Annotated in this window: 91 protein-coding genes and 5 tRNA genes (2 of these 96 only partly in view); 58 read left to right on the top strand and 38 right to left on the bottom strand. The window is 43.4% G+C overall.

The genetic code is table 11. The features are described 5' to 3' along the window. Nucleotides 1-912: the 5' portion of a pyridoxal phosphate-dependent aminotransferase gene (locus tag ZOBGAL_RS03300; RefSeq protein WP_046287726.1), read on the bottom strand. The gene continues 279 nt to the left of window position 1, outside the view; only the first 912 of its 1,191 coding nucleotides appear in the window; its start codon is at nucleotides 910-912; its stop codon lies off the left edge, out of view. A gap of 142 nt (nucleotides 913-1,054) precedes the next feature. Here ZOBGAL_RS03300 and ZOBGAL_RS03295 point away from each other — a divergent pair, with 142 nt between their 5' ends. Next, the gene (locus tag ZOBGAL_RS03295) at nucleotides 1,055-2,386 is read left to right on the top strand and encodes a PDZ domain-containing protein (RefSeq protein ID WP_013992082.1); all 1,332 of its coding nucleotides are present in this window, start codon (nucleotides 1,055-1,057) and stop codon (nucleotides 2,384-2,386) included. A gap of 61 nt (nucleotides 2,387-2,447) precedes the next feature. Here ZOBGAL_RS03295 and ZOBGAL_RS03290 read toward each other — a convergent pair whose 3' ends face one another. After that, a complete protein-coding gene (locus ZOBGAL_RS03290; protein ID WP_013992081.1) occupies nucleotides 2,448-2,822 on the bottom strand; it encodes a DUF1573 domain-containing protein in 375 nt (124 codons plus the stop codon). Nucleotides 2,823-3,021: 199 nt separating this feature from the next. Between ZOBGAL_RS03290 and ZOBGAL_RS03285 the strand changes: the two genes are divergently transcribed. The 5 genes from ZOBGAL_RS03285 to ZOBGAL_RS03265 all read left to right on the top strand — a co-directional run bounded on the left by ZOBGAL_RS03285 (nucleotide 3,022) and on the right by ZOBGAL_RS03265 (nucleotide 9,461). Then, nucleotides 3,022-5,652, top strand: a complete 2,631-nt coding sequence (locus ZOBGAL_RS03285) for a valine--tRNA ligase (protein ID WP_013992080.1) — start codon at nucleotides 3,022-3,024, stop codon at nucleotides 5,650-5,652. A gap of 230 nt (nucleotides 5,653-5,882) precedes the next feature. Then, entirely contained in the window at nucleotides 5,883-6,452 is a 570-nt protein-coding gene (locus ZOBGAL_RS22555; protein ID WP_013992079.1) for a TetR/AcrR family transcriptional regulator, read from the top strand. A gap of 295 nt (nucleotides 6,453-6,747) precedes the next feature. Continuing rightward, nucleotides 6,748-7,341 (top strand): hypothetical protein, encoded by a 594-nt coding sequence (locus tag ZOBGAL_RS03275; RefSeq protein WP_013992078.1) that lies wholly within the window; start codon nucleotides 6,748-6,750, stop codon nucleotides 7,339-7,341. A 49-nt stretch (nucleotides 7,342-7,390) separates the two neighbouring features. Then, nucleotides 7,391-8,659 (top strand): sterol desaturase family protein, encoded by a 1,269-nt coding sequence (locus tag ZOBGAL_RS03270; protein WP_013992077.1) that lies wholly within the window; start codon nucleotides 7,391-7,393, stop codon nucleotides 8,657-8,659. 37 nt (nucleotides 8,660-8,696) lie between these two features. Continuing rightward, the gene (locus tag ZOBGAL_RS03265; RefSeq protein ID WP_013992076.1) at nucleotides 8,697-9,461 is read left to right on the top strand and encodes a creatininase family protein; all 765 of its coding nucleotides are present in this window, start codon (nucleotides 8,697-8,699) and stop codon (nucleotides 9,459-9,461) included. Between the two features lie 32 nt (nucleotides 9,462-9,493). Here ZOBGAL_RS03265 and ZOBGAL_RS03260 read toward each other — a convergent pair whose 3' ends face one another. Genes ZOBGAL_RS03260 through rsfS form a run of 6 tightly spaced genes read right to left on the bottom strand, consistent with a single transcriptional unit; the run spans nucleotide 9,494 to nucleotide 14,288 of the window. Then, nucleotides 9,494-9,760 carry an acyl-CoA-binding protein gene (locus tag ZOBGAL_RS03260; protein ID WP_013992075.1) on the bottom strand — a complete coding sequence of 89 codons (267 nt, stop codon included), beginning with the start codon at nucleotides 9,758-9,760 and terminating at the stop codon, nucleotides 9,494-9,496. Continuing rightward, entirely contained in the window at nucleotides 9,735-10,418 is a 684-nt protein-coding gene (locus tag ZOBGAL_RS03255) for a phosphatidylserine decarboxylase family protein (protein ID WP_013992074.1), read from the bottom strand. Before ZOBGAL_RS03255 ends, ZOBGAL_RS03260 begins: the two co-directional genes overlap by 26 nt. Beyond that, on the bottom strand, nucleotides 10,408-11,211 hold the full coding sequence (locus tag ZOBGAL_RS03250; protein ID WP_013992073.1) for a phosphatidate cytidylyltransferase: 804 nt from the start codon (nucleotides 11,209-11,211) through the stop codon (nucleotides 10,408-10,410). Before ZOBGAL_RS03250 ends, ZOBGAL_RS03255 begins: the two co-directional genes overlap by 11 nt. A gap of 1 nt (nucleotide 11,212) precedes the next feature. Then, nucleotides 11,213-11,827 carry an LUD domain-containing protein gene (locus ZOBGAL_RS03245; RefSeq protein WP_013992072.1) on the bottom strand — a complete coding sequence of 205 codons (615 nt, stop codon included), beginning with the start codon at nucleotides 11,825-11,827 and terminating at the stop codon, nucleotides 11,213-11,215. 58 nt (nucleotides 11,828-11,885) lie between these two features. After that, complete coding sequence (gene ftsH / locus ZOBGAL_RS03240; protein WP_013992071.1) at nucleotides 11,886-13,895, bottom strand: ATP-dependent zinc metalloprotease FtsH; 2,010 nt, start codon at nucleotides 13,893-13,895, stop codon at nucleotides 11,886-11,888. Between the two features lie 9 nt (nucleotides 13,896-13,904). Continuing rightward, a complete protein-coding gene (gene rsfS, locus ZOBGAL_RS03235) occupies nucleotides 13,905-14,288 on the bottom strand; it encodes a ribosome silencing factor (protein ID WP_013992070.1) in 384 nt (127 codons plus the stop codon). 92 nt (nucleotides 14,289-14,380) lie between these two features. Between rsfS and ZOBGAL_RS03230 the strand changes: the two genes are divergently transcribed. Continuing rightward, nucleotides 14,381-15,112 (top strand): biotin--[acetyl-CoA-carboxylase] ligase, encoded by a 732-nt coding sequence (locus tag ZOBGAL_RS03230; protein WP_013992069.1) that lies wholly within the window; start codon nucleotides 14,381-14,383, stop codon nucleotides 15,110-15,112. Here ZOBGAL_RS03230 and ZOBGAL_RS03225 read toward each other — a convergent pair whose 3' ends face one another. Together ZOBGAL_RS03225 and pyrE are read right to left on the bottom strand one after the other, a co-directional pair. Then, nucleotides 15,113-15,505: an SRPBCC family protein gene (locus ZOBGAL_RS03225; protein WP_013992068.1), complete on the bottom strand. Its 393-nt coding sequence runs from the start codon at nucleotides 15,503-15,505 to the stop codon at nucleotides 15,113-15,115. A gap of 7 nt (nucleotides 15,506-15,512) precedes the next feature. Continuing rightward, complete coding sequence (pyrE, locus tag ZOBGAL_RS03220; RefSeq protein ID WP_013992067.1) at nucleotides 15,513-16,154, bottom strand: orotate phosphoribosyltransferase; 642 nt, start codon at nucleotides 16,152-16,154, stop codon at nucleotides 15,513-15,515. A 7-nt stretch (nucleotides 16,155-16,161) separates the two neighbouring features. Here pyrE and ZOBGAL_RS03215 point away from each other — a divergent pair, with 7 nt between their 5' ends. Beyond that, nucleotides 16,162-16,749 carry an NUDIX hydrolase gene (locus tag ZOBGAL_RS03215; RefSeq protein ID WP_013992066.1) on the top strand — a complete coding sequence of 196 codons (588 nt, stop codon included), beginning with the start codon at nucleotides 16,162-16,164 and terminating at the stop codon, nucleotides 16,747-16,749. Between the two features lie 5 nt (nucleotides 16,750-16,754). On the opposite strand, the gene ZOBGAL_RS03210 is transcribed toward ZOBGAL_RS03215, so the two are convergent. The 5 genes from ZOBGAL_RS03210 to ZOBGAL_RS03190 form a co-directional block, all read right to left on the bottom strand. After that, nucleotides 16,755-18,530, bottom strand: coding sequence for a M14 family metallopeptidase (locus tag ZOBGAL_RS03210; protein ID WP_013992065.1), 1,776 nt, complete (start codon nucleotides 18,528-18,530; stop codon nucleotides 16,755-16,757). A 34-nt stretch (nucleotides 18,531-18,564) separates the two neighbouring features. Next, on the bottom strand, nucleotides 18,565-18,969 hold the full coding sequence (locus ZOBGAL_RS03205) for a response regulator (RefSeq protein ID WP_013992064.1): 405 nt from the start codon (nucleotides 18,967-18,969) through the stop codon (nucleotides 18,565-18,567). After that, nucleotides 18,956-20,806: a PAS domain-containing sensor histidine kinase gene (locus ZOBGAL_RS03200; RefSeq protein WP_013992063.1), complete on the bottom strand. Its 1,851-nt coding sequence runs from the start codon at nucleotides 20,804-20,806 to the stop codon at nucleotides 18,956-18,958. Before ZOBGAL_RS03200 ends, ZOBGAL_RS03205 begins: the two co-directional genes overlap by 14 nt. 206 nt (nucleotides 20,807-21,012) lie before the next feature. Next, on the bottom strand, nucleotides 21,013-21,468 hold the full coding sequence (gene coaD, locus ZOBGAL_RS03195; protein ID WP_013992062.1) for a pantetheine-phosphate adenylyltransferase: 456 nt from the start codon (nucleotides 21,466-21,468) through the stop codon (nucleotides 21,013-21,015). Nucleotides 21,469-21,512: 44 nt separating this feature from the next. Then, nucleotides 21,513-22,493, bottom strand: a complete 981-nt coding sequence (locus ZOBGAL_RS03190; protein WP_013992061.1) for a D-alanine--D-alanine ligase — start codon at nucleotides 22,491-22,493, stop codon at nucleotides 21,513-21,515. 93 nt (nucleotides 22,494-22,586) lie between these two features. Here ZOBGAL_RS03190 and ZOBGAL_RS03185 point away from each other — a divergent pair, with 93 nt between their 5' ends. The 3 genes from ZOBGAL_RS03185 (at nucleotide 22,587) to yaaA (ending at nucleotide 25,073) form a co-directional block, all read left to right on the top strand. Further along, on the top strand, nucleotides 22,587-23,174 hold the full coding sequence (locus ZOBGAL_RS03185) for a PASTA domain-containing protein (protein WP_013992060.1): 588 nt from the start codon (nucleotides 22,587-22,589) through the stop codon (nucleotides 23,172-23,174). Between the two features lie 3 nt (nucleotides 23,175-23,177). Then, a complete protein-coding gene (locus ZOBGAL_RS03180; protein WP_013992059.1) occupies nucleotides 23,178-24,206 on the top strand; it encodes an RluA family pseudouridine synthase in 1,029 nt (342 codons plus the stop codon). A gap of 105 nt (nucleotides 24,207-24,311) precedes the next feature. Then, nucleotides 24,312-25,073, top strand: coding sequence for a peroxide stress protein YaaA (gene yaaA, locus ZOBGAL_RS03175; RefSeq protein WP_013992058.1), 762 nt, complete (start codon nucleotides 24,312-24,314; stop codon nucleotides 25,071-25,073). A gap of 1 nt (nucleotide 25,074) precedes the next feature. Here yaaA and ZOBGAL_RS23010 read toward each other — a convergent pair whose 3' ends face one another. Beyond that, nucleotides 25,075-25,203 carry a 30S ribosomal protein THX gene (locus tag ZOBGAL_RS23010; protein ID WP_013992057.1) on the bottom strand — a complete coding sequence of 43 codons (129 nt, stop codon included), beginning with the start codon at nucleotides 25,201-25,203 and terminating at the stop codon, nucleotides 25,075-25,077. 197 nt (nucleotides 25,204-25,400) lie between these two features. Here ZOBGAL_RS23010 and ZOBGAL_RS03170 point away from each other — a divergent pair, with 197 nt between their 5' ends. The 3 genes from ZOBGAL_RS03170 (at nucleotide 25,401) to ZOBGAL_RS03160 (ending at nucleotide 32,386) form a co-directional block, all read left to right on the top strand. Further along, entirely contained in the window at nucleotides 25,401-28,853 is a 3,453-nt protein-coding gene (locus ZOBGAL_RS03170) for a pyruvate carboxylase (RefSeq protein ID WP_013992056.1), read from the top strand. Nucleotides 28,854-28,868: 15 nt separating this feature from the next. Next, entirely contained in the window at nucleotides 28,869-29,534 is a 666-nt protein-coding gene (locus ZOBGAL_RS03165) for a uracil-DNA glycosylase family protein (RefSeq protein WP_013992055.1), read from the top strand. A 305-nt stretch (nucleotides 29,535-29,839) separates the two neighbouring features. Beyond that, entirely contained in the window at nucleotides 29,840-32,386 is a 2,547-nt protein-coding gene (locus tag ZOBGAL_RS03160; protein ID WP_013992054.1) for a phosphoenolpyruvate carboxylase, read from the top strand. A 70-nt stretch (nucleotides 32,387-32,456) separates the two neighbouring features. Here ZOBGAL_RS03160 and ZOBGAL_RS03155 read toward each other — a convergent pair whose 3' ends face one another. The 11 genes from ZOBGAL_RS03155 to ZOBGAL_RS03105 all read right to left on the bottom strand — a co-directional run bounded on the left by ZOBGAL_RS03155 (nucleotide 32,457) and on the right by ZOBGAL_RS03105 (nucleotide 41,660). After that, the gene (locus tag ZOBGAL_RS03155; RefSeq protein ID WP_231854791.1) at nucleotides 32,457-33,449 is read right to left on the bottom strand and encodes a carboxypeptidase-like regulatory domain-containing protein; all 993 of its coding nucleotides are present in this window, start codon (nucleotides 33,447-33,449) and stop codon (nucleotides 32,457-32,459) included. A 26-nt stretch (nucleotides 33,450-33,475) separates the two neighbouring features. Beyond that, the gene (locus ZOBGAL_RS03150) at nucleotides 33,476-33,703 is read right to left on the bottom strand and encodes a hypothetical protein (RefSeq protein WP_013992052.1); all 228 of its coding nucleotides are present in this window, start codon (nucleotides 33,701-33,703) and stop codon (nucleotides 33,476-33,478) included. 25 nt (nucleotides 33,704-33,728) lie between these two features. After that, nucleotides 33,729-34,493 carry a tryptophan synthase subunit alpha gene (gene trpA / locus ZOBGAL_RS03145; RefSeq protein ID WP_013992051.1) on the bottom strand — a complete coding sequence of 255 codons (765 nt, stop codon included), beginning with the start codon at nucleotides 34,491-34,493 and terminating at the stop codon, nucleotides 33,729-33,731. A 91-nt stretch (nucleotides 34,494-34,584) separates the two neighbouring features. Continuing rightward, nucleotides 34,585-35,769, bottom strand: coding sequence for a tryptophan synthase subunit beta (trpB, locus tag ZOBGAL_RS03140; protein WP_013992050.1), 1,185 nt, complete (start codon nucleotides 35,767-35,769; stop codon nucleotides 34,585-34,587). A 59-nt stretch (nucleotides 35,770-35,828) separates the two neighbouring features. Then, a complete protein-coding gene (locus ZOBGAL_RS03135; RefSeq protein ID WP_231854790.1) occupies nucleotides 35,829-36,509 on the bottom strand; it encodes a phosphoribosylanthranilate isomerase in 681 nt (226 codons plus the stop codon). A 24-nt stretch (nucleotides 36,510-36,533) separates the two neighbouring features. Continuing rightward, nucleotides 36,534-37,316 (bottom strand): indole-3-glycerol phosphate synthase TrpC, encoded by a 783-nt coding sequence (gene trpC / locus ZOBGAL_RS03130; RefSeq protein WP_013992048.1) that lies wholly within the window; start codon nucleotides 37,314-37,316, stop codon nucleotides 36,534-36,536. Nucleotides 37,317-37,341: 25 nt separating this feature from the next. Further along, nucleotides 37,342-38,337, bottom strand: coding sequence for an anthranilate phosphoribosyltransferase (gene trpD, locus ZOBGAL_RS03125; protein WP_013992047.1), 996 nt, complete (start codon nucleotides 38,335-38,337; stop codon nucleotides 37,342-37,344). 57 nt (nucleotides 38,338-38,394) lie between these two features. Next, nucleotides 38,395-38,958 (bottom strand): anthranilate synthase component II, encoded by a 564-nt coding sequence (locus ZOBGAL_RS03120; protein ID WP_013992046.1) that lies wholly within the window; start codon nucleotides 38,956-38,958, stop codon nucleotides 38,395-38,397. 2 nt (nucleotides 38,959-38,960) lie between these two features. Then, on the bottom strand, nucleotides 38,961-40,358 hold the full coding sequence (locus ZOBGAL_RS03115; protein ID WP_013992045.1) for an anthranilate synthase component I family protein: 1,398 nt from the start codon (nucleotides 40,356-40,358) through the stop codon (nucleotides 38,961-38,963). A gap of 238 nt (nucleotides 40,359-40,596) precedes the next feature. Next, nucleotides 40,597-41,172, bottom strand: a complete 576-nt coding sequence (locus tag ZOBGAL_RS03110; protein ID WP_013992044.1) for a YceI family protein — start codon at nucleotides 41,170-41,172, stop codon at nucleotides 40,597-40,599. Nucleotides 41,173-41,213: 41 nt separating this feature from the next. After that, nucleotides 41,214-41,660: a MarR family winged helix-turn-helix transcriptional regulator gene (locus ZOBGAL_RS03105; protein ID WP_013992043.1), complete on the bottom strand. Its 447-nt coding sequence runs from the start codon at nucleotides 41,658-41,660 to the stop codon at nucleotides 41,214-41,216. 158 nt (nucleotides 41,661-41,818) lie between these two features. On the opposite strand from ZOBGAL_RS03105, the gene ZOBGAL_RS03100 reads away from it, so the two are divergent. From ZOBGAL_RS03100 to ZOBGAL_RS02980, 25 genes are all read left to right on the top strand, one after another. Beyond that, the gene (locus ZOBGAL_RS03100; protein ID WP_046287314.1) at nucleotides 41,819-42,133 is read left to right on the top strand and encodes a rhodanese-like domain-containing protein; all 315 of its coding nucleotides are present in this window, start codon (nucleotides 41,819-41,821) and stop codon (nucleotides 42,131-42,133) included. 167 nt (nucleotides 42,134-42,300) lie between these two features. Then, nucleotides 42,301-43,575, top strand: a complete 1,275-nt coding sequence (locus tag ZOBGAL_RS03095; RefSeq protein ID WP_046287722.1) for a DUF2851 family protein — start codon at nucleotides 42,301-42,303, stop codon at nucleotides 43,573-43,575. A gap of 73 nt (nucleotides 43,576-43,648) precedes the next feature. Further along, nucleotides 43,649-43,876, top strand: coding sequence for a PspC domain-containing protein (locus ZOBGAL_RS03090; RefSeq protein ID WP_013992040.1), 228 nt, complete (start codon nucleotides 43,649-43,651; stop codon nucleotides 43,874-43,876). Between the two features lie 2 nt (nucleotides 43,877-43,878). Further along, on the top strand, nucleotides 43,879-44,886 hold the full coding sequence (locus tag ZOBGAL_RS03085) for a potassium channel family protein (protein ID WP_046287721.1): 1,008 nt from the start codon (nucleotides 43,879-43,881) through the stop codon (nucleotides 44,884-44,886). 111 nt (nucleotides 44,887-44,997) lie between these two features. After that, the gene (locus ZOBGAL_RS03080) at nucleotides 44,998-47,067 is read left to right on the top strand and encodes an amino acid carrier protein (protein ID WP_013992038.1); all 2,070 of its coding nucleotides are present in this window, start codon (nucleotides 44,998-45,000) and stop codon (nucleotides 47,065-47,067) included. Between the two features lie 20 nt (nucleotides 47,068-47,087). Continuing rightward, nucleotides 47,088-47,972, top strand: coding sequence for a ComEA family DNA-binding protein (locus ZOBGAL_RS03075; protein WP_046287313.1), 885 nt, complete (start codon nucleotides 47,088-47,090; stop codon nucleotides 47,970-47,972). Nucleotides 47,973-47,983: 11 nt separating this feature from the next. Continuing rightward, the gene (locus tag ZOBGAL_RS03070; RefSeq protein ID WP_013992036.1) at nucleotides 47,984-49,153 is read left to right on the top strand and encodes an acyl-CoA dehydrogenase family protein; all 1,170 of its coding nucleotides are present in this window, start codon (nucleotides 47,984-47,986) and stop codon (nucleotides 49,151-49,153) included. A gap of 124 nt (nucleotides 49,154-49,277) precedes the next feature. Further along, complete coding sequence (gene rpsU / locus ZOBGAL_RS03065) at nucleotides 49,278-49,472, top strand: 30S ribosomal protein S21 (protein WP_038234876.1); 195 nt, start codon at nucleotides 49,278-49,280, stop codon at nucleotides 49,470-49,472. Nucleotides 49,473-49,614: 142 nt separating this feature from the next. Beyond that, nucleotides 49,615-50,505, top strand: coding sequence for a tyrosine-type recombinase/integrase (locus ZOBGAL_RS03060; RefSeq protein ID WP_013992035.1), 891 nt, complete (start codon nucleotides 49,615-49,617; stop codon nucleotides 50,503-50,505). A gap of 39 nt (nucleotides 50,506-50,544) precedes the next feature. Beyond that, entirely contained in the window at nucleotides 50,545-50,847 is a 303-nt protein-coding gene (hpf, locus tag ZOBGAL_RS03055) for a ribosome hibernation-promoting factor, HPF/YfiA family (RefSeq protein ID WP_013992034.1), read from the top strand. Between the two features lie 102 nt (nucleotides 50,848-50,949). After that, nucleotides 50,950-51,023: transfer RNA gene (locus tag ZOBGAL_RS03050), tRNA-Thr, on the top strand. A 27-nt stretch (nucleotides 51,024-51,050) separates the two neighbouring features. Further along, a tRNA-Tyr gene (locus tag ZOBGAL_RS03045) sits at nucleotides 51,051-51,132 on the top strand. Nucleotides 51,133-51,190: 58 nt separating this feature from the next. After that, nucleotides 51,191-51,263: transfer RNA gene (locus tag ZOBGAL_RS03040), tRNA-Gly, on the top strand. Between the two features lie 71 nt (nucleotides 51,264-51,334). Next, nucleotides 51,335-51,406, top strand: a tRNA-Thr gene (locus ZOBGAL_RS03035). A 55-nt stretch (nucleotides 51,407-51,461) separates the two neighbouring features. Further along, nucleotides 51,462-52,649 (top strand): elongation factor Tu, encoded by a 1,188-nt coding sequence (gene tuf / locus ZOBGAL_RS03030; protein WP_013992033.1) that lies wholly within the window; start codon nucleotides 51,462-51,464, stop codon nucleotides 52,647-52,649. Between the two features lie 69 nt (nucleotides 52,650-52,718). Beyond that, nucleotides 52,719-52,791 (top strand) — tRNA-Trp (locus tag ZOBGAL_RS03025). Nucleotides 52,792-52,812: 21 nt separating this feature from the next. After that, nucleotides 52,813-53,001, top strand: coding sequence for a preprotein translocase subunit SecE (gene secE, locus ZOBGAL_RS03020; RefSeq protein WP_046287312.1), 189 nt, complete (start codon nucleotides 52,813-52,815; stop codon nucleotides 52,999-53,001). Between the two features lie 9 nt (nucleotides 53,002-53,010). Next, nucleotides 53,011-53,562, top strand: a complete 552-nt coding sequence (gene nusG / locus ZOBGAL_RS03015) for a transcription termination/antitermination protein NusG (protein WP_013992032.1) — start codon at nucleotides 53,011-53,013, stop codon at nucleotides 53,560-53,562. A 67-nt stretch (nucleotides 53,563-53,629) separates the two neighbouring features. Then, a complete protein-coding gene (rplK, locus tag ZOBGAL_RS03010; protein ID WP_013992031.1) occupies nucleotides 53,630-54,067 on the top strand; it encodes a 50S ribosomal protein L11 in 438 nt (145 codons plus the stop codon). Nucleotides 54,068-54,087: 20 nt separating this feature from the next. After that, nucleotides 54,088-54,777 carry a 50S ribosomal protein L1 gene (gene rplA / locus ZOBGAL_RS03005; RefSeq protein WP_013992030.1) on the top strand — a complete coding sequence of 230 codons (690 nt, stop codon included), beginning with the start codon at nucleotides 54,088-54,090 and terminating at the stop codon, nucleotides 54,775-54,777. Between the two features lie 28 nt (nucleotides 54,778-54,805). Further along, entirely contained in the window at nucleotides 54,806-55,321 is a 516-nt protein-coding gene (rplJ, locus tag ZOBGAL_RS03000; RefSeq protein ID WP_013992029.1) for a 50S ribosomal protein L10, read from the top strand. A 32-nt stretch (nucleotides 55,322-55,353) separates the two neighbouring features. Beyond that, complete coding sequence (rplL, locus tag ZOBGAL_RS02995) at nucleotides 55,354-55,752, top strand: 50S ribosomal protein L7/L12 (RefSeq protein WP_353939145.1); 399 nt, start codon at nucleotides 55,354-55,356, stop codon at nucleotides 55,750-55,752. Nucleotides 55,753-55,896: 144 nt separating this feature from the next. After that, on the top strand, nucleotides 55,897-59,706 hold the full coding sequence (rpoB, locus tag ZOBGAL_RS02990) for a DNA-directed RNA polymerase subunit beta (protein WP_013992027.1): 3,810 nt from the start codon (nucleotides 55,897-55,899) through the stop codon (nucleotides 59,704-59,706). A gap of 54 nt (nucleotides 59,707-59,760) precedes the next feature. Then, on the top strand, nucleotides 59,761-64,059 hold the full coding sequence (rpoC, locus tag ZOBGAL_RS02985) for a DNA-directed RNA polymerase subunit beta' (protein ID WP_013992026.1): 4,299 nt from the start codon (nucleotides 59,761-59,763) through the stop codon (nucleotides 64,057-64,059). A gap of 53 nt (nucleotides 64,060-64,112) precedes the next feature. Then, a complete protein-coding gene (locus ZOBGAL_RS02980) occupies nucleotides 64,113-64,424 on the top strand; it encodes a DUF3467 domain-containing protein (RefSeq protein WP_013992025.1) in 312 nt (103 codons plus the stop codon). Nucleotides 64,425-64,481: 57 nt separating this feature from the next. On the opposite strand, the gene ZOBGAL_RS02975 is transcribed toward ZOBGAL_RS02980, so the two are convergent. After that, a complete protein-coding gene (locus tag ZOBGAL_RS02975; RefSeq protein WP_013992024.1) occupies nucleotides 64,482-66,071 on the bottom strand; it encodes a peptide chain release factor 3 in 1,590 nt (529 codons plus the stop codon). 399 nt (nucleotides 66,072-66,470) lie between these two features. On the opposite strand from ZOBGAL_RS02975, the gene ZOBGAL_RS02970 reads away from it, so the two are divergent. The 12 genes from ZOBGAL_RS02970 (at nucleotide 66,471) to ZOBGAL_RS02915 (ending at nucleotide 98,492) form a co-directional block, all read left to right on the top strand. Next, nucleotides 66,471-70,250 (top strand): gliding motility-associated C-terminal domain-containing protein, encoded by a 3,780-nt coding sequence (locus ZOBGAL_RS02970; RefSeq protein WP_013992023.1) that lies wholly within the window; start codon nucleotides 66,471-66,473, stop codon nucleotides 70,248-70,250. A gap of 14 nt (nucleotides 70,251-70,264) precedes the next feature. Continuing rightward, nucleotides 70,265-71,224 carry a PorP/SprF family type IX secretion system membrane protein gene (locus ZOBGAL_RS02965; RefSeq protein ID WP_013992022.1) on the top strand — a complete coding sequence of 320 codons (960 nt, stop codon included), beginning with the start codon at nucleotides 70,265-70,267 and terminating at the stop codon, nucleotides 71,222-71,224. 12 nt (nucleotides 71,225-71,236) lie between these two features. Beyond that, nucleotides 71,237-73,177 carry an OmpA family protein gene (locus ZOBGAL_RS02960; protein ID WP_013992021.1) on the top strand — a complete coding sequence of 647 codons (1,941 nt, stop codon included), beginning with the start codon at nucleotides 71,237-71,239 and terminating at the stop codon, nucleotides 73,175-73,177. A gap of 284 nt (nucleotides 73,178-73,461) precedes the next feature. Continuing rightward, nucleotides 73,462-77,961 carry a Calx-beta domain-containing protein gene (locus tag ZOBGAL_RS02955; protein ID WP_013992019.1) on the top strand — a complete coding sequence of 1,500 codons (4,500 nt, stop codon included), beginning with the start codon at nucleotides 73,462-73,464 and terminating at the stop codon, nucleotides 77,959-77,961. A gap of 566 nt (nucleotides 77,962-78,527) precedes the next feature. Then, complete coding sequence (locus tag ZOBGAL_RS02950; protein ID WP_013992017.1) at nucleotides 78,528-86,615, top strand: beta strand repeat-containing protein; 8,088 nt, start codon at nucleotides 78,528-78,530, stop codon at nucleotides 86,613-86,615. A gap of 60 nt (nucleotides 86,616-86,675) precedes the next feature. Further along, complete coding sequence (locus ZOBGAL_RS02945) at nucleotides 86,676-88,664, top strand: T9SS type B sorting domain-containing protein (protein ID WP_013992016.1); 1,989 nt, start codon at nucleotides 86,676-86,678, stop codon at nucleotides 88,662-88,664. 50 nt (nucleotides 88,665-88,714) lie between these two features. Further along, complete coding sequence (locus ZOBGAL_RS02940) at nucleotides 88,715-89,623, top strand: PorP/SprF family type IX secretion system membrane protein (protein ID WP_231854789.1); 909 nt, start codon at nucleotides 88,715-88,717, stop codon at nucleotides 89,621-89,623. A gap of 61 nt (nucleotides 89,624-89,684) precedes the next feature. After that, nucleotides 89,685-96,020 carry a T9SS type B sorting domain-containing protein gene (locus ZOBGAL_RS23780; protein ID WP_013992014.1) on the top strand — a complete coding sequence of 2,112 codons (6,336 nt, stop codon included), beginning with the start codon at nucleotides 89,685-89,687 and terminating at the stop codon, nucleotides 96,018-96,020. A 188-nt stretch (nucleotides 96,021-96,208) separates the two neighbouring features. Next, on the top strand, nucleotides 96,209-96,754 hold the full coding sequence (idi, locus tag ZOBGAL_RS02930; protein WP_046287719.1) for an isopentenyl-diphosphate Delta-isomerase: 546 nt from the start codon (nucleotides 96,209-96,211) through the stop codon (nucleotides 96,752-96,754). Beyond that, complete coding sequence (locus tag ZOBGAL_RS02925) at nucleotides 96,738-97,145, top strand: 6-pyruvoyl trahydropterin synthase family protein (protein WP_013992012.1); 408 nt, start codon at nucleotides 96,738-96,740, stop codon at nucleotides 97,143-97,145. The genes idi and ZOBGAL_RS02925 overlap by 17 nt, the downstream gene beginning before the upstream one ends. A gap of 32 nt (nucleotides 97,146-97,177) precedes the next feature. Further along, the gene (locus ZOBGAL_RS02920; protein ID WP_013992011.1) at nucleotides 97,178-98,140 is read left to right on the top strand and encodes a type I phosphomannose isomerase catalytic subunit; all 963 of its coding nucleotides are present in this window, start codon (nucleotides 97,178-97,180) and stop codon (nucleotides 98,138-98,140) included. Between the two features lie 82 nt (nucleotides 98,141-98,222). Then, nucleotides 98,223-98,492: a hypothetical protein gene (locus ZOBGAL_RS02915; protein ID WP_013992010.1), complete on the top strand. Its 270-nt coding sequence runs from the start codon at nucleotides 98,223-98,225 to the stop codon at nucleotides 98,490-98,492. Between the two features lie 44 nt (nucleotides 98,493-98,536). On the opposite strand, the gene ZOBGAL_RS02910 is transcribed toward ZOBGAL_RS02915, so the two are convergent. Then, nucleotides 98,537-99,238 (bottom strand): DUF4369 domain-containing protein, encoded by a 702-nt coding sequence (locus ZOBGAL_RS02910; protein WP_013992009.1) that lies wholly within the window; start codon nucleotides 99,236-99,238, stop codon nucleotides 98,537-98,539. Nucleotides 99,239-99,445: 207 nt separating this feature from the next. On the opposite strand from ZOBGAL_RS02910, the gene rpiA reads away from it, so the two are divergent. Genes rpiA through ZOBGAL_RS02895 form a run of 3 tightly spaced genes read left to right on the top strand, consistent with a single transcriptional unit; the run spans nucleotide 99,446 to nucleotide 102,712 of the window. Next, on the top strand, nucleotides 99,446-100,120 hold the full coding sequence (rpiA, locus tag ZOBGAL_RS02905; RefSeq protein WP_013992008.1) for a ribose-5-phosphate isomerase RpiA: 675 nt from the start codon (nucleotides 99,446-99,448) through the stop codon (nucleotides 100,118-100,120). Nucleotides 100,121-100,167: 47 nt separating this feature from the next. Next, nucleotides 100,168-101,736 (top strand): protein adenylyltransferase SelO, encoded by a 1,569-nt coding sequence (locus ZOBGAL_RS02900; protein ID WP_013992007.1) that lies wholly within the window; start codon nucleotides 100,168-100,170, stop codon nucleotides 101,734-101,736. A 10-nt stretch (nucleotides 101,737-101,746) separates the two neighbouring features. After that, on the top strand, nucleotides 101,747-102,712 hold the full coding sequence (locus ZOBGAL_RS02895; RefSeq protein ID WP_013992006.1) for an aldo/keto reductase: 966 nt from the start codon (nucleotides 101,747-101,749) through the stop codon (nucleotides 102,710-102,712). A 3-nt stretch (nucleotides 102,713-102,715) separates the two neighbouring features. On the opposite strand, the gene ZOBGAL_RS22550 is transcribed toward ZOBGAL_RS02895, so the two are convergent. From ZOBGAL_RS22550 to ZOBGAL_RS02875, 4 genes are read right to left on the bottom strand one after another with little or no spacing between them, the layout of a single operon-like run. Continuing rightward, on the bottom strand, nucleotides 102,716-103,399 hold the full coding sequence (locus ZOBGAL_RS22550; protein WP_013992005.1) for a ribonuclease HepT family protein: 684 nt from the start codon (nucleotides 103,397-103,399) through the stop codon (nucleotides 102,716-102,718). A gap of 52 nt (nucleotides 103,400-103,451) precedes the next feature. Further along, the gene (locus tag ZOBGAL_RS02885) at nucleotides 103,452-104,768 is read right to left on the bottom strand and encodes a DUF819 family protein (RefSeq protein ID WP_013992004.1); all 1,317 of its coding nucleotides are present in this window, start codon (nucleotides 104,766-104,768) and stop codon (nucleotides 103,452-103,454) included. Between the two features lie 31 nt (nucleotides 104,769-104,799). After that, the gene (locus ZOBGAL_RS02880) at nucleotides 104,800-105,603 is read right to left on the bottom strand and encodes a Cof-type HAD-IIB family hydrolase (RefSeq protein ID WP_013992003.1); all 804 of its coding nucleotides are present in this window, start codon (nucleotides 105,601-105,603) and stop codon (nucleotides 104,800-104,802) included. 27 nt (nucleotides 105,604-105,630) lie between these two features. Continuing rightward, complete coding sequence (locus tag ZOBGAL_RS02875) at nucleotides 105,631-107,880, bottom strand: penicillin-binding protein 1A (RefSeq protein ID WP_013992002.1); 2,250 nt, start codon at nucleotides 107,878-107,880, stop codon at nucleotides 105,631-105,633. A gap of 104 nt (nucleotides 107,881-107,984) precedes the next feature. Between ZOBGAL_RS02875 and ZOBGAL_RS02870 the strand changes: the two genes are divergently transcribed. After that, complete coding sequence (locus tag ZOBGAL_RS02870) at nucleotides 107,985-108,755, top strand: S1/P1 nuclease (protein ID WP_013992001.1); 771 nt, start codon at nucleotides 107,985-107,987, stop codon at nucleotides 108,753-108,755. A 186-nt stretch (nucleotides 108,756-108,941) separates the two neighbouring features. Here ZOBGAL_RS02870 and ZOBGAL_RS02865 read toward each other — a convergent pair whose 3' ends face one another. Together ZOBGAL_RS02865 and ZOBGAL_RS02860 are read right to left on the bottom strand one after the other, a co-directional pair. Further along, nucleotides 108,942-109,541, bottom strand: a complete 600-nt coding sequence (locus tag ZOBGAL_RS02865) for an alpha-ketoglutarate-dependent dioxygenase AlkB family protein (RefSeq protein ID WP_013992000.1) — start codon at nucleotides 109,539-109,541, stop codon at nucleotides 108,942-108,944. Further along, nucleotides 109,541-110,410 (bottom strand): AraC family transcriptional regulator, encoded by an 870-nt coding sequence (locus ZOBGAL_RS02860; protein ID WP_013991999.1) that lies wholly within the window; start codon nucleotides 110,408-110,410, stop codon nucleotides 109,541-109,543. Before ZOBGAL_RS02860 ends, ZOBGAL_RS02865 begins: the two co-directional genes overlap by 1 nt. A 241-nt stretch (nucleotides 110,411-110,651) precedes the next feature. Here ZOBGAL_RS02860 and ZOBGAL_RS02855 point away from each other — a divergent pair, with 241 nt between their 5' ends. Next, entirely contained in the window at nucleotides 110,652-111,236 is a 585-nt protein-coding gene (locus ZOBGAL_RS02855; protein WP_013991998.1) for a hypothetical protein, read from the top strand. A gap of 68 nt (nucleotides 111,237-111,304) precedes the next feature. Here the strand turns inward: ZOBGAL_RS02855 and ZOBGAL_RS02850 are convergent, their stop codons facing one another. Both ZOBGAL_RS02850 and ZOBGAL_RS02845 read right to left on the bottom strand, forming a co-directional pair. After that, nucleotides 111,305-111,658: a DoxX family protein gene (locus ZOBGAL_RS02850; protein WP_046287308.1), complete on the bottom strand. Its 354-nt coding sequence runs from the start codon at nucleotides 111,656-111,658 to the stop codon at nucleotides 111,305-111,307. Next, nucleotides 111,655-112,296 carry an MOSC domain-containing protein gene (locus tag ZOBGAL_RS02845; protein WP_013991996.1) on the bottom strand — a complete coding sequence of 214 codons (642 nt, stop codon included), beginning with the start codon at nucleotides 112,294-112,296 and terminating at the stop codon, nucleotides 111,655-111,657. The genes ZOBGAL_RS02850 and ZOBGAL_RS02845 overlap by 4 nt, the downstream gene beginning before the upstream one ends. Before the next feature lie 204 nt (nucleotides 112,297-112,500). On the opposite strand from ZOBGAL_RS02845, the gene ZOBGAL_RS02840 reads away from it, so the two are divergent. Further along, a complete protein-coding gene (locus ZOBGAL_RS02840) occupies nucleotides 112,501-114,099 on the top strand; it encodes a solute:sodium symporter family transporter (RefSeq protein ID WP_013991995.1) in 1,599 nt (532 codons plus the stop codon). Nucleotides 114,100-114,159: 60 nt separating this feature from the next. Beyond that, nucleotides 114,160-114,969, top strand: a complete 810-nt coding sequence (locus ZOBGAL_RS02835; protein WP_013991994.1) for an inositol oxygenase family protein — start codon at nucleotides 114,160-114,162, stop codon at nucleotides 114,967-114,969. A 54-nt stretch (nucleotides 114,970-115,023) separates the two neighbouring features. On the opposite strand, the gene ZOBGAL_RS02830 is transcribed toward ZOBGAL_RS02835, so the two are convergent. Further along, nucleotides 115,024-115,343 carry the 3' portion of a hypothetical protein gene (locus tag ZOBGAL_RS02830; RefSeq protein ID WP_013991993.1) on the bottom strand. The gene runs 55 nt beyond the window's last position, so only the last 320 of its 375 coding nucleotides appear in the window; the start codon falls outside the window, past its right edge — the gene reads right to left on this strand; it ends in the stop codon at nucleotides 115,024-115,026.

The following is a 115,343-nucleotide window of genomic DNA, read 5'->3' as shown; positions in this document are numbered from 1 at the left end:
TTGGATCAGAAGGTCACGCCGGCCGACATATTCTTCCTTGACTTGGTCGAAGTAGCTCTGTGGCGTTTCCAAGGCCGCTTCACTGGCAATTTGGGCATAGGTCGGAGGCGATAGCCGGGCCTGGGCGAATTTCAGGGCGGTTTTTGTTAGGGTCTCGTTTTTTGATACCAAACAACCGATGCGGGCGCCGCACATGCTATATCTTTTACTGACCGAGTCAACGACAATGGCGTGGTTTTCGAGGCCTTCTTCCTGTAAAATGGAATAGTGTTCCTTGCCGTCATAGGTAAACTCCCTATAGACTTCATCGGCAATGAGGAAAAGGTCGTGTTTTTTGACGATTTCTGCCAATTTCTTAATTTCTTCCCTAGTGTACAGGTAGCCCGTAGGGTTGCCCGGATTGCATATCAGGATGGCCTTTGTGCGTGGGGTAATCAGTTTTTCGAACTCTTCGATAGGGGGAAGGGCGAAATTGGAGTCGATATGTGATATAACAGGAACTACCTTGACCCCAACGGCCGTTGCAAAGCCATTGTAATTGGCGTAAAATGGTTCGGGAATGATAATTTCATCATCGTTGTCGGCAACGGTACTCATGGTAAAGGCCAAGGCCTCTGAACCGCCGGTGGTGACTATGATGTCTTTTGCGCTCACGTGGATGTCGTTTTTGGCGTAGTAGGCCGCAAGTTTTTCGCGATAGGTCTCCGAGCCTTCGGTACGGCTGTAGGCCAGTACTTCCAAAGTGTTGTTCTTTACTGCATCAAGGGCTACCTGTGGTGTTTTGATATCAGGTTGGCCGATGTTCAAGTGAATGACCTTGACCCCTTTTTTCTTTGCTTCTTCGGCATAGGGGACCAATTTTCTTATAGGGGACTCGGGCATCAATTGCCCTTTTTGTGATATTGAAGGCATGTTAATTACAATTTTGGCACAAAAATGAGGAAACCAAACGACAAAACCATGATTCATAGCGAATTCGTTTGTTTGTCTTTTGTTAAAAAAGAGGGGGTGCATCTATAAAAATCGTAAATTAAAGAGGTAAATATGAAAAAAGTTGAATGGCGTCCGAACTCATATCGTCCTCTTTTTGTTGCTGTTGTCCGCATTGGTGTCGACGGCCCAGGGCTTTAGTTTGCCCGAGGGAAAAAAGTTTGAAAAGCTAAAATTTCAACTGATCAACAATCTGATCATAGTGCCTATCGAGGTGAACGGTACCGAACTCTCGTTTTTGCTGGATTCCGGGGTGGGAACGCCTATATTGTTCAATATCTCGGAGCGTGATTCGGTGCAGATCAACAATGTTTCCGAAATTACCATAAAGGGGTTTGGCGATGACGTGCCCATAAAGGCCTTGGTCTCCCGGGAAAACGCCTTTCGTATAAAGTCTATTGTAAACCCCCGGCAAAGATTGTTCGTGGTCATGGACAAGAGCGTCAATTTTTCTACCTCCTTGGGTATTCCCGTACACGGTATAATCGGTTATGACCTGTTTCGTGATTTTGTTGTGGATATCAATTATACGAGCCAGACCATCCGTTTATATGATCCTGGGAAATACGTATACCGCAAAGGCAGAAAGTATGAGGCCTTGCCTTTGTATATCAACGCAAAAAAAGCTTATGTCAATAGTGGTCTATCGTTGAAGAACGGAGAGGAGTTTCCTGTCCGCTTGTTGCTCGATACCGGTAGTAGCGACGCGCTATGGTTGTTCGAGAGCGACACCATTAATGTGCCCGATAAGCATTATGACGATTTCTTGGGAAGGGGCCTTAACGGGAATATTTACGGGAAACGAACTAAGGTCGATGCTTTGACCATCGGTCGTTTTACCCTAAGTGATGCCAAGGCTGCTTTTCCCGATAAGGAATCCTTCCGCGAATTAAAAAACCTGACCGACCGCAACGGAAGCATCGGTGGGGCCGTACTCAAACGCTTTAACGTAATCTTCGACTATAGTAAAAACCGGATTACACTTAGAAAAAATTCCAATTTCGGCAAGCCCTTTCAGTATAACCTAAGTGGTCTAGACCTGCAGCACGATGGTATTCGGTACATAGCCGAGAGCATTTCCGATTCCCGAGGGGTGGTGCATGATGCTAAAAAGGAATTTGGTAACGTGCAGATACTGTTTGAGGAGCAGACCCGATTGAGCGTAGTTCCTGAAATTGTGGTATCGGCTATCAGGGCGGGTAGTCCTGCCCATGAAGCGGGATTGAAAGAGGGGGATGTAATTTTGGCGGTAAACGGAAAAAAGGTCCACCGTTATAAACTACAGGATATTTTGGAAATGGTCAATGAACGCGAAGGGAAGCGTGTAAAACTGCTTATAGAACGTTACAATTCCGATTTGATCTTCTCCTTTGTGCTGAAAAATATGCTCAAATAAAAAAACCTGCCTTTTAGAGCAGGGTTTTTAGCAATATTATTTTCGAGGTTTGTTTGCCTTCCTAGGCTTTAACTTCACCTTTTATCTTAAGAACCTTTGTAGGTGTATCGGCATTCGATATTACGGTAATGGCCTTTCTGATCGGGCCGACACGATTGGTGTCATATTTTACCTGGATCTCACCGGTCTTACCTGGTAAAATCGGGTCTTCAGGTTTCTTTGGGATAGTACATCCGCAACTAGAGCTAACTTTGCTTATGATAAGCGGTGCCTCGCCCGTGTTCGTAAATTCAAATACGCGAACGCCGTCGGCGCCTTTTTGTATTTCACCGTAATCTACGGTCTCTGATTTGAATTCGATTTTTGCTGATTTGTCTTGTGCCGTAAGGGTAAAACCCATTAGCCCAACAAATAATACAAGTACTAGTTTTTTCATTTTGTTAAATTTAGGGAATCTCAAAAATAAATCTTTTCAGATGAACCTCCAAAATTCTTTTGTTATCTCTTAACGTTACTTATTTTTGTTTCGTATTTAAAACGCGGCAAAATTGCCATAATTTATTAACAATGTAACTTCATGTTTCGGTCTTTATTGTGATGACCGACATACTCTAGTCAAAAACCGTTCCAAAAATATGGATATCCCTTCTAAATATGACCCCCAAAAAGCTGAAAACCATTGGTATGATTACTGGATGCAGCATGATTTCTTTTCTTCCACTCCAGATAAAAGGGAGCCTTACACCATTGTAATTCCTCCGCCAAACGTAACCGGAGTACTTCATATGGGGCATATGTTGAACAATACCATTCAAGATGTATTGATCAGACGGGCCCGTTTAATGGGGAAAAATGCATGTTGGGTGCCGGGAATGGACCACGCCTCCATTGCTACGGAGGCTAAAGTTGTTGCAAAATTGAAGTCCGAAGGCATCGATAAGGCCGATTTAAGCCGCGAAGAATTCCTAAAGCACGCTTGGGATTGGACGGACGAATACGGTGGGGTTATTTTAGACCAGCTGAAAAAATTAGGGGCATCCTGCGATTGGAAACGTACCAAGTTTACCATGGATGACGATATGTATAAATCGGTCATCAAGGTTTTTGTCGATTTGTTCAACAAAGGATTGATATATAGGGGCTACCGTATGGTCAACTGGGATCCCGAGGCCCAGACCACACTCTCCGATGAAGAGGTGATCTATGAAGAAAAGCAAGGCCTTCTTTACTATCTTTCATATCCCATAGAAGGATCTGACGAGCGGGTAACCATTGCTACTACGCGACCTGAGACTATTTTGGGTGATACGGCCATTTGTATCAATCCCAATGATGAGCGCTACCGACATTTGAAAGGGAAGAAAGCCATAGTGCCCATTTCGGGTAGGGTAATCCCCATTATAGAAGACGAATACGTAGATATCGAGTTCGGTACCGGCTGTTTAAAGATTACCCCGGCACACGATGTGAACGATAAGGCCTTGGGTGAAAAACACCACCTTGAAACCATCGATATCTTCAACGCCGATGCTACATTGAATTCTTTTGGACTTCATTATGAAGGAAAGGATCGCTTTGTGGTCCGTAAGGAAATAACCAAAGAGCTTGAAGAAAAGGGCTTTTTGGTCAAAAAGGAGAACTACGTCAATAAAGTAGGGACGTCGGAACGGACCAAGGCGGTTATAGAGCCAAGGTTGAGCGATCAGTGGTTCTTGAAAATGGAAGATTTGGTCAAACCTGCAATTAAGGCGGTACTTGAAACCGAGGAGGTGAAATTCTTCCCTAAAAAATTCGAGAATACCTATCGCCATTGGATGGAAAACATCCGCGACTGGAATATTTCACGCCAGTTATGGTGGGGGCAACAGATACCCGCCTATTATTTCGGTGATGGTCAAGAAGATTTTGTCGTGGCCGAAACGGTTGAAGATGCCTTGAAATTGGCCAAGGAAAAGTCAGGTAACGCCAATTTGACAGTAGGCGACCTTAAACAAGACGAAGATGCCCTAGATACTTGGTTTTCATCTTGGTTGTGGCCTATTAGTGTCTTTAACGGTATTTTGGAGCCCGAAAACGAGGAGGTGAACTACTACTATCCTACCAACGACCTGGTCACGGGGCCGGATATTATTTTCTTTTGGGTGGCCCGAATGATTATTTCCGGGTATGAGTACCGTGATGAACGTCCTTTCCAAAATGTGTATTTCACAGGTTTGGTACGCGATAAGCAACGTAGAAAAATGTCTAAGTCGCTAGGGAATTCGCCCGATGCGCTTAAGTTGATAGAAGATTACGGGGCAGATGGTGTTCGTGTCGGACTTTTATTGAGTTCTGCCGCGGGGAACGATTTGATGTTCGATGAAGATCTATGCCAACAAGGAAAGAACTTTGCCAATAAGATATGGAACGGTTTCCGATTGTTGAAAGGTTGGGAAATAGCCGATCTGCCACAACCGGAAGCGTCAAGATTGGGTATTGAATGGTACAAGGCCAAATTCAATAAAACCTTGCTTGAGATTGAAGATCATTTTAGCAAGTATCGTATCTCAGATGCCCTAATGGCAATTTATAAATTGGTTTGGGATGACTATAGTTCGTGGTTGTTGGAAATTATAAAACCCGATTACCAGAAGCCTATTGATAGAGTCACCTATGAGGCGGTCATCGATTTGTTTGAACAGAACCTTAAATTGTTACATCCATTTATGCCTTTCTTGACCGAAGAGGTTTGGCAACACATTACGGAACGTAAGCCTGAAGAGGCCTTAGTGGTGGCACAATGGCCGAAGATGGAGAAAGTGGATGAAGCTCTTATTGAAAGCTTTGAAACTGCTGCGGAAGTGGTCTCTGGGGTTCGAAATATCCGTAAGGAAAAGAATATTCCAATGAAAGAGCACTTGGAGCTTTTGGTGCTCAACGAGGGCGGTTTGGCCAAAACATGGGATGTGGTCGTAGAGAAATTGACCAATGTTTCGGAAGTCTCTTATGTCGATGCTACCGTAGACGGCGCGTTGTCGTTCCGTGTAAAGAACAATGAGTACTTTGTGCCGATGAGCGGCGCTATCGATGTTGAGGCCGAAATCAAAAAGATTGAAGAAGAGTTGAAATACACCAAGGGCTTCTTGTTGTCGGTTCAAAAGAAACTTTCAAATGAGCGTTTTGTAAACAATGCACCCGAGAAAGTCATTGCTATAGAACGCCAAAAGCAGGCCGATGCCGAGGCTAAGATAGAAACCTTGGAAAAAAGTCTGGCCAGTTTAGGCTAGTCCTTTTTATAATATAAGTGCGGTCGGATATCCTTATTTGAAGGATGTCCGGCCGTTTTGTTTTTCGGTTGTCTTGGGTGTTGCAATAACCGTTGGTTATTCAGGGCGCAGGGTGATTTTGGTTTCTTTTGGGGCATTGTACCTGTACTCAGTGAATTATGAATGTTATTTTATTATGGTTAATAAATGGGAAATGAATTTAGATTCACTTTAATTGCTATATTAGTAATGTGAGAGTAAGGGACGATACCAAGATCAATACCATTTTTGAGGCAACGACCGCATTGACCTCAGAAGTGGGGCTGAACCGGCTCACGATGTCATCTATTGCCCAAAGGGCCAAAATGGCCTGCGGAACCCTTTATATTTACTTCGATAGTAAAGAGCGGTTGCTGAACGAGCTGTATATGCACCTATTTGTCGGTAGCACCCTTTCCATACTTCCTTCTATTGGGCATTTGCCTTTAAAAAAGCAACTTTCCATCATCTGGGCAAAGGTGCTGTGGTTTCGTGTAACCAATAGTTCAGAGGTGATATTCATGCACCAGTTTCGGTATTCTGTCTATGCTTCCGAAGAAACCCATAAGCTTGACGACCAATTTGTGGGCTTTATCAAAAACTTATTGGGGCAGGGAAAGGAGGAGTTGATCATTAAGAACATTGACAGTGACTTGATCATTCCCTTGTTTTACGGTTATGCCAATAATCTGGCCAGGCAAATGGCTATGGATGAGGTAGAAATTACGGATGCGATTATCGACCAAACCTTCCACTTGTGTTGGGATGCCATAAAATCATGATATTTTAACATTCATAAATGAATTTGTATTCATTTATAACCGTATATTGTATCGTCTTAACAGTTGATTGGCATCGAAAATTAGTTTGTAATAGCTCCATATTCTTACTGGAATACATTTATTTGAGATTCGTCTGATCTGCTTAAGTCATTGGAGGCCCCATTTGTCATAAGTTCTGTGTTCCCCCACTTTATGGCTTTAGGGGTCCTTCTTTTACGACTTCCTTCCCAATTTTTGTCCCTTATCCATTAAAAATTCATTTTTCGTGTCTATATTTAGGTAAAACCTTGATATTATGAAAAATACCTTATTGCTAGTAGCTTTGTTCTCAGTGTGCTTTGCCAAGTCGCAAGATAAAAGTAGTGAAGTTCTTCCTTCTGAAATACAGATCAAAACGGCGACTTTGCCCGCTCCCGAAGCGGATAAGGATGGGGCCATGGTGTATGGGTATGATAGTTCGGGAAATCTGACGGTATTGAGGGAAGGTACCAATAATTTGGTTTGCATAGGAGACGACCCTGCGAAAGAGGGGATAAGCGTAGCTTGTTATTCAAAGGCCTTGGAACCTTTTATGAAACGCGGTAGGGAGCTTACCGCCGAAGGGAAGAACACTAAGGAGAAAAGAGAGATTCAAGGTGCCGAGGTTGCGGCGGGGAAATGGCAGATGCCCCTTGTGCCCAGTATGCTCTATATTTATTACGGGAGCGACGAAGCCTACGATAAGAAAACCGGAGAATTGGCAGACGGACAGTTTCGTTATGTAATTTATACCCCTTTTGCTACAGTAGAATCTACAGGTTTGCCTTCAAAACCCCATGCGAAGGGTATGCCTTGGCTTATGGATCCCGGTACTTTTCGGGCGCATATAATGGTAGGCCCTTTTAATTGAACCGCGTTCTGTTGATTTGTAAATTGTTTTAAATGTAATACTACGGCAAGTGGAAACCTATGCTCAGGCACTTTTGTATGCTATCCCCGTTTTTATGGTGCTCTTGGCCATTGAAATAGGGTATGGGTATTTTGTAAAGGACCAAAAGCATAAGGTGATGGATTCCGTATCGAGTATAAGTTCGGGCTTTACCAATATTATTAAAGACACCTTGGGCCTAGGGGTGGCCTTGGTAACCTATCCTTTTTTATTGGAGCATTTGGCCGTGTTTCAAATGGAGGCTACGTGGTCGGTATGGTTGATTGCCTTTGTCGTAGTCGACTTTGCGGGATATTGGAACCATCGTTTGAGTCATAAAATAAATTTTTTCTGGAACCAGCATGTGGTCCATCACAGTAGTGAAGAGTTTAATTTGGCCTGTGCATTGCGTCAGCCTATCTCTAATTTGATCGGCTATTTTCCGTTATTGTTGATTCCTGCAGCGGTTCTTGGCGTGCCTAATGAGGTAATGGCTATTCTTTTGCCCGTTCATCTCTTCGCGCAATTTTGGTACCATACACAGCACATAGGTAAAATGGGCTGGGCCGAATATATTATTGTAACCCCTTCGCAACATCGCGTGCACCACGCTATTAATCCCGAGTATATCGATAAGAACCTCGGACAGATTTTTTGTGTTTGGGATCGTTGCTTCGGTACCTTTCAAGAAGAACTTGATGATGTACCCCCTCAGTTTGGGGTGTTGAAACCCGCTTCGACATGGAATCCGATCCCGATTAATTTTCAACACTTATGGCGTTTGATCCGTGATGCATGGTATACTAAAAACTATTGGGACAAGTTTCGAATTTGGTTTATGCCTACTGGCTGGCGGCCCGATGATGTCAAAGAAAAATACCCCATAGCCATTATTGAGGATGTCTACGGTTTTACCCGTTACGAAACCCCTGCATCGACCGCTTTAAAAGTATATGCGGTTTTTCAAATGTTGGTCACTACGGGCTTTATATGGTTTATGTTCTATAATTTTTCGGCAATCGGGCCGAAGGGGCTGCTTCTGTTCGGCTTTGTGGTTTTCACCGGTGTTTATGGTTATACCACTTTGATGGACCGCAAGGAGTATGCCGTGTATATAGAACTGTTTAGGGGTGTTTTAGGCTTGGCCTTGATCTCGTTTACAGGCGATTGGTTCGGTCTTGACAGTTATGTGCCCTTCGGAAGTTGGCTCGTGGCTCTTTACTTTTTGATAAGTCTGTTTTCAGGAATATATTTTACCTATTTTGAAGCCTCGGCCCCAAAAAGGAATACATGGGCTTAAATGTTTTTAATTTAGGTATTTTAAACAAGAATTATATATGATAAGACCTTACATTTTAGCCGAAACGAATTGGGAGGCTTTAAAGGAGGAAAGTTTTGAGTTGGTGATATTGCCATGGGGAGCTACCGAGGCGCATAACTATCATTTGCCTTATGCTACCGATAATATCCAAGCCGATCATTTGACGGCGGAAGCGGCGCGTATAGCTTGGGAAAAGGGAGGGAAGCCGATCGTGTTGCCGACCTTGCCTTTCGGGGTCAATACGGGGCAATCCGATATTTATCTCGATATCAACCTGAACCCAAGTACACAGTTGGCCATTTTGACCGATATCGTAGAAGTGCTCAATAGGCAGGGACTTTATAAGTTAGTGCTGTTTAACGGGCATGGGGGCAATAATTTTAAGCCTTTGGTGCGTGAACTGGGGTATAAGTTTCCCAAGATGTTCATTAGCTTTTGCAGCTTTCCGCAAGCCTTGGATAAAGGTTTGTATTTTGAGGAGGAAGGCGATCATGCCGATGAAATGGAGACCAGTCTTATGCTTCATTTGAGACCGGATTTGGTTCTTTCTAGGGAAAAATGGGGTATGGGTGCTTCCAAAAAGTTTAAGATCAAATCCTTTTCGGAAGGTTGGGCCTGGGCCGAACGAAAATGGTCTGAGATCAGTGAAGATACCGGTGTGGGTAATCCGCATAAGGCCAGCAAGGAAAAAGGGGAACGCTTCTTTAATGATGTTACCCAAAAGATGGGACATTTCTTTTACGAGCTGTGCAAGGCCGATACAAAGGATCTTTATGAGTAGACTTGTGAAAGGGGAGTGGGGCTCCGTAAGGCTCAGTGCTTGTTTTGCACTTCGCTCTTTACGAGTTTGATGTAAGCCTTCATTGCCTCGTCTTTTTTGATGTTCTTCGCTTGTATAAGGGCATTGGCCTTAAAGGCGTTGATAAGGGGGGTACTGCTTCCTGGGTTGCTATAGTTTTTATTGGCTATTTTGTAATAGGCATACAACTTGAGCAATAAGTCGGCTGGCAGAGGGTCGGTATAGTTGTTCATGAACTCTACCGCCTTGTCGAAATCAATATGTAATTTCTCCTTCTTCATTCCTTTTGACTACTGCGGCGATACAGGTTTCTGCACCGATTACTTTTTGGTTTAACTTAACGGTAATGGCGCAATCCAAAGGCAAGAATAAATCGACCCTGGAACCGAATTTGATAAAACCGGCATCTTCGCCCTGTTGAACGTTATCGCCTTCTTCGGCATAGTTCACTATACGTCGTGCCAATGCACCTGCAATTTGTCTGTATAGGATGTCCCCGAACTTTGGGGTGCGTATGACTACGGTCGTACGTTCGTTTTCGGTACTTGATTTAGGATGCCAGGCCACAAGGTATTTTCCTGGGTGGTACTTTGAATATTTTACACTTCCACTGGCAGGATATCGGGTAACGTGCACATTGGTAGGAGACATGAAAATGGATACCTGTTTGCGTTTGTCCTTAAAGAATTCAGTTTCCTCTACTTCTTCTATTACTACAACCTTGCCATCTACGGGCGCCAATATTTCGTCAAAGTTTTTGTTGGCTCTTCGGGTCGGGTTTCTGAAAAATTGAAGAATCAATATCAAGATTACTACCGCGATCAATTGAATGCCAAGACGTAACCAAGGAATCTCAATGGCATACTGCGAACCAAGGATAAGGGCGGAAACGATAAAAAAGGTAATAAGAATAATTTTTTGACCCTCTTTATGAAACATGGGCGAAAATATTTAAGGTTAAATACGCAAACGGTGCTGCAAATATTAAACTATCGAGGCGGTCTAACATCCCGCCATGGCCAGGTAAAATAGCACCACTATCTTTTACACCGGCAGCTCTTTTAAATTTTGACTCTATTAAATCGCCCAAGTTGCCCGTAACTACAATGATTACCGCTAGGGTAACCCATTGTGCGGGGCTAACGATAGGCTCATATTTAGCTAGGAAATAGGCTGTTGCCACGGCAAAAACCAATCCTCCCAAAGCGCCTTCAACCGTTTTCTTTGGGGATACCGCCGGAAACAGTTTGGTTCGCCCAAAGGTACGACCAACGATGTAAGCGAACGAATCGTTTACCCAAATTAAGATAAAAATACCTATAATTAGAAACTTGGCAAAGTCATTGTCGGTATAAGGGATCATGGTAAGAAAAATACATCCCCCGCCCACATAAAAAAGACCGATTATAAATTTTTGGACCGTGTTGAAAAGCTTTTCCTTTTTTGAAAAAAGATAAAAAAGAAGGGCAAAGTTAACGGTAATGGTGCAGAACAATAGTATGTAGACCACGCTCATGTCGTTAACGAAATAGATAAAGGCCCACCAAAGCGCCAAATAGGCGGCGTAGATGTGCAGTCCTTTGAGGTCGACGAGCTTTTTATATTCGTTGAGACAGGCCAGCCCGAAAATCATGAAAAGAAAATCGAAGGCATCCGAGCTTAAAAAGACGGCAGATAGTAATAAAAAGATGTAAACAGCCCCGGTAAGCGAACGCCTTAAAACTTCTTTCATGTTATAGGTCTTCCAAAAGTAAAAGATATAGATTTTTTGAACTACTTCCGTAAGTTAAAAAATCGTCTGAATTACCCTCGTTAGGTTGAAAGTGTTTTAATGTAGTGATGTTTGCGGGAATGTTATGGCCGTATTTCTTTTTGATTGTCTTTAGGCCTTCGCCGATAGACTCCACCAATTGGCTGGTCGTGGCAAAAACGATGACGTTGTACGGTAGTTCGTTCAGTTTTTTGTCCATCAACTGGTTTGAACATACCAATATAGAGCCGTTTTGGGCGATAAGATGCTCACAAGTGGTGAAAAATACTTCGCTCTCTCGTGTCTTGTCGGTAAAACTGATTTTTTCCTTAGAAAATTTTTCCTTGAGTTTGGGGTCGATGATGTAAAAGGGGTAATCTTGCCAGCTATTTTCGTTGACAATGTTTCTGACCGCCTGAGAGATTTCGCCAAACGAATCGCAGTAGAGGAATTTACCACCGTTTTTCTTGAAATGAATGGTAAATTTCTCGTCTACAGGTATGTTCAGATCGGGCATGTGGGCCCCTCTGGTTTCCGCTGTTTCTTTGGAAACCTTCTTCTGCTTGCCACCACCGAATAATTTGTCAAATAGCCCCATTTGCTCTTGTAAAACTCAATATACATTCTCTTCTGGTTAAAGAAAACGTTAAATGTTCTTATTTATTTTCTTCGCCTTCTTCTTTAGCTAGTGCGCTATTGTCAGGCGCAGTCGTATCATCGGATATTTTTTCCTGTCCTTTTTGATCGAATTCCTTGTCAAAAGGTCTCTTGCCGAAAATCTTTTCTAAATCTTCTTTAAAGATAACTTCTTTTTCTAACAACCTTTCGGCTAGAATCGTAAGCTTGTCCTTGTTCTCGGTCAATACCTGAATGGCCCTCTGGTATTGGGCTTCTATGATTTTAGAAATTTCCTTGTCGATCTTACGGGCCGTATCCTCACTGTAAGGTTTGGAGAAGCCATATGAATCTTGCCCTGATGAATCGTAATAGGTAATGTTACCTATCTCTTCGTTCAGACCGTAGATCGTTACCATGGCCCTTGCTTGCTTGGTTACTTTTTCCAAGTCGCTCAATGCTCCGGTAGATATCTTGTTGAAGATAACCTTTTCAGCGGCTCTACCACCCATAGTGGCACACATTTCGTCTAACATCTGCTCAGGGCGCACAATTAGGCGTTCTTCGGGCAAGTACCATGCGGCACCTAAGGATTGTCCCCTTGGGACTATAGTTACCTTGACCAGTGGAGCGGCATGCTCAAGCATCCAACTTGTGGTGGCATGACCTGCTTCGTGATAGGCAATTGTTTCTTTTTCACCTGGGGTGATGATTTTGTTCTTTTTCTCCAATCCGCCGACTATTCTGTCGACTGCGTCCAAGAAATCTTGTTTGGAAACTGCCTTTTTCTCTTTTCTGGCGGCAATAAGTGCAGCCTCGTTACAAACGTTGGCAATATCGGCACCGGAGAAACCGGGTGTTTGTCTCGCTAAAAATTCTAAGTCTAAGGCCTCGGAGGTCTTGATAGGTCTTAAGTGGACCTCAAATATTTCCTTACGTTCCCTAATGTCTGGTAAATCTACGTATATCTGTCTGTCGAAACGACCCGCACGCATTAGGGCCTTGTCCAAAACATCGGCACGGTTGGTAGCGGCCAATACGATAACATTGGTATTGGTTCCAAAACCGTCCATTTCGGTCAACAACTGGTTGAGCGTGTTTTCACGTTCGTCGTTAGAACCGGTAAAGTTGTTCTTTCCACGGGCACGGCCAATAGCATCTATCTCATCGATAAATATAATGGCGGGTGATTTATCCTTGGCTTGTTTAAAAAGGTCACGTACCCTTGAAGCACCTACACCGACGAACATTTCTACGAAGTCGGAACCGGATAGAGAGAAGAAAGGCACTTTGGCCTCTCCTGCCACGGCTTTCGCCAAAAGGGTCTTACCTGTTCCCGGAGGACCTACAAGAAGGGCTCCTTTAGGAATCTTTCCACCTAGGGAAGTATACTTGTCAGGGTTTCTAAGGAACTCTACAATTTCTTCTACTTCTTCTTTGGCGCCTTCAAGACCGGCTACATCTTTAAACGAGGTTCTCGTATCGGTCTTTTCGTCAAAAAGTTTGGCCTTTGATTTGCCGATGTTAAATATCTGGCCGCCGGCACCACCGCCGCCGCCGCCTGACATTCTGCGCATTAGGTAAATCCAGATGCCGATAATCAAGACAAAGGGCAGTATGCCCAAAAGAAGGTCCATAAGATAGTTGTTGTCGGTATCATAATCGACAATGGTATCTAGGTTGTTTTCTTTTTTGATGTTCTTGATCTCGTTCTCGAAATTCTGCAAATCACCATAATCGAGCACGTACTGTGGTACGGCACCGGTAGAGGGTAAAAATGGCTTTTCGGCTACATCTTTATGGACGTCTTTGGCCATAGCTTCTTCTGTAAGGAAGACTTTGGCCTGACGTGTATTGGTGATGATCATGATTTCCTTGACATCACCGTTTCTTAGGTATTCTTGTAACTCTGAGGTTGTTGTTTTTCTGGTGCTGGCCAAGTTGCCACTACCTATAAATTGAAAACCTATTAAAAGAATTGCGATCAATCCGTAGACCCACCACGAACTGAACTTAGGTTTTTTTGTATTCGAATTGTTATCTTTCGCCATTATTATTTTTTACTGGTTCAAACTGCTGCTACTTTCTATCGTGGTCAATTTGGCGTCACCCCAAAGACCTTCGATATCATAATATTCTCGAATGTGTTTCTGAAATACATGTACTACAACATTAACGTAATCCATCAAGACCCATTCGGCATTATCCTCACCCTCTACGTGCCAAGGTTTGTCTTGAATCGATTTGCTAACGATTTTACGAATTGAACCTACTATTGCGTTTACATGCGTGTTCGAAGTACCATTACAAATTATAAAGTAGTCACAAACAGTATTCTCTATATCTCGTAGGTCAAGCAGATTTATATCTTGGCCCTTAACTTCTTCTATTCCCTGTAAGATCAATGCAATTAGTTCATCTGCATTGGCTTTGCTTTTTTGCATTCAAAATTTTATTTCTACAAAGTTATTATTTTTTTGTTCTTTTAGGCCTAAGTTTTTTATAATAGATACAATATCTACGATTTAAGCCTGCGATGCAATTAATCAAACTTAATGCCACGGACTCTACAAACGCATATTTAAAACGTTTGTTGCCCGATAGTTCCTTAACTGATTTTACGGTGGTTATGGCCGAAGAACAGTTGAAGGGTAAGGGGCAAATGGGGGCTGTTTGGGAGTCTGAGGCCGGTAAAAACCTCACGATCAGTGTTTTGAAAAATGAATTGCATTTGGTTGCCGATGATTTTTTTGCGTTGAACATCTGTGTTTCACTTGCCGTTTATGACGTGCTGAAGGCGTATCAAGTGCCGAACCTTAGCATAAAATGGCCCAACGACATTCTGTCAGGTACTTCGAAAATTTGTGGGATTCTTATTGAGAATTTGCTTTCTGGGGGGCAAATAAATACGGCCGTGATAGGTATTGGCCTAAATGTGAACCAAACATTTTTCGGTAATGTTGAAAATGCCTCTTCCTTAAAACTGATTTTGGGTAAAAATTTTAATCTCGATGAGCTGTTGCATGCTATAGTTGAAAGTTTAAAACAGAATTTTTTGAAAATAAAGGTAGGGCCCATGGTGAAATTGTGGCAGGCCTATGAGGAAGTGCTTTTTCGAAAAGACAAGCCCTCAACCTTTGAAAATCGAAATGGAGAACTCTTTATGGGGTTCATTCGTGGTATTTCTCCCAAAGGAAAACTGGTTATAGCCCTTGAAGACAATATCATGCAAGAATTCGATATCAAAGAGGTGAAACTGCTCTACTGATCAGATTTTCGATAGGTTTTCTGAAAGTGTTCCCATGAAATTGGTGATCGGATGTTTGATCATCATGGCCATCATAGCGTTGAACTTGCCTTCAAAACTTAGGGTAACCCCACTTTCGGTGTCATTTATCGATGTGATGTCGGCTGTTAGGGTAAAAGGCAATTTATCACTGGCGGCACCCAATACAATTTGGCTATAAGGGGTTTGACCCTGACGTTGTAAAACAATCTGTGGCATGCCACTTAGGGCAAAAAGAAACCGATCTTCATTAATGACCTCGAATTTTTCGATGTTATCGGGCATCAATTTTTCAAAATTCTTCAGGTCGGTCAAGAACTCAAAGACTTCTTTGTTTCCTTTGGCTATATTTTTTTGAGGTGTTTCTATATGCATATCAATATTATTGCTGCCACTTCGATGGATTTTTTCTCCATTCCAATAGGGCGTTTAACTGGTCTTCTTTAATAAAGTGGGTGTCCGAAGCCTGTTCGATCAGGTGTTCGTAATCACTCAAGGTATTTAAAGAAACATTTTTTGCTTCAAAATTGCTTTGTGCCACATCGAAACCATAGGTGAAAATGGCTAACATGCCTTTGACTTTGGCCCCGGCCTCGGTTAAGGCGTCAACTGCGTTCAGGCTACTTTTTCCCGTGCTGATCAAATCTTCGATTACCACCACCGTTTGATTGGGCTCTAGTTGGCCTTCAATCTGGTTTTTTCGTCCGTGGGACTTGGGCTCGGGCCTAACATAAATGAACGGAAGCCCCAGAAAATCGGCTACTAAGGCACCTATTCCGATGGCGCCCGTGGCTACTCCGGCAATAATATCCGGCTTGCCGTAAAGTGACTCTACTTGCTTGGCCATTTCTTCCCTGACGAAGTTTCTTATGGCGGGATAAGAGAGTATTATACGGTTGTCACAATAGATTGGTGATTTCCATCCGGAAGCCCATGAGAAAGGATTTTCCGGTTTCAACTTAATTGCATTAATTTGCAATAGGAGTTCGGCCGTTTTCTTGGCTGTATTCTTGTCTAAAACCATGACGCAAATGTATAAAGTTTTTGTGAACGAATTGCCCTTGATCTTGACAAATAAACTTTCGGAAACGGGAGGTGGTGAATATTTTTTGTTAAACGAAGATTCTATACAGGCGGCGATCAAGGCGTTACGGAAGAAAAAAATGACCGAGGCCTATATTTATCACCCCAATCATGAGGAGATCCTAAAGAAGTTTACACGAAAAATTCCTTTGGTCGTAGCGGCAGGTGGCGTGGTAACCAACAACCTTGGCGAGGTATTGTTCATTTATAGGAACGATAAATGGGATTTGCCAAAAGGGAAATTGGACAAAGGCGAGTCGATTGAGACTTGCGCCATACGCGAAGTTATGGAAGAGACCGGTGTCAAGGACCTGCGCATAGAGAATTTTCTTAGGAAGACATATCACGTGTTCAGTAACAACGGCGTCTATACTCTAAAAGAGGTGCATTGGTACGCTATGAGAACAGACTATGATGGCAAACTTAAGCCTGAAAAGAAAGAAGGGATAGAAAAAGTGAAGTGGAAAGGGCCAAAAAAAATTCAGGAAGCCCTTCAGAACTCCTATAATAACATCAAGATACTTTTTGGCGATTAAGGTCTTTACTTTTTTATTATACGGTATACCGGATACTGTAAATGGGCCTCTTCATAGTGCTTCGATCGCTTGAATAGCCAATCCAATTGGGCGTACCAATTGGCATTGAACTCAGGGTCGTTGGCTTTTTTAGAGAGAAAACTATCTTTTAATACTTGGTTTTGTTTTAGTAATTCGGCAGCTTCATCTTCAAAAACGTAGGGAGAGAAACCTTCCTTTTGTTGTAAAATACTATCGAAAAAATTCCAGTTAAAGAACGAATCCGTGGCTTCGGGTTCCAAGGTTTCAATAATATACCTGATGCCTTCTTGGTCGGTAGGTATAAGAATATCGCCTTGTTGAAACTTTATGTTTTTAACGCTGACCTTTACTTTGGTGTCGTAGTGGGGGTAATGCCCTTCATAAGGGTAGTCTAAGGTCTTGTAATGGTCTATTTTGTATGATTCTACGGCAATCACCGTATCTTTCTGTATGGTGTTGTAGTTGATCTTGTTGAGGTCAAGCAGGGTAAGTACTTTGTGCCATCCCTTTTTTAAAACGTAGGCTTCGGGAATTTCGACCGAGTCTGTCGAGATATAATGGTTTTGATAATTGACTTTCTTGACAAAGGGCTTGTTTCGGTCATATTTCAAACGGGTGAGTCCGGTAACCTCGCTGGTAAGCGTATCGGCTTCATATCCCTTAAAATCCAAAACGGTTGTTTTGGTGGTGTCTATTTGCCATTTGGTGGGGTAGTGTGTCCAATTCTTGTGTCTGTGTTTGGCTTCTGCCCTTAGTCGTTTTATTTCCTTGGCATCGGTTTCTGCCAATGAAATCATTTTCGTCATGAGTTCATAGGTTCCTTCAACCCTTTGTTTGTAGGGCTTTAGCATATGGGTTTCTACCATCATGCCGAATGTGTTCCAAAGCGTAGTGTATCCTGTGGAGTATCTGGGGTAATCCATAAACTGCGAAAACCCTTTTTCGGGTACTTGGTTGAAGACGTTGACGTAAGGGGTAATGCTCCAATCATCTTCCAATAATGATTTTTCTAGTGAGGGCATCATCTTGTTGTGAATATAATCGCCTAGTTCGCCGCCGAATTTGTTGTGTTGGGTAAAAAGATGGGTTAGGGTGTATTGGTAGTCCGCACCGTTGCTTACGTGGTTGTCGATGAATATATCAGGGTTTACCGTATGGAAAATTTGGAAAAAAGTACGGGCGTTCTTGGTGTCTGCCTTTATAAAGTCCCTGTTCAGGTCGTAGTTTAGGGTGTTGCCGCGAAAACCGTAGGCCTTTGGGCCGTTCTGGTTGGCCCTTGTTGTATTGTTTCGGTTAAGGGCTCCGCCTATATTGTATATGGGGATGGTAACCAGGACCGTGTTTTTGGGGGCGGGTATTTTTCCCGATGCAAAATCCCGGAACAGGAGCATGGTAGCGTCAATACCGTCGCTCTCCCCAGGGTGAATGCCGTTATTTATAAACAAAATGGTCTTGTCGCTACTTACTTTTTTTAAGTTGAAATCGCCATCGGGGTTGTAGGTGATAATATGAAGCGGATAGCCACTATCGGTACTGCCGATGGTCTGCATATTGATTTCGGGAAAATCTTTGGCCAATCGGATGTAGAAATCGATGGTCTCTAGGTAGGTGGCCGTTTCCGTGCCCTTACTGAGTTCAAAACGGGTCTTGTAATCTGCTGTTTGGTCATCTTGTTCGCTTTCGCAAGAAGAACAGAACAACAGGGTCAGAACAAGAAGGTTGAATATCCCCGAGCTAATTTTCGTAAATCTTTGTCGCATATACCAAAAATAAGCAAAAACAACCAAGTTTTAACTATGCTACTTTGGTAATCTCGGCAACGTGTTCTTTACGGATGGGTTTGTTGTTGAAGGTAATGGTGTGGTCGGTTTTTTGCTTGAAGCACTCCCATTTTTGTAAGTCGATTTTGTCTATGGAAGAGGTAATAATGTTTACCCTTACTTTTTCTTTTGTGGACAGGGTTATGAATTCATCTAGAAATTGCCATCCGTCCATGATGGGCATATTGATGTCTAAAAAAATGACCTGTGGGGCTTGCTTGTTTTCTTCTATTCGTCGTTTGATTCCGTCAATTGCCAACTTGCCATTACGGTATACTGTAATATCATCGCACTGCACAACGAGGCTCAACATTTTTTGAATGCCGAACACCGTAATCGGATCATCATCGATAATACAAATACTCTCAATTTTGTTCATTAAAATAGATTTTGAAGGTGGTGCCTACGCCTACCTCACTGGCAACGGTTACTTTGCCGTTCATAGCTTCAATTTGATTTTTTGTAATGTATAGGCCAATACCTCTAGAATCACTATGGTCGTGAAAGGTCTTGTACATACCGAATAATTTTTCGCCATACTTATTCAGATCGATACCGAGTCCGTTATCTGAGATGGAGAGAATGGTGTAGCCCTCCTCATGTTTAGTTTCCAGCCTGATTATAGGGCTTCTGTCCGGATGCTTGTATTTGATGGCATTGGTAAAGAAGTTCATCAGTATGCTGTCGATGTACGATGGTATAACGTTTATTTTTACATCGTCGCTAATCGTATTGATAATTCGGGCCTCGTTGCTTGTAAAAAAAGGTTTGAGATTATGTTTTACAGAAGCTATACGTTGGTTGAGCCGTACGGGTTTCTTTTTAAGGTTGATATTGGTGTTTATGGCAACTACCTCGTTCAGGTTTTCTAGGGTTTCCAGTAGATTGTCAGAAGCTTGGGTAAGCATTTCTGTAATCTTAACCTTTTCGTTTTCGTTCTTTTCGTGGGCCAAAAAGTCTAAAAGCATAGAAAAATTAGCTGTGTGCGAACGTAGGTTGTGCGAAACGATATGTGCGAAGTTGACCAGTTTTTTGTTTTGTTGGGAAGTAACGTTGATCAGGTCGCGTAGTTCTTGTTCTTTTTGTTTCAGGTCCGTGATATCCATACTGATACCTACGAGGCCCTGAGCCTTTCCGTTGTTGGATTTTAAGGGTATTTTTGAGGTGAGAAAGGTCACCATTTTACCATCTTTGGTCCTGCTGGTCGTTTCACGGCCCAACATAGGTATTAAGGTTTCCATTACATGGAGGTCTTCTGCCCTCGATATTTGGGCTACGTCTTTATCAAAGAGATCAAAATCATTTTTCCCCAATAATTGGTCGGGATTTTCGACGCCCATATACTCGCATTCCGATTTGTTTACCAGAATTTTTCGAGACTCTGTGTCCTTTATAAAAACGTTCAGGGGCAGGTTGTCGATAAGCGTGCGCATCAAGAGCTCGTTTTCCTTGGTCTTGGCCTCACGGCGTATCTGTTCCTCTATGTTCTGTAAAGTGCCTTTTAGGCCTACGATTTTACCGTCGATATAGGTGGGCATACCAGCTACCTGTACCCAAATTTCCTTGCCCTTTATAGTTTTGAACTGTAGTTTTTCATTCCAAGTCTTACCGTTCATTAAGGTATCGTGCACGTGCATGGCAATGGTATTTCTACTGTGTCCGTCTTTGTATTGGCTGATGGCCGAGTCAAAGCTGAATTTGTAATCTTTGGAAACCCCATAGATTTCGCGAATAACATCACAGCCGATAAGTGTATCGCTCATAAAATCATATTCCCAAACGCCTATTTTACTGATTTCGCAAGTGGCATCAAGAAGTGATTGAAGCTTGGCTACTTTTTCCCCTTTTAGTTTCTCTTCGGTAATATCGTTAAAGTGAATGATCAGCCCCATGGTTTCATTGGTATCGTTCAGCCAAGCCGTGCATGACCATTTATACCATTTGGCATCTGCTTCGCTTTTTAAGCTGTAAGTAACGTTGAGGTGCTCAGAAGAATTGGAAAGGCAGTTGTACAAAGTGTTCTCCCAATTGTCCGACAAAGTAGTGAACAGTTCGTTGATGGGTTTGCCAAAAACGAGCTGGGAATCAAAACCAAAATCACGTACGAATTTATCGGACGCATACACAACCTCGAACTTTTTGTTCGTGAAAACAGTGGCTGATGGCAGCTGTTTTACAAGGGGGTTGTTTTGTATGGTTTTGGTTCCGTTCAACATATTACTGTAATTTCTGACTAAAGTAGAGGCATTTTACTTTATATCTAAACCTTTGTTGTGAATAGTATAAAACTCGTTGTGTTGCAAGAAAAATGGGATGTTTACGACTTTAAATAGCCAAAGCGTCGTATTTACTTACAAAATACGATTTTATTTTAACATTTGTGTATTTTAACGAATTATTAGGGTGAAAGGCGGTTTAGGGTCTATGAAATACGTACGGTATCCGGTACGAGGCCCGTATAGTCGCCTCCGTTTCGAATTACGTCCCTGACAATTGACGAGCTGATGTAAGATTTTCCTGAGGAGGTCAATAAAAAAACGGTTTCTATTTCAGATAATTTTCTGTTCGTATGGGCAATCGCTTTTTCAAATTCAAAGTCCCCCGGATTTCTTAACCCCCTCAGAATGAAGTCCGCTTCTATTTTCTTACAAAAGTCTACGGTCAGCCCTTCGTAAGTGAGTACCTTTATTTTAGGCTCGTCTTTGAACGCCTGTTCGATGAAGTGCATGCGCTCTTCTAAGGTGAACATGTATTTCTTTTCGGAATTTACACCAATGGCAATGATAAGTTCGTCGAACAGGGTGATACCTCTTTGTATGATATCGAAGTGGCCTAGGGTCAAAGGGTCGAAAGAACCGGGAAAAATTGCGCGTCTCATGGGTTTGTTCGTTTTAGGAGCGTATCTTATTTCTTAAAGGTAGGTCATTTTTGGTTGAGTGCTTCATCAACGGCGCTTGTAAATAGTTCTTCCAAAGAAATGCCGGCCTTTTCGGCCTGCTGTGGTAATATGCTTTCGGTGGTCAGGCCAGGGGTGGTGTTCATCTCCAACATATAAGGTTCGTCTTCAATAAATATGAACTCGCTTCTTGAATAACCTTTCATTTTTAATACTTCGTAAGCGCGCTTGGCCATTTCTTCCACCTTGTCTCGCTGTATTTTGGAAATGCGGGCAGGGGTTATTTCTTGCGATTTGCCTTGGTACTTTGCTTCGTAATCAAAGAAGTCGTTTTCCGAAACGATTTCGGTAATGGGCAACACCTTGGTTTCTCCTTTGTAGGTAATCACGCCAACGGAAACTTCCGTTCCGTCGAGAAAGCCTTCAATGATAATTTCATCGTCTTCTTGGTAGGCCTTGTCTATGGCGCTTCTTAAATTTTCTTTTTCATGTACTTTGGAAATGCCAAAACTGCTGCCGGCTTTGTTGGCCTTTACGAAACAGGGTAGGCCTACCTTGGCAATAATCGCTTCCTCATCGATCGGGTCGCCGAGGTTCAAATAATAAGATGGGGCGGATTTTATACCATACGGCTTCAATACGCTTAAAAGGTCACGCTTATTAAAGGTAAGGGCCGATTGGTAATAGTCGCATGAGGTCTGGGGAATGCCTAGCAGCTCAAAATAAGCCTGCATGAGGCCGTCTTCGCCCGGAGTGCCGTGAATGGCATTGAAAACACAATCAAAAGCCACGTGACCCTGATCGGTGTTTACCGTAAAATCGGCCTTGTTTACCGGGTGTTCTTTTTCGTTTGCATCAACATAGACCCATTTTTCTTTAAAAATATGGATACGATAGGTGTTGAACCTTTCTTTGTTCAGGTAGCGGTGTACTACATTTCCACTGTTTAACGAAATTTTGTACTCGCTAGAGTAGCCCCCCATAATGATGGCAATATTTTTCTTCATACGACCGTTTAAATTCTTGGCAATAAAACGAAACCGAAATTAAACAAAAAAAGCAATACGAGTTCACTATATTTGTACCGTTAAAATAAACATATGCGTAATTTTTTCAACTTTTTAAAAAGTAGGGTGTTTTTTATTCAACTAGGCCTGGCGATAGTGCTTTTGGTAGTTGTATCGATTTTTGTATTGCGCTGGTTAAGCTCTACCACCAATCACGGTGAATTTGTTGAAGTGCCCAATTTTGCCAAGATGTCGGTTCCCGATATGCGTAAGTCGGCAGAAGCAGCAAAATTAAGATATGAAGTTCTCGATTCGGCAAACTTCAATCCCGAGTATCCGAGGTTTTCGATTATAGAGCAAAATCCACCGGCGGGTAGTAAGGTCAAGGAAAACCGAAAAATTTATCTGACCGTAAATCCTTCCGGCTATAAAAAAGTTTCCGTTCCTAATATTATACAGGTTACCCAGCGTAACGCTACCTCAATGTTACGCGCCGTAGGTCTTGATGTGCAGCGGGTTACCTATATTGACCAGTTGGGTAAAGACATGGTCTATTATATTAAGTACAAGGGCAAGCAAATCAAACCCGGCGACAAGCTGCCTAAAACCTCTAAGATAGAATTGGTTTGTGGTAATGGCTCCATTACCGATCAGGCCAGGGTTCAAGCAGATTCAGAATAATACATGCAAACACCGGAAAACCAAGAACTGAACGATGACGAGCTTTTTGAGCATCACCGTTTTGTAGCCTCAAAAGGTCAAGAACCGTTAAGGGTCGATAAATTCTTAATGAATTTCATAGAATACGCTACCCGAAACAAAATCCAACAGGCTGCGAAAAGTGGTCATATTTGGGTCAATGGGGCTATCGTAAAACAAAATTACAAGGTAAAACCGGGCGATGAGGTAAAGGTCTTGTTCGAGCATCCGCCGCATGAATTTCTTTTGGTTGCTGAAGATATTCCTATCGATATCGTTTACGAAGACGATGTGCTCTTGGTGGTGAACAAGCCCGCCGGAATGGTGGTACACCCAGGTCATGGTAACTATTCGGGTACGCTGATCAATGCGCTACTACATCATATCAAAGACCTTCCTGTAAATAGTAACGAACGGCCAGGCTTGGTGCACCGTATAGATAAGGATACGTCGGGACTTTTAGTGGTAGCCAAAACCGAGGCTGCAATGACCCATCTTGCCAAACAATTTTTCGATAAAACATCGGAAAGGGAATATATAGCCTTGGTATGGGGCAATGTGGAGGATGATCATGGGACAATTGAGGGCAATATTGCCAGAAATCCAAAGAACCGCTTACAAATGCAGGTCTTCCCTGAGGGCGATGAAGGCAAGGAAGCCGTAACGCATTACTCCGTTATAGAAAGGTTGGGTTATGTAACCTTGGTGTCGTGTAAGCTCGAAACAGGTCGTACCCATCAGATCCGGGCGCATATGAAATACATAGGCCATACCCTCTTTAACGATGAGCGCTATGGAGGTGATAAAATATTAAAGGGCACCACATTTACCAAGTACAAACAGTTTGTGGACAACGCCTTCAAAGTACTGCCCCGGCAGGCCTTACATGCCAAAACCTTGGGTTTTGTACATCCCGTAACGGGCGAGACCATGCGTTTCGATTCTGAAATTCCCCAAGATATGGTCGATTGTATCGATAAATGGAGGCACTATGCACAGCACAGTAGCAAATAGGTTATAAGGAACATCGATAGCCCTATCGATAACTCTTTTCCAAATGCATAGGTTTTACTCTGGATCATCAGTATTTTTACCTGAAGTTTTGAAATAGACACAAGCATGAAAATCGTTATCTCTCCTGCAAAATCCTTGGATTTTGAAAAAGAATATCCAAAATATAAGGAAACACAACCACAATTTTTAGATGAGGCCCAGAGCCTGAACAAGGTTTTGGCCAAAAAAAGTCCAAAGGCCCTATCTGAGCTTATGGGGATTTCCGATAATTTGGCCCAGCTCAATTATGAGCGAAACCAGAACTTTGAAGTGCCTTTTACCCTGAAAAATTCCAGACCGGCCATTTATGCGTTCACGGGTGATGTCTATCAGGGACTGGATCCCTATACCATACCCTCCCATAAGATGGAGAAATTACAGGAAAGATTACGTATCCTCTCGGGATTGTACGGTATTCTTCGCCCCCTTGACCTTATGCAGCCCTATCGTTTGGAAATGGGTACGCAGCTGAAGGTCGGTAGAAAGAAGAACCTTTACGAGTTTTGGAAAAAGACCCTGACCGATACCTTGAATTCGGAATTGAAAGACGATGAGCTTTTTATCAACCTGGCGAGCAACGAATATTTTAGTGCCATTGACAAAAAGGCGCTGAAAGTACCTATTATTACCCCCATATTCAAAGATTGGAAAAACGACAAGCTCAAGGTTATTAGTTTCTTTGCGAAGAAAGCGCGCGGTGCCATGGTTCGTTATATTATAGATAACGAAGTGCAAAGCCTTGATGAACTGAAAGGGTTCAACTATAACGAATATGAGTTTAGCCCGTCACATACCTTAAAAGAAAACGAACCTGTTTTTATCAGGTAATCTATTTCTTTTTCTTTAGGCTGATTTTTTCTTCTACGGTAGGGCGTCTCTTAATTTTTCTAGGGCGCCTTGCCCCGTAAGAGCGATTGGCAATTTTCCCTCTTCTCGATTTTTTGTCTCCTCTTCCCATGTGATATTATTCTTTAGCTGAAGATACTATTTTAGGTTCGGAATATCAAGTAAAGCGCAAACTGACTTTCTTAAGGTGACATAGAAACGTCACAAAATTCCTATAATTTATAGGGGTGTCATATTGCTATCCTAGAGCAAAAAAGTTAAGTTTGTTTGAATCGGTTCAAGGGTAATAATTTTAAACAACGCACAAACATGAAGATAGAAAAGGTTTTAGTAGCGAACAGAGGTGAAATTGCCATACGTATTTTTAGGGCCTGTGTTGAGATCGGTGTGCGAACGGTTGGGATCTATACTTACGAAGACCGGTATTCCTTACACCGCTACAAAGCCGATGAATCGTATCAAATAGGGGAGGATAACGAACCGTTAAAACCCTACTTGGATATCGACGCCATTATAAAGGTGGCCAAAGAGAACAATGTAGATGCCATTCACCCGGGGTACGGATTTTTGTCGGAGAACGCCAAGTTCGCCCAAAAATGCGCTGACAACGGTATTGTCTTTGTCGGTCCTAAAGTTTCGGTATTAAAGGCCTTGGGCGATAAGATCACCGCCAAGGAGGTAGCGGTGGCGAACAATATTCCCATAATTCAGAGCAGCGATAAGGACCTGAAGGATGTAAAGACGGCCATAGCCGAAGCCAATCGCATTGGTTATCCCTTGATGTTAAAGGCGGCTTCGGGTGGTGGTGGACGTGGAATGCGCGTCATTCGGACCCAAGAGGAGCTTGAAAAGGGCTTTCCCGAAGCCAAAAGGGAGTCGTTGAACGCCTTTGGAGACGATACGGTCTTCCTCGAAAAGTTTGTAGAGAACCCCAAACATATCGAAATACAGATCGTGGCCGATACCCATGGAAACATCGTGCATTTGTACGAACGCGATTGTTCCGTACAAAGGAGGTATCAGAAGGTTATAGAATTCGCCCCGTCGATAGGACTCCCACAAGAGACCAAGGATAGTCTATATCGTTATGCCATAGCCATTTGCAAGGCGGTCGATTATAACAATATCGGTACGGTGGAGTTTTTGGTAGACGATGACGGTAGTATCTATTTTATAGAGGTGAATCCGCGTATTCAGGTAGAGCATACGGTTACCGAAATGATTACCAATATCGATTTGGTAAAGGCCCAACTTTTTATAGCGGGAGGATATAAACTGTCGGATACCCAGATAAAAATACCGAATCAAGAATCGGTTCAAGTAACGGGTATAGCACTGCAATGTAGAATAACTACTGAAGACCCATCGAATGACTTCAAACCCGATTACGGGGTGGTCACTACTTATAGAAGTGCTTCCGGTTTTGGTATTCGTTTAGATGCGGGAAGCATTTATCAAGGGGTGGTTATCTCGCCTTTTTTCGATTCCATGTTGGTAAAGGTTTCGGCGCGTAGCCGAACGCTTGATGGTTGTTGTAGAAAAATGCGCCGTGCCTTGGCCGAATTCCGTATCCGTGGGGTGAATACCAATATGGCCTTTCTCGATAATATCTTGAAGCACGAAACTTTTCGCGAGGGCAAGGTAACGGTCAATTTCATTAAGAACGAACCTAAACTTTTTGAGTTCACCGAACCCCGAAACCGGGCCAATAAGCTGATTACATTTTTAGGGGAGGTCATAGTAAACGGCAATCCCGATGTTAAGAAGCTTGAGCCTGGCCGTATTTTTAGCAAACCGACAATTCCTTCCTTTCCGAAAATGGACGGGCATCCAAGGGGTACCAAGGATTTGTTGACCGAATTGGGGCCTGAGCAATTTGCCCAATGGCTCAAGGCGGAGAAAAAAGTACATTTTACCGATACCACCATGCGCGATGCCCACCAAAGTTTGTTGGCGACCCGCATGCGGACCATAGATATGATGAAAGTGGCCGAAGGCTATGCCAAGAATCATCCCGAAATATTTTCCATGGAAGTCTGGGGAGGCGCCACTTTTGATGTTTGCTTGAGGTTCTTGCATGAAAATCCATGGGAGCGTTTGGCCCTGTTGCGTAAGGCCATGCCCAACGTATTGCTGCAAATGCTTATTAGAGGTTCCAATGGCGTAGGGTATACGGCCTATCCCGATAACCTGATCGAGAAATTTGTAGAAGAATCGTGGAATACGGGCGTAGATGTCTTTAGGATTTTCGATTCGTTAAACTGGATGAAGTCCATTGCCCCATGTATTGAGCACGTACGAACCAGAACCGGTGGTTTGGCCGAAGGTTCCATTTGCTATACGGGCGATATTCTAAATCCCTCCAAAACAAAGTACGACCTAAAATACTACGTGCAACTCGCCAAGGATATCGAGAATGCCGGAGCCCATATTTTAGGTGTAAAGGATATGGCCGGACTCTTAAAGCCGAATGCCGCCTTTGAATTGATCCAGGCTTTGAAATCTGAAATCAATATTCCTATCCATTTACATACCCACGATACTTCCTCGGTACAGACGGCTACCTATTTAAAGGCGGTCGAAGCTGGTGTAGACGTGGTCGATGTGGCTTTGGGCGGACTTTCGGGACTCACTTCCCAGCCCAACTTCAATTCGGTCTTGGAGATGCTCCGCTTTCATGAGCGCGAGAATCCGATGAATACCGAAAAACTCGCCGAATACTCCAACTATTGGGAAACTGTCCGTAATTACTATTACACTTTTGAATCGGGATTGAAATCGGGTACGGGCGATGTGTACCATCATGAAATTCCTGGAGGACAATATTCCAACCTAAAAGGACAGGCCATTGCCTTGGGGCTTGAGGATAAGTTTACCGAGGTCACCAAAATGTACGCCGAGGTCAACCAAATGTTCGGGGATATCATCAAGGTTACCCCGAGCTCGAAAGTAGTCGGCGATATGGCGCAATATATGATCAGCAACAACCTAAGCGTTGCGGATGTTATGGAAAAGGGAGAGGATATTTCTTTTCCCGAATCGGTAAAAAGCTTTTTTAGGGGAGACTTGGGACAACCGGTCGGTGGATTTCCAAAGAAATTGCAGAAAATCGTTCTAAAGGACGAAAAGCCATATACCAACAGGCCCAACGCGCATCTCGAACCCATAGATTTTGATAAGGAGTTCAAGGCTTTTAGGCGAAAGTTCAAAAAGGGAATGGGTAGGGAACTCGAAATGACCGATTTTCTTTCCTATAAATTATACCCGAAAGTCTTTACCGATGCCTATAACAACCATGTGAAGTACGGAAATTTGGTAAATATACCGACGAAAAATTTCTTCTACGGCATGGAAGTGGGAGAAGAGATCATGGTCGAGCTCGAAGGGGGAAAGAACGTTCTGATTTCATTGATGCTCAAAGGTGAGCCCGATGAGGCCGGTAACGTTAGTATCTTCTTTAAGATCAACGGTCAACTTAGAAATATTTTGATCAAGGATACTTCCGTAAAAGTGGAAAAGCAGGAAAATATAAAAGTAGACCCGAGTGATCCCAAACAAATTGGGGCGCCATTGCAGGGACTACTTTCCAATGTACTTGTCAAGACGGGCCAAGAGGTGAAAAGGAACCAGCCGCTCTTCGTTATCGAGGCCATGAAAATGGAGACGACCGTAACGGCTACCGAAGAGGGGGTTGTTGCTAAAATACAATTACAAGGGGGGTCTTTGGTAAATTCCGAAGATTTGGTATTGACTTTAAAATAGGTATATTATATATCTATGTTCTTACACACGCATCCTTATGAACCTTTTGTTTTTGAGCAGGCAGAAAAACTCATTGTAGGAACGCTTCCGCCCCCGCGGTTTACGACAGGTGAACTAAAGGCCGATGATGTCGATTTCTGCTATGGTAGTAGAAACGGCATGCTCTGGCCTATTCTAGACCGCATTTTCGATTTGGGCCTAGTGTATGAAAACACCCATTTGGCCATTGAACAACGCAAGAATTTTTTATTGGCCAATAAGATCGGGGTCTGCGATATTGTTGAAAGTGCCGAACGTGATAAGGTAGACGCTTCCGACTTGGGTATGCAGAATGTACGCCTAAGAAATTTACTGCATTATTTAGAGCGTTATCGGAACCTGAAGACCGTACTATTTATGGGCGGTAATAGCAAAAACGGTCCTGAATATTTTTTCAGGAAGCTGTTGAAACCCATAGGGGTCAAGTTGGAAACCATTTCGGAAGAGGTGCCGCGAATATATCAATTTCAACTCCCGGAAACGGGTCGGAAGATACAGACCGTCTCCCTGACGGCGCCATCGGGTGCCGCAAATAGGGCGGTGGGTAGTTTGGCTTCCTACAAAAGAATGAAGGCTGCCGATGCCGATTTTAATACCCTTGATTTTCGAGTGCTCCAATACCGCGATTTTTTTCTTTCCTAAGATATCCCTCTACTTTGGAATTACCATTGGAATAGCTGTAAACTAAAAAGAGCCCTATCGGTTTCGACAAGACTCTTTTACGAGAACACTATATGAAAATGAAAAAATTTAAATCCGTATTAATTACATTGTAAATGTAGCCCGTTATACCCTTGTGGGGTAATTATTGTTGTCAAGGCTGTTGTTTTTGTGGTGTAGTGTGGTATTTTTGTTATAAGACACGTTCAAGTGTCGGTAGTCGTGTATTATTACCGATATTTACAGGTCGAAAACCATAAGTATTCCTTTTAAATATTAAATAACCTATGCCGCATATAGAAAGATTGGTTGAGTTTAAGAAGTCGGTCAACAACAAGTTTAATGTCTACAATAGTCTGTTCTTGAATTTGCCGTATCGCAATATCGAGAACGTGGGTATGCTTATACCATTGTTGTTGGATCAATGTCAGAAAGGATTGGGTTCAGGACTTAACCCCCAGGAAATTCTTGAAAAGTTCTTTGAGAACTACGCGCATATCGATTCTGAAAAAGAACAGATCGATTTTATGTTCAAGATTATTCAGTACGTTGAGCGACAGGTGGTTTTGTACGATAGTGTTGAAGATGCAGCTTTTCCGAAGCTACAAGAGCATACACAGTCGTTATCGATCAAAGACTACTTTCAATTGGTAAATAAGAACAAGAGTTGGGACAAGGTGTCTAAAAAACTTTCTTCGTTCAGTGCCCGCCTTGTGTTAACGGCCCATCCTACACAGTTTTATACCCCGGCCGTACTCGATATCATCGAAGAATTGCGATCGCTTATTTTAGAGGATAAGATAGACGATATTGATATTACCTTACAGCAGTTGGGGCTGACTTCTTTGATCAATTCAAAAAAACCTACCCCATTGGATGAAGCTAAAAATATCATTTACTTTTTACGCCATGTGTATTACAATGCCGTAGGGGACTTGTATGCTTATATCAAAGAAAATATAAAAAAGGACGACTTCGAGAATCACAATATTATGAAGTTGGGCTTTTGGCCCGGTGGTGACCGTGACGGAAACCCTTTTGTAACGGCCGATATTACAAAAGACGTGGCCGATGAGCTTCGTATCAATTTGATGAAGTGTTACTACAATGATTTGAAGATCATTCAGAAAAAATTGACCTTCAAAGATTTGCAGGAGCCTATCCAAAAACTCCGTGGCAACTTGTATACCGCCATGTTCGATTCAAAGAAAACCGTGGGCTATAACGATATCTTGCAACCACTTCTTGATATTAAGGAGTTGTTGATCAATAAATATCACAGCCTTTACTTAAAGGAATTGGAGAACTTTATCGATAAGGTGAAGATATTCAAGACCCATTTTGCCACCTTGGATGTCAGACAAGATCATAGCAAGCACAAATTGGCGACCGAGAGTATATTGAAGAACAATAAACTGATCAAAGAAAGTGTTGACGAGCTTTCAGAAGAAGCCTTGGTCGATCTTTTGATCAATAAAGACCTTAAGGTCAATGCCAGTGATTATTCCGAGGATATCGTTAAAGATACCATCACCAACATCAAGCAGTTGAAGAGTATTCAAGATGCCAATGGGGAAGAGGGATGCAATCGCTATATCATCAGTAATTCGGAAGATATTTTTTCGGTACTGTTCGTTTTTGGACTGTTCCGATGGTGCGGGTGGAAGAAAGAAGAGATCACTTTCGATATCGTACCCTTGTTCGAGACCATGAACGGTATGGAAGGGGCCGAAAAAACCATGCAAACGCTTTTCGATTTACCCGATTATAAGGCGCATCTTGAAAGAAGAAATCACAACCAGACCATTATGCTCGGTTTTTCCGATGGTACAAAAGATGGTGGATATTTAAAGGCCAACTGGGCTATTTTCAAGACCAAGGAAACCTTGTCCAAGGTGTGTGATAAAAATGGCTTCAACGCTATTTTCTTTGACGGACGTGGTGGCCCACCGGCACGTGGTGGTGGTAAAACGCACCGCTTTTATGCGGCCCAGACCAAGAGCATTGCCAATCATGAAATACAGTTGACCATTCAAGGACAGACCATAACCAGTACCTATGGTACCAAGGAGCAGTTTATCCATAACAGTGAGCAACTCTTGACGGCCGGTCTTTCAAACAACCTTTTCGGTAAAGAGAACGTGATTTCAAAAGAGCACAGAAAATTGATAGAGCAACTTTCTGAGTTGAGCTTCAAAAAGTACGATGCACTTAAGAACCATGATAAATTCATTCCCTACTTGGAGAACCGTAGTACGTTAAAGTACTATCAGAAAGCCAATATAGGTAGTAGACCGGGGAAAAGGGGCAATAAGAAAAAATTGGAACTTACCGATCTTAGGGCCATCTCTTTTGTTGGTTCTTGGAGCCAATTGAAACAGAACGTACCGGGTTATTTTGGTATTGGTACCGCTATACAGACCATTAAAAATGAAGGTAGGTTGTCTGAACTTAAGAAATTGTACAAAGAGGTGCCTTTCTTTAAAGCCTTGATGCACAATAGTATGATGTCGTTGTCCAAGTGTTATTTTGAGCTCACATCCTATATGCAGAAAGATGAGGAGTACGGAGATTTTTGGAACATCCTTCATGAAGAGTACCAACTGTCTAAGAAAATGTTGCTTTTGATTTCCGGAAGCAAGATTTTGATGGAAAACGAGGCAGTTTCCCGTGAGTCGATAAAAATACGTGAGAATATTGTTCTTCCGCTCTTGGTAATCCAACAGTTTGCCTTGCAGAGAATAGGGCAAGACACGAGCTTTAAGGACGAGTACGAAAAAATCGTAACGCGTTCGCTCTACGGCAATATTAACGCGAGTAGAAACTCGGCGTAAAACAAAGGCCCTTACTTTTAAAGTAAGGGCTTTTTGTTTATAAACGAATATGTTGTTTTTTGGGGATGCCCTAATCCTCGTAAACCTTGAACTCTGCGCCCATACCGTAATTGCGATGTCCGGTTTGGAGCAGTTTTGAGTTGGGATTATAGTTCCGGTCAAAGACCTGCCATTTTTTATTGTTGAAGAAAATGCGCCGTACGAAAGTACGTTGTGTAGCCTCTCCTTTTATAAAGGGCAACAAGGGCCTAAATGAGGTCGATATTTTTTGGATGCCACGGGCCGTTTTTATCTCACGGTATTTTTTGGTCTCTACCAATTTTCCGTCTTTATCGGCATAGCCTAAAACTTGAATCGAAACAAAAAGTCCCGACTCGGGAATGAAAATGGAGTTGGACAATAGGTCGAGTTCAAAAACCTTGTCGGCTTTTTCGTCCATGGCAAAAACTACATTTTCGTAGGGAATGCCCGCACCGGGGCTTCCATTGTTGTTTTCGTAGAACTGCACCCTGAATATGGTGGCGAACTTTCCCTTTCCCTTGGTTTTGTATTCCGATTCGGCATTGACGGGCAAGTAGAGTTTTGATATTTGAGAAACCTGGCCTTCATAGCGATGAAAGAGCACGGCTATTTCACTTTCCACGGTAGGCAACCAACAGGCAAAAATGTCTTTATGGGTCTGTGGTTTTTGCTTCCTCAACTTGAATTTTCCTTGTTTTGGAGCGGAAACGATAACCTCGCCAAGTTGTGAAACCTCTGGGGCAAGTGCCACGATATGGGGTTCGGGGGTATTGTCTTTTGGAATCGAGATTGCTTTTTCCGAATAGCCAAGTGCCGAAATATAGAGCGTATCTATGTCGGGGTATTTTTGGGAGGAAAATACAAAAAGACCTTCTTCGTCGGCAAAGGTACCCAGTCCGTCACCAAACGATATGGTCGCGAAGGAAACGGGGGAGCGGTCTTTGCTGTCTATAACCTTGATCTCTTGGGCATGGCCCCAATAGATAATAAGAAAGAAAAGAACGAGGGTATATCGCTTCATGGCGTAAACAATTAAGTACATAGTAACGGCCGTTAAGACCTTGTACTCTATTGAGAACGGGATTTACCGATTTTCAGTATTAAAAATCGAATTAATAAGACAAAGGGAAAACCATGTAAGACCACATCGAACCAATCTTTGGGCTGCATACCTATTGCTCCGCCCGTAATCCACTTGATTTTACCCCAAATATGGGGTTCGGGGAAAAAGGGGGCCAGACCCAGGGTAAGGCAGAGGAGCAATAGAAGCTTCCCGTTGTTGATAAGGTCTTTCATATTTTGATGTTTTTGTCAAAAAAAACTAGCGGATGGTTTCGATGAACTTGTCAATTCCATCCACGCCATGACCGTTTAAATGTTTGATAAAGGCCGAACCGATAATGGCCCCTTTGGCCGATTTTGTAGCCTGTTCGAAAGTTTCTGAATTGCTGATGCCGAAACCTACGATTTGGGGATTTTTTAGGTTCATATCGGCAATGCGTTGAAAATAGGCTTGCTGGGCATCGCCGAAACCCGATTGTGCCCCGGTAACACTAGCCGAGCTTACCATGTAAATGAATCCGTTCGAAACCGAATCTATAAACCGGATGCGTTTCTCGGAAGTCTGTGGGGTTATCAAGAATACATTGATCAGGCCGTATTTTTCAAAGGTCTCTTGGTATTCTTCATGATAGACATCTACCGGCAGATCGGGAATGATGAGTCCGTCTATACCAATTTCCTGGCATTTTTTACAGAAGGCCTCTACGCCGTATTGAAGCATGGGGTTAAAGTAGCCCATGATAATAAGCGGAATGGAAACCGATTGGCGGATATCTTTCAGTTGGTCGAAAAGAATTTCGGTCGTCATGCCGTTTTTAAGGGCCGCCGTGGAACTTTGTTGAATGGTGGGGCCGTCGGCCAGGGGATCACTGAACGGGAGGCCTATTTCGATCATATCGACGCCGTTTTTCTCCAATTGCTGTATGATTTCTACGGTGTCGCCCAGTTTGGGATAGCCGGCCGTAAAATAGATGGAAAGCAATTTGCCTTCCTCCTTCAGTTTTTTGTTGATTCTATTTCCCATAGTTTCAAATTCTGTTTTTCCTTTTTAATAGGATGGGCAAGTTCGTTCGGGATGCCGTTTTATAGGGTCCGTAAGATCTTGCCCAAGTATTTTATAGATTAAAATATTCGATGTAGTTGTTGAGGTCTTTATCGCCACGCCCCGATAGGTTGATCACTACGATATCTTCGGGCTTGAACTTTCGGTGTTCCAAGATGGCCAGTGCATGCGAAGATTCAATAGCCGGGATAATACCTTCCATTTTAGACAAGAGCAAGCCGGCGTTCATGGCATCGTCATCGGTAATGGAAATAAACTCCCCGCGGCCCGATGCGAATAAATTGGCATGCATGGGTCCGACCCCGGGATAATCCAATCCTGCGGAAATGGAGTAGGGCTCGGTAATTTGTCCGTCATTGGTCTGCATTAACAAGGTTTTACTACCGTGAATGATTCCCACTTTTCCCAAGGCCGAGGTGGCTGCACTTTCGCCACTGTCAATTCCTTTTCCGGCGGCTTCAACGGCTATGATGCCTACTTCCGGGATATCTAGGTAATGATAGAAGGCTCCCGCCGCATTACTTCCCCCGCCCACACAGGCCACTACGTAATCGGGATTTTCCCGTCCTTCCTTTTCTTTCAACTGCCATTTGATCTCTTCCGAGATTACCGACTGAAACCGTGCTACCATATCGGGGTAGGGATGCGGCCCGACCACACTACCGATAATGTAATGGGTGTCTACAGGGTTGTTGATCCAGTCGCGAATGGCTTCGTTGGTGGCATCTTTTAAGGTTCTACTGCCCGAAAGCGCAGGTCTGACCTCGGCACCCAACATCTTCATACGGGCCACGTTGGGAGCTTGACGGGCAATGTCTATTTCGCCCATGTAAACGATGCACTCAATGCCCATAAGGGCACAGACCGTTGCGGTAGCCACCCCATGTTGGCCGGCACCCGTTTCGGCAATGATCCTGTTCTTGCCCAATTTTTTGGCCATTAGGATCTGCCCAATGGTATTGTTGACCTTGTGCGCACCGGTATGGCAAAGATCTTCGCGCTTCAGGTAGATTTTAGTGTTGTATTTTCTTGAAAGCCGATCTGCAAAATAGAGCGGGGTAGGGCGTCCTATATAATCTTTGAGCAATTGGTCAAATTCCTTTTTAAAGGAAGGCTCTTCCATGATACGGATATAATTCTGCCGAAGTTCCTCGGTATTGGGGTATAGCATTTCAGGAATATAGGCACCGCCAAACTCCCCGTAATATCCTTTTTCGTCCGCTTGATAGGTTTTCATAACAATTCGTAGTTAATATGAAGTCGTAGTACAAAGTAAAAAGTAGGGTCTCATACGTTTTACTCGATACTAAGTACTCTTTTAAATTCTTTTACTTTTTCAACATCCTTTAAACCCGGTTCTATTTCAAACTTACTGTTCACGTCTATGGCGTGGCAGTACTTTGCTTCCGGCCGGGTCATGAATTTCTTTAGGGAATCTACTTCGTTCAATCCGATACCGCCACTCAAAAAATAAGGTTTGGTAGAGGGGTAGTCTTTTAAAACTTCCCAATCAAAGGCATAACCATTTCCCCCGGGCAATTTCCCCTTGGTATCGAAAAGAAAGAAATCGCATACGGTTTCATATGGCTTTAATATACCAAAATCAAACTCGTTTTTGATGGAAAACACTTTGATGATACCAATGTGTTTTACTTTCAGCTTGAGCTCGGCGCAGTATTCGGGCGTTTCCGAACCGTGCAGTTGCACCAACAAAAGGTCGTGGTCTTGTATGCGTTCGACAACGGTTTGAATCCTGGCATCGACAAATACGCCGACTTTCCTTACCGTATGGGGTACGGGGGGCATTGGCCCTGTAAAATGTCGTTTGGATTTTTCCCAAAAAATAAAGCCGAGATAATCGGGTCTTAGTCCGGCAATTTCGGTCGTGTTTTTGTTCATACCACACACCTTCAGCTTGATCGGGGCATTTTCTATGGTAGAAGGCCCTGATTTTTTGGTCGTGTAATGATAGTCCATTTGAGTCATGGCATTGGGTCGCAATTACGACAATTGTTTGATAAATTCCTTGGCGTTTTCGCCGGGATTGTCCGTTTTCATAAAATTTTCCCCGATCAAAAACCCTTGATACCCGTAAGGCTTTAAATTTTTAATGGCCTCTATTGAGCTGATTCCGCTTTCCGATACTTTTACGAACTCGTCCGGAATGAGTTTTGAAAGCGATTTGCTAGTATCTAGACTCACCTCAAAAGTCTTTAGGTTTCGATTGTTTACGCCCAGCATGTCGAGGCTGGGCATGATGCTTTTCTGTAGTTCGGCTTCGTTGTGTACCTCTAACAGTACATCTAGGTCTAGGCTTTTGGCCAACTCCGAAAAGGTTTTTATTTCCTCCTTCGATAAAATAGCGGCGATCAAAAGGATCACATCGGCACCATGGGCCCTGGCCTCTATAATTTGATATTCGTCTATAATAAACTCTTTTCGCAATAAGGGTAGGCGTACGGAAGCACGGGCCAATAACAGATCGTCCAACGAACCGCCAAAGTATTTCCCGTCGGTTAAAACGGACATGCCACAGACGCCTGCATTTTCGTACCCGCGGGCTACGTCTTGAACGTTCAGGCCTTGGTTGATTTCCGATTTTGAGGGCGAACGTCGCTTGTGCTCGGCAATGATACCGGTTGAGCTGTTGCGCAGGGCCTTGCCCAAAGAAACCGTTTCACGTGCGAACAAGACCGAATTTTCCAATTGGGAAACGGGGATAAGCGACTTTCTTAAGTCTGTTTCCTTGCGTTTGTCGACTACTATTTTGTCTAGAATGTTCATCTTCAATGGGCCCTGGTGCCCTTGTTTAGTTTTTACTCAATTCTTGCAGTTTTTTCAATGCGTTTAGTCCTTTTCCGGCCAATAACGATTCCTTGGCTTGTTCAAAACCTTCTTTCGGACTCAGGTTCTTTACCGTGGCAATGGCAATTCCCGCATTGGCACAGACTACATTGTTCTGGGCTTCCGTACCTCGGCCTTGCAGTACATTTAAGAATATCTGGGCCGAATCTTCGATGGAGTCGCCACCGACAATTTGCGACTGTTCTATTTTTTCTACGCCAAAATCTTCGGGTTTCAACATGCTCTCCGAATTGTTGGAAATGGTTTTGGTATTGCCGGTCAACGAAATCTCATCATAGCCGTCCAAGGCGTGGAGTACGGTAAACTTCTTATCCGTATTCTGGTAGAGGTAGCCGTACATACGGGCCAGTTCGAGGTTGAAGACACCGACCATTTGATTCTTTGGAAAGGCCGGGTTTACCATGGGGCCCAACATATTGAAAAAGGTCTTTACGGCCAGTTCTTTTCTGATCGGGCCTACGTTTTTCATGGCAGGGTGAAATAAGGGGGCATGAAGGACACAGATACCTGCTTGATCGATCGATTTTTTTAGGAAGTCGGCTTCGTTACTGAATTTGATCCCTAAGAATTCCATGACGTTGCTGCTCCCGCATTTGGAAGAAACACCGTAGTTGCCATGTTTGGTTACGTTTACGCCTGCGCCCGCCGTAACGAACGACGCCAAGGTGGAAATATTGAAGGTGTCTTTTCCGTCACCGCCCGTTCCACAAAGGTCGATCGGGTCGTATTCCGAAAGGTCTACCGCCAAGCACAGTTCTAAAAGGGCGTCGCGGAAACCTTCGAGTTCTTCGATGGTAATGCTGCGCATCATATAAACCGTTAAGAATGCGGCGATCTGACTCGTATTGTATTCGCCTTTGGCTATGTTTACCAATACCTGTTTGGCTTCCTCTTTGGGGAGAATATCGTGATTGATGAGCTTGTTTAATGTGTCTTTCATGGTCTTGTTCTTACTACAATGGGGTACGTATTAAATCGATTCCTGTGCTGTTCCGGTTTACTTCCCTAGCCAATTGGCGAGAATTTTTTTGCCTTCGGGCGTCAAGACCGATTCGGGGTGAAACTGAACGGCGGAAACATCGTAAACCTTATGGCGTAGCGACATGATTTGTCCGTTTTCATCGACCGAAGTGGCTTCAAGGCTTTCGGGCAAATTCGGGTCGACTACCCAAGAATGGTACCTGCCTACTTTTATTTTTTTAGGTAAACCCTCAAAATTGGGATCGTCTTTGGTGATGGTGATTTCGGTGGCGATACCGTGGTACACTTCGTCGAGGTTGATCAAGGAACCGCCAAAGACCTCGCCTATGGCCTGCTGGCCCAGACAAACCCCAAAAATACTTTTGGTAGGGGCGTATTTGGCAATAATTTCCTTTAGGAGTCCGGCTTCATCGGGTATTCCCGGACCTGGGGAAAGAACGATCTTGTCAAAGGCCTCGACTTCATCCAAGGTCAATTGGTCGTTACGTTTTACGATTACCTCACAATCCAGGTCTTCTAAATAATGGACCAAATTATAGGTGAAACTATCGTAGTTGTCTATTACTAAAATCTTTTTCATCGTTATATGCTTTCGGCAATTTTCAAGGCCTTGGTCAATGCGCCCAATTTGTTATAGGTTTCTTGCAGTTCGTCTTCGGGATCTGATGCGGCAACAAGGCCTGCACCGGCCTGATAATGCAATTGATGGTTTTTGCTTAAAAAGGTACGGATCATAATGGCATGGTTGAAATTGCCGTCAAAGTCCATAAACCCAATGGCGCCACCGTAGTAGCCGCGACTGGTTTTTTCGTATTTTTCGATGAGTTGCATGGCCATGTGTTTTGGGGCGCCGCTCAAGGTACCTGCGGGAAAGGTGTCGGCCACCACTTTCATGGTAGGGATATCTTTCTTTTTTTGCCCCACAACCTTAGATACCAAATGAATGACATGGGAGAAGAACTGTACCTCCCTGTAGTTGGTAACCTCTACCATGCTGCCGTTCCTGCTCAAGTCGTTACGGGCCAGGTCGACCAACATAACATGCTCGCTGTTTTCCTTGTCGTCTTCGGTGAGTTCCTTGGCCAGAATGGCATCTTGTTCATCGTTTCCGGTGCGTTTAAAGGTTCCGGCAATCGGGTGGATTTCGGCCTTGCCCTCTTTTACGATGAGCTGTGCTTCCGGAGAGCTTCCGAAGATTTTGAAATCGCCATAATCAAAGTAGAACAGATAGGGTGATGGGTTGATGGAGCGTAGTGCACGGTATACGTTGAATTCATCTCCCTTAAACCCTTGGGAAAACCTACGGGAAAGTACCAGTTGAAAAACATCGCCACGTTGACAGTGTTTTTTTGCCAATCTCACGTGCTCCCGATATTCTTCATCCTGTAGATTGGAGGTGGCTTCGCCGTCGAGGGAAAAATTGTACGAAGCAAAGGTGCGTACGTTTAAAATGTGCGCTATTTCGGCCGTGTTTTCATCGGTGTTGAAACAGTGGGCAAAAATATAGGCCTCGTTCTTATGGTGGTCTATGGCAATAATATTCTGGTATACCGCATAATAAATGTCGGGTATGGCCACCGAATCATCTTTTTTACCGATTTCAACATCTTCGTAGTAGCGTACGGCATCATAGGCCATATAGCCGAAGATACCGTTGTTGATAAATTTGAAATCGCTTTCTTCGGCCTCGAACTTTTTACTAAAGTCGTGAATGACCTTTACGACGTCGGTGTTCGCATTGATTTGCGTTTCGTACGAAGTCTGGTCGGGAAACCGTTCCACAATGGTTTCGTTCTCGACCTTTATCGATGCAATAGGGTTGCAACAGATATACGAAAAACTATTGTCGGTGGCGTGGTAATCGCTACTTTCCAACAAAATGCTGTTCGGGAAACGATCGCGAATCTTAAGGTAGACACTTACCGGGGTAATAGTATCGGCCAGAATTCTTTTGTGATAAGATTTTAATTTGTACTTCATTTTGATAGTATTCAAATGCAAAAGGCTTGTCGTGATGACAAGCCTTTATATAGTTTTACTACAATGATGCTCAGCTCACGATGTCTGTCGAGAGTTGTTCCACCACCAAGTATTTACGTTATTTCTGTTCATTGGGTCAAATATAGAAATCATTTTTAAAACCACAAACCGATTGTTTGAAAAAAAAGCCCTGCCTTCATGACGAAGGTAGGGCTTAATATGCTATTGTTGAGCTAATTTAGAATTCTAGGTCAACAACAAGGTCAAACTCGTCATATATGGTCTTGTCTCCTAAATTTTCGAAGAAACTACCCGATCCGTATTTAATGTCATAAGCGGTACGGTCTACTTTTACTGAAGCGGTAGCTTTGCTGCCATAAACCGATACATCAAAGGTAACGGGTTTGGTAATACCTTTAATCGTAAGGTCTCCGGTTACTTCGTACGCATTTTTACCAGTGGATTTTACTTTGGTAAAGACCAATTTGGAGCTGGTGTGCTTTTCGGTAGAAAAGAAATCTTCGGACTTTAAGTGACCTTCCAATTTTCCTTTTGATTCGCCTTCAAGGTCTAGGGCGACCAAAGAAGTCATGTCGGCCTCAAATTCACCACCGGTTAGCTTGTCACCATCAAAAATCAATGAACCTGATTTAAGGTTTACCGTACCATAGTGTGATCCGGTTACTTTGTATGCTTTCCAAGTAATCGTACTTGATTCGGTCTTAACTTCCTTTTTGTCTCCAACTGTCGGCTCTGTAGCCATTGCTACGCCAAATACCATGGCCAGTGCCAAACTTAATACTCCTTTTTTCATAATTGATGTTTAGATTTAAAATGAATAATTAGTGTTTCTATTTAAAATTTGTTGAACAATGTGTTCAGTTGTTCCATGTCCTGGTCCGATAGGTTCCTTAATATAAGGTCTTCTGCCTCGGTCATTGATCGGTCCATTTCTTTTAATATGTTCAGGCCTTCCTTTGTTATACGTATCTCGACCTTTCGTCGGTTCGAAGGACAAACCTTTCGGTCGACATAGCCTTTTAACAAAAGTTTGTCGACCAAACGGGTGGTGTTACTCATTTTAGAGACCATACGTTCATTAAGTGTCGCCAAACTCGCGGGTTTGCCCTTCTGGCCCCTTAAGATGCGCAGTACATTAAATTGTTGTAATGACACACCGTAAGGTTTGAGGGCAGCGCTCAAAGCTTCCGTTACCGTATTGTTGACCAATAAAAAATGGATCAGTGTACGGCTTTTTAGGGGAATTTCTTTTTCGGTCTTTAAAATATCTTCCACATTCATGTCTCTACAACAATTGTATATACAAATGTATATCTAAAGTTCAGATCGTTAAAATTTCCGATAGATAATTTTTTGTTAAATATTTAGGAAATGCCTTTGGTTCAAAATCCGTAATTTTGGTTTTTTAAATGGACATCCGCAATAGCGATAAAAATTAGATTATGAATTTATCACAAGAAGATTGGGAAGAGCAGCTGGAAAAAGATGACAATGCACTTATTCTAGATGTTAGGACTCCTGAAGAAGTAGAGGAGGGTTATATACCCAATTCCATCAATATAGATTTTTACCTTGGGCAAGACTTCTTGAACGAAATCGAGAAGCTTGACAAAAGTAAGAACTACTATGTATACTGCCGAAGCGGTAACCGAAGTGGTCAAGCCTGTGCCATTATGAACAGTGTAGGTATAGAGAATACCTATAACCTTGAAGGTGGGTTCATGAATTGGGATGGTGCGGTAGAAGGCGATTAGTGCCTTCTTGTCAAACCTACCTCCATAGCTTGGGTTTGGTGTTGTTGGAAAAATAATGGGCCCCGGTCAGTACTTTATAATGTACCGCCGGGGCCTTATTTTTTTTAATGATTTAGAATTTATATTTTTTGTGTATAAATTGTGCGTTGCAAAAACAGATCGTTTCTATGCGCGAAGACCTTCTTCATTTTATATGGAAATATAAAAAACTAAGGCTTTCCGATTTGCGGACGAGCCAAGGGGAAAGTTTGTCCATTATCGATTTCGGTAGGCACAATCACCTAGCCGGTCCTGATTTTTTTAATGCCCAAATAGACATAGGTGGCCAAGTGTGGGCCGGTAATGTCGAGATGCACCTAAAATCTTCCGATTGGTATGCCCACCACCACGAGCAAGATACCAACTATAATAATGTCATATTACATGTAGTTTGGGAAGACGACGGTGACGTTTTTAGAAAAGACAATAGCCTCATACCTACATTAGAGTTGCGGAAGTACATTCCTTTGCAGCTCTTGCAGACCTATCAAAGTTTGTTCGATAGGAAAAATGTACACTTTATTAATTGCGAAAAGGATATAGGGGACTTCGATGACTTCTTGATGAAGAATTGGTTGGAGCGTCTTTATTTTGAACGGCTCGAATCCAAGGCCGGGTTTGTATTCGACCTATTGAAAAAATCGAACAACGATTGGGAGCAAGTACTGTTTACTTTCCTTTTGAAGGGATTTGGACTCAAAATTAACGGTGCGGCTTTTTTAAGCTTGGGGGCTGCCCTTGAATTTTCCATTTTTAGAAAACAGCAAGACAGCATTTTTCAAATGGAGAGCTTGTTGTTCGGTATGGCCCATCTCTTGGAAGACGATACGGTTTTGGATGACTATTATATAGAACTCAAAAAAGAGTATGCCTATCAAAAGCGCAAATACGGATTAAGCGATGCCGGTGTTCAAAAACCGGATTTTTTTAAGCTTAGGCCGCCTAATTTTCCCACGGTGCGATTGTCGCAACTGGCCAATTTATACGCCATGCACCAAAGTTTGTTTCATAAGGTAATCTCGGCGATAAGCCTAGAAGAGCTTTATGCTATATTTAATGTCAAGGCCAGTGCTTATTGGGACAGCCATTATACTTTTGGCAAGGAATCGCGAAAAAAGGCGAAAAAGCTCACATCAAAGTTTGTTGACCTATTGGTGATAAACGTCATTCTTCCGTTGCAATTCTGTTATGCCAAACACAGGGGGGTGGATATTAACGAGCAAATAATTGAGGTGATATCCGAAATAAAGAAGGAAGGGAATACCGTTGTTTCGAACTTCGGAAAAATGGGCATAGCGCCATTAAATGCTAAAGAAAGCCAGGCTTTATTGCAGTTGTACAATGGGTACTGTACCCAAAACAAATGCCTACAATGTGTAGTGGGAACCAATTTATTGCGTTGAAATGGTTAAATTTGGCTTTGAAGATTTTGAAAAAACGCTCTAGTCGGCCTTCCATATAGTTTCAAACATCATTATGAACCTCTTCTATAAATTGCTTTATTATTTTCAGAAACGCGGTTTTGAGGTGTGCCGTAGAATAGCCGAGAGGTTGGGTATACGGGCCAGGGTCGTACGAACATCCTTTATTTACCTGACGTTCGTAACCTTGGGTTTCGGTTTTGCACTGTACTTGTTTTTGGCCTTTTGGTTGCGCATCAAAGACTTGGTCTATACCAAGCGTACTTCCGTTTTTGATCTATGATAATGATACAACTATTCAGGTCTAAGGTGTATATCGCGTTGGCGTTGATGTTGGGCGTGTTGTCGCTCGGTGTTTTCGGGTATCGCTACTTGTCCGACCTTACTTGGGTAGATGCGCTCTATATGACCATTATTACGGTGACTACCGTGGGCTTCTCCGAGGTAGGTCCAATGGATACCCAGGAAAAAATATTTACCGTAGTTTTAATCGTACTGAGCGTTTTTATTTTTGCATTTGCCATCTCGGTCATTACCGAATATATTTTGAGCAGAAGTTCGCTACAGGAATTAAAAAGGAAAAAAGTGAAAAATAAGATAGATAGCCTTTCCGGACATGTCATAGTGTGTGGTTTCGGTAGGAACGGAATGCAGGCCGTTGAGCGTTTAAGGGCGTATGAAAAGCCATTCGTCGTTATAGAAAAGGATAGGGAGGTTATTGAAAAATACGAGGAGGAGCTTTTATTTGTCGAAGGCGATGCCAATGAAGATGAAATACTTTTGGCTGCGGGCCTTGATCGTGCCCAACACTTGATTACAGCGCTTCCCGATGATGCGGCCAACCTTTTTGTGGTGTTGTCGGCGAGACAATTGAACAAAGACCTATTTATTGTTACGCGGGCGTCTTTGGTCACCTCCCAGAAAAAATTGCTTTTGGCGGGAGCCGATAAGGTGATTATGCCGGATAAGATCGGGGGCGACCATATGGCTTCCTTGATCGTAATGCCCGACCTTATCACCTTTATGGATAAGTTGGGAGTGGAGGGGGAGCACACCACCAATCTTGAGGAGGTGGCTATCGAAGATTTTAAAGACCAGGTAGAGTGCAACTCCCTTAGGGATTTGGACCTTCGAAAGCGAACGGGCTGTACGATAATCGGTTATATAGAGCCTGATGGTAATTATATCATCAATCCCGAAGCGGACCTGCAATTACAACCCAAGAGTAAGGTAATCGTCTTGGGAAGGCCCGAACAAATACGAAAACTAAATGAAATGTTCAGAATTGGCTAGCGCCGAGCTGCGTTAATTCAACATTATTATTTGATTGTGTTACTATTTTTTATGATATTGCTGCAATTGTGTTAAAACCACTGATACAGCATCGAACCTACAAAGATTAATATGAAGAAATTTACCTTATTGTTTTTTTTGCTACTAGGTGTAGTAGCCTTTTCCCAAGAACTTGTCGTAAAAGGCAAAGTCTATAATCCTTCCCCTCGAATAAATGACGGTGTAATTGAAGCAGATGTAACAGGAGGTACCCCTCCTTATACCTATAAGTGGAGCAATCAAGCAACTTCTTTAACTTCAAAAAGGTCAAGTGGACTGGTAGAAGGTATACCTTATACATTAACGGTAACCGATGCTGCCGGTAACTCCCAGACCAAGACCTTTAAAGTGAAGCCCGAGGCAATAGTAGAGATTTTTAACGGTACCATGACCCCTGCGGTGAGCGCCCTTGGATCGGTACTGTTTTGGGATCCTTTTGCGGCAGTGGGTATTTACGACCCCATAGTTTATGCCGATGTCAAATTGGTAGGAACACCGGGTTGGACCAGTAATATTCAAGATAGGTTTGTTCTCAAAAAGTGGCTTAAGGCTGAAGGGGAAAAGGTTCAAAAAGGAGATAAGATAGCGGTGATTTCCAGTAATGGCCAGGCCGATACTACGGTTGTAGCCCCTGCCAATGGCCAGTTGAAATATTTGGTCGACGAAGGAAAGGTTATCTATAATTCAGAAAACGCAAAGCACGTTATCGAGCAAGGGGCCCATTACCTTGCGGAAATAAAATACGATAAGCCTGTGGCAATGCAACACCCGAACGGTGATCCGATTTCCAATGGTATACCTTTTATTGTTATCTGGTTGGTTTTCGGAGCTACGTTCTTTACGCTGCGAATGGGCTTTATAAACATTAAAGGGTTTAAGCATTCCATTGACTTGGCCAAAGGAAAATACGACGATCCGGATGCGCCCGGTCAAGTAACCCATTTTCAGGCTTTGGCAACGGCGGTATCGGGTACCGTAGGTTTGGGTAACATTGCCGGTGTGGCCGTAGCCGTGTCCTTAGGAGGGGCGGGAGCTACATTTTGGATGATCGTCTGTGGTTTGCTAGGGATGTCCTCTAAGTTCGTGGAATGTACCCTAGGGGTCAAGTATCGCGATATCCTTCCTGACGGTAGGGTCTTTGGAGGTCCGATGAACTATTTGAGATACGGTCTTGAAAAGCGAAATATGAAGGGCTTTGGTAAGATATTGGCAGGCTTCTTTGCCGTCTTGGCCATTGGTGCATCTTTTGGCGGGGGCAATATGTTTCAGGCCAACCAATCTTTCGAACAATTGGCGGGCCAGTTTCCCGCCTTGGAAGGTCAAGGTTTCTGGTTCGGTGTTATAACCGCCATTCTTGTGGGTGTCGTTATTATCGGGGGAATCAACAGTATTGCAAAGGTTACCGGTCGGGTAGTGCCGATCATGGCTTCAATATATATTGTAGCGGCCTTGGCCGTTATCATTATGAATATACAGAATATCGGACCGGCGTTTTCGGCCATATTCGAAGGGGCGTTTAACCCATCGGCCCTAAAAGGGGGGATTGTAGGTGTGCTGGTGATAGGCTTTCAAAGGGCGGCCTTCTCCAATGAGGCGGGAGTAGGCTCCGCCGCTATTGCACATAGTACGGCAAAAACCAATCATCCACCATCTGAAGGCTTCGTGGCCCTTCTAGAGCCCTTTATAGATACGGTAGTGGTGTGTACCCTTACGGCATTGGTATTGATTTTTACCGGTATGCACGAGGTTGAGGGCTTGGCCGGTGCGCAGTTGACCTCCGATGCTTTTGGAAGCCAGATTTCTTGGTTTCCTTATGTCTTGGCCTTGGCGGTATTCCTTTTCGCCTTTTCGACCATGATTTCTTGGTCGTATTACGGTATGCGTGCTTGGACCTATCTTTTTGGGAAGAGCAAAAAATCTGAAATGGTATACAAGATGCTTTTCTTGGTATTCGTAGTAGTAGGTGCTTCGGTAAGTTTAGGGGCCGTACTCGATTTTTCGGATATGATGATCTTGGCCATGTCCTTTCCTAATATTATCGGTCTCTATATTATGTCCGGTGAGGTTAAGGGGGATTTGAATTCTTACTGGAAAAAATTAAAGGCGAACGAGCTTTTTAAAAAGCAGGTAGCCGCTAAGTAATATTGGCGCATTGCATGCGTATGGAAAATTTTAAATCCCACTTCAGGTTCAATAAACAGGAACGAAGTGGGATTTTTTATTTGTTGTTCATAATAATAGCCCTTCAAATCGGTTTTTTTATCCTTCGTAGTGTAACCGCTGAAAGCGGCGATAGCTCTTTTTGGCTAGATTCCCGGCTTCAGTCTGAAATCGATAGCTTAAAGGTTAGGTCGCAGCAAAAGGACTCGGTGAAGATATATCCGTTCAATCCCAATTACATTACCGATTACAAAGGGTATACCTTAGGAATGTCCATAGATGAAATAGATAGGTTGCACCGGTTCCGGAAAGCAGGTAAATTTGTCAATTCCGTAGAAGGGTTTCAAAAGGTAACCGGAGTTTCCGATTCCTTGCTTCGGGCCATATCCCCATATTTTAAATTTCCCGACTGGGTCCGAAAGAAAGAAAGGGTTCAAAAGGGAGTTACCGTATCGGGTATTCCAGAAAGGGAGTATGGGGCAAATCTTGGGATTCGCGATTTGAACGAAGTAACGGCCCAAGAACTTCAAGAGGTCAATGGGATTGGGGAAACCTTGTCCGCCAGAATCGTAAAGTTCAGGAATCGGCTCGGGGGATTTCTAGTCAATGAGCAGCTTTATGATGTTTACGGGCTAAAACCTGAGGTGGTCGAGCGCACATTAGAGCGCTTTCAAGTGTTGAAAAAGCCCGTTGTTGAAAAAATTAACATTAATACGGCATCGGCCAAAAGCTTGTCAAAATTAGTATATATTCAAAAAGAAGTCGCTGAGAGCATAGTAAATTACAGAAACGTTAATGGAAACCTTGTTTCTTTTGATGAATTGTCAAAAATCGAGAATTTTCCAATAGAGAAGATTGATAGAATTAAGTTATATTTGGCCTTATAAATTGAATTGCTATGCAGAGCATGTACTTTACTGAAGAACATCAGTTATTTAGAGAGAGTCTCAGGGATTTTTTGTCGAAAGAAGTGATTCCCCATATCGATAAATGGGAAGCTACCGGCACCATAGAGTCTTTTATTTGGAAAAAGTTCGGTGAAATGGGGTATTTCGGCCTTGCAACCGATGAAGCCTATGGGGGATTAGGATTGGATCTCTTTTATACCGTAATATTCTTGGAAGAGCTTCAAAGGGTAAATTCCGGTGGTTTTGCCGCCGCAATGTGGGCGCATGCTTACTTGGCTATGACGCATCTGAACAAAAATGCCAACCACGAACAGAAGCTGGCGTATTTGACCCCAAGTGTCAATGGGGAGAAAATCGGCTGTCTGGGGGTTACTGAGCCTTTCGGTGGCAGTGATGTGGCCGGAATGAGAACAACGGCGGTAAGAGATGGGGATGAATATATCATCAACGGTTCAAAGACCTTTATTACGAATGGGGTGTACGGCGATTATTGCATACTTGCCGCAAAAACCGATCCGTCCGCAGGAAACAAAGGGATAAGTATCTTTATTGTCGATTTGGATAGTAAAGGGGTTTCGGCCAGTAAGCTCAATAAATTGGGTTGGCGTGCCTCGGATACGGCGGAATTGGCTTTTGATAATGTACGGGTTCCCGCTTCGAATTTAATGGGGTGCGAGGGCAAGGGGTTTACCTTTATAATGGAGGCCTTTGCCTTGGAACGTTTGGTTATGGGAATCAATGCCCATGCAAGGGCCGAATATGCCCTTGAGTACGCTATGCAATATATGTCCGAAAGGGAAACTTTCGGGAAGCCTATAAATCAATATCAGGCCCTCAGGCATAGGTTGGTCGACGGCCATGCCAGTATGGATCTGTGTAAGCAGTACAATTATGGGGTCGTCTACAAAATGAACAAAGGGGAGTATGTGGTACGTGAAGCTACTATTTCAAAGTTGAAATCTACGGAAATGGCCGATAAGGTCGCCTATGATTGCTTGCAGTTTTTAGGAGGTTACGGGTATATCGAAGATTATCCTATGGCTCGTATGTTCAGGGATAGCCGATTAGGGCCGATAGGAGGGGGTACCTCTGAAATTCTCAAGGAAATTATCGCTAAAATCATCATAGATAAAAAAGAATATCGTCTGCCTAAAGACTAGCCATGACTTGTAAATAAAGGAGTGCTGTTAAAAATTGACAAATAATTTAAAAACAAGTAGTGCTCAATTCTAAATAAGTTTATATATTTGCAGCCTTAATTCTAAAGAGAGGAGGTAGTAGCCAATGTTAATTATACCAGTAAAAGAAGGAGAAAACATCGATAGGGCTTTGAAACGTTTCAAGCGTAAATTCGATAAAACGGGTACGATGCGTAGATTACGTAAGCGTCAGCAATTCACAAAACCCTCCGTTGAGCGCAGAGCGCAGATACAAAAAGCAGAATACATTCAAGGTTTAAGGGATAAAGAAGAAATTTAATATCCTTTACTAAGTGTACAAATAAGAAAATCCCATCGTTAGATGGGATTTTTTTTGTTTGGGATATGTCTTAGGATGTTTTACAATCTATCCTTAAATTTAGCGTTAGATGAATCTTAAGATTTAAAGGTAACTTCGTAACATGGCGCTAGAGTCGTTTATATCATATCTTTCCTTGGAGAAGCATTATTCGGAGCATACCGTAAATGCTTATAAAAAGGATATTGGGTCTTTTATCGATTTCTGTGCCCGGCGTCACGGGAGTGGGGCTATAGATGGGGTGTCGTATTCCGTAATTCGAACTTGGGTGGTCGATTTGGTTGAGTCCGGTATTTCGAACCGAACGATAAACAGGAAGATGGCCGCCTTAAAGGCTTACTATAAATTTTTGCAAGGAATAGGGGGTATTTCGGTAAATCCCCTGGCAAAACATAAAGCCTTGAAAACGGCGAAGAAAATAGAGGTTCCTTTTTCGGAAAAGGAAATGGAAGATGCCCTTTTTCAGGTGGACTTTTCCGATGACTTTGAAGGTGTTCGTGACCGGTTGGTTATAGAGCTGTTCTATACCACGGGTATCAGGAGGGCCGAATTGGTAAATTTAAAGCTGTATGACGTTGATTTGCCTGCTCGATCGATCAAGGTGCTGGGTAAACGGAATAAAGAACGTATAGTGCCTTTATTGCGGTCTACGGTTGATTTGTTTTCCCAATATTTTGTTAAGCGGGAGGCCTTGCCGAAAGTGTCCGATGAAACCTATGTTTTTTTGCTGAAATCCGGTGACAAAATATATGAAACCCTTGTTTATCGATTAATAAATAAGTACTTTAGTAAGGTGTCGTCCAAGGTGAAAAAGAGTCCCCATATCTTGAGACATACCTTTGCTACGCATATGCTCAACAAAGGGGCCGATATAAATTCGGTCAAAGAGTTGTTGGGGCATGCGAGTTTGGCTTCTACCCAAGTGTATACGCACAATGGTATAGCTGAATTGAAAAAGGTGCATGCCAAGGCTCACCCACGGGCCAAGAAGTAGTGAGATCAATTTCATTGTTAATATAAAAAACTATAACCTATGAAAGTAAATGCGCAATCAGTAAATTTTAATGCGGATCGAAAACTCATCGATTTTTTGCAGAACAGAATGGATAAGCTTGAGACCTTTTATGATAAGGTCATTAGTTCCGATGTGTATTTGAAGGTGGAGAATACAAGTTCGAAGGAAAATAAAATAGTGGAGATAAAGTTGAATATCCCTGGGGATAAATTTGTAATAAAAAAGCAATGTAAGACTTTTGAGGAGGCAATTGACTCATGTTGTAACTCGCTGGAAAGAAAGCTGATAAAACACAAGGAGAAATCAAGGGTGCAAGCTTGATAAAAAAAATTCTAATTTTTGTTTTGAATAAACAAAAAAACGTATACATTTGCAGTCCGTTAGAAATAGCGGACTTTTTTATGCTGAAAATAGCGTGGAAAGGCCGATGTAGCTCAGCTGGCTAGAGCAGCTGATTTGTAATCAGCAGGTCGTGGGTTCGAGTCCCTCCATCGGCTCTAAAAGTTCTTTAAAAAAAATGTTTTGGGGAGATACTCAAGCGGCCAACGAGGGCAGACTGTAAATCTGCTGACTATGTCTTCGCAGGTTCGAATCCTGCTCTCCCCACTTTTTTTAAAAAGCCTGGTTTTTATTCGGGTTTTGAAATATTGTAGTATTATAATTTGCGGGAGTAGCTCAGTTGGTAGAGCGTCAGCCTTCCAAGCTGAATGTCGCCGGTTCGAACCCGGTCTCCCGCTCTAATGAACCAAGGTAATGTTGTATGGTTCCGATCAGAAAAACATTGAACCTTGAACCTTGAACCTAATAAGCCGACGTAGCTCAGGGGTAGAGCGTTTCCTTGGTAAGGAAGAGGTCACGGGTTCAATTCCCGTCGTTGGCTCAACTAAGGCATTATTTGTACACTAATATATAACTAAGATTAAAATTTATTAAAAATGGCAAAGGAAACTTTTGATCGTTCCAAACCGCACTTGAATATAGGTACTATTGGACACGTAGATCACGGTAAAACAACATTGACTGCTGCTATTACTACAGTATTAGCGAATGCAGGTTTGTCTGAACTTAGAAGCTTTGATTCTATTGACAATGCTCCTGAGGAAAAAGAAAGAGGTATTACTATTAATACTTCACACGTTGAGTACCAAACAGCTAACCGTCACTACGCGCACGTTGACTGTCCTGGTCACGCGGATTACGTAAAGAACATGGTTACTGGTGCTGCCCAAATGGACGGTGCTATTCTTGTTGTTGCTGCTACCGATGGTCCTATGCCACAGACACGTGAGCACATCCTTTTAGGTCGTCAGGTTGGTATTCCAAGAATCGTTGTATTCTTGAACAAAGTTGACATGGTTGACGATGAGGAGCTTTTAGAGCTAGTTGAAATGGAAGTAAGGGAATTGCTTTCTTTCTACGAGTATGATGGTGATAATGGACCTGTAATCTCTGGATCTGCTTTAGGTGCCCTTAACGGTGAGCAAAAGTGGGTTGATACGGTAATGGAATTGATGGATGCTGTTGATAGCTGGATCGAATTGCCTGCTAGGGATGTTGATAAGGATTTCTTGATGCCTGTTGAAGATGTATTTACGATTACTGGTCGTGGTACTGTTGCTACAGGTCGTATTGAAACTGGTGTTGCCAATACAGGTGATCCTGTTGAAATCATCGGTATGGGAGCTGAGAAATTGACTTCTACTATTACTGGTGTTGAAATGTTCCGTAAGATTTTGGATAGAGGTGAAGCTGGTGATAACGTAGGTATCTTGTTGAGAGGTATTGAAAAAGCCCAGATCAGCAGAGGTATGGTAATCTGTAAGCCAGGTTCTGTTAAGCCGCATGCTAAATTCGAAGCTGAGGTTTATATCCTTAAAAAAGAAGAAGGTGGTCGTCACACACCATTCCACAATAACTATCGTCCACAGTTCTACGTAAGAACGACTGACGTAACTGGTAACATCGCTCTTCCTTCTGGTGTAGAGATGGTTATGCCCGGTGATAACCTTACTATTACAGTAGAGCTTATTCAGCCTATTGCATTGAGTGTAGGTCTACGTTTCGCTATCCGTGAAGGTGGTAGAACTGTAGGTGCTGGTCAAGTTACCAAGATTATAGATTAATCTATTGTATTAGAATAATGTATTTAAGGGTGTTCTGCTTTAGTGGGACACCTTTAAATGCAATTATAAACGGGTGTAGCTCAGTTGGTAGAGCACTGGTCTCCAAAACCAGGTGTCGGGAGTTCGAGTCTCTCCTCCCGTGCGAATTTAAGTAAGAATCATTATGTTAACGTATATAAAAGAATCTATAGAGGAGCTTCGTAACAATGTTACTTTGCCTCCGAGGGCCGAATCATCTAATTTAATGGTTGTTGTGGCTGTTTTCTCTATTTTGTTCGCTTTGGCGACTTGGGGTGTAGATACGGTATTCAGTAAATTGGTTCGCTTATATTTCGATAACGTATTAAACTAGTCGTTCGCTATGTCAGAAGTATTGGAAAAGAAATGGTATGTAGTGAGGGCGGTCAGTGGTCAAGAGAACAAGATCAAAGGTTATATCGAGAGTGAGGTAGAGCGTCATGGTTTTTCCGATTATTTGGAAGATGTTCTTGTTCCTACTGAAAAAGTGATTCAGATTCGTAACGGAAAAAAGATTAACAAGGAAAGGGTTTATTTTCCTGGTTATATAATGATTAAGGCCAACCTTGGTGGAGAAATGATTCATATTATACGTTCGATTACGAACGTTATTGGTTTTTTGGGCGAAACAAAAGGGGGTGACCCTGTTCCGTTGAGAAAGGCCGAAGTGAACAGAATGTTAGGTAAGGTTGATGAGTTGGCGGTTAATACCGATACGGTAGCTATTCCATTTACACATGGTGAAACGGTAAAAGTTATTGATGGACCTTTTAACGGGTTCAACGGTACTGTTGAGAAAATCAACGAAGAGAAGCGTAAGCTTGAGGTGATGGTTAAGATTTTCGGAAGAAAAACACCGTTGGAGCTCAGTTATATGCAAGTAGAGAAAGTATAAGTTAAGTGTTACATATTTAAAGTTGTGTTGCTTCCAAAATAATACAGCTTAAATTTAATTTTAAACAATGGCAAAAGAAGTAGGTAAAGTAGTTAAACTACAAGTTAGGGGAGGTGCTGCGAATCCGTCGCCACCGGTTGGACCCGCCTTAGGTGCTGCCGGCGTTAACATCATGGAGTTCTGTAAGCAGTTCAATGCTCGTACGCAGGACAAACAGGGCAAGGTATTGCCTGTTGTTATCACCGTGTATAAAGACAAGTCGTTTGACTTCGTCGTTAAAACACCACCAGCGGCAGTTCAGCTTTTGGAAGCGGCTAAGATTAAAAAAGGATCAGGCGAACCTAACCGAGTAAAGTCAGGTAGTGTTTCTTGGGACCAAGTTAAGGCAATTGCCGAAGACAAAATGGTTGACCTTAATGCGTTTACGGTAGAATCTGCAATGAGCATGATTGCCGGTACAGCTAGGTCTATGGGTCTTAAAGTTGCAGGTAAGCGACCTTTCTAAAATCTTAAAAGCAATTTGAAATGGCAAAATTAACTAAGAAACAAAAAGAGGCCCACGCTAAAATCGAGAAAGATAAGCTTTACTCGGTTAGTGAAGGTGCAGCTTTGGTAAAAGAAATTACCAATACAAAATTTGATGCGTCTGTTGATTTGGCGGTGCGCTTGGGTGTAGATCCAAGAAAAGCGAACCAAATGGTACGTGGTGTGGTAACACTACCTCACGGTACGGGTAAAGATGTTAAGGTTTTGGCTTTGGTAACCCCGGATAAAGAGGCAGAGGCGACAGAAGCTGGTGCTGATTTTGTTGGGTTAGATGAGTATTTGGATAAAATCAAGGGCGGTTGGACAGATGTTGATGTTATCATCACTATGCCAAGTGTTATGGGTAAGCTAGGTCCTTTAGGACGAGTATTAGGGCCAAGGGGTCTTATGCCCAATCCAAAAACGGGAACAGTTACAATGGATGTTGCAAAAGCGGTATCCGATGTAAAAGCTGGTAAAATAGATTTTAAAGTAGATAAAACAGGTATCGTTCACGCTGCTATAGGGAAAGCTTCTTTCTCTGCGGACAAGATTGCTGAAAATGCCAAGGAGTTGTTAGATACTTTAGTGAAAATGAAGCCTGCTGCAGCTAAGGGTGTTTATATGAAAAGTATTTTCATGTCAAGTACCATGAGCCCAAGTGTTCAGTTAGATCCAAAAACAGTTTAATCGAACTGGGTAGTTCAAAATTTACAGTATGACAAGAGAAGAAAAAGCAAACGTAATACAGGATTTGACTTCACAGTTGGCCGATAGCAGTACTATTTATTTAGCTGATATATCGGGATTGAATGCAACGCAAACCTCAGATTTGAGAAGAGCTTGTTTCAAGGCAAACGTTAAACTGGCGGTAGTCAAGAATACATTGCTGGCTAAGGCAATGGAAGCTTCCGAAAAAGAATTCGGTGAACTTCCCGGAGTGCTTAAGGGCAATACTTCGTTGATGTTCTCAGAAGTAGGGAATGCTCCCGCAAAGCTTATCAAGACTTTCAGAAAGAAGTCTGAGAAGCCTTTGTTAAAAGGGGCTTTTGTAGAGGAAGCTATATATATTGGTGATGAAAACTTAGATGCGCTCGTAAGCATTAAGTCTAAAGAAGAAATGATCGGCGAGGTTATCGGATTGCTACAATCCCCAGCCAAAAACGTTATTTCTGGACTTAAATCTGGTGGTGGTAAACTGGCAGGCATTCTTAAGACATTATCAGAAAGATAAGTACGCACTAGTAAACTAAGTATATTTTAAAAATTTTATTAAACGATAGAAAAATGGCAGATTTAAAAGATTTCGCAGAACAGTTGGTTAACTTGACCGTAAAAGAGGTAAACGAGTTGGCTGATATATTAAAAGAAGAATACGGTATCGAGCCTGCAGCTGCTGCAGTTGCTGTTGCCGCCGGTGGTGGTGGTGAAGCTGCCGAAGCCGCTGAAGAGCAGTCAGAATTTGACGTAGTCTTGAAAGCAGCAGGTGCTTCTAAATTAGCAGTTGTTAAATTGGTTAAAGAATTGACCGGACTTGGATTGAAAGATGCTAAAGACATCGTTGATAGCGCACCTAAAGCTGTAAAAGAAGGTGTTTCTAAAGACGAAGCTGAAGGAATCAAAAAATCTTTGGAAGAAGCAGGAGCGGAAGTTGAGCTTAAATAGTATCAGCAACCATAGTACTTTGGTTTAGGTCTTTTTTCGCCCCCGGCGGAGCTAGACCTAAGCCTTTTTATACAAGTAAGATTCACGTATATGAAGAAGTATACGACCCGAATTTAGTATTCACGTTCAAAATACTGTCCATAGATGTTCACACAACAGACTGAGAGAATAAATTTTGCATCCGCTAAGAACACGCCGGATTATCCGGACTTCTTGGACATTCAGATTAAATCTTTTCAAGACTTTTTTCAGCTTGAGACAAAATCTGACGAAAGAGGCAATGAAGGCTTGTACAACACCTTCATGGAAAACTTCCCTATTACGGACACCAGAAACCAGTTCGTACTTGAATTTTTAGATTACTTCATAGATCCGCCTAGATATTCGATACAAGAATGTATCGAGCGAGGTCTTACTTATAGTGTCCCCTTAAAGGCACGATTAAAATTATACTGTACCGATCCCGAGCACGAAGATTTCGAAACTATCGTGCAAGACGTGTATTTGGGTACCATTCCATATATGACGCCCAGTGGTACGTTTGTTATTAACGGTGCAGAAAGGGTTGTAGTATCTCAGTTACACCGTTCTCCTGGTGTTTTCTTCGGTCAGTCATTTCACGCGAATGGAACTAAGCTTTATTCTGCCAGGGTAATACCGTTCAAAGGTTCGTGGATCGAATTTGCTACAGATATTAACGGAGTGATGTATGCGTACATCGACCGTAAAAAGAAATTACCCGTAACGACCCTTTTTAGAGCCATCGGTTTTGAAAGGGATAAAGATATTCTTGAGATTTTTGACCTTTCTGAAGAGGTGAAGGTATCTAATGCGGGACTTAAAAAAGTTTTAGGCCGTAAATTGGCTGCAAGGGTATTGAACACTTGGCACGAAGATTTTGTTGATGAAGATACGGGCGAGGTTGTTTCTATCGAAAGGAACGAAATCATTCTTGACCGTGATACCGTGTTGGAGAAAGATCATATTGCCGAAATCTTGGATGCGGACGTGAAAACTATCCTGCTTCATAAAGAGAACAATGCGCAGTCTGACTATGCCATCATTCACAATACGCTTCAGAAGGATCCAACCAACTCTGAAAAAGAAGCGGTAGAGCATATCTATCGTCAATTGCGTAATGCCGAACCGCCCGATGAGGAAACGGCTCGTGGTATTATCGATAAACTGTTCTTTTCGGATCAACGTTACAACCTAGGTGAGGTTGGGCGTTACCGTATGAATAAGAAATTACAGTTGGATATTGGAATGGACAAGCAGGTGTTGACCAAGGAAGATATCATAACTATTATTAAATATTTGATCGAACTTATCAATTCCAAAGCGGAGATTGATGATATCGATCACCTTTCGAACCGTCGTGTACGTACTGTTGGTGAACAATTGTCATCTCAGTTCGGCGTAGGTCTTGCCCGTATGGCCAGAACTATCCGTGAGCGTATGAACGTTCGTGATAACGAAGTGTTTACCCCGATCGATTTGATTAATGCAAAGACCTTGTCTTCCGTTATTAATTCATTCTTTGGAACGAACCAGTTGTCCCAATTTATGGACCAAACGAATCCATTGGCCGAGATTACGCACAAACGAAGATTGTCGGCACTTGGGCCAGGTGGTCTTTCGAGAGAGCGTGCCGGTTTTGAGGTTCGTGACGTTCACTATACACACTACGGTAGACTTTGTCCTATTGAAACTCCTGAAGGTCCGAACATTGGTTTGATATCTTCCTTATCGGTTTTTGCCAAGGTAAACCCTATGGGCTTCCTGGAAACACCTTACCGTAAGGTTGACAATGCCAAGGTCAATACAAAAGAGTATGTGTACCTAAGTGCGGAAGAAGAGGAAGGAATGAAAATTGCCCAGGCGAACATTCCGTTGAAAGAAGACGGTCAGATCGATACCGATAAGGTTATTGCCCGTGAAGAGGGCGATTTCCCGGTAGTAGATCCAATTGAAATAAACTATACTGACGTTGCTCCTAATCAGATTGCATCTATTTCGGCATCACTTATTCCCTTCTTGGAGCATGATGATGCGAACCGTGCACTGATGGGCTCAAACATGATGCGCCAAGCCGTGCCATTGTTGAAGCCTCAGTCCCCAATTGTGGGTACTGGTCTTGAGCGTCAGGTGGCATCCGATTCTAGGGTACTGATCAACGCTGAAGGTGATGGTACTATAGAGTATGTAGATGCTAAGATGATTACTGTAAAGTACGATCGTACCGATGCTGAGCGTTTGGTCAGTTTTGAAGATGATTCGAAGAGTTACAACTTGGTCAAGTTTAGAAAGACCAACCAAGGTACCAGTATCAACCTAAAACCTATTGTTAGAAGAGGTGATAAGGTTAAGAAAGGTCAGGTACTTTGTGAAGGCTATGCTACGGAAAAAGGTGAATTGGCCCTAGGTCGTAACCTTACTGTTGCCTTTATGCCTTGGAAAGGATACAACTTTGAAGATGCGATCGTAATTTCTGAGAAAGTAGTTCGCGAAGATATATTTACCTCAATTCACGTAGATGAATATTCTTTAGAGGTTAGGGATACTAAATTAGGTGCCGAGGAATTGACCCATGATATTCCGAACGTATCTGAAGAGGCTACCAAAGATTTGGACGAGAACGGTATGATCCGTATCGGGGCCGAAGTGAAGCCTGGTGATATCTTGATCGGTAAGATTACTCCTAAAGGGGAATCTGATCCGACTCCAGAGGAGAAATTACTTAGAGCCATTTTTGGTGATAAAGCCGGTGACGTTAAGGATGCTTCTTTAAAGGCATCGCCTTCATTGCGTGGTGTGGTTATCGACAAAAAACTGTTCTCCCGATCAGTTAAGGATAAGCGTAAGCGTTCTGAGGATAAGGAAGAGCTTAACAAGTTGGAATTGGAGTACGAAGTGAAATTTCAAGAGTTGAAAGACATCTTGATCGAGAAGCTTTTTACTTTGATCAATGGTAAGACATCGCAAGGTGTGTTGAACGATTTGGGTGAGGAAGTATTGCCAAAAGGTAAGAAGTACACCTTGAAAATGTTGAACGCGGTTGATGATTTCGCTCACTTGGTAGGCGGTAGCTGGACCATGGATAAGGATACGAACGAAGCCGTTGCCGATTTGCTCCACAACTATAAGATCAAGTTGAACGACCTTCAGGGTAACCTAAGAAGGGATAAGTTTACGATTTCGGTAGGTGATGAATTGCCAGCCGGAATTATGAAATTGGCCAAGGTTTATATTGCCAAAAAACGTAAGCTTAAAGTAGGGGATAAAATGGCAGGACGTCACGGAAACAAAGGTATCGTTTCTCGTATCGTTCGTCAAGAGGATATGCCGTTCTTGGAAGACGGAACGCCTGTGGATATCGTGTTGAACCCGTTAGGGGTGCCTTCTCGTATGAACATCGGTCAGATCTATGAAACCGTATTGGGTTGGGCAGGTCTTAAATTGGGTAAAAAATATGCTACCCCAATTTTCGATGGGGCCACTTTGGATCAGATCAATGAATATACCGATCAAGCGGGTATACCAAGATTCGGTCATACCTACCTTTATGATGGTGGTACCGGTAAACGTTTTGATCAACCGGCAACCGTTGGTGTGATCTATATGTTGAAACTAGGCCACATGGTAGACGATAAGATGCACGCACGTTCTATTGGGCCATACTCATTGATTACGCAACAACCATTAGGTGGTAAAGCACAATTTGGTGGTCAGCGTTTTGGTGAGATGGAGGTTTGGGCATTGGAAGCTTATGGTGCTTCGGCCACACTTCGTGAAATATTGACCGTTAAGTCGGATGATGTTATCGGAAGGGCCAAGACCTATGAATCAATAGTCAAAGGCGAAACCATGCCAGAGCCCGGTTTACCGGAATCTTTCAACGTATTGATGCACGAACTTAAAGGTTTGGGCTTAGATATCCGTTTGGAAGAATAGAATCGATTGTAGCGATTGAAGAACACACATTTTAATTAGTATCACCATTAGATTATGGCTAGAATAAAAGATAATAATCCAATAAAAAGGTTTGATAAAATTTCCATAGGATTGGCCTCACCGGAAGCAATTCTGGCGGAGTCGAGAGGAGAGGTTCTCAAGCCTGAAACTATCAACTACAGAACGCATAAGCCTGAGCGTGACGGTCTTTTCTGTGAGCGTATTTTCGGTCCTGTAAAGGATTACGAATGTGCCTGTGGAAAGTATAAGAGAATCCGCTACCGTGGTATCGTTTGTGACCGTTGTGGTGTTGAAGTTACCGAGAAGAAAGTACGTAGGGATAGGGTAGGGCATATCAATTTGGTAGTGCCCGTGGCCCACATCTGGTACTTCCGCTCTTTGCCTAATAAAATAGGTTACCTTTTGGGATTGCCATCGAAGAAGTTGGATATGATCATTTACTACGAACGTTACGTAGTAATTCAACCAGGTATCGCAAAAGGCCCTGAAGGTGAAGAAATCAATAAAATGGATTTCTTGACCGAAGAGGAGTACTTAACGATTTTGGAGTCTATTCCTGTAGAGAATCAATATTTAGAAGATACCGACCCTAACAAGTTTATCGCTAAAATGGGTGCGGAATGTCTTATTGATCTTTTGGCCCGTATCGACTTAAAAGATTTGTCGTACCAATTACGTCACAAAGCCAATACAGAGACTTCCAAACAAAGAAAGACCGAGGCCCTAAAAAGACTTCAAGTTGTTGAAGCGCTTCGTGAATCTCAAGAAAATAGGGAAAACAGACCAGAGTGGATGATTATGAAGGTGATTCCGGTGATCCCACCAGAATTACGTCCATTGGTGCCGCTAGATGGTGGTCGTTTCGCTACATCGGATTTGAACGATCTTTACAGAAGGGTGATTATTCGTAACAACCGTTTGAAAAGATTGGTAGAGATCAAGGCTCCTGAAGTGATTCTTAGAAATGAGAAACGTATGCTTCAAGAAGCGGTAGATTCTCTTTTCGATAACACAAGAAAAGCGTCTGCGGTGAAAACCGAATCAAACAGACCCTTGAAGTCACTTTCCGACTCATTGAAAGGTAAGCAAGGTCGTTTCCGTCAAAACCTATTGGGTAAACGTGTTGATTATTCCGCACGTTCGGTAATCGTCGTTGGACCTGAAATGAAATTGTTCGAATGTGGTCTTCCAAAAGATATGGCCGCTGAGCTTTACAAACCTTTTGTAATCAGAAAACTGATAGAAAGAGGTATCGTTAAAACAGTGAAGTCGGCCAAGAAGATTATAGATAAAAAAGAGCCGGTAGTTTGGGATATCCTAGAGAATGTATTGAAAGGACATCCGGTACTGTTGAACCGTGCCCCTACATTGCACCGTTTGGGTATCCAGGCCTTCCAGCCAAAACTTATTGAAGGTAAGGCGATTCGTCTTCACCCATTGGTATGTACGGCGTTTAACGCGGATTTTGATGGTGACCAGATGGCGGTTCACCTTCCATTGGGCCCTGAGGCTATCCTTGAAGCCCAATTATTGATGTTGGCTTCGCATAACATCTTGAACCCGGCAAATGGTTCGCCTATTACCGTGCCTTCCCAGGATATGGTATTGGGTCTGTACTATATGACCAAAGAGAGAAAATCTACACCTGAAGTTCCGATTGCGGGAGAAGGTCTTACTTTCTATTCTGCGGAAGAAGTTGAAATTGCTTTCAATGAAGGCAAGGTAAACTTGAACGCAGGTATCAAGGTTAGGGCAAAAGATTTTAATGAAGAAGGAGAATTGGTGTACAAGATCATACCGACTACAGTGGGTAGGGTGTTGTTCAACATGGAAGTTCCGGAACAGGCGGGTTATATCAACGACGTACTGAACAAGAAATCCCTAAGGGATATTATTGGCGGGATTTTGGCCGTGACCGATGTACCGACTACAGCAGATTTCTTGGATAAGATCAAGACTATGGGATATGAGTTCGCTTTTAAAGGTGGACTATCATTTAGTTTGGGTGATATTATTATCCCTCAAGAGAAACATGAAATGATTGCTGACGCAAATGGTCAGGTAGATGGCATTATGGCCAACTATAACATGGGTCTTATTACCAATAATGAACGTTACAACCAGGTAATTGATGTTTGGACATCGACCAACGCCATGTTGACCGAGCTTGCTATGAAGCGTATTCGCGAAGATCAGCAAGGGTTCAACTCTGTGTATATGATGCTTGATTCCGGTGCAAGGGGTTCTAAGGAACAGATTCGCCAGTTGACAGGTATGCGTGGTTTGATGGCCAAGCCTAAGAAATCTACCGCAGGTGGTGGTGAAATTATTGAAAACCCGATTTTATCGAACTTTAAGGAGGGACTTTCAATTCTTGAATACTTTATCTCAACTCACGGTGCCCGTAAGGGTCTTGCGGATACGGCCCTTAAAACGGCGGATGCAGGTTACTTGACCCGTCGTTTGGTGGATGTTTCGCAAGATGTTATTATTAACATCGAGGATTGTGAAACCCTAAGAGGTATTGAAGTCGAGGCCTTGAAGAAAAACGAAGAAGTTGTAGAATCTCTAGGGGAACGCGTTCTTGGTAGGGTTTCCTTACACGATGTATACAATCCGTTAACGGAAGAACTTATCTTGAAAGCAGGTCAGCATATTTTAGAGGCTGATGTGAAGAGAATAGAAGAGTCGCCTATTGAAAAAATAGAAGTACGTTCGGCATTGACTTGTGAAGCGCCTAAGGGTATTTGTGCCAAATGTTACGGTAGAAACCTTTCTACCAACAAAATGGTACAACGCGGTGAGGCCGTTGGTGTTGTTGCGGCACAATCGATCGGTGAACCTGGTACACAGCTTACTTTGCGTACTTTCCACGTGGGGGGTATTGCAGGTAACATTTCCGAGGATAACAAGTTGACGGCTAAATTTAATGGTATAGCCGAAATAGAAGATTTAAGAACGGTTACTGGAGAAGACGGTGAAGGCAAATCTGCCGAAATTGTAATCTCAAGGACTTCTGAGATCAAAATCGTTGACAAGAAAACGGGTATAACCTTAAGTACGAACAACATTCCTTACGGATCGCAATTGTTCATCAAGAACGGTGCCTCTGTATCTAAAGACGATGTTATTTGTTCTTGGGATCCTTATAACGGTGTTATTGTTTCCGAGTTCCCAGGTAAGATTGCTTACGAGAATATCGAGCAAGGTATTACCTACCAAGTTGAAATTGATGAACAGACCGGTTTCCAAGAAAAGGTGATTTCCGAATCTAGAAACAAAAAGTTGATTCCAACACTTTTGATTCAAAACAATAAGGGTGAAACCTTGCGTTCTTATAACCTTCCTGTTGGTTCTCACATCATGGTAGATGATGGAGATAAGATTAAAGAAGGTAAGATCCTTGTGAAAATACCACGTAAATCTGCTAAGGCGGGTGATATTACGGGTGGTCTTCCAAGGGTAACGGAACTGTTTGAAGCACGTAACCCATCTAACCCGGCCGTAGTGTCTGAGATAGACGGTGTTGTTTCCTTCGGTAAGATCAAAAGAGGTAACCGTGAAATTATCATAGAATCTAAATTGGGCGAGGTCAAGAAATATTTGGTCAAACTTTCAAACCAGATTCTGGTTCAAGAGAACGATTACGTTCGTGCAGGTATGCCCCTATCGGATGGTTCGATTACACCAGAGGATATTCTTGCGATCAAAGGGCCATCTGCCGTTCAGCAGTACTTGGTAAACGAAGTACAGGAAGTATATCGTTTACAGGGTGTGAAGATTAACGATAAGCACTTCGAGGTTGTTGTAAGACAGATGATGCGTAAGGTACGTATTCAAGATCCGGGTGATACTATATTCTTAGAGAACCAATTGGTTCACAAAGATGACTTCATCAAGGAAAATGATGAGATTTTCGGTAAGAAGGTGGTTGTTGAGCCAGGTGATTCTGTAAACCTTAAGGCAGGTCAAATTATTACGGCCCGTGAACTAAGGGATGAGAATTCGGTTTTGAAACGTTCCGATAAGAACTTGGTTACGGCCAAAGACGCGATTGCGGCTACGGCTACTCCAATATTGCAAGGTATTACAAGGGCTTCGTTACAGACGAAATCGTTTATATCTGCAGCATCTTTCCAAGAAACGACCAAAGTATTGAACGAAGCTGCCGTAAGCGGTAAGGTAGATACATTGGAAGGCTTGAAAGAAAACGTTATTGTAGGTCATAAGATACCTGCAGGTACGGGTATGCGCGACTATGAGAACATCATTGTTGGCTCTAAGGAAGAGTACGATGAAATCATGGCCCGCAAGGAAGCCTTGAAATTTTAAACTCAAATATCAAACCCTCAATACATTGTATTGGGGGTTTATTTTTTTTACATATGAGCGAAAAAGAACAAAAGCAGAACCAGATCAATATTGAACTTGATGAGAAAACGGCCGAAGGTATTTATTCCAATTTGGCTATTATCAATCATTCGGTTTCTGAATTCGTAGTAGATTTCATTAGTATGATGCCTGGTGCGCCAAAGGCCAAGGTGAAAAGCCGTATTGTGCTTACGCCCCAACATGCCAAGAAGTTCTTGAAGGCATTAAATGACAACGTGAAGCGTTTTGAGAGCGCCCATGGAACGATTAAAGATTATGAGCAACCTCCTATTCCGATGAATTTCGGTCCCACAGGGGAAGCTTAACCGCATAAAAAATGCCCTCTACAAATAGAGGGCATTTTTTTTGGTTCGGTACTTTTCTTAATCGAATTCGGAGACAAAATGCAATTTAACGCTTGGGTATTTCTGTTGCGTCATCTGCAATGAGAATTGAGAATCGGCCAAGAATACCAATTGACCGCGCTTGTCTTTCGCCAAAAATTTCTGTTTTACCCTTTTGAATTCCTTGAACTCATCGTTTTTTGGGTCCTCGGCCTGTACCCAACAGGCTTTGTAAACGGGGAAGTTTTCATAAGTGCACTTCGCCCCATACTCGTGTTCGAGGCGGTATTGGATTACTTCGAACTGTAGGGCGCCAACGGTACCGATAACGCGTCTTCCGTTTAGTTCTAGGGTAAACAATTGCGCCACACCTTCATCCATCAGCTGGTCGATACCCTTGTAAAGCTGTTTTGATTTCATGGGGTCGGCATTGTTGATATACCTAAAGTGCTCAGGGGAAAAACTAGGAATACCCTTGTAGTGAAGGGCTTCCCCTTCGGTTAGGGTGTCGCCGATCTTAAAGTTGCCCGTATCGTGTAGACCCACGATGTCGCCGGGATAGGATATGTCGACAATCTCTTTTTTCTCGGCAAAAAAGGCATTTGGGCTCGAAAATTTCATTTTTTTCCCGTTTCTCACATGTAGATAGGGTTTGTTTCGCTCAAAAGTGCCCGATACGATTTTTATAAAGGCCAAACGGTCCCTGTGCTTGGGGTCCATGTTGGCGTGTATCTTGAATACAAAACCCGACATTTCCTTTTCATTGGCCTCAACCAGTCTTTCTTCCGCTTTTTTGGCGCGTGGGGAAGGGGCGATTTCAATGAAACAATCCAATAACTCGCGAACTCCGAAATTGTTCAAAGCAGAACCAAAGAAAACCGGTTGTTGCTGACCTTTTAGATAACTTTCTTTATCGAAAGGGGGGTAAACACCATTGACCAAATCGAGGTTATCGCGCAATTCCTCGGCGGCCTTGTTGCCGATAATGTTTTCTAGTTCGGTACTTTCCAAAGAATCAAAGGCAATGGTTTCTTCAATATTTTTTTTGCTGTCTCCACTAAAGAGGTTGATGTTCTTCTCGTAAATATTGTAAATACCTTTAAAATCATAACCCATACCGATCGGAAAACTCAAAGGGGTCACCGATAGGCCAAGCTTTTGTTCCAGATCGTCGAGCAGGTCGAAAGCGTCTTTACCTTCCCTGTCCAATTTGTTGATGAATACGATCATCGGTATGTTGCGCATACGGCATACCTGTACCAGTTTTTCGGTTTGTTCCTCAACGCCTTTGGCAACATCGACTACAACGATGACGCTATCTACGGCGGTCAGGGTTCTAAATGTATCTTCGGCAAAATCTTTGTGCCCGGGCGTATCAAGTATGTTTATTTTTTTGTCCTTATATATAAAGGCGAGTACGGATGTAGCAACGGAAATACCTCTTTGGCGTTCTATTTCCATAAAGTCACTGGTGGCCGTTTTCTTTATTTTATTGTTTTTAACGGCACCTGCCTCTTGAATGGCCCCTCCGAACAACAGTAGTTTTTCGGTTAATGTGGTCTTACCGGCATCGGGGTGGGATATGATTCCGAAAGTTCTACGTCGTTGGATTTGTTCTTTAAAACTCATGAAGAAAATTTGTGCAAAAATACATTAAATTATAGTTTATCTAGAGGGGAACGGCGCTTAAAAATAAAGTCCTTCTTTTTGATGTGGAGTTTGTTCCATCAACCTTTTACGGGCAGATTGTGGTGTGTCGACCAACTACGGAAAAATTCGATATGCTGTTATTGATGTTTGATTTCTAGCGTGTTTCGTCGGAGTCTAAGTTCGTCAAACCGATTTGATGTGCTCGCTTCACCGAATATATAGGTCTTTAGCGGATAAATCATAATTTCTGGAATCAAAAGAATTTGGAGATCTAAATATTAGATATATCTTGCATCCATATTGGAGTATCCCAACTTCTTACTACATACGTTTTAAACCTGCAGGCCATGGTGATTAGTTTAATAAAACTAAACATTTATGGAAAACTTTACCCTATTAAATTTTAAGAACGGTGCTTTTAAGGCCGTTACCTATACCTTCGCCCTTGCTATTTTGGGTGTGGGGTCTTCTTTTGCCAACAATGGCCCCGTAGAGGGAGCCAATGGCAAAGAAGCTCAAAAAATAAAGTCCACTCTCGTGTTGGAAAACAGTCTTACAGGGTGTGCCGAAGAAGATCCTGAAGAAATCAGGGCAGGTGATTTTGGTTTTGCCAATGGCGTAACCGATGGTAGCCTATCTGCCACGAACGTTGATTTAAGTGCTAAGTGGGGGCTTCCCGCTGGTAGTGTTTTGGTAAGCGTAACCGGGGCAAGCACTAAAAATTCAGGCGGACTCTTCGAGGTGCACCAAGGCCTTCCGGTTACCTTTTCCTTTTCGGGTACCGTACCTGTAAAACTGATAGCGGAGCATTCGGCTAGAGTCGATGCAAACCATAGGGATGGTATTGTTGCTCTTGATAACGCTATGTATGTACAGACAACGGCGCTTCCCGCAGGAATCACCTCTGATAACGAGACCAATGATTATTTTGTGGAAAATACAACAGTTTCGCCTATTACCGGCCCTGAACGTTTTGTTTGGGAATCCCAAGGTTTGGCTAACGAAATCCAATTCTATACGACTTCCCATTTTCCGATAAACGGAATCCGTATAACTGCAATTCCGGTTGTATGTCCTGATACCGATGGTGACGGTGTACCTGATTCCACCGATTTGGATGATGATAACGATGGTATTTTAGATACCGAGGAAGACCCTAATACCGATGGGGATGACGATCCTTTGACGAATCCTTTGGATACGGATGGAGACGGCATACCTAACCATTTGGATATCGACTCTGACGATGATGGTATTCCTGATAACGTAGAGGCCCAGACCACTGATGGTTATATCGCGCCCAACGATGACGATGCGGCAACTTATGAGGCCAACGACGGATTGAACTCGGCCTATCCTGACGGGTTAACACCTGTGAACACCGATGGTGAGGATACACAAGATTACATAGACCTTGACAGTGATAACGATAGTGTTCCCGACAACAACGAGGGTAACGATTTCGATTTCGATGGTATCCCTGATCAAAACTATACCGGAAACGATGCCGATGGCGATGGATTGGATGATGGTTACGAAGGAAGCGATATCAACGATGGCTTTGATGTGAATGATGAAATCGATGATCCTGCAAACGATCTTCCCGATACCGATGGTACCGAAGATGTAAACTATCGTGATTTGGACGATGACGGTGACGGCATCGATACTCCCGATGAAGATGTGGACCAAGACGGAGACCCGACCAATGACGATACCGATAATGACGATACGCCAAATTACTTGGATCCTACCGATGACACCCCCACGGATACCGATGGTGACGGTGTACCTGATTCTACCGATTTGGATGATGATAACGATGGTATTTTAGATACCGAGGAAGACCCTAATACCGATGGGGATGACGATCCTTTGACGAATCCTTTGGATACGGATGGAGACGGCATACCTAACCATTTGGATATCGACTCTGACGATGATGGTATTCCTGATAACGTAGAGGCCCAGACCACTGATGGTTACATTGCACCGAACGATGACGATGCGGCAACTTATGAGGCCAACGACGGATTGAACTCGGCCTATCCTGGCGGGTTAACACCTGTGAACACCGATGGGGCTGATACAGAAGATTACATAGACCTTGACAGTGATAACGATAGTGTTCCCGACAACAACGAGGGTAACGATTTCAATTTCGATGGTATCCCTGATCAAAACTATACCGGAAACGATGCCGATGGCGATGGATTGGATGATGGTTACGAAGGAAGCGATATCAACGATGGCTTTGATGTGAATGATGAAATCGATGATCCTGCAAATGATCTTCCCGATACCGATGGTACCGAAGATGTAAACTATCGTGATTTGGACGATGACGGTGACGGCATCGATACTCCCGATGAAGATGTGGACCAAGACGGAGACCCGACCAATGACGATACCGATAATGACGATACGCCAAATTACTTGGATCCTACCGATGACACCCTCACGGATACCGATGGTGACGGTGTACCTGATTCTACCGATTTGGATGATGATAACGATGGTATTTTAGATACCGAGGAAGACCCTAATACCGATGGGGATGACGATCCTTTGACGAATCCTTTGGATACGGATGGAGACGGCATACCTAACCATTTGGATATCGACTCTGACGATGATGGTATTCCTGATAACGTAGAGGCCCAGACCACTGATGGTTACATTGCACCGAACGATGACGATGCGGCAACTTATGAGGCCAACGACGGATTGAACTCGGCCTATCCTGGCGGGTTAACACCTGTGAACACCGATGGGGCTGATACAGAAGATTACATAGACCTTGACAGTGATAACGATAGTGTTCCCGACAACAACGAGGGTAACGATTTCAATTTCGATGGTATCCCTGATCAAACCTATACCGGAAACGATGCCGATGGCGATGGATTGGATGATGGTTACGAAGGAAGCGATATCAACGATGGCTTTGATGTGAATGATGAAATCGACGATCCTGCAAACGATCTTCCCGATACCGATGGTACCGAAGATGTAAACTATCGTGATTTGGACGATGACGGTGACGGCATCGATACTCCCGATGAAGATGTGGACCAAGACGGAGACCCGACCAATGACGATAGTAACGGAAACGGTACGCCAAATTACTTGGATCCTACCGATAACAATCCGAATCCTGACGATACCGATACCGATGGTGACGGAGTGCCGGATAGGGTAGACTTAGATGACGATAATGACGGTATATTGGATACTGTAGAAGATCCTAATACCGATGGTGATAACGATCCTTTGACCAATCCTTTGGATACGGATGGTGACGGCATACCTAACCATTTGGATATCGACTCTGACGATGATGGTATTCCTGATAACGTAGAGGCCCAGACCACTGATGGTTACATTGCACCGAACAATGACGATGCGGCAACCTACGAAGCCAATAATGGATTGAACTCGGCCTATCCTGATGGATTGATACCGGTAAATACCGATGGGGCGGATACGGAAGATTATATTGACCTTGATAGTGATAATGATTTGGTGTTCGATAATAATGAAGGGAACGATTTCAATTTTGATGGTATCCCTGACCAATCGTACACAGGTATTGACACGGATGGAGATGGACTTGATGATGGTTACGAAGGAAGCGATGTCAACGATGGCTTTGATGTCAATGATGAAATCGACGATCCGGCAAACGATCTTCCCGATACCGATGGTACCGAAGACGTGAATTACCGTGATATTGATGATGATGGTGACGGTATCGATACTCCTGACGAAGATGGAAATGGAAACGGTAATCCAACCGACGATGATCTCGATGGTGATGGAATCCCTTCATATCTTGATCCAGAGGAGGATACCGATATTGTAGTGATGCAAATGGTAACACCTAACGGAGATGGTAAAAATGAATTCTTGTGGATTGAAAATGTCGATAAGGCATTGAACAATAGCCTTAAGATATTCAACCGATGGGGAGTGGCAGTTTACGAAGGGGAAGATTACAATAACCAGAACAATGTTTTTGATGGTAGGTCAAAAGGAAGATCCACTATAAGTGGTGCAGACTATCTACCTGCCGGTGTATATTTCTATATCTTTAAGTACTCCACTGTAAACAAGCAGAATATAACTGATAGTGGTTATATTTATATCAGTAAATAATCTATAAAGTAGGCATGATTATAAAAAACAAGCTACTAGCGGCCCTATTCTTGGTGTTGGTCTATTGTCAAACGGCTTCCGCCCAGCAAGATGCCCAATACACTCAGTACATGTTCAATACGATGAGCGTTAACCCAGCCTACGCGGGCTCTAGGGGGCAGCTCAGCATCGCGGGCCTTTACAGGTCACAGTGGGTAGGTTTAGACGGTTCGCCCGAAACCTTTACCATTAACTTGCATTCTCCCATTCGAAATAGTAATGTGGGATACGGCCTGTCGGTAGTAAACGACAAAATAGGGGAAGGAACCGTTCAGGAAACGTATATAGACGGATTGATTTCTTATTCAATCGATGTTTCCCTTAAAGGAAAACTATCTTTTGGCCTAAAATTGGGGGGTAACATCCTGAACCTCGATTTTGAACAATTACGACAGCGACCAGGGTTTGAAGAAGCCGTAGGAACGGATAATATTGAAAACAAGTTTTCCCCGAACGTTGGTTTGGGTATGTATTATCACACCAATAAGTTTTATGCCGGTCTTTCCGCACCCAATTTATTGGAGGTAGAGCATTTTGATTCTGCCGATTCCGATGCCAATCAAATCGACTTTTTGGCAAAAGACCGTGTGAACTTCTATTTGATTACCGGTTACGTATTTGATTTGAACGATAACCTCATGTTCAAACCGGCCCTTTTGACAAAGGTCGTCGGTGGTGCACCTCTTCAGGTAGATGTGTCGGCCAACTTCCTCTTTGCGGAAAAGTTTTCCTTCGGAGCCGCTTACAGATGGGATGCCGCAGTAAGTGCCTTGGCAGGATTTCAGATATCTGACCAAATTATGTTAGGTTTGGCCTATGATAAAGAAACAACCGACTTTGGCAGTACACAATATAACTCAGGGTCTTTCGAAATTTTTCTAAGATGGGAATTGGTGAAATCCTTTGAAAAACTGGTTTCTCCTCGTTTCTTCTAAACCTTATATCTTATGATAAAAAAAATACACATTCTATTTGTTTTGGTCTTTTTGATGGGTGTTAGTGGTTTTGCCCAAGAAAAATTAATAACCAAAGCCAATGAAAAATATGACGAGTACTCCTTTAGTCCGGCTATCGACATTTACAAAAAAGTGCTCGATCGCGGATATGTTTCGGCAGACTTATTAAAGAAACTGGGGAACTCCTACTATTATAATGCAGATTACGAAGATGCTGCCAATACCTATAAAAGGCTGGTAGATGAATATCCTGACGAAACGGGTCCTGAGTATTACTTTAGGTATGCCCAAACCTTGAAGACTTTAGAAGATTATGAAACTTCCAAAGTAATAATGGCGAAGTTTCTAGAAGTCACTTCAGATGATGTTAGGGCCAATACCTACAAAAGCGAAGAAGACTATTTAAACGATATCAAGAAAAATTCCGGTAGGTACAACGTATTGCCATTTCAATACAATTCACCTTACTCCGAGTTTGCCCCGTCTTTTTACAAGAAGGGACTCATCTTTTCTTCGGATAGGGATACCGGTAACTTTGCGCGCTACCGTCACACCTGGAATTCAAAAGACTTCTTAGACCTTTACAAAGTTAATGCCGATAGTGCCTCCAATGGATTCGTAACCAAGTTGGGCGATCAACTTAATACGAGATTGCACGAGTCTACATCGGTAGTTACCAAAGATGGTCAAACACTTTATTTTACCCGTAACAATTATAAGGAAGGTAAATATGTAAAAGATGGTAATGGAATCATTCGTCTTAAGATCTTTAAGGCGGTTATGTCTGAAGAAGGGCTTTGGTCTAATATAGAAGAACTGCCTTTTAATAGCGATGATTATTCCATAGCGCATCCTACATTGAGCGCTGATGAAAAAACATTGTATTTTGCTTCCGATATGCCCGGCTCATTTGGGGAGTCCGATATTTTTAAGGTAGCCATAAATGAAGATGGAAGCTATGGAACGCCTGAAAATCTAGGGGACGTAATCAATACGGAAGCTAGGGAAACCTTTCCTTTTGTAACCAGTAAGGATATTTTATACTTCTCTTCCGATGGACATCCAGGACTGGGTGGTCTTGATATTTTTGCAACGAAGATAGACGATGGAAGGTTCGATGGCACCGTAATGAATGTAGGGGAGCCCGTTAATGGCCGAATGGACGATTTTACGTTCATCTTTGACGAAGATACCCGAGAAGGTTACTTCGCCTCAAACCGCTCGGAAGGTCAAGGAGCAGATGATATTTATGCTTTTCTTGAAACTAAACCACTACTTATCGACTGTGAACAAGCTGTATCTGGGGTCGTAAGGGATAAAATATCCAATGAGCCCTTGGTTGGGGCTTCTGTAAAGGTTATTGATGAAAATAACGAAGAAATTATGTCTGCCATCACCGATGCGGAAGGTAAATATAATTTGACCGTAGATTGTACCCAGGGCAATTTTGTAAGGGCAATGACCGAAGGTTATATACCTTCCGAAGAATACTTGGGAAAATCTGATGGAGCACCTAAAACTATCGATTTCTTCTTGGAAAGAAGCTCTATCAGTGCCGGATTTGGAGATGATTTGGCCAAGTTGTTACAACTTAGTACCATCTATTTTGACTTCGATAAGTACAATATTCGAAAAGATTCGGAGATAGAAGTGGAAAAAGTTATTGCGGCCATGGAGAAGTATTCGAGTTTAAGAATCAAGGTGAACTCGCATACCGATAGTAGGGGGAAAGATTCGTACAACCTATGGCTTTCCCAAAAGAGGGCAGAAGCTACGGTCAACTATATGATCAGTAAGGGTATTGCCAAAGAGCGACTGGAAGGCGAAGGTTTTGGGGAAACCAAACTCATAAACAAATGCGCCAATGGTGTAAAATGTTCCGATAAGGATCATGAGCTGAACCGACGTTCCGAATTTATCATTCTCGAATAGAACAATTAAATATACCAACTGTAAAAGGCCGCTATCCAATAGCGGCCTTTTTTGATGGATATTCCCGTGTTTTTATCATAAGGTAGTTGGTCGATAAAGGCCTTAATGTAGCTTCATGGGCCATGTTGAAAATCGACAGACACTGTAAAACTGGCCTCACGTGTTACCAATTCTTTACTTCACAACAATTTTGATAGTAGCGGGCTAGAGACCGGTATATTTGTTTGATTATTAGGTTGATTCGATTCTTTTTGGATGGTTTTGGCCCTTTACAGATATATTAAATGTTCCATAATAACATAAGGTACTTCTACATTTTTATAGCGATGTTGTTCTCGTTACAGCTGTTCGCGCAAGAAACCTATAGGGACAATTTTAGCAGTGTTTCTTACTCCAACAACAATGGTAGTTCCAACTTTAGTACGGATTGGATCGAAACAGGGGACACGAATGGTGGACCGGCAAGTCAGTATATTCGAATAAGTACTAACCGGCTCGAGCTTTATTATATTTGGTCGGAAACCATACGTCGATCGGCCAACTTAAATGGTGCGGCAACGGCAACCCTAAGTTTCACTTATGGAGCCATAAGCCTTACGGGAGGCGCGGCACTCGGCGTGGAGGTTTCCAATAATGGCGGGGCGTCTTATACAACAGTGGGGACGATTAGTGGAAATAATACTTCAGGGACCTTCAGTCGAGATATTTCAAGCTATATTTCGGCGACCACAACCATTCGATTGGCAAAATCTGGAACGAATTGGAGTAATAACGATTATGCCCTTATTGATAATTTTCTGATTACGGCAACTTTTCCGCCACCACTACCTGTAATTGAAATAGATGATGTTACGGTAGATGAAGATGCCGGTAATGCTACTTTCATCGTTAGACATACAGGGGCAAATGCCACGGCGCCATATACTTTAAATTATCGAACGGTAAATGGTTCCGCTATCGATGGTAGCGACTACACCTCTAGAACAGGTGTTTTGAACTTTAATGGATCTACAGGTGATACCGAAACCATAACTGTTCCTATTCTTGACGATGGAACTATGGAGAATCCCGAAAATTTTACGGTGGAATTTACCTTGTCATCCGATTCCCAGATAGACATTAGCGATACGGCTACGGCTACTATTATAGACGATGACGCCTTAATTATGACCAATGGGGGTAATGCTACCACATGTAGTGATACTTTTTTTGATCCGGGCGGACTTTCAAATTACGGCAATAACCAAGATATGACGTATACCATATGTCCGGATACGGCCGATACGTACATTAATATCAACTTTTCCAGTTTTGAAATCGTTTCCGGTGATGTTCTTTACATTTATGAAGGTTCGAATACGAGTGGAACGCTAATAGGGCAGTACGATAGTGCTAACGTTCCTACGAGTATTAACTCTTCCCATTCATCAGGATGCTTAACTTTTAGGTTTGTTTCCAATGGAAGCAATACGGGAGCTGGTTGGGAAGCTGAAATCAATTGTTTTCCAGACGGACCGATTATTGTAATTGACGATATTACTTTTGATGAAGATGTAGGTAATGCCGTATTTACGGTAAGGTCGACACGAGCGGCCCATGGAAGAAACATTTTCTTGTTTGGATTCGTAGAAGTTCCTTTTACGGTCGATTTTAGGACCGTGGACGGACTTGCCTTGGCAGGAAGCGATTATACCGCAAGCTCCGGCACATTGACTTTTACGGGAGAGCTGAACAATATTCAGACCATATCGGTGCCAATAGCCAATGATGGTGTACCCGAATATGCCGAGGATTTTGATATAGAGTTTACCGGAGCCAATGCTCAGTATGCCGTAGTGAACTATAATGAAAAAGGGAAAGGTACCATCAACTCACAAATCTTGGCAAATGACCCTTTGACCTTGTTTCAAGAATTTGATGGGTATTACGATTATACCACCACGGGAGGTACGTTGCGTACCAGTCCTAATGGGGCTAGTCCTTGTGCGGTTACTACATCGTCGTCCAATAGTTTGGTATCCCCTGTTCCGGCAACGGCGTCAGTAGAACGGGCTTATTTGTATTGGTCGCATTCTAGTACGGTACGGGATCCCGATGTAATCTTTGAAGGACAGAGTGTATCGGCTAATTTTTTGTATCAAACTTCGTTGGGTAACAGAAACTTTTTTGGGTATGTGAGTGATGTAACCACAATTGTTCAAGGTATATCTAATTTATCGGGCAACGTCTTCGATTTTAGTGGTCTTACGATTAATAATACGGGAGAATATTGTACTACAAGTACGGTGTTAGGGGGCTGGGCGCTAATGGTGTTTTATGAAGACCGTTCCTTGCCGGCCGTAAACATTAACTTATATCAAGGTTTTGACGGATTAAGTAATGACGGTAACTCATTTACCTTAGATTCGTTTTATGCCATTTCTGGCACTGGAGCTAAAGCTTCTTTCTTATCATGGGAAGGCGATCCGGATCTTAATGGTTCAAGTTCGGGTTCTACCAACCCGGAAGAACTGTCCATTACCAACCAGCGTAACCAAAACTTTATACTTACGGGCGATGGTGGCCAAACCGGTAATAACTCTTATAATTCTACAATTTACGATAACACTGTAGGGCCACCCGTTTATAATAATGCCAGTACCTATGGTGTAGATTTAGATACCTATGATATCTCCTCATTTATTCAAACTGCGGATAGTGAGGTAACGGCCAACGTAGATGTAGGTCAAGATTTTGTTATTTCCGCAGCTGTAGTCTTAAAAGTTCCATCAAATTTGATTGCAGGACGTGTTTTTGAGGATGTTAATTATCCTGGAGGTCCGGGTCGAAACCAATTGACTACGGGCGGGATAGGAATTTCGGGGGCAATCGTAGAACTCTTCGATTCCTCGGGCAACTTCATCCAAAGAAAAAATACCGAGGCGAACGGGAATTACTCGTTCGGGGGGATGGCCGATGGTGACTACTTTGTAAAAGTGGTAAGTTCGACGGTAAGGTCCACAAGGGACAATGGGGCCAATTGCTCGAATTGTTATCCGGTACAGACTTATAGGACCGAAGTCGTTTCTAGCAGTATTGTAGATGTCATTAATGAGGTTGGTGGGGCCGACCCAAAAGCAGGGCAAGATGTATCGCTAGGTGTTTTTAACAATGCACAGAGTATATCACCGGTTGAAGTGGCAGGTAATGGTGTCGTGGGAATCGATTTCGGCTTCAACTTCAATACCATTGTGAATACCAATGAAACCGGACAAGGTTCATTGACCCAATTTATTAAGAATTCCAATGGTATAGGTGAAGTAGGCTTAGATATTGAAGCTAATGGTCTATTTGATCCGGGAGCTGGTGAAGATACCTCAATTTTTATGATACCCACTACCGGAGATCCCTTGGGCAGAACGGCCGACACTAATTTTGCTAACGGATATTTCAATATTACCATGTCAAATCCCAATGAATTTCCTATTGTATCCGGTACGAATACGGTTATCGACGGTCGTACGCAAACGGCTTATTCGGGAAATACCAATGCGGGAACCGTAGGTTCCGGGGGAACAGGGGTTGGCGTTTCGAATACCATTTTACCTGATTTCGATAGACCTGAAATTGAACTTTATAGCGCAAATGGCGATGTCCTCCAATTGAATGGCACCAATGTGGAAGTACGTAATATTGCCGTTCGTGCGGGTGATAATGCCGGAGTAAAGGTTGAAGGTGGTTCGGCTACCGTATCGCATAACTTATTAGGAGTCAATGCCCTTGGTAATGCATCTGGTGATATTGATTATGGGGTAGAAGTTACAGGTGGTATAACGACCATAGAGGGCAACTACATTGCAAGAAACACTGATGAGGGTATTTTGGTCAACGGAGGAACGTCTACCGTTATTCAAAACAACCATATAACCGATAATGGAAGCAATGCGTGTTTTGATAATATAAAAGTAAGTGGGGGATCGGGTATTTTGATCCAACAGAATTTAATAGATAAGGCAGCTTCCTTAGGAATTGATGGCGAAGGAATTTCGGGTGGACTCACGATTACGGAAAATACAATAGTAAATTCAGGCCAAGACGGTGGTAAGTGTACCGGAGATGATGCCAATGCCGGCATTCGTCTCGATGGAAGCAATTCTACCCTGACCCAGAATATAATCGCTTCAAATGGAGGCGCCGGTGTTGTTCTTGGAGGGGGGAATACCTCGGGCAACCTAATTTCTAGAAACGCTATTTATGCGAATGGAACCGCTAGTCCGGCATTAGGTATCGATTTAGATGCATCCGACAGTATGGGAGATGGGGTCACTATTAACGATTCAGGTGATACCGATAATGGCCCTAATGGACTTCTAAATTTTCCGATAATCACTGGGGCTTATCTTTCCGGAACCAATCTTGTCATTGAAGGATGGTCAAGGCCAGGGGCAACTTTAGAACTGTTTGCAACCGACATTAATGAGGGGTCTGCCGCCATTGGAGATAATAAGTTGGGAATGACATACGATTATGGTGAAGGACAAATATATCTTGCCACTATGGTCGAAGGTGGCCCGATAGACACCGATTCACAGGTTACGACCTATACCGATGATGACAATAATACCGATAACACCAATAAGTTTAAGTTCAGTATACCTGCTCCGCCAGGTATTAGCCTAGGAAAATCGGTAACTACAACGGCTACCTTGGCCAATACTACTTCTGAGTTTTCTCCCCTAAGCATTGTTAAAGCGTATACCGTAATTACAAACCGTAGAATAACCTACCGGGTAAAGAAGAATTAACAGCTTGTTCTCGCTTTCGGTTAGGGATGGATCATTAATCTTTCAAAGTTGGTTTTCGATACTTTTTTGCGCCTTATTTTGGGGTCAAAAAAAGATGTAAATACAAACTATTTGATCCATTTTCAAGATTTATCGACCTCTGCAATACAGCGATATAATTGAACTTATCGACGAGTGGCACAGAAAATATATATATCGACACCTCATTTTTCCCTACGTATACATTAGTAATTAACACTTATACAACAATTATTTTCAGTTGGTAACACTAAGGTTAATTTTGTAAACGTAATTGGATCATTTTCAATGGGATTGCTTCGATTCACCCCAAAAACTGAATAGCTTAACCAAACAAGACAACAGGTTTTAATTCAAAAACCGAGTGGCATTTAGGATGTCTCTACATCCTCTTCACTATATCAAAATGCACGTAAAATGTGTAATGTCCAGAAAGGTGTTCAGCTTTTATTTTTTTTGAAAAAGAAACAGTTCACTATGTCTGTTGTCAGCTCGCATAGTAATCACAAAAAGTATTGGACGATACGATATTAAGCAAAGTGATGGTCATGAAAAAAATAAGTATAATCCTCGTTTTTTTAATCTCCGGATTAACATTTGCACAGACTACGGTCAATTTAGAAGACCAATGTAACTGTGAAGTGTTAAGCGGTGTCGATGTTACTGCACCGGGAGTGGCTACTCCTGCAGGAGCCGATCTCGGAGATATTTATGTGAATACCGATACCGGCACCATTTATTTTTGGGATGGCGATTCTTGGGAATTGACATCATCCGATGACCAACAGCTTCAGAGTTTTACTTTTGATAATGGAACAGGGGTACTTTCGCTAACCCTTGAAAACGGAGGTACGGCAACGGTGACTTTGCCTGTTGAGACTATTACGACCTTATCGGGAACGGCGCCCACAGGGAATGCCATAGGTGTTTACGAGAATGAGAATGGCGATATAGTAACCATTAACGAAACCATAACGGCTATAAGCGATGCTGGTGATGGCAATGTAACTTTTACAAACGAATCTGGAGCAACGGTAACAGTCGCCAAATCGGATATCACGGACTTAGGAGGTGGACTTTATAGGTTTACCAATGGCGACGGAACGGATGTGGATATCAACACGAACGGCATCGCCATAACCGATATTATCGCCGGTAATCTGATAGCTACTGTGACCGAGGCCGATGGAAGTGTCACCGAGATCGACGAGACGATAACGGATATCACGGGTACATCGACTACAGGAAACGAAATAGGTATTTACGAAAAGGAAGATGGTACTACCGTCTCTATCCAAGAGAGCATTGTACGTATCGAGGACCGTAACGACGGCAATATTACTTTGGTCGATGAGACCGGAACCGATGTAACAGTCGCCAAATCGGATATCACGGACTTAGGAGGTGGACTTTATCGGTTTACCAATGGCGACGGAACGGATATCGATATCAACACGAACGGCATCGCCATAACCGATATTATCGCCGGTAATCTGATAGCTACTGTGACCGAGGCCGATGGAAGTGTCACCGAGATCGACGAGACGATAACGGATATCACGGGTACATCGACTACAGGAAACGAAATAGGTATTTACGAAAAGGAAGATGGTACTACCGTCTCTATCCAAGAGAGCATTGTACGTATCGAGGACCGTAACGACGGCAATATTACTTTGGTCGATGAGACCGGAACCGATGTAACAGTCGCCAAATCGGATATCACGGACTTAGGAGGGGGACTTTATAGGTTTACCAATGGTGACGGAACGGATGTGGATATCAACACGAACGGCATCGCCATAACCGATGTTATCGCCGGTAATCTGATTGCCACGGTAACCGAGGCCGATGGTACTACCACGCAAATCGACGAAACGATTACTACTTTATCTACTGCTGATAACGTAAATTATGTGTATTCATCCGAAAACGGAACTACAACAAGTTTTGATGGTACCGATGATCAAGAAGCGACCGAGGTGAACTTAACAACACCTTTGGACGTTGATGGAGATAGTGTAGACGAAAATACGGTAGAAGAGGCTATTGCCGATTTAGCTGCGAATAGTAGTGATAACCAGAATTTGACCGGAGCCACTTTAAGTGGAACAAATCAATTACAGATTGAGATTGAAAGAGGGAGTTCAACAAGTGTCGATTTATCATCGCTTGTAGAAACCGTAATCGCCGGAACAGGTGCGATTTCAGTGTCGGATGATGGCGATGGAAATTATACGGTAAATTCAACAGATCCTGATGAGGATGCTACTAACGAACTTACTTTGTTGGGCAATGGAGCTCCGTCCGTAACCCCGAGCAATAGTGGGGTTACCTATGTCGATGAGGTAGCGGGACAATTATATGTTTATGATGGAAGTACATGGAATGCCGTAGGTGGAAATGCGAGTCCTGATTTAGATGGAGACCCCAATAACGAGATCCAAGATCTAGAGGATGTAATAGGGGAGGACCCAAGTGCTGGCAACCAGGCCATCACGAACTTGGCCGACCCAACCGCTCCACAGGACGCGGCCACTAAGGCCTATGTGGATGCCTTGGATACTGACGATGCCGATTCGGACCCGAACAACGAGATCCAAGATCTAGAGGATGTAATAGGGGAGGACCCAAGTGCTGGCAACCAGGCCATCACGAACTTGGCCGACCCAACCGCTCCACAGGACGCGGCCACTAAGGCCTATGTGGATGCCTTGGATACTGACGATGCCGATTCGGACCCGAACAACGAGATCCAAGATCTAGAGGATGTAATAGGGGAGGACCCAAGTGCTGGCAACCAGGCCATCACGAACTTGGCCGACCCAACCGCTCCACAGGACGCGGCCACTAAGGCCTATGTGGATGCCTTGGATACGGACGATGCCGATGCCGACCCTAACAACGAGATACAAGATCTAAGCCTTACGGGAAACATCCTAAAGGTCACGAATAATACAAGTGCCACGGATATTGATTTGTCCGCATACACGAATACGGATACGCAGGACCTGTCGATCGACGCTACGGGAAAAACGATTTCCTTGGTAGATGGCGGTTCGGTAACGGTCGATACGGACGATGCCGATTCGGACCCAAATAACGAGATCCAGGATGCTGCTGAAGTAGCTTTGGGAACTCCTTTTGACGTGGACGGGGATAGTGTAAACGAAACCAACGTACAGGAAGCTTTAGAGGATTTGGCGGCCAATAGTAGCGATGACCAACAGATCGGTAGCGCTGTGGCCACGGCCAATGAAACCGTGTCCATCAATTTGGAGCGTGGTGGTTCTACGACCATAAACATTCAGGATGCGGATGCCGATGCCACGAACGAAATCCAAGACGCTGCTGAAGTAGCTTTGGGAACTCCTTTTGACGTGGACGGGGATAGTGTGAACGAAACGAACGTACAGGAAGCTTTGGAGGATTTGGCCGCTAACAGTAGCGATGACCAGACCTTAAGTACTGATGGCAATCCGGGTAACGTAAGTATTTCCGAAGGGAATGCGATCAATCTAAATGTCGATGATGCGGATGCCGATGCCACGAACGAGATCCAGGATGCTGCTGAAGTAGCTTTGGGAACTCCATTTGACGTGGACGGGGATAGTGTAAACGAAACCAACGTACAGGAAGCTTTGGAGGATTTGGCGGCCAATAGTAGCGATGACCAACAGATCGGTAGCGCTGTGGCCACGGCCAATGAAACCGTGTCCATCAATTTGGAGCGTGGTGGTTCTACGACCATAAACATTCAGGATGCCGATGCGGACCCGAACAATGAGAACCAAACGGTTTCCTCGGGAACCGGTATAACGGTAAACCAAAGCGGACAAAATTTTGAAGTAGTGAATGCCGCACCCGATCAAACCGTGACCATCACTGATGGAGGTAGCGGAAATGTTGTGGTGAGCGGAACATATCCCGACCTGATCGTGGATGTGCCTTCCTTGGACGATGCGGATGCGGACCCTACCAATGAGCTGACATTATTAGGCAGCGGGGCCCCATCGGTTACGCCGAGCAATAGCGGTGTTACCTATGTCGATGAGGTAGCGGGACAATTATATGTTTATGATGGAAGTACATGGAATGCCGTAGGTGGAAACGCGACACTCGATTTGGACGGCGACCCTAACAACGAGATCCAAGATCTGAGCCTTACGGGAAACATCCTAAAGGTCACGAATAATACAAGTGCCACGGATATCGATTTGTCCTCATACACGAATACGGATACACAGGACCTGTCGATTGACGCTACGGGAAAAACGATTTCCTTGGTAGATGGCGGTTCGGTAACGGTCGATACGGACGATGCCGATGCTGATCCAAATAATGAGATACAAGATCTAAGCCTTACGGGGAACATCCTAAAGGTCACGAATAATACGGGTGCCACGGATATCGACTTGTCCGCATACACGAATACGGATACACAGGACCTGTCGATTGACGCTACGGGAAAAACGATTTCCTTGGTAGATGGCGGTTCGGTAACGGTCGATACGGATGATGCCGATGCGGACCCGAACAACGAGATCCAAGATCTAGAGGATGTAATAGGGGAGGACCCAAGTGCTGGCAACCAGGCCATCACGAACTTGGCCGACCCAACCGCTCCACAGGACGCGGCCACTAAGGCCTATGTGGATGCCTTGGATACTGACGATGCCGATGCTGATCCAAATAATGAGATACAAGATTTGAGCCTTACGGGAAATATCCTAAAGGTCACGAATAATACGGGTGCCACTGATATTGATTTGTCCCCATACACGAATACGGATACGCAGGACCTGTCGATTGACGCTACGGGAAAAACGATTTCCTTGGTAGATGGCGGTTCGGTAACGGTCGATACGGACGATGCCGATGCCGACCCAAATAACGAGATACAAGATTTGAGCCTTACGGGGAATATCCTAAAGGTCACGAATAATACAAGTGCCACGGATATCGATTTGTCCCCATACACGAATACGGATACGCAGGACCTGTCGATCGACGCTACGGGAAAAACGATTTCCTTGGTAGATGGCGGTTCGGTAACGGTCGATACGGATGATGCCGATGCGGACCCGAACAACGAGATCCAAGATCTAGAGGATGTAATAGGGGAGGACCCAAGTGCTGGCAACCAGGCCATCACGAACTTGGCCGACCCAACCGCTCCACAGGACGCGGCCACTAAGGCTTATGTCGATGCCTTGGATACGGACGATGCCGATGCCGACCCGAACAATGAGATCCAAGATCTGAGCCTTACGGGGAATATCCTAAAGGTCACGAATAATACAAGTGCCACGGATATCGATTTGTCCCCATACACGAATACGGATACGCAGGACCTGTCGATTGACGCTACGGGAAAAACGATTTCCTTGGTAGATGGCGGTTCGGTAACGGTCGATACGGATGATGCCGATGCCGACCCAAATAACGAGATACAAGATTTGAGCCTTACGGGAAACATCCTAAAGGTCACGAATAATACGGGTGCCACGGATATCGACTTGTCCGCATACACGAATACGGATACACAGGACCTGTCGATTGACGCTACGGGAAAAACGATTTCCTTGGTAGATGGCGGTTCGGTAACGGTCGATACGGATGATGCCGATGCTGATCCAAATAATGAGATACAAGATCTGAGCCTTACGGGGAATATCTTAAAGGTCACGAATAATACGGGTGCCACTGATATCGATTTGTCCGCATATACGAATACGGATACGCAGGACCTGTCGATTGACGCTACGGGAAAAACGATTTCCTTGGTAGATGGCGGTTCGGTAACGGTCGATACGGATGATGCCGATGCTGATCCAAATAATGAGATCCAAGATTTGAGCCTTACGGGGAATATCCTAAAGGTCACGAATAATGCAGGTGCCACGGATATCGATTTGTCCCCATACACGAATACGGATACACAGGACCTGTCGATCGACGCTACGGGAAAAACGATTTCCTTGGTAGATGGCGGTTCGGTAACGGTCGATACGGACGATGCCGATGCCGACCCGAACAACGAGATCCAAGATCTAAGCCTTACGGGAAACATCCTAAAGGTCACGAATAATACGGGTGCCACGGATATCGACTTGTCCGCATACACGAATACGGATACACAGGACCTGTCGATTGACGCTACGGGAAAAACGATTTCCTTGGTAGATGGCGGTTCGGTAACGGTCGATACGGATGATGCCGATGCTGATCCAAATAATGAGATACAAGATCTGAGCCTTACGGGGAATATCTTAAAGGTCACGAATAATACGGGTGCCACTGATATCGATTTGTCCCCATACACGAATACGGATACACAGGACCTGTCGATTGACGCTACGGGAAAAACGATTTCCTTGGTAGATGGCGGTTCGGTAACGGTCGATACGGACGATGCCGATGCGGACCCGAACAACGAGATCCAAGATCTAGAGGATGTAATAGGGGAGGACCCAAGTGCTGGCAACCAGGCCATCACGAACTTGGCCGACCCAATCGCTCCACAGGACGCGGCCACTAAGGCCTATGTGGATGCCTTGGATACGGACGATGCCGATGCTGATCCAAATAATGAGATCCAAGATTTGAGCCTTACGGGGAATATCCTAAAGGTCACGAATAATACAAGTGCCACGGATATCGATTTGTCCCCATACACGAATACGGATACGCAGGACCTGTCGATTGACGCTACGGGAAAAACGATTTCCTTGGTAGATGGCGGTTCGGTAACGGTCGATACGGATGATGCCGATGCCGACCCAAATAACGAGATACAAGATCTAAGCCTTACGGGAAACATCCTAAAGGTCACGAATAATACGGGTGCCACGGATATCGACTTGTCCTCATACACGAATACGGATACACAGGACCTGTCGATTGACGCTACGGGAAAAACGATTTCCTTGGTAGATGGCGGTTCGGTAACGGTCGATACGGATGATGCCGATGCGGACCCGAACAACGAAATCCAGACCTTGACCTCTACGGATGGCTCTGTGACCTTGAGCGAGACCGATGGGGACTATGATTTGGAGGTCAACTTTCCGGCCAATAACGATAACAGCGCGACCAACGAACTTACCGATTTAAGCTTGGCAAGTGATATTCTGACGTTGACAAACCCGGCTACTCCTGCGAACCAAGTAGATTTAAGTCCTTATTTAGACAACACCGATAATCAGAATATTGAAGACCTTGCAATTAATACAAGCTCGAATATACTTACTGTTGGTATTGAAAATGGTACAGCGCAAACCGTAGACTTATCACATTTGGACAATCCGGGAACGGACAACCAAAATATTCAAAACTTGACCTTTTCGGGAACAACGTTAACGGTAGGTATCGAAGGCGGTAGTTCTGATACCGTGAGTCTGGCCGCCCTGGCCGATAATCAAAGTATAAAAGGTTCCGGGCTATCGGGAACTACCCTGACCATTGGAATAGAAGATGGTAGTTCTGAGACGGTAAACTTATCGAGCCTGGCAAACACCGATAACCAACAGATCAGCCTATCGGGAAACATCATCACCTTGGCGAATGGCACCAGTGCGGATACTACGGTTGATCTTACCGATTTTAGGGATGATCAAAACTTGAGCAGTGCGGTAGTTGTACCCAATGAATCTGTTGAAATACAGATAAACGACGGTACCAATACGACCATAAGCATTGAGGATGCCGATGCCGATCCAACCAACGAATACAATACGGCTTTTGGGGTTGTAGGATCCAACCTAAGGTTAACCGATGGTGGTGGTAACTTAGATGTGCCATTGTCTAGCTTTTCCGATCACGATTGGTATGAAGTCGGGGGTACATCTGCTCCAGATGCCATTACCGATGATATTTTCACCGAGGGTAATGTTGCTATTGGAAAAACATCTATAACCAATAATAGGGCTTTAGACGTCGAGGGGAACATTGAGCTTAACGATTATCTGTTTATGAACGGTAAGGAGGTCTTAAGAGATTCCGATACTTGGTTGCGTATAAATCATAACAGTGGATTTACGAACGGAATCCTTACAAATTCTTATTTAAGGGTAGATAACAGGGTAACGATCAATGAAGGTGGTGGAGATTATGATTTCAGGGTAGAAGGTACGTCAGACACCCATTTATTATTTACTGATGGTCTGAGTAATGAAGTAGGTATCGGAACAAATTCACCGGATGCTAAGTTAGATGTAGAAGGTGGAACCGTACGTTTTTCTGATTATGGATCTAATGCTGTAACCGGTAATGCCACATCACTATTAGGTGTTGAGGCAGATGGTGACATTGTTGAAATAAATTCATTAAAGGCCTCAAAGGTTTTCTATCCTCCATCCATTGAAGTAGATGCTTCTACAAACGGTACGGGAAGAACCATAAACTTACACGATCAGTACATAGCTCAATTCGGTTCACCAATGGTAGCTAGTACTTCGGCACCGTCAGCTATTCCAACATATGCGAATAACGAATTGTATTACTATGTCACTTATTACGATACCGCCGTTTTTACCAATGTTTCGGTCGATGAATTTGGCGTCATGACCTATGATGTTATTGCCCAACCCGCAAGTTACAACTCATTGATAAACGTAGTTTTTGTTGTTAAATAATAAACAAGATAAGCAGTCGATTTGAAAGCGAAATCTACATATAAAAAACTTGTCCTCAGTATGGTTTTTACTTTACTGGGACTTGTGGTATCTAATGCTCAGTATGTCTTACAGGCTCCGCCGGATTCGGCTGAAGAGACCCGAACCAATTTTCGTTGGTATGAGGCTCAAGATACAGGCACGGTTCTAAGTACCGAATCGTTTTTGGAAGTAACCGATCAGGGAATCTATTTCGCAACCTATGACGGTACTTTATGCGGTAAGAACGCGACGAGTTATTTTATTGTGACCAATTGTAATTCCCCCTACAACGAGGTTACGCTTGATATCAGTGACAATACGGCCCACCTTTCTCCTGGAGCTTCGGTTAGCTGGACCCCTCCTTTGCCGGGTGACCAAAATGCCCCGATGGTGATTGCTACCAAAACACTCGAACGGTATATTGCCACCATTACCAAGGCGGGAAACACCAAAAATTTGCCCAGCTTTACCGTAGTCTGTATCGATGAATCGGCCATTCTGGTAGATGATTTGGTTATTGTAGACGAAGACGATTCGGTAATTGTAGATATTTTTGCAAATGATAGTGAGCTGCCGACCGAAGGGAGGCTTACGACTACCAATCCGACAAACGGTACCGTTAATGTTGCTAACAACGGAACACCTAACGACCCCACCGATGATATCGTAACGTATATTCCTAACCCCGATTACAACGGTCCCGATTCTTTTAATTATTCGGTCTGTAATATCTATGGCGATTGTAGTACGGCTACGGTAACGGTCGATGTGCTTCCTATTTTAGATGCTATTGATGATAGCTTTGCAACGACACAAGATGCCCCTATAGCATTGGATATTCTCGGCAATGACAATGACCTTCCTTCCGCAGGAAGCCTAACCTCAACCGACCCTTCCAATGGAACTTTGACCCGCAATGATGGCGGAACCCCCAATGACCTATCGGATGATATATGGAACTATACGCCAAACACAAATTTTAACGGTAGCGATTCGTTTACCTATACCCTTTGCGATACGGTCGGTAATTGTGATACCGCTACGGTAAGCATTTTGGTTACCAACGCTATCGACCTTGATACCGATAACGATGGTATACTTGATAGTTTTGAGGACTTGAATCTAGATGCCGATAACGATCCGGCAACGGACCCCACCGATACCGACAACGATGGTATTCCCGATTATTTGGATATCGATAGTGATAATGACGGAGTCCCCGACAATGTTGAGGCCCAGACTACGCTTGACTATGTGGCGCCAAGCGGAGAGGATTTCAACGGAAATGGGGTTGACGATGCCTATGAAACAAATGGATTATTGGGCATTATCCCGGAAGATACCGACAACGACGGTATTCCCGATTACGTTGATGCCGATAGTGATAATGATAATGTACCTGATAGTATTGAGGCTCATGACCACGATAGAAATGGTATTCCCGATGTAACCTTTATCGGTTCTGATAAAGACCGTGATGGCCTTGATGATGGCTATGAGGGAGAAACCATTATTGATATCGATGTCAATGACGAAATCGACGATCCGTACAATGATCTACTGAATACAGATGGTGATGGGGAGGTCGATTATAGGGATACCGATGATGATGATGATGGTATTCAAAGTAAGGATGAAGACATTAATATTGATGGAAATTACGCCAATGACGATACCGATGGCAACGGAATACCTGAGTACTTAGAGCCTAATGTTGAGGAAGACCCTATTGAAGTGTTTAACGTGGTAACGCCCAATAATGATGGGGCACATGATTTTCTTACGATTACAGGCCTGGAAAAATATCCCGATAATTCCATACGGATCTATAACAGATGGGGTGTTTTGGTCTATACCACACAGGCTTATAATACCGAGGGCAACGTGTTTGACGGTACCTCCCAAGGAAGGGTGACCGTTGATACCGATAGAAAACTGCCGGTAGGTACCTATTTCTATATTTTAGATTACAAGGATGCTAAAGGGGAGCAGCAATCCCTTTCAGGATATATATACATTAACCGATAGTAGTAACGATGATCCCAAATCTCATAACAACCGCTCGTCAATTTGGTGTAATGCTAGCCCTGCTATTAGTGGCAAGTATTCAAAATGCCATTGCACAACAAGATTCCCAATACACCCAATATATGTACAATACGGTAAGCGTGAACCCCGCCTATGCAGGTTCCCGTGGCCATGTAAGTACGGCTCTTTTGCATCGTTCGCAATGGGTCGGGCTAGATGGGGCGCCAACCACCCAAACGTTTAATCTACATTCGCCTATCGGGTATAGGGGCGTGGGGCTGGGCCTGTCCATAGTAAACGATAAGATCGGTCCCACTTCAGAGACCTATTTTGACATAGATTTTTCATATACGGTATATACTTCTACCGAAGGAAGGTTAAGCTTCGGCCTTAAGGGGAGTGGCCATTTATTGGATGTTCGCTTTTCAGAACTCAACCAGTATACAAGTGATGCAAGTCTCCAGAACGATATCGAAAATAAGTTTTCGCCCAATATAGGGGCAGGGGTCTATTACCACAATGAAAGGTTTTATGCGGGACTTTCCGTACCGCGAATTTTACAGACGCTCCACTTTAAGGATGGGCCTGACCCCTCTACCGCAAAAGAACAGATGAACTTTTATTTGATTACTGGTTACGTGTGGGATCTAAACGATAATGTCAAGTTTAAACCGGCTTTATTGACCAAGTTGGTAACAGGTGCTCCCTTACAGGTAGACGTTTCGGCCAACTTTATGTTTAGCGAAAAGTTTATTCTAGGGGCCGCCTATCGTTGGGATGCCGCGTTTAGTGGTATGGTCGGCTTTAATATTTCGAAAAAATTCTTGATTGGCCTGGCCTATGATCGAGAAGTTACCGAGTTGGGTGCGGCAATCTATAATTCGGGTTCTTTTGAGGCCATCTTGCGATATGACTTTATAAGCACTAAGGGGAATTTAAAATCTCCCCGCTTCTTTTAGGGTTTTACAAAAAACACATCGATTTATAATATCCCGTATATATAACTTAAACGTTTAGTAAATGCGTGTTCGAAAAAAAAGAAATTCCCACTTTTTTGGTGAGTACCTTAGGTGTCATAGTTTTCTAGTGCTACTGTTCTTGTTTATGGGGCAGTCCTTATGGGCTCAGCCTTCAAACGATAATAGGGCCAATGCCATTCACCTTTCCTTAAATAGTTGCTCGGCCGATGCGGCCTATACGACATTAAATGCTACGCCCGATGGCAGTGCGGGTTCTTGCTGGCCCTCGGGACCTAATGCCAATGTATGGTTCAGTTTTGTGGCGAGCGCCACGGGTACCATACAGATCAACTTGGACAGGGGAACCATAACAGGTGACATGACGGGTGATATGCGTTATGCCATGATGGCCCTCTGGGACGCTACGGGTACGACCCAGATTGCTTGTAGTTCATTTGACACCGTTAGCGACGATATTTCGATTTTGGCCAACGGACTTACTCCCGGCGATACCTACCTTTTTTCCGTAGACCGCCATTACGGCACACCATCCGGTGCCGAGACCTTTAAGTTATGTCTTAGCGATACCCCGACCAACGATTACTTGGAAGGGGCCATAAATATCGATTCCTTTATGAACGGGTGTTCCGGGGATGCGGTCTTTTCCACTCTCGGGGCATCCGCTGATCGAAATGCAGGTTCGTGCTGGTATACGGGTCCCCACAGAAATGTTTGGTTCGAGGTTACCGCCCCGGCAACCGGAAATATTGAGGTAAAACTGGATAGGGGCGATGAAAAAGGAACCCTGCAGACCGCTTATTTGGCCTTGTGGGACAGTGATGGTGTTACCGAATTGGCCTGTAATACCCATAGGACGGGCCGTCATTACGATGATATTTCCCTTCTGGCTACGGGACTCACCCCTGGCAACACCTATTATGTGTCGGTCGATAACCGATACATTCACGCCCTCGATACGTTTTCCCTCTGCCTGAGCGATCAGGCAACGAACGATTACTACCAAGGGGCGACCGATATAACGGGCCTAATAGGTACCTGTTCTCCCGATGCGGCCTACACAACATTGGGTGCTACCTTTGATCAAAACACGGCTTCGTGCTGGACAGACTTGGTCAACCACAACAAATGGTTCAGTTTTGTAGCCCCTCCTTCAGGCAAGATCGATATAAGAATGGATAGGGGAGATAGTAAGGGAACCCTTCGCCATGCCTATATGGCGCTTTGGGAAAATGATGCCGTTACCGAATTGGCGTGTACCACCTATTCGGATCCGGAAGATGATTTGAGGATCCGGCACTGGGGCCTTACACCGGGGGAAATCTATTATCTCACGGTCGATAACAGGTATATTACTACGACCGATACCTTTACCCTGTGCCTAGACGCCTTGAACGGTCCCGATACCGATGGCGATGGCGTAGGCGACGTAGTTGATCTAGACGATGATAACGATGGTATTTTAGACACAACGGAAGGTTGTGAAAACACAAACCTGTCCGGCACGGTCGGTATGGGGAATCCTATTACCGATACTACCTACGCTCTCGTGGGAACCGATGTAAGCTATACGGTTAGCAAAGTTGCAAGTACGAACATATATACCTATGATACGGGCTTGAACGGTCATGGTATCCGAATAGAAGGGCAAGCGGGAGACACGGGAAGTTTGACCTCAACTTATGGCACGCCTATCGAAAATGTCTTTTTTAAGATGACCGATTTCGATAATGGCACCCAATACACCATTGAGGTTTACGATGAGAATAATGTAATGTACGACCTAGATGTGGAGGGCCTCGTGTTGGTCGGCTCGGGTATTACTCAAACAGGAAATACCTTTGTGGCCGGTAGTTTTGATTCGGATGGCAACGATCCGGCAGACGATGTTAACGGGGCCATTTACTTTTATTTTGAAAGACCGGTGAGTCGTATTGTATTGAACTTTGTCCATAGCTCGAACACATCGACACGATTTATACAGCCGACCTTTTGTCTTGCCGATTTTGACAATGACGGTATTTCCGATCACAAAGATTTAGATAGCGACGGCGATGGCATTCCCGATAATGTAGAGGCACAGTCCACTCAGGCATATCAGGCTCCGAACCCTGATGATGAGGCGACATATCGTGCCAATAACGGTGTAAACTCGGCTTACTTAGGGGGTGTTTCACCCGTAAATACCGATACCACGGATAATCCAGATTATTTAGACCTCGATTCCGATAATGAAGGCGGAAACGATACGGCCGAGGTACAAATTGTTTTGACCGGGAACGATATCGATAACGATGGTCTCGATGATGCTATCGATACCGACCTTACGGGCTACACAGATCCGGGAGGCACTATAGACGACCCTACGATCGGCTCGGTTCAACTTCCCGATGAAGACCACGATGTGCATTCAGGCGGTGATGTTGATTTTAGGGATGCTACCGATGATAGACCCGATAACGATGGGGATGGTATTGCAGATGAGGTAGACCTTGATGACGACAACGACGGTATTTTGGATACCGATGAAAATGTTTGTGCCCATATCGTAACAGGACAAAATGTACGTTCCAATGTAAATACCTTGCAAAATTCCAATGCCGTGCTGGAAGCTGGCGTCAAGTATATTTTGGATATTCAAAATGTATCGGCGGCAGGCATTCTCACCGGGGAAGCTGTCGATGGGCCTTTTGCGGGTCAAACGATCAATATCTATTTGACCAATACAACTAGCGGAGGGGCGACCCTCAATGGGGTAACGGCGGTCTACAATTCCGACTTTACCTATCATCCTGCCAATTCCGCGGCAACGGGAGGTTTGGTAAATAGCGGATTTTATGTTTTTTATGGTATTGTTGATGTGAACGCTAACGGTACATATGAGGATGGCGTTGATGAGCTATTGGGGCCCGTTGACCCCCTGGTTCCGGGTAGTATTCCAATAGCGACTACGAGCGGACCTTTATATTTTTATTATAACGATGGCATATACGGAGACAATTTAGCGAGTGTTGATTACGGCGTAAAAGTCGAGAACTGTGACACCGACGGTGATGGTATCCCGAATATATTTGACCTCGATTCCGATAACGACGGAATCTTTGACGGGGTTGAAGCGGGCCATGGTCAAGTTGATGCCGATACCGATGGTCGAATTGATGGAACCGCCGTTGATTTTGGCAATAACGGGCTGTTCAACGGTATTCAATCCGACGATACACAAGGGGCTACGGTTACGTATACCCTTGCCGAAAGTCCCGATGATACGGATTCTATTCCCAACTATTTGGATTTAGATAGTGATGGCGATGGTATTCCCGATAATGTGGAAGCGCAGACCACCGCGGCCTACCTAGCTCCAAACGGAACCGTAGATGCCAATGGTGTAGATATGGCCTACCCGTCCGGACTTGTTCCTACGAATACCGATGGTGCCGACAATCCCGATTATCTAGATCTTGACTCCGATAATGAAGGTGGAGACGATACTACCGAAGCCCGCATCGTACGCAATGGCTTGGATGTCGATAATGACGGTCTTGACGATGCCCTCGATGCCGATACCTCGGGATATACGGATCCCGGAGGAACCATAGACAACCCGCTAACGGGGCCTCTGGTATTGCCGGACGGGGACAGCGACGCAGGTTCGGGCGGTGATGTGGACTTTAGGGACACTACGGACGATAGGCCCGATAACGATAACGATGGTGTAGTGGATGCCGAAGACTTGGATGATGATAACGATGGCATACTTGATACCGATGAAGGCTGTGGTAATTTTATTATCAACGGCTCTTTTGAACAGGACAATTTTACCGATGCCACTGCTTTTCCCGACGGGTTTACAGGGGCCAATGGAACCTTTATAGGAACCACGTACAATACCAATAGCCTGACCGGATGGACCTATACCCAAAACTTGGATGGTTGGGTCAACGGAGGATCCTTCGGGGCAGGTACGTTTGCTCCGGCCATTGACGGCTCGCAATATTTAGATTTAGTAGGAAACAACAATGTTACCGGTGGGGTTTCGAACGAAATTACACAAGAGGTCACCCTGGTACAAGGGGAAAGTTATACCTTTTCTTTCTACTGGGGCGAAGATATCGCACACTTAAGCGGCCAGACGGTAACCTTGGATTTTGATATTATCGATGCGAACGGTGTGCCTATTTTAGATGAAACCTTGACCACTATCGCTACCGGGGAAGTAGGTGGCCAGGTCGGGCCTAAAAAATGGTTTTATGAAGAACGCACTTTCGTAGCGTCGACCGATGAAATTACGGTACGTTTTTCCGCGCAACCTTTTGCAACGAACGAATCTTCCGGGGCGGCATTGGATCTAGTGAGCCTTAAGTACAGCACACCTACGGATTGTATCGATACCGATAACGATGGTATCCCCGATGCCTTTGATTTGGATAGCGACAATGACGGAATTTATGATGCCGATGAGGCAGATCACGGGGCCCTACACTCTAATGGGGTGTTGACCGGTACGGTTGGGGCAGATGGTATTCCCGACAGTGTTCAAGACGACCCCGATAACAGGACCGTGAATTATACTGTTTTAGATTCCGATACCGACGGTAGTATCGATGCACAAGAATTGGATGCCGACAATGATGGCTGTTTTGATGTGGAGGAAGCTGGTTTTACCGATGGCGATGCCGATGACCTTTTGGGAAGTTCGACCTTAACGGTCGATGCCAACGGATTGGTTACCTCGGCTAGCGATGGCTATACGGCGCCTCAAGATCGTAATGGAAATGGTATTCCCGAATACAGGGAAGCTACATTAAGTCCGGTAATAAGCACCCAACCATCGGAAAGCAGTGTATGTTTGGGGGAAACGGCTTCCTTCTCGGTAGTGGCCACAGACGTAGACCAGTACCAATGGCAAATGTTCGATGGTAGCCATTGGACCGATTTGACCGATGGAGGCCTCTATTCCGGTACGGATACCCATACGCTTGAAATCGCTAACACCACTATAGGTGAGAGCGGAAATCGTTATCGCGTGGTAGTCTCAAATTCCTTGCGGGTTTGTAGTGTTTTAAATTCCGATGAGGCTGTTTTGAACGTTGAGACCACGCCTAGCATAAGCATAGATGATGCCAGTGAAGTTGAAGGTGGTTCCATTGTCTTTCCGGTCACCCTATCAAGCGTGGGCTGCCTTGCGCAGGATATAACCCTGACCCTTGCTTTTACGGATGGAACTGCCGATACGGCCGATTATACGAACAATACCGTTCAGATAACCATACCGGCTGGTAGTCTTACGGGGGAAGTGAACGTTCCTACGACCCAAGATGAAATTCTTGAAGACGACGAAACCTTTACAATTTCGATTTTAAGTGTCGATGCAGGAAATGTCGCCGATTTTTCCGATACGGCCATAGGTACCATTTTAGATGATGATTTTACGGATTTTGATAGTGATAACGATGGTATTTTAGACAGTGTGGAAGATTTGAACGCCGATGGTGACAACAATCCATCGACCAATCCTACCGATTCGGATGGCGATTCGTTTCCCGACTACCTGGATATAGACAGTGATAACGATGGTATACCCGATAATGTGGAGGCCCAGACCACGGCGGGCTACATAGCGCCTAGTCTTGTCGATGCCAATAACAATGGCTTGGACGATGCCTACGAAAACGGTACTGAACTAGGGCTGTACCCTGTAAACACCGATGGCACTGACCAACCTGATTATTTGGACCTGGACAGTGATAATGATCATGTGCCAGATGCCATAGAAGCACACGATAGGGACCATGACGGCATGGCCGATGTTTCGTTTATCGGTTCCGATAAGGATGACGACGGACTTGACGATGGTTATGAAGGTTCGGAAACTATAGACGATGATGTGAACGATGAAATGGATCGTCCATTTGACCGTCTACCGAATGCCGATGGCGACGATGAGTTGGATTATCGGGATACGGACGATGATAATGATGGAATTCCCACCCAGGATGAAGATACCAATGGAGATGGAAACTATGCCAACGACGATCAAAATAATAACGGCGTTCCCGATTACCTGGAGGAACCCTATATTGAGGTAGTGGTCTATAACGTAGTAACGCCCAATGGCGATGGCGCACACGACACATTGACCATTACGGGGCTCGATGTACGGCCGAACAACAACATCCAAATTTATAACCGATGGGGTATCTTAATATTCTCCACTGAATCGTATGGAACAAGGAACAATTATTTTGAAGGATATTCTACGGCTAGGCTTACGTCTGGGAAGGAAGAAAAATTGCCAAGTGGGACCTATTTTTATATTTTAAATTATGAAGATACCACTGGAGAGCATAAGACGATTTCAGGCTATATTTACCTGAACTGATACGATTTTTGCAAATGGAATTAAATAAAGGCCCTTGGACTTCGGTTCAGGGTTTTTTTGTTTTTTTTAAGGAGAATTGGGAGATCTATAACCATAATTTATCAAGCTCTTGGTTCGATACTAATGGAAAGGTGCTATTTTTGTGGAGGAAGGAAGTTAGTCGTACCCATCAAAGAAAAACATTGCTATTGAAAGAGGAAGAAGTCATCTTAGTAGACCAAGACAATAACCCGATAGGAACCATGCCTAAAATGGAAGCGCACGAGAAAGCCGTGCTCCATAGGGCATTTTCGGTTTTTGTCATGAACGATAAAGGGGAAACCATGCTACAGCAGAGGGCGGCCCACAAATACCACTCCCCCGAACTTTGGACGAACACATGTTGCAGTCACCAACGGGTAGGTGAGAGCAACATAGAGGCCGGAAAGAGAAGGTTGCAAGAAGAGATGGGCTTTGTAACGGAACTCAAGGAACTTTTTTCCTTTATCTATAAGGCGCCTTTTGACAATGGCCTTACCGAACATGAGCTAGACCACGTAATGATGGGCAGCTATAACGGTGAGCCAAAGATCAATCCAGATGAGGTGGCCGACTGGAAGTGGATGAAACCCGAGGCCATCAAAAAAGATATAGCCCAAAACCCCGATTTGTACACAGCTTGGTTCAAGATTATTTTTGAAAAGTTCTATAATCATATCGGACAAAACCCAACGGAAGATGAGAGTAAAGGTTAGTAGAAAAGCCCATTTCAATGCGGCCCACCGCCTATATCGTAAAGATTGGAGCGATGAGAAAAATACCCAGGTCTTCGGAAAGTGTAACAACCCCAATTACCATGGACATAACTATGAATTGGTGGTTAGCGTTACAGGCAAAATAGACCCTGAAACGGGTTTTGTAATGGATATGAAGGTCTTAAAAGATTTGATAGCTGAAAAAGTAGAAGACGCCCTAGACCATAAGAACCTTAATATTGAAGTTCCTGAATTTAAAGACCTCAATCCCACAGCTGAAAATATATCCATTATTATTTGGAATAAATTACGGCCCCACATCAATCCAAATCATGATTTGGAAGTCGTGTTATATGAAACCCCTCGAAATTTTGTGACCTATTCCGGTTAAAGCGAAAATTAAACAACTATAAAAAAAACGCTATGTATCCCTTAAAATTCAACCCTATTTTAAAAGAACGCCTTTGGGGCGGCACCAAGCTTAAAGACGTTTTGGGCAAACCTATTGAAAACGATATTACCGGTGAAAGTTGGGAGCTTTCCACCGTGTCGGGAGATATTTCCGTAGTGGCCAATGGAGATTTGGCAGGTACCTCATTACAAGACCTAATAGAAAAAGAGCCCGAGAATGTTTTGGGGAAAAGTGTTTACGATAGGTTCGGAACCGACTTTCCTATCCTTATCAAGTTTATCGATGCCAAACAGGATCTGTCCATTCAATTGCATCCTAATGACGAGTTGGCCAAAAAACGTCACAATTCCTTCGGAAAAACAGAAATGTGGTATGTGATGGATGCCGATGACGACGCCAGCCTTATCGTTGGTTTCAACAAAGATGTTACCAAAGAAGAATATGCCAAAAGTCTCGAAAACGATACCCTATTAGACCTTTTGAACTATGAAAAGGTAAAAGAGGGCGATACCTTTTTTATCAATACCGGAAAGATTCACGCCATAGGTGCAGGTGTATTGTTGGCCGAAATTCAACAGACTTCCGATATTACCTACCGTGTTTTTGATTTCAATAGAAAAGATAAGAACGGAAACCTTAGGGAATTACATACCGAACAGGCATTAGATGCCATTGATTACACCAAAAAAGATGATTTTAAGGTGAAGTATAGTCAAGAGAAGAATACGGTGAACGCCATGGTAGATTGCCCTTATTTCAAAACCGACTTTCTAGACTTGAATGCCGGCTTGACCCAAGATGTTAGCGGCCGTGATTCATTTACTATTTTTATGTGTGTGGGCGGTTCGGCTACCATTGCCAATGAGAACGGTTCGGTAGAATTGAAAAGAGGTGAGACCACCCTTTTGCCCGCGGTTTCGAATACCATAAAAATCACCACCGAGGGGGCTAAGCTCTTGGAAGTGACCATTTAATGTGACAAATTACCTTTGGCTTTGTATATTTTCTGCATAAATTGATTATAAATAGCTTATTTTTGCGTAAAATTTATTAAAAATGGCAAGTGTAAAAGAATTAAAGAAAGATATTAATAATGTCTTGGGAGACATCATTGAAGCGGTATACATTGTAGAAGCTGCCAATGCCGACCAAGAATCGAAAGAGGGAGCCAAGGTTATTGACGAGGCTATCGAAACTTTTGATACCTTGATCCAAAAGGTAAACCAAAGAGGTGTTGACAATAGAAAGAAACACTTAACAGAGGTACGTCAAGAATTGGAGAAGAAAGCCGGTGCCCTTGTAGAAAAGGTGAACAAATTAGGCTAGACCTTCTAGAAGTTAAATGAAAAAGCCCGCATTTGCGGGCTTTTTTACTTTTTAAGGGTTTCCAAATAGGTTTTTAATTGCTTGCCGTATTTCGATTCCGCGACTTCGGGCGCTAGTGAACCGTAAATGGAATCCAGATACTTTACATTGGCATCGGGAACTTCATTTAAGGCGATGTAAGGCGCTATATAAGAGTCTTTGTTGTTCAGTGCGTAATTCAAGGAAAAGGCATAACTACGCTGCAGGTTGCGGTTGCTCAATCGCTGCATCGAGTCTAATTGTACCGAGTCTAGAACCTTGTTCGGGTCGTTGGCCAATCGAACGATCTCTAAGGTCTTCATATTGAACTTCGACATCATTTGTCGGTATTCTTCCAACTTTTTTTGGGTTTCCGAGCCTTCAATTTTGGCTTTGGTATCAAAGGTGTTCCAAGTCGTGTTGATCGTAATGGTACCCGGTTCACCAAAGAAGGTAATTCGGTCATTGATATCGTTGGCGTCTTTTTTGTCTAAGTAGAGATAGAAAATTTCCGGACTTTCAAGTTTCGTTGTAAAGGAAAAATTGCCGTCACCGTCTATTTGTAGCGAATCTATGGTGGTTAAAACGGAATCGGGCACGTGTTGAAGGTAGAGTGTTCCTTTTTTCAGTCCCTTTACATTTCCGGTAACGTTCATGGTGTTTTCGGTAGGCCCTCCACAAGAAAGCAATAAAAGGATAATAGCACTTAAAAAAAATATGTTCTTCATCGTCGTTTTTTGGTAGCGCAAATATCTGTATTTTTTTTGGTTTCCTTAAGAAGCTATTTTTTAAATCGATGAGTTTTTCTGTAATAGAAGCGTACTTTTGTATCGGTATATCGTAAGAGAACAGTTCGTATTACGACGAATAAGGGTTGAGTTTCTGTAAATAGCTATATACGTTCTTGCCCCTTTAATTTTAATAATACATATTGAATGAATATTGAAAAAGAAAAATGGAATGCTGCCATTGCTTCGGCAGAGTATGTAAAAAACGGAATGCTTGTTGGCTTGGGGTCGGGATCTACCGCCGCTTTTATGATAGCCGAGCTCGGTAAGCGGGTGGCAGGCGGACTCATAATGAAGGGGGTGCCTTCGTCGAATGTGACGGCCCGATTGGCCAAGCAAGCGGGTATATCCTTAATTTCCTTGGAAGATGCGGGAACACTCGACATAAATATTGACGGGGCAGATGAGTTTGATGCTCAATTACGGTTGATAAAAGGTGGGGGAGGTGCCATGCTCCGTGAGAAAATTTTGGCCCATAATTCACGTTTCAACCTGATTATAGCCGATTCGGGAAAAGAAGTCGATCGTTTGGGGAAATTCAAACTTCCTTTGGAAACCATTCCTTTTGCTACCCAAAACATTATGGAAGAACTAGGGAAAATGGACCTGCATCCACAGCTGCGCATGAAAAATGATGAGGTCTATAAGACCGATGAGAACAATTGCATTGTAGATGTCGATATTTTTCAAAAGGATGATCTAGAGGAATTGAACCGGACACTTATCCAAATTCCAGGGGTGGTCGAAACCGGACTCTTCCTGTCTACTACCGATTTGGTATTGATGGGCAAGGGGCAGACGGTTACTTCTTTTAAAAAGTAAGTTTTTCCTATCTTAAGAAGAAATAAGGGGACTATAAAACGAAACGGATGAAATTCAATATACAAGATACCTTCAATAAGGAACTACCGGCCGATCCTATTACTGAAAATAGCAGAAGGCAGGTAGAAAGGGCCTGTTTTTCGTACGTGACGCCAAAACATACGGCCCGGCCGTCATTGGTTCACGTGTCCCCTGAAATGGCCGAAGAGCTAGGGCTGTCAGAAGAAGATATCCGAAGTGAAGAATTTCTAAAGGTATTTACGGGCAATACCGTTCTCGACGGAACAGCCCCGTACGCCATGTGTTATGGAGGACATCAGTTCGGCAATTGGGCCGGGCAATTGGGCGATGGAAGGGCCATTAACCTTATGGAAGTGGAACACAACGGAAAACATTGGGCCTTGCAGTTAAAAGGTGCCGGTGAAACCCCGTACTCAAGAACAGCCGATGGCCTAGCGGTTTTACGTTCGTCTATTCGAGAGTATTTATGCAGTGAGGCCATGTACCACCTTGGGGTACCTACAACACGCGCACTGTCATTGGCCTTGTCGGGCGACCAAGTGCTTCGCGATGTGCTTTACAATGGCAATCCTGCCTATGAGAAGGGGGCTATTGTCTGTCGGGTTGCTCCTTCTTTTCTTCGTTTCGGAAACTATCAGATTTTTGCGGCAAGGGAAGATACCGCTACTATGGGAACATTGGTAAATTATACCATAAAACACTTTTTTCCGGAATTGGGGGCGCCTTCCAAAGCAAGCTATGTTCAATTTTTTCAGGCTGTGGCAGATGCTACCCTAGAGATGTTGGTGCACTGGCAACGTGTGGGCTTCGTACACGGTGTGATGAATACCGATAATCTATCTATTCTTGGTTTGACCATCGATTACGGCCCATATGGATGGTTGGAAGGTTATGACCATGGATGGACACCCAATACCACGGACCGCCAGCATAAACGATACCGGTACGGGAACCAGCCCAATATCGGTCTGTGGAACCTATATCAACTGGCCAATGCGATTTTTCCCTTGATCGGGGAGGCCGAACCTTTAGAAGCCGTTTTGGAAGGATTCAAGACGAAGTTCGAGCAGAAATATAGGGATATGATGAAATCTAAGATCGGACTGTATAAAGCAGATGATCTTGACCCACATTTACTCGATGATTTAGAGGAAAACCTACAGCTGACCGAAACCGATATGACTCTGTTCTTTCGGAATTTGGCCAATTTTAAAAAGCAAGTAACAGATTCAGGCGCATTTATGGAAGTGGTGGGAGAGGCCTTCTATGTGCCCGACGAGGTAAGCGGTGAAGTACTCGAAAAATGGAAAGTCTGGTTTGCCACGTATCAGAGTCGTTTGGGCCAAGAAGAACTGTCCGATACGGAACGAAAGCAAAAAATGAACTCCGTAAACCCTAAATACGTGTTGCGTAACTATATGGCGCAATTGGCCATAGATGCTGCCGATAAAGGAGATTATGCCTTGATCGACGAACTGTTCGTACTTTTGAAAAAGCCCTATGACGAACAACCGGAACAAGAAAAATGGTTTGCCAAACGCCCTGATTGGGCAAGAAACAAAGTAGGCTGTTCTATGTTGTCGTGTAGCTCTTAGAATAGAACCAATGACAAAGGAAAAACCTAAAACAGAAATCGGCTTGGGAATGGCCGCTTTGGGCCGCCCGGAATATATCAACATTGATTCTGGCGAAAGGGATAAGTCAGAGTTGGCCTTTCGGGCCAATGCTTTAAAAGTATTGGACGATGCCTATGAAAAAGGGGTACGCTATTTCGATACCGCCCCGTCTTACGGAAAGGGCGAAGAATTTTTAAAGGCTTGGAACGATGACCGAAAGCATACAGACGTAGTTTTCGGAACCAAATGGGGCTATACCTATGTCGCCAATTGGCAATTGGGCTATGATGGTCCCCATGAAGTAAAAGAACACTCTCTAGGGAAGCTTACGGAGCAATGGCAGGTTTCTAAAGAACTGCTTCCCGCCTTGCAGTACTATCAAATCCATTCCGCCACTTTTGAAAGTGGGGTACTCGAAAACCAACCGGTGTTGGAAAAGCTATTGGAAATAAAAAGAACGACCGGACTCAAAATCGGTATTTCCACCAGTGGGCCCGATCAAAGGAAGGTCATTGAAAAAGCACTTCAAATAAGCATAAACGGCGATGTGGTCTTTGATAGTTTTCAAGTTACCTTCAATATGCTTGAACAGGCCACTTTGCCCATTCTGCGGAAGGTGCAGGCACAGGGGAAGAAATTGATCATAAAGGAAGCCTTGGCCAACGGTCGCGTATTTCCCAATGAAAGATACCCTCACTACAAATCTCTCTATACGACATTGCAGACCCTGGCCGAACGTTACCAAGTAGGTATTGATGCCATCGCACTTCGTTTTGTGATGGATTATCTTCAACCGGACTATGTGCTAAGCGGAGCGGCCGATATAAATCAATTGGACCAAAATTTAAAAGCGAATACCTTCACATTAGATGAAGAAGAACTAGCGGAACTTACCAAGGCAAAAGTAGATTCTACGGCCTATTGGAAAGAACGCAGTCAGTTGAGTTGGGATTGATGTTTACTTTTTTTGAATGGTAAATATAATTTCATTAAGTTCCTTTATACGGGTTGTTAGCAATTCGGGGTTAATATTATTAGGTTCGTGAATAAACCTATTTCTAAACTCAACTATTCCGTTTAACTTTTCTTCTTCTTTTTGAGATAAGGAGAATAGTTCAGTCCAACTTTTACAGCTATATATTTTAGGACCTTGTTGTATGATTAGTTTATTGAAGTCGGCCCATAGCATAAGGAAATCGTCTAATTCATATTGGTTTCTTACATCTAAAATCTTTTCGTTGAATAGATTTTCAAACAAAATTTTAGCAATACTTGAGTATGCAATAGCTTTTTCTTTCTCTACGGTTATTCCATTGCCATCATGATAGAGTTGATTCCTAATACGATGATACCATTCTATTTCTCCTAGTTGTATTCCTATTAATTTCTTGTTGGCAAATTTTTCTATGGTATCTAGTAAGCTTGGAAAACTCTTAATTGCGTCATCATAAATTTTTCTAGTAACACCATTTAGGCCTGTGATTCGTTTTGGTAAACCTAAATAGGTTTTAAGCATTAATTCCACTGAATTATCGACTAGAATCATACCCATTCTATTGTCAAAATCTGTGTCTAAAGAAATATGTTCAAGACCGTGAAGTAACAACTCTTTAGGGCCAGACTTCCATGGTTCGTTTTTCATTCTATTGAGACTTAAATACCTTCAATTTTATGTACTAAAAAGTGACTGTAACCTATAGTGCCGAAGCAACTTCCATCAAATAAGCACACAGCAGTGCTCCACCCGTACCTACTACATAACCAAAAACAGCAAGAAGTACCCCCACGGAAGTTAAGGATGGGTGAAATTCCGCGGCAACAACGGGAGCCGAAGCGGCACCACCTACATTAGCTTGACTACCTACCGCCAAAAAGAAGAAGGGAGCTTTTATGAGTTTGGCGACCAAGATCAATAGAAGGGCGTGAATGGAAATCCAAATAAAACCAATAGCGATCAATCCGGGGTTTTCAAGTACTTTTCCGAGCTCCATTTTCATACCTATGGTCGCTACAAGGAGATAAATGAACATTTGGCCAATTTTGCTGGCACCGGCACCTTCGTAGTTTTTAGCCTTGGTAAAGGATAGGGCTATACCAGCTGCCGTGGCAATAATCACCATCCAAAAGAAACTGGAACCCAAGAAAGACAGAAAGCTTTTTTGGTTGCTTACACTTTCAAAAGAATTCGTCAATATATCGCTAATATTATTCCCAAAGAAATGCGCAATACCCGTGGCGGTAAAGGCAAAAGAGAGCATCATCAAATAATCCGTTAAGGTAGGTACGCGGGAGATTTTTTTTGTAAAGGCAGTGACTTTTACTTTTAAGGTTTCAATGGCGGAGGTATCTGCCTTGAGCCATTTGTCAATTTGTTTGGTACGACCTACACCCATTAGGATAATGCCCATCCAAATATTGGCGACAACAATATCTACCAGCACCATAGCACCATATTTTTCAGGCGTATATTTAAAGATTTCGTACATGGCGGCCTGATTGGCCCCACCACCGATCCAACTGCCGGCAATGGTCGAAAGTCCTCTCCATACCGCATCAAAATCGTTTCCGCCTACGGTATCGGGGGAAAAAATCGATACGATCAAAATGGCAATTGGTCCGCCAATAATAATTCCCACGCTACCCGTTAAGAACATAATCAATGCCTTTGAGCCTAAGTTGGCAATGGCCTTTAAATCGATACTCAAGGTCATTAGCACCAAGGCCGCAGGCAATAGATAGCGACTGGCTACATGGTAAAGTCTTGAACTGTGGGCAATGATTTCACCCGCCTCGTTTACCGTATGCCACTTTTCTGCAATAATGCCTGTAGAGGCGAGAATACCCGGCAATAGATAACACATGAGTACGGCGGGAACAATGCCGTAGAATTTGCTCCAGAAGCCTTTTTCCTTAGATGAGCCATAAAAAATGAAGCCTAGGCAGAGCGCCAATAATCCAAAAACAACGGTGTCATCGGTTATTAGTGGAGCGGGTAATAACGGTTCGGTCATATGATTTTGGAATGCTTTTTTTCAAATATAATCAAATTACCAGATGCTTTCGAATATAGTGTGCCACACCGTTTTCGGTATTGGGCAGGGTTACCGCATTGGAAATGGCCTTTACTTCCTCCCGGGCGTTACCCACGGCTACCCCACAGCCACTGTTTTGCAGCATTTCAATATCATTGTAATTGTCGCCAAAGGAAATTACATGTTCCAATGATTCACCTTGTCGCAACAACGATTGTATGGCCGATAGTTTAGAAACGGATTTTGGGGCTATTTCGATCAAAGTATCGTTGGAACGATAGAGGTTGAGGTAGGAGCCTAGTTCTTCTTCAAGAATGGGGTACAGGGCGTCGGCATTGGTTTTGGTACTCATGAGCATTATTTTATGGGCCCCCAGTTCGCGGTCTTTCCAATCGGAAAGGGTTTCCGGTGTGGGTCTGAAAACCGGTGTGGTCTTGGTGTACCTGATCTCTTTCTGTACCCGTTCAGAGTCTGTGGGTACATACCATTCGTTCTTGTGGTACAGGCCCAGTTGGGTACCGTTGGCCTTGGCCAACCCGTATATTTCATCAAGGTGGTCCGTGTCGATATGCACTGAAGAAAGTTCTTGGTCGCCATCGAGTATCAGGGCGCCATTGTAACAGATGATAGGTTGGTCTTCTATACCAAGGTCTTGTTGTAAATAAGTCATGGCGCTCGGCATTCTTGCGGAGACCAAGATGATTCTCATTTGCGTTTTTATACGGCGTATTTCGGCAATGGTTAGCTCGGAAACATCACTTTTTGAGGTTAATAAGGTACCATCTAAGTCTGAACAGAGTATTTTGTAATTCAAGGGTTCGGTATTTAAAGTTTGTTGGGTTTAATTTCCTTTTCTAAATTTTTTGGTCTTCTTTTTATCCGGATTTTTAAAGAGACGCTTGAAGAAACCATCGCGTTTTACCGGTTCGCAGTCTAGCATTTCCAAGATGGCCGGATTGGGTCTTTCGAACTGGGCCTTTGTTATTTCGTTATAATACGGATGCTTGTTCATTTCTTGCATCCACTTGGCAAAAATAGGCAATGCCGCGTTGGCCCCTTGTCCTAGACTTGTACTTTTAAACCCGATTTCATGATGGTCGAGTCCCACCCAGGTGACATGCACCAGTTTGGGGGTGATGGCCACGAACCATGCATCTTTGTTGTTTTGGGTGGTTCCGGTTTTTCCGGCAATGGCATTGTTCAATTTATAGGTAGAACGTATTCGGGAAGCCGTACCCCTGTCGATCGTGCCTTTCATCATCTCGATCATAATCTGTCTCGTTTCCTCTGAAAAAGCGGTCTTTCTCGCCCGTTTCGGTTTGAATTCCATTAAAACGGAGTCCTTTTTATCCGTTATTTTTTCGATGAGATAGGGAAGAACGGCCTTGCCATCGTTGACATAACTGGCATAGGCACCGGCCAATTCGTTCAAGTAAATTTCGCCGGTACCCAGGGCTAATGAGGGCTGCTCGGGCAATTTTGAGAAAATACCCATATTTTTGGCCATGGTCAATACATTGCTGATGCCGGCCTTTTCCAAGACCTTTACGGCTACGGTGTTTACCGAATGGCTCAGGGCTTCCTCCATCGAATAGTTGAGGTAGGTTTCGTCTTTTTTTCCGGAGTTGCTGGGCGACCACCCCTTTAGGTTTTCATAGGCCACTTCTTCAGCGGAAAAATAGGTGCAGGGTAAAATGCCCGTTTCAAGTGCTGTGGTATAAACAATGGGTTTAAACGTAGAGCCTACCTGTCGTTTGCTTTGGGCAACATGGTCGAATTTAAAATGTTCGAAATCTATACCCCCGATCCAGGTTTTAACGGCACCGGTCTTTGGGTCAAGGGCCAATGAGCCGGTGTTCAAGAATTTCATGTAATGCGTTATACTATCTATACTGCTGGCTTGAACGGTTTTTTCACCGTCCCAGTCGGTCAAGACCATTTGCTTCTTTTTGCTGAGCGAATCGATGATCTGTCCATGTTCGAGACCCTGCTTTTTTAGTTTTTGGTATATGCCTGATTGCTTGACGACCTTTTCAATCAGCTTTTTGTTGGTACGCCAGGGTGCGTTCTTGCCATAGCTTTTTTCAAAACGGCCTTGAAGCGACTGCATGTGTTCGCGCATGGCCTCTTCGGCCCAGAACTGCATATTGTAATCGAGGGTGGTATAGACTTTTAGTCCCGAGGTGTAAATGTTGTAGTCATGGCCTTCTTCCTTTTGTTTTGCGTTCCATTTGAGCAGTTGCTTTCTTACCTCTTCCCTAAAGTATGGGGCTAGCCCGGCATTGTTGTCAAAATCGCGGTAGTCGAGTTTTAGCGGTTTATCGGTAAGGCTATCTTTCTCTTCGTTCGAAAGGTGATGGTTGTTCGCCATGGCCTGAAGTACCAGGTTTCTTCGTTCGAGACTTCTTTCAGGAAATATACGGGGATTATAGCCATAGGTGGCCTTTAGCATTCCGACGAGAACGGCACCTTCTTCTACGTTAAGATCTTTGGCTTGCTTGTTGAAAAATTTAAGGGATGCACTTTCAATGCCAAAAGTATTATCGCCAAAGGAAACGGTATTCAGGTAATGGGTAAGGATCTCTTCCTTGGTGTAGATGTCTTCCAGTCGGGAAGCGATTACCATCTCTTTTATCTTATCGACTACAATATTTGTTTTTTTTCTGTCCCTACGGGGATATAGATTCTTGGCAAGTTGCTGGGTGAGGGTGCTACCGCCACCTGCCGATTGGTCTTGCATAAGTATCGTCTTTACGGCAACACGGCCCAAACTTTGGTAGTCAATGCCCGAATGGTCGTAAAAACGTTCGTCTTCTATCGATACAAGTGCGTTGCGTAGGTGTTCCGGAATAGCCTCAAAAGCAATAGGCTGCCTATCGTAAAGGTAAAACTTGCCAATGAGCACACTATCTGCCGTGTATACTTCCGATGCCCTTTGGTACTGAAAGTCCGAAAGCTCTTCCTTGTTAGGAATCGAGCCCCATGCGCCCCAATAAATACTTAGTATGAATACAAAGAAAAACAGCACCAAGGCAAGTGTCGCCAATAAGGTATATCTTAGGAAAGGGGACTTTATTCTTTTTAAAACCAAATCGATAAATTTTAGATGCAATATCAAATTAAAAAATGAAACCCTTGGGCTTCTTAACAATAGATTAAACTCTAATTTTCTACTTTTGTCCGTAAATTTTGTCCATGGGAAAAATAGTATTCTTTTTGTTCTTTATAACCTTCTTTTCTAACGCAAACGAAGGTGAATGGTCTAAAACCGGACACCGGACCGTTGGCGAGGTAGCAGAGCAACACCTTTCAAAAAAAACCAGGAAAGCCCTGAAAAAATTATTGAACGGTAGAGACCTTGCCTATGTATCTACGTTTGGAGATGACATTAAGGCCGACAGAGCCTTCAAAGAATTCAGTGCTTGGCATTACGTAAACATTCCGGATGGAAAGAGGTATTCCGATATCGAGCCCAACAAACATGGCGATATTGTAGTCGGAATACAGAAGTGCGTTGAAATTATAAAAGACCCGAACGCCAAAAGGGAAGATAAGGTGTTTTACCTTAAAATGTTGGTCCACTTGATCGGTGATCTGCATCAGCCCCTACATGTAGGCCGCTTTGAAGATAAAGGGGGAAACGACATTCAGGTGCAATGGTTCAACAAGGGGAGCAACCTTCACAAAGTTTGGGATTCTAACATGATCAACGACTACGGTATGAGCTATACCGAATTGGCTTCAAGCTTGCCCAAACTTTCAAAAAAGCAAATAAAACAGATTCAAGAAGGGACTATTTACGACTGGGTAGGGGAGTCCCAAGATATTGCCCAACAATTGTACGGTTCAGTGGAGGCAGGCGAAAAATTATACTATCGCTATAGTTATGATTGGTGGGGCACCGTTGAAGACCAATTGCAAAAGGGCGGACTGCGTTTGGCCAAGGTCTTGAACGGGCTTTTTTAAAATGTAGTCGACCATTTATCAAAAAAAACTGGAATTCAACGAATGCTTATACCCCGCTCGTCTATTTGAAGTTATATTTATGTAGATGGTTGCGAGGAAATTATTCGGCGCCCGACGTTTAAAGACAGTAACCTTCCCATAGCTAAAGGGCAAAAAAAATCGGTCATTACAAAATGGCCGATTTTTTTATGTGATAATTCTAAAGGTCAGGTTGATACGGGCACCGATAGGTTTCGCCGTTTTCGGTATTTGGTGCAGCCACGCTTCTTGTGTAGGGCCCTTCATCAATAAAAGGCTTCCGTGTTGCAATAAGAGCTTTTGTTTTAAACTTTTGTCCGTTCGGTGTTTTAAGTGGAAGAAACGTTCTTGCCCTAAACTTACCGAAGCAATGATCGGGTGTTTGCCCAATTCTTTTTCATTGTCGGCATGCCACCCGTTGCTATCCTGACCATTGCGGTACAGGTTTAGTAGGCAGGAGGTAAAGCTTGTTTCGGTTTGGGCCTCTACTTTCTTCTTTATTTTTAAAAGGGTATCTGTATATGCATGGGGAAGCATCACCAAATTTGAATATGAATAGGGCTTTCCATTGTTGCCGTACAACGCCGTGAGTCTGGGTTGGGCGTAGCGTTTACCAAATACGGAGATATGGTCTTGCTGCCATGGCGTTTCTTTATAAAGCAAGTCAAAAGAGCTGTCGGCTTCCGACCGTTCCAAGAAATCAGGATAATAGACGATATCACTATCGGGCAGATTTAGGTAGATCTCTTCCGGAACCAGCCTTTTCATTATTTAAGGACCGTTTTCAACTCATTTCTATACTCCGATGGGTTTTGCCCGGTAAAGGCCTTGAACTGCTTGTTAAAGTGCGAAAAGTTGTTGAACCCGCTTTCGAAACAAACCTCGGTAATACTTAAGGGCTGTTCGGCCAGAAGCTTAGACGCATGTACCAAACGATACTCGTTTACGAACTGAACAAAGGTCTTATTGGTAATCTTTTTAAAGTAACGGCAGAAAGACGGTACCGTCATGCTCACTAGGTTACTGATTTCATCTAGCGTAATCTCTTCCTTGAAGTTATTCTTCACGTAGTTGAAGACCACATTGATGCGGTCGTTGTCCTTTACTTCGGTCTCCATTGAAAAACCTTCGGCATTGAGAATCTTGAAATCTTTGGAGTTGCCCAGTTCGTTCAGTATGTTCAATATGGAAAGTAAACGCTGAAAATGGGTCTGGTACTCTAAAATCTGCATTTTCTCACCAATCTTTCTTTTGGTCTTTCCGGAAAAGGCAATACCGCCCTTGGCCATTTCAAAAAGGGATTGGATCTTTTTCATCTCGGGAATATCAAAAAAGTCGTTTCCCAAAAAATCCTGCTTCATCTGAATAATGGTCTCACTCTCGTTGCCCGTAAGCTTATCGGTAAAGCCACAATGGGGTAGGTTGCTTCCTATTAATATAAGGTCGCCGTTGGAGTAGTACGAAACATGGCTCCCGATCTGTCTTTTTCCCGATCCACCGTTTACGTGAACCAGCTCTATTTCAGGGTGGTAATGCCAGATGTTGTTTTTGTTGTTCTTGGTCGCATCAAAGCGTTGATACGTGTAAGAATGCCCAAAACTGGGTTCAATAGCCTCAAAAGCAGGTTTTTGATTCATCTACTGGGGTGTTTATATGGCAAAATTAAACAAGGTTGTTTCTTCCTTTCTTTGCAAAATTAACCAAAATATATTCAATATTACCCTTTGGGGTCTTTTAGTATGTAAGCGATGTTAAAATAGCATAGTTATTGGCCAATTGTGGAGTAGTAGGAGCCGAATTACGGCGGTATGTTTGTAGTGTAATATTAAACCAATATTAATCGACCTGTTTCACGACAGGTTACAAAACAACAACGACATGAGAAAAGTAGTAAGAACAGCAGCAATGATCGCATTATTATTCAGCACGACTGTTGGATTAGCGAGTGAGCCTAAACTGAGCGTTGTACCTAATGAAAATGTAAAAAGTTTCGTATACGAGCTTGATTCCCAATCAGGGAGCACGACTATCAAGTTCATCGATGCGGAACAGAACGTTATATTCTTTGAAAAAGTTGAAAAAGGGGCTTATGCCAAGAAATTCGACTTGTCTAACCTTAAAGATGGTCTATATTTCTTTAAATCGGAAGATGAATTAAAGACGATATCGTATACTATCAGCATTGAGGGTAGCACTGTGAAGGTTATCGATAGGAAAGAAAACAGTAAGCCAGTCTTTAGGGTAAAAGACGGTAGAGTGTATTTGAACCTATTGAACCTCGATAAGAAAGACGTTAACATACAAGTTTACGACAGTAGTAACAGATTGGTTTTCTCGGAAAAACGGGAAGATGAAATGACTATTGAAAAAGCATTTGATTTTACCAAGGCCTATTCCGGTGATTATACCGTAGTAGTAAGGGATAGCAAAGAAACCTACTACAAGGAGATATCGGTAAATTAAGATTGTTTAAGTTGAGTTGAGTTAAATTGTCCCTAAGGTGGTTGAGAACCTTAGGGGCTTTTTTATGGCTATAGGTAGCTGTAGGCCCAGTACATTAGAACAAACTGCAAAGGCAGTCTTGCCCACAATACCCATTTGGGAATGCCGGCTGAAGCCTTTTTTTCTGAAAGCATATAGAAATGTACCAGTAAGAAAACGGCCAACATTAAAATGAGCCCATAAATGGCATAGTTTTTTGAAAAAGGGAAACACACGCCCAGGCCCAGACCTATTTCGGCCACACCGCTCAGTTGTACCAAAAGCCTATGATTGGGCAAGTAACGGGGCATGATTGCCATATACACCCGAGGTTTGATAAAGTGCATTATTCCGGCCAATACGTAAATTGCTCCCATTACGTAGAGGTGCCATGTGTAGCTCATGGTTTAGCTTGATATTTCTTCAAACGTTCACGTTTGTACTCTGGCAAGGCTAGGTTGGTCAATGCTAGCTCCAATATTTTCGGGTCTTTTTTGCGCATGAACAAAAGCTGAAAAAAATCCTTTACGGTAAGTTCGTTTGTAGATTGCTCTATCAAAATGAATTGCTCTCCTTTTCTGACTTCCCCTTCTTCAAGAATGCGAACGTAGGTGCCCGGATAGCCATAGTCGATATATTTTTTTAAAATGCCTTGGTCATTAAACCGGATCCCAAGTTTGTAACAAGGTTCCCTTGGTTGGGAAATTTGAACAAGGGCGCTTCCTATTTTATAGATGTCGCCTATACGAACGATAGATTCGTCAAGTCCGCTTACACTAAGGTTTTCACCGAACATTCCCCATTTCCATTCCAGATCCGGATATAATTTTTTCCAGTAGTCGTAATGGTCTACCGAAAACAGAAAACAGGCCTTATTGATGCCGGCATGGTGCTTTCGGTCAATGACCGAATCTTTGGCTACATCGGTCTTTCCTAAAAATAGGGGTTCTTCTACCGGGGATTTGAATATGCCGGTCTGCTCATTTTTGCCGTTCCATATAACCGTGGTGGGGCGTCCGATATTGGTAGAGATGATTTCCATTGCTTAAAGGTAGAAAACCTATCTGTAAAAATAGAATCGTATCGATTACTTGTTTTTTGTACTTAGAGGAAGGAGTGGAAGAATTTATTTTCGTCTGCGCACACGAAAATTTTGATAATGTGCTAGATTATTCACTTAAATTCTGTTAATTTGACATTCGGTGGCTTATCGCACCTTATATAAATTAGGATATTACCCCCATTTATGGCATTATTAACATTTTTATTGTTTACAGGATTTGTAGCCTTTTACGCCACTTACAAGCTTAGACGCGACAAGCTGAATACCAAGGACGGATACTTTTTGGGAGGTAGATCGTTGACTGGGGTGGTCATAGCGGGCTCTTTGCTTTTGACCAATATATCTACCGAGCATTTGGTGGGGATGAACGGGTCGGCTTATCGTAACGGGGCAATCATTGTAGCTTGGGAGGTAACTTCGGCCTTGGCCTTGGTCATAGCTGCCCTATATTTTGCGCCGCGCTACCTGAAAATGGGCTTGACCACCATTCCGGAATTTTTGGAAAAACGCTTTGACGGACTCACACGGACCTTAGTGGCCCTTCTTTTGATCATCTCCTTTGTGGCGACCTTGCTGCCCATTGTTCTATACACTGGAGCATTGAATATAGAAGCTATCTTCGATATCTCGGAACTCTTGAACGTGACAACGAGCGAAGGAATATGGATAACGATTTTAATTGTAGGAAGCATTGGTGCGGTCTACGCTATTTTCGGCGGATTGAAAATGGTCGCCTATACCGATACCATTAACGGCTTTGGGCTTTTGGTAGCCGGTCTTCTGGTGCCTACACTGGCCCTATTGGCCATTGGGGACGGAAACATTCTCGAGGGGATGTCGACCGTTTTTAGGCATAGTCCTGAAAAATTCAACGTCATTAGTCACGAATCGGGAGTAGGAGAGGGGGCGCGTTCCGCTATTCTGCCCTTTGAGGTTTTGTTTACGGGCCTTATGGTCAACCAAATCTATTTCTGGACCATGCACCAATCTATCATTCAACGGGTGCTGGGGGCGGTCAATCTAAAGGAAGCCCAAAAAGGACTACTATTTACTGGACTGCTGAAGATATTGGTGCCCTTGGTGATTGTGTTGCCCGGACTTATAGGGTTTTATTATTTTGGAGAGAGCCTGTACGATAATCCAGATAACGTATACCCGCTTTTGGTGAAGAAAGTATTGCCCCTCTGGCTTACGGGCTTTTTTGTTGCCGTAATGATGGGGGCTATCTTAAGTACTTTTAACAGTGCCTTGAACAGTGCCGCCACGGTTTTTAGCCTTGATATATTTAAAAAATACATTCAAAAGGATGCCAATGAGAAGAAGTTGGTGGTCATTGGTAAAAGTACCTCCGCCATTCTCGCTATATTGGCCATTGGCATTGCCCCCTTTGTGGCCAATGCCCCGGATGGGCTGTACCAGTTGCTACAACAGCTGAACGGTATATTCTTTATTCCTATAGCCAGTGTGATCATTGCGGGTTTCCTTTTTCCGAGAGTAACGGCTGCTGGCGCCAAGGCAGGCCTTGGCTTTGGTCTGTTGTTCTACGTGTTTATGTATTATGTGCTTGAGGTCAACCTTCATTTTATCCATATTTGGGGTATTGAATTCGTTCTGAATATCGCCATTATGCACATTGTATCGGCCTTAACCCAAAAAGAAGAAAAGTTTATTATGAAAGACGCGGGCGTGTTAAACCTAAAACCATGGAGGTTTGCCAAGCCCTTTAGTTTCTTTCTTATACTGTTTACGATTATTTTGTACCTTGTTTTAGGCAATGTCTAGCACATAATCGAGATAGAAAGAGTACTGTAACAGAGTGAGTTTAATGCTAAATTTTTAAAAATGGAAAAAACGTTCAGGGATTATGAGGCTGTAGACGTATCGGCCGCTGTGAAAGAGCATTACAGGAAAATGCGGAAGAATCAGACTGTTGATTATGTTCAGCGTATGCAAAAGAAATATTTGACATATGATAAACCTATGGATCTATGGGAAGCCATGGGCCATTTAAATAAGTTGATCGATGTGAGCGATCCCGATTTGGATCTACCTAACGTACAGCACTTGATTCAGAGCGCCGAGGCCATTAGGGAAGACAATCGCCCCGATTGGATGCAGCTGACAGGGCTCATTCACGATTTAGGGAAGATAATGTTCCTTTGGGGCAGTGATGAAGATGGTACAAGCCAAGACGAGCAATGGGGTACCGTTGGTGATGTATTTGTGGTCGGTTGTAAATTGCCCGATACCTGTGTCTATCCCGAATTTAACGAATTGAATCCCGATATGGCCGATGACCGTTACAATACCCCTACAGGTATTTACCAAGAAGGTTGCGGACTTGACAAGCTAAACCTTGCCTGGGGGCATGATGAATATCTTTATCAGGTGCTTTCAAACCATAAGGAAAACACATTGCCCAAAGAAGCCATGGTCATGGTCCGGTACCACTCCTTTTACCCTTGGCATACCGGAGGAAGCTATAAGGAACTCTTGAATGAAGGGGATAAGGAGTATTTAGAACTGATTAAAGATTTCAATAAATACGACCTTTACACCAAATGCCAAAAAATATACGATTTGGAAGAGGTGCGCGAATATTACCAGCCCATAGCTGAAAAATACTTGGGTAAGGGACCTATTTTCTGGTAGGTCCATAATTATATAGAATAGCAACGGTCATTCAACCTAGGGGCGGAATGGCCGTTACCTTTTTATTTCAAGTACTTTGATGATGACGGTGTTCTCTCCGATATTTTCAAGGTCGTGAATTGTTTCCTTTTTGCTACAGGTCCAATAGAATTGATCGCCTTGGTCAAAGCGTAAAAGCCCGATCTGCCCATTGACATTTCTTGAAACCAAGAGTCCGTCTGTAAAGCACGTACAGCTATAATCGTTAGCGTGTTTTCTAAAGGGGGTTCTTTCCCCGGGCTTTAAAATTATCTCGCTTAAAACAAGTTCGTCATTTTCAAAAAGGGTATCGCCAATTTTCGTACTGAAGGTATTCTGTTTAATTTCATTCAGTT

The sequence above is a fragment of the Zobellia galactanivorans genome (genome assembly GCF_000973105.1).
GTDB classification, from domain to species: Bacteria; Bacteroidota; Bacteroidia; order Flavobacteriales; family Flavobacteriaceae; genus Zobellia; species Zobellia galactanivorans.
The sequence above is the reverse complement of the archived record's forward strand: the minus strand, read 5'-3'. Positions and strand labels throughout refer to the sequence as shown.

What these genes read in the sequence shown, in the direction of transcription:
- yaaA (WP_013992058.1), top strand. Translation starts at nt 24,312, where the DNA reads ATGAAAATCGTTATCTCTCCTGCAAAATCCTTGGATTTTGAAAAAGAA.
- hpf (WP_013992034.1), top strand. Translation starts at nt 50,545, where the DNA reads ATGAAAGTAAATGCGCAATCAGTAAATTTTAATGCGGATCGAAAACTC.
- secE (WP_046287312.1), top strand. Translation starts at nt 52,813, where the DNA reads ATGTTAACGTATATAAAAGAATCTATAGAGGAGCTTCGTAACAATGTT.
- nusG (WP_013992032.1), top strand. Translation starts at nt 53,011, where the DNA reads ATGTCAGAAGTATTGGAAAAGAAATGGTATGTAGTGAGGGCGGTCAGT.
- tuf (WP_013992033.1), top strand. Translation starts at nt 51,462, where the DNA reads ATGGCAAAGGAAACTTTTGATCGTTCCAAACCGCACTTGAATATAGGT.
- ZOBGAL_RS02870 (WP_013992001.1), top strand. Translation starts at nt 107,985, where the DNA reads ATGGGAAAAATAGTATTCTTTTTGTTCTTTATAACCTTCTTTTCTAAC.
- ZOBGAL_RS02845 (WP_013991996.1), bottom strand. Translation starts at nt 112,296, where the DNA reads ATGGAAATCATCTCTACCAATATCGGACGCCCCACCACGGTTATATGG.
- rplJ (WP_013992029.1), top strand. Translation starts at nt 54,806, where the DNA reads ATGACAAGAGAAGAAAAAGCAAACGTAATACAGGATTTGACTTCACAG.
- ZOBGAL_RS03105 (WP_013992043.1), bottom strand. Translation starts at nt 41,660, where the DNA reads ATGAATGTGGAAGATATTTTAAAGACCGAAAAAGAAATTCCCCTAAAA.
- ZOBGAL_RS03155 (WP_231854791.1), bottom strand. Translation starts at nt 33,449, where the DNA reads ATGTACTTAATTGTTTACGCCATGAAGCGATATACCCTCGTTCTTTTC.
- ZOBGAL_RS03090 (WP_013992040.1), top strand. Translation starts at nt 43,649, where the DNA reads ATGAACCTCTTCTATAAATTGCTTTATTATTTTCAGAAACGCGGTTTT.
- ZOBGAL_RS03205 (WP_013992064.1), bottom strand. Translation starts at nt 18,969, where the DNA reads ATGAACAAAATTGAGAGTATTTGTATTATCGATGATGATCCGATTACG.
- ZOBGAL_RS02850 (WP_046287308.1), bottom strand. Translation starts at nt 111,658, where the DNA reads ATGAGCTACACATGGCACCTCTACGTAATGGGAGCAATTTACGTATTG.
- rplK (WP_013992031.1), top strand. Translation starts at nt 53,630, where the DNA reads ATGGCAAAAGAAGTAGGTAAAGTAGTTAAACTACAAGTTAGGGGAGGT.
- ZOBGAL_RS03115 (WP_013992045.1), bottom strand. Translation starts at nt 40,358, where the DNA reads ATGAAGTACAAATTAAAATCTTATCACAAAAGAATTCTGGCCGATACT.
- ZOBGAL_RS03245 (WP_013992072.1), bottom strand. Translation starts at nt 11,827, where the DNA reads ATGGGGCTATTTGACAAATTATTCGGTGGTGGCAAGCAGAAGAAGGTT.
- ZOBGAL_RS02980 (WP_013992025.1), top strand. Translation starts at nt 64,113, where the DNA reads ATGAGCGAAAAAGAACAAAAGCAGAACCAGATCAATATTGAACTTGAT.
- rpoC (WP_013992026.1), top strand. Translation starts at nt 59,761, where the DNA reads ATGGCTAGAATAAAAGATAATAATCCAATAAAAAGGTTTGATAAAATT.
- ZOBGAL_RS02970 (WP_013992023.1), top strand. Translation starts at nt 66,471, where the DNA reads ATGGAAAACTTTACCCTATTAAATTTTAAGAACGGTGCTTTTAAGGCC.
- ZOBGAL_RS03120 (WP_013992046.1), bottom strand. Translation starts at nt 38,958, where the DNA reads ATGAAAAAGATTTTAGTAATAGACAACTACGATAGTTTCACCTATAAT.
- ZOBGAL_RS02895 (WP_013992006.1), top strand. Translation starts at nt 101,747, where the DNA reads ATGACAAAGGAAAAACCTAAAACAGAAATCGGCTTGGGAATGGCCGCT.
- ZOBGAL_RS03225 (WP_013992068.1), bottom strand. Translation starts at nt 15,505, where the DNA reads ATGCATATAGAAACACCTCAAAAAAATATAGCCAAAGGAAACAAAGAA.
- ZOBGAL_RS03285 (WP_013992080.1), top strand. Translation starts at nt 3,022, where the DNA reads ATGGATATCCCTTCTAAATATGACCCCCAAAAAGCTGAAAACCATTGG.
- ZOBGAL_RS02865 (WP_013992000.1), bottom strand. Translation starts at nt 109,541, where the DNA reads ATGAAAAGGCTGGTTCCGGAAGAGATCTACCTAAATCTGCCCGATAGT.
- ZOBGAL_RS03290 (WP_013992081.1), bottom strand. Translation starts at nt 2,822, where the DNA reads ATGAAAAAACTAGTACTTGTATTATTTGTTGGGCTAATGGGTTTTACC.
- rpiA (WP_013992008.1), top strand. Translation starts at nt 99,446, where the DNA reads ATGAATATTGAAAAAGAAAAATGGAATGCTGCCATTGCTTCGGCAGAG.
- ZOBGAL_RS03250 (WP_013992073.1), bottom strand. Translation starts at nt 11,211, where the DNA reads ATGAAAGAAGTTTTAAGGCGTTCGCTTACCGGGGCTGTTTACATCTTT.
- ZOBGAL_RS22550 (WP_013992005.1), bottom strand. Translation starts at nt 103,399, where the DNA reads ATGAAAAACGAACCATGGAAGTCTGGCCCTAAAGAGTTGTTACTTCAC.
- ZOBGAL_RS02940 (WP_231854789.1), top strand. Translation starts at nt 88,715, where the DNA reads ATGCTAGCCCTGCTATTAGTGGCAAGTATTCAAAATGCCATTGCACAA.
- rpsU (WP_038234876.1), top strand. Translation starts at nt 49,278, where the DNA reads ATGTTAATTATACCAGTAAAAGAAGGAGAAAACATCGATAGGGCTTTG.
- ZOBGAL_RS02965 (WP_013992022.1), top strand. Translation starts at nt 70,265, where the DNA reads ATGATTATAAAAAACAAGCTACTAGCGGCCCTATTCTTGGTGTTGGTC.
- ZOBGAL_RS02920 (WP_013992011.1), top strand. Translation starts at nt 97,178, where the DNA reads ATGTATCCCTTAAAATTCAACCCTATTTTAAAAGAACGCCTTTGGGGC.
- ZOBGAL_RS02975 (WP_013992024.1), bottom strand. Translation starts at nt 66,071, where the DNA reads ATGAGTTTTAAAGAACAAATCCAACGACGTAGAACTTTCGGAATCATA.
- ZOBGAL_RS03215 (WP_013992066.1), top strand. Translation starts at nt 16,162, where the DNA reads ATGTATAAAGTTTTTGTGAACGAATTGCCCTTGATCTTGACAAATAAA.
- ZOBGAL_RS03160 (WP_013992054.1), top strand. Translation starts at nt 29,840, where the DNA reads ATGCCGCATATAGAAAGATTGGTTGAGTTTAAGAAGTCGGTCAACAAC.
- trpC (WP_013992048.1), bottom strand. Translation starts at nt 37,316, where the DNA reads ATGAACATTCTAGACAAAATAGTAGTCGACAAACGCAAGGAAACAGAC.
- trpD (WP_013992047.1), bottom strand. Translation starts at nt 38,337, where the DNA reads ATGAAAGACACATTAAACAAGCTCATCAATCACGATATTCTCCCCAAA.
- ZOBGAL_RS03085 (WP_046287721.1), top strand. Translation starts at nt 43,879, where the DNA reads ATGATACAACTATTCAGGTCTAAGGTGTATATCGCGTTGGCGTTGATG.
- rpoB (WP_013992027.1), top strand. Translation starts at nt 55,897, where the DNA reads ATGTTCACACAACAGACTGAGAGAATAAATTTTGCATCCGCTAAGAAC.
- ZOBGAL_RS03135 (WP_231854790.1), bottom strand. Translation starts at nt 36,509, where the DNA reads ATGGACTATCATTACACGACCAAAAAATCAGGGCCTTCTACCATAGAA.
- ZOBGAL_RS03260 (WP_013992075.1), bottom strand. Translation starts at nt 9,760, where the DNA reads ATGAAGAAGGAGAAATTACATATTGATTTCGACAAGGCGGTAGAGTTC.
- ZOBGAL_RS02915 (WP_013992010.1), top strand. Translation starts at nt 98,223, where the DNA reads ATGGCAAGTGTAAAAGAATTAAAGAAAGATATTAATAATGTCTTGGGA.
- ZOBGAL_RS02840 (WP_013991995.1), top strand. Translation starts at nt 112,501, where the DNA reads ATGGCATTATTAACATTTTTATTGTTTACAGGATTTGTAGCCTTTTAC.
- ZOBGAL_RS02910 (WP_013992009.1), bottom strand. Translation starts at nt 99,238, where the DNA reads ATGAAGAACATATTTTTTTTAAGTGCTATTATCCTTTTATTGCTTTCT.
- ZOBGAL_RS03185 (WP_013992060.1), top strand. Translation starts at nt 22,587, where the DNA reads ATGCGTAATTTTTTCAACTTTTTAAAAAGTAGGGTGTTTTTTATTCAA.
- rsfS (WP_013992070.1), bottom strand. Translation starts at nt 14,288, where the DNA reads ATGCAAAAAAGCAAAGCCAATGCAGATGAACTAATTGCATTGATCTTA.
- ZOBGAL_RS03170 (WP_013992056.1), top strand. Translation starts at nt 25,401, where the DNA reads ATGAAGATAGAAAAGGTTTTAGTAGCGAACAGAGGTGAAATTGCCATA.
- ZOBGAL_RS23780 (WP_013992014.1), top strand. Translation starts at nt 89,685, where the DNA reads ATGCGTGTTCGAAAAAAAAGAAATTCCCACTTTTTTGGTGAGTACCTT.
- ZOBGAL_RS03255 (WP_013992074.1), bottom strand. Translation starts at nt 10,418, where the DNA reads ATGTTTCATAAAGAGGGTCAAAAAATTATTCTTATTACCTTTTTTATC.
- ZOBGAL_RS03080 (WP_013992038.1), top strand. Translation starts at nt 44,998, where the DNA reads ATGAAGAAATTTACCTTATTGTTTTTTTTGCTACTAGGTGTAGTAGCC.
- ZOBGAL_RS02900 (WP_013992007.1), top strand. Translation starts at nt 100,168, where the DNA reads ATGAAATTCAATATACAAGATACCTTCAATAAGGAACTACCGGCCGAT.
- trpB (WP_013992050.1), bottom strand. Translation starts at nt 35,769, where the DNA reads ATGAAAACCTATCAAGCGGACGAAAAAGGATATTACGGGGAGTTTGGC.
- coaD (WP_013992062.1), bottom strand. Translation starts at nt 21,468, where the DNA reads ATGAGACGCGCAATTTTTCCCGGTTCTTTCGACCCTTTGACCCTAGGC.
- rplA (WP_013992030.1), top strand. Translation starts at nt 54,088, where the DNA reads ATGGCAAAATTAACTAAGAAACAAAAAGAGGCCCACGCTAAAATCGAG.
- ZOBGAL_RS03190 (WP_013992061.1), bottom strand. Translation starts at nt 22,493, where the DNA reads ATGAAGAAAAATATTGCCATCATTATGGGGGGCTACTCTAGCGAGTAC.
- ZOBGAL_RS03200 (WP_013992063.1), bottom strand. Translation starts at nt 20,806, where the DNA reads ATGTTGAACGGAACCAAAACCATACAAAACAACCCCCTTGTAAAACAG.
- ZOBGAL_RS02945 (WP_013992016.1), top strand. Translation starts at nt 86,676, where the DNA reads ATGGTTTTTACTTTACTGGGACTTGTGGTATCTAATGCTCAGTATGTC.
- ZOBGAL_RS02855 (WP_013991998.1), top strand. Translation starts at nt 110,652, where the DNA reads ATGAGAAAAGTAGTAAGAACAGCAGCAATGATCGCATTATTATTCAGC.
- ZOBGAL_RS03070 (WP_013992036.1), top strand. Translation starts at nt 47,984, where the DNA reads ATGCAGAGCATGTACTTTACTGAAGAACATCAGTTATTTAGAGAGAGT.
- ZOBGAL_RS03150 (WP_013992052.1), bottom strand. Translation starts at nt 33,703, where the DNA reads ATGAAAGACCTTATCAACAACGGGAAGCTTCTATTGCTCCTCTGCCTT.
- ZOBGAL_RS03110 (WP_013992044.1), bottom strand. Translation starts at nt 41,172, where the DNA reads ATGAAAAAAGGAGTATTAAGTTTGGCACTGGCCATGGTATTTGGCGTA.
- ZOBGAL_RS03265 (WP_013992076.1), top strand. Translation starts at nt 8,697, where the DNA reads ATGATAAGACCTTACATTTTAGCCGAAACGAATTGGGAGGCTTTAAAG.
- pyrE (WP_013992067.1), bottom strand. Translation starts at nt 16,154, where the DNA reads ATGGTTTTAGACAAGAATACAGCCAAGAAAACGGCCGAACTCCTATTG.
- ZOBGAL_RS03275 (WP_013992078.1), top strand. Translation starts at nt 6,748, where the DNA reads ATGAAAAATACCTTATTGCTAGTAGCTTTGTTCTCAGTGTGCTTTGCC.
- ZOBGAL_RS03165 (WP_013992055.1), top strand. Translation starts at nt 28,869, where the DNA reads ATGTTCTTACACACGCATCCTTATGAACCTTTTGTTTTTGAGCAGGCA.
- ZOBGAL_RS03075 (WP_046287313.1), top strand. Translation starts at nt 47,088, where the DNA reads ATGGAAAATTTTAAATCCCACTTCAGGTTCAATAAACAGGAACGAAGT.
- ZOBGAL_RS03060 (WP_013992035.1), top strand. Translation starts at nt 49,615, where the DNA reads ATGGCGCTAGAGTCGTTTATATCATATCTTTCCTTGGAGAAGCATTAT.
- ZOBGAL_RS03210 (WP_013992065.1), bottom strand. Translation starts at nt 18,530, where the DNA reads ATGCGACAAAGATTTACGAAAATTAGCTCGGGGATATTCAACCTTCTT.
- ZOBGAL_RS02885 (WP_013992004.1), bottom strand. Translation starts at nt 104,768, where the DNA reads ATGACCGAACCGTTATTACCCGCTCCACTAATAACCGATGACACCGTT.
- ftsH (WP_013992071.1), bottom strand. Translation starts at nt 13,895, where the DNA reads ATGGCGAAAGATAACAATTCGAATACAAAAAAACCTAAGTTCAGTTCG.
- ZOBGAL_RS02950 (WP_013992017.1), top strand. Translation starts at nt 78,528, where the DNA reads ATGAAAAAAATAAGTATAATCCTCGTTTTTTTAATCTCCGGATTAACA.
- trpA (WP_013992051.1), bottom strand. Translation starts at nt 34,493, where the DNA reads ATGGGAAATAGAATCAACAAAAAACTGAAGGAGGAAGGCAAATTGCTT.
- ZOBGAL_RS02960 (WP_013992021.1), top strand. Translation starts at nt 71,237, where the DNA reads ATGATAAAAAAAATACACATTCTATTTGTTTTGGTCTTTTTGATGGGT.
- ZOBGAL_RS03095 (WP_046287722.1), top strand. Translation starts at nt 42,301, where the DNA reads ATGCGCGAAGACCTTCTTCATTTTATATGGAAATATAAAAAACTAAGG.
- ZOBGAL_RS02925 (WP_013992012.1), top strand. Translation starts at nt 96,738, where the DNA reads ATGAGAGTAAAGGTTAGTAGAAAAGCCCATTTCAATGCGGCCCACCGC.
- ZOBGAL_RS02835 (WP_013991994.1), top strand. Translation starts at nt 114,160, where the DNA reads ATGGAAAAAACGTTCAGGGATTATGAGGCTGTAGACGTATCGGCCGCT.
- ZOBGAL_RS02955 (WP_013992019.1), top strand. Translation starts at nt 73,462, where the DNA reads ATGTTCCATAATAACATAAGGTACTTCTACATTTTTATAGCGATGTTG.
- ZOBGAL_RS03180 (WP_013992059.1), top strand. Translation starts at nt 23,178, where the DNA reads ATGCAAACACCGGAAAACCAAGAACTGAACGATGACGAGCTTTTTGAG.
- ZOBGAL_RS23010 (WP_013992057.1), bottom strand. Translation starts at nt 25,203, where the DNA reads ATGGGAAGAGGAGACAAAAAATCGAGAAGAGGGAAAATTGCCAATCGC.
- ZOBGAL_RS02860 (WP_013991999.1), bottom strand. Translation starts at nt 110,410, where the DNA reads ATGAATCAAAAACCTGCTTTTGAGGCTATTGAACCCAGTTTTGGGCAT.
- ZOBGAL_RS03230 (WP_013992069.1), top strand. Translation starts at nt 14,381, where the DNA reads ATGCAATTAATCAAACTTAATGCCACGGACTCTACAAACGCATATTTA.